Genomic DNA, 115,343 nt, shown 5'->3' with positions numbered 1-115,343 from the left:
TAAATTTAGCCAGTGAAAAAGCCTTTGTTCAGGCGCCAGTTTCAAAAACACAGGAATTGATCGCGGCAGTTAAAAAAGCGGGATACAGTGCGACCGTTGCTACACAACTACAACCGACAATGGCAGAAAAAAAAGCCGATGAAGCTCGGTTGCTCAAACGTGATTTAATCATCGCATTGGTACTCGCTGTTCCTGTTTTTATCTTGGAGATGGGATCACATATGATTCCAGCTTTTCATCATTTTATTGCACATAATTTAGGGACACAAAATAGTTGGTATATTCAGTTTATATTAACCACTTTGGTGTTAATCCTACCCGGAAGACGCTTTTATCAGCACGGCATACCAGCACTTGCGCGACTTGCCCCAGATATGAATTCTTTGGTCGCAGTCGGGACTTTATCTGCTTATAGTTTTTCTTGTGTTGCAACATTTGCTCCGCAATTATTACCGCAAGGTACGGTTCATGTGTACTTTGAAGCAGCCGCAGTAATTGTGGCGTTGATTCTTTTGGGTCGTTTTATGGAGGCGAAAGCCAAAGGTAAAACCTCGCAAGCTATTCAATACTTAGTCGGCATGCAACCCAAAACAGCACGTGTTGAGCAATCTAGTAGCTATATAGATTTGCCGATTAGTGATGTTGAAACAGGTATGTTGATTGAAATACGGCCTGGTGAACGTTGCCCAGTCGATGGTGCTGTAGTGTCTGGGAACAGTTATATTGATGAATCCATGATCAGTGGCGAGCCAATTCCTGTCGAGAAAAAAGCCGGTGATCAAGTTGTCGGTGGAACGATTAACCAAAATGGGGCCTTGAAAATACAAGCCACTGCGGTAGGTCAAGATTCTGTTTTGGCACAAATTATCCATATGGTCGAACAGGCTCAGGGTTCAAAATTACCGATTCAAGCTTTGGTGGATAAAGTCACGTTATGGTTTGTACCGGTGGTAATGGCGTTGGCGTTGATCACCTTTTTAGTTTGGTATGTAGTTGGACCTGAACCGAGTTTAACCTATGCCTTAGTCAATGCTGTAGCAGTACTGATCATCGCATGTCCATGTGCAATGGGTTTGGCAACGCCAACATCTATCATGGTCGGTACAGGGCGAGGTGCAGAGCTTGGAGTATTGTTCCGTAAAGGTGAAGCCTTACAACAACTCAAAAATACTCAAGTGGTTGCAGTCGATAAAACAGGGACATTGACGGAAGGTAAACCGAAACTGACAGATTTTGAAGTCACTGAAGCTTTTGATAAAGATCGCGTATTTCAGTTATTGGCCTCTGTAGAGCAGAAATCTGAACATCCGATTGCCTATGCCATTGTACAAGCTGCGAAAGAGATGCAAGTGCAACTTTTAGAAGTTGAACAGTTTGATTCCGTGACTGGTGCTGGGATTCAGGCGGTTGTTGAAGGACAAAGCATTTATATTGGTGCAGATCATTTGATGCATAAACTTGGTTTAGAAACACAAATCTTTTCAGCACTGGCAGAACGCATGGGCAATGAAGGGAAAACCCCGCTATATGTATCGATCGATCAACAGCTTGCTGCCATTGTTGCTGTAGCCGACCCGATCAAAGCCACAACCTTCGCAGCCATTCAAGCTTTGCATGATTTAGGGCTGAAAGTGGCCATGATTACAGGCGACAACCGACATACTGCTTCTGCCATAGCACGACAGTTGAAAATTGATCATGTGATCGCTGAAGTGATGCCAGATCAAAAAGTGCAATCTGTACAACAGTTGCAAAAAGAACATGGTGTTGTATGTTTTGTTGGCGATGGTATTAATGATGCGCCTGCACTTGCGCAAGCAGATGTGGGCATGGCGATTGGTACAGGGACAGATGTGGCGATAGAGGCCGCGGACGTTGTGCTTATGTCGGGTAATTTACAAATGGTGCCGACAGCAATCGCACTGAGCACAGCGACGATGAATAATATTCGCCAAAACCTATTTTGGGCATTTATTTACAATGCAGCATTGATTCCTGTCGCTGCAGGTGTGTTATATCCATTCTTTGGCATATTGCTTTCACCTATGTTCGCAGCAGGTGCAATGGCACTTTCATCGGTGTTTGTTGTGTCGAATGCCTTACGTTTAAAAGCATTTAAAGGGCCAGTTTTTCAGGAGTCTTGAGATGAATATTGGACAAGCAGCAAAAGCTTCGGGCATTTCTGCAAAAATGATCCGTTATTATGAATCGATTGGGCTGTTAAATAATGCACAGCGCACCGATGCAGGCTATCGAATTTACTCGGAAGCCGATATTAAAACCTTGAGTTTCTTGAGACATGCGCGTGATTTAGGTTTTTCTTCTGAACAAATGAAAGATTTACTTGGACTTTGGAAAAATCAAAGTCGGCAAAGTGTTGAAGTTAAATCATTGGCGTTAAAACATATCCAGACCTTAAATCAAAAAATCGCAGACTTACAGGCCATGGTTGAGATCTTGCAACAGTCCGTCGATGGCTGTGCCGGTAATGATCAAGCCGATTGTACGATTTTAAATCAAATCGAAACGGGCATGGCTGAGTGCTGCCATACAGCAAAGATTTAAACCCGCTTGACCTTACAATCGTGGCAAGGTTTATAGTGTTGTTATTAGAAAAGAAGGATGAACAGCATGAAATTTCGTATTGATAATATGACATGTGGTGGTTGCGCACGTAGCGTGACAGCAACGATTAAAGACTTAGATGAAAATGCAACGGTCACTATTGATGTAGCCACTAAATTAGTTGAGGTTGAATCCAGTGCTAGTGCAGAGCAATTGATTAGCGCTTTAACCGAAGATGGTTTCCCACCTGTGATTGCATAACTTAGATATTGTCTAATGTATAAAAAAAGCCGAACAATTGTTCGGATTTTTTTATTTATAAATCAATTTTATACGGCTGAAATTTTATCTGGCGTCATCAGCGCCTGATTAATATATAGCTTGATTAAACGTTCACGTGAACCGATTGATTTTTGATAATGCGTTGAATTGAGGAGTAGGGACGCACCATAAGTGACCGTCCAAATATAGGATAAATAATCACGAATCGACATTGCGCTTTCAAGTGATTTTAAATAATCACTGGTCATATCCTTAATTTCAATAATACGTTCTTCACGAACACGATAGAGCTCTTCAAATAACTCTTTTAATTTACGTTCATTATTAGTTAAGCGTTCTTCAATGACATGTAATAATATAGTTCTATTAGAATTCAACATATTATAAAGCATATATTGTGAAACATAAGTTTTAATATCATGATTATATTTTTTTGAAATTTCTAATAATCGTTTTTCATTTAAGATAATCAGTTCTAAATATAATTGGTTTTTACTTTTAAAATGTTTATAAATCGTGCCTTTGGCAATATCTAGTTCACAAGCTAACTCACTTAAGGTGATGTCTTGATTATTATCTAATAGCAGGGTTTCTGCCATGGCTAAAATTTTTTCCTTGCGAAGGATAAAATTTTGTTGGCGTACTGAACTCATGATACCTGTTCCATAAACAGCTTGAGGGTGAACAAGCCTAGCTTAAGCTAAATCTTGTGAATCTTACATTCCACTATGGTCTCAAATATTACATAAATTGGTTTAAAAATAAACACATTAGTAGAGTGCGTAAAGCATATAGAATTCATAGCATAAAATTAATGTCAATAAAACTGAACCCTTGAGGTCATTTTTTTGAAATAAAATTCCATTTTTATTTTTTTTAATTTATTGTCTTTTCGCTTTTACAACAAAAGCAGCATTTAACAAAACGGTCTTGGTTGTTATGTTATTAATACAACCTAAATTAAACATGATTATGGGTACTATTATGTTTGGTTTTAATCAATTACCAATTATAAATTTAGTCAACTCAATAAATTTATTTAAGTGTAATAAAATAATGCTGCTCAAAATATCAGGTGGTTATTTTTCACTTGTCGGTAAAAACACATTATCTATATTCTTTTTAGATATCTATCTGAAAAAACAGATCTTTAAAAAATCCACACAAAATTGATTTGATGATTTTGTGCGGGAGCGTGCAACTTTAAAAAAGTACTTTGTCAAAGACGCTGACAAAGCCTGTAGAAAAGGAAAGTACAATGCCAATATACAATGCGCCGTTAAAGGACATGGACTTCATCTTAAATGATGTATTCAATGCAGATGAGTTCTGGCAGTCAAATGAAAACTTAGCTCATATTGATATGGCGACTGCAAATACCATTTTAGAAGAAATGGCTAAGTTTTCTAAAAACGTTATTCTAGACTTGAACCGTACTGCAGATGAAGAAGGTGGTGCGCAGTTTAGTAATGGTGTTGTTACTACGCCTACAGGGTTTAAAGACGCTTTTAAACAATTCGCTGAAGGTGGCTGGGTGGGTTTAGGCGCTTCTGAAGAATGGGGCGGCCAAAACATGCCGAAAATGTTGACAGTACTTGCTGACGAAATGATTTGGAGTACCAATCCATCATTTATGTTGTATCCACTACTGACTGTGGGTGCAGGTATGGCGATTAATGACCGTGCTTCGCAAGAGCAAAAAGAAACCTATCTTCCAAAATTTTATACGGGTGAATGGTCAGGCACTATGTGTTTAACTGAACCACATTCAGGGACTGATTTGGGGATCATTAAAACCAAAGCAGAGCCGAATGAAGATGGTTCATTTAATATTACAGGCACGAAAATTTTCATCACCAGTGGTGAACATGATCTGTGTGAAAACATCATCCATCTTGTGTTAGCAAAAACGCCAAATGCACCTGCGGGTTCACGTGGTATTTCATTGTTTATCGTTCCAAAATTCCATGTCAATGCCGATGGCTCAGTCGGTGAACGTAATGCTGTTTCAGCGGGTTCAATTGAACACAAGATGGGTATTAAAGGTTCTGCAACGTGTGTTATGAACTTTGATGGTGCCAAAGGTTATATCGTTGGTAAAGAAAACGAAGGTCTTGCGGCGATGTTTGTCATGATGAACTATGAACGTTTATCGATGGGTATCCAAGGGATTGGCGCTGCAGAATTTGCTTACCAAAATGCTGCACAGTATGCGACTGATCGTCTACAAGGTCGTTCTGCGACAGGTGTGAAATCTCCTGAAAAACCAGCAGACTCTATTTTAGTACATGGTGATGTACGTCGTATGTTGTTGAATGTACGCGCCAACAACGAAGCATCTCGTGCATTTGCTGTGTATGTTGGCCAGCAACTGGATATTACAAAATATTCAACTGACGAAGCTGCAGTGAAAAAAGCCAATGACCGCGTGGCTTTATTGACACCTATTGCAAAAGCCTACCTAACAGATACAGCCCTACAAGCTACTTTAGAAGCGCAAATGTGCTTTGGTGGTCATGGCTATATCCGTGAATGGGGTATGGAGCAATGCATTCGTGACTTACGTATTTCACAGATTTACGAAGGCACAAATGGCGTACAAGCGATTGATTTAATTGGACGCAAAACCACGAAATGTAATGGTGCATTTATTGCCGAATACATTGCTGAAATTCGTGACTTTGCTGCAACCATGGCTGATTCAAAAGTTAAATCTGCAGCATTGCAAGTTTCTGACGAAGTTGAAGCATTAACGCAATTCATTGTAGAACAATCTAAGACCACCCCAGACTTTAGCAGTTCGGTGGCAGTCGATTACCTGCACGCTGTTGGTTTACTCAGCTTTGTGTATATGTTTGCGCGTATTAGCAAAGCTGCGGCTGCAAAACCAGAGAGCTTCTTCCAAAACAAACTGGTACTCGCAGATTTCTATGTTGAGAAAGTTCTACCTGACCTTGCTGCTCGTGCTCAACGCATTAAAGCAGGTTCTGAACTTATCATGCAGCTATCTGAAGAATACTTCACCGCTCAATCTTAAGGTTTCATCGAAACCACTGTGAAAAACATTAAGATGGAAAATCTGAGGAACCAGTCATGGTTCCTTGGGGTTAAAAGATTTAAAACAGGATGAAATAAGAAATGATTGTTATTGTAGATGGCGTACGTACAGCGATGGGTGGTTTTCAGGGTTCACTTTCATCTTGTACAGCCCCAGACTTAGGTGCTGCAGCGATTCAGGCTGTTGTTGCACGTGCAGGTTTAGAACCTACAGATATTGACGAAGTTATTTTTGGCTGTGTATTACCGGCTGGTCTTAAACAAGGTCCTGCACGCCAAGCGATGCGTCAAGCAGGCTTACCAGATACAACGGGTGCCACCACGATTAATAAAATTTGTGGTTCAGGCATGAAGGCGGTGATGCAAGCAGCTGATGCGATTAAAGCCGGTTCTGCTAATATTGTGGTTGCTGGTGGTATGGAGTCGATGTCAAATGCGCCATATTTACTTGAAAAAGCGCGTTCAGGCTATCGTATGGGTCATGGTAAAACCACAGATCACATGTTCCAAGAAGGCTTAGAAGATGCTGAGACAGGTTTATCGATGGGTATTCTGGCACAAGATATGGCAGATAAAAAAGGCTATACCCGTGAACAGCAAGATGCTTTTGCCATCAACTCACTCAATAAAGCCGTTGCCGCGATTCAAGGCGGTTTCTTCAAAAATGAAATCGTGCCCGTTACTGTTAAAAGCCGTAAAGGTGACGTCGTTGTTGACACAGATGAACAGCCATTAAGTGCTAAGCCTGAAAAAATCCCAACACTGCGTCCTGCATTCAAAAAAGACGGCACGATCACAGCTGCCAATGCCAGCTCAATTTCTGACGGTGCATCTGCTTTGGTGGTTACATCAGAAGAAACGGCTCAAGCACGTGGTTTAAAACCACTAGCAAAAGTCGTTGCTTATGCCACAAATTCACAGCATCCGTCAGAGTTCACGATTGCTCCAGTCGGTGCTATTGAGAAAGTGCTTGCACAAGCGGGTTGGGATGCACAAGAGGTTGACCTGTGGGAAGTCAATGAAGCATTTGCTATGGTTACAATGCTGGCGATTGATGGATTTAACTTAGATGAAGCAAAAGTGAACATTCATGGTGGTGCTTGCTCACTTGGTCACCCACTAGGTTCATCAGGTTCACGTATTATTGTGACGCTGATTCATGCCTTAAAACGCACTGGCGGTAAAAAAGGTGTCGCAGCACTGTGTATTGGTGGCGGTGAAGCAACTGCAATTGCGGTTGAACTGATTTAATTTGCCTCAATTTATATAAGTAAGCTTTTAGATAAGTACGTTTTTAGATAAGCAATAACAAACGCTATCTCAGTTCGCTGGGATGGCGAAAAAAGATGTTTATTTTGAGATATTTATTTTTTGAGATTTAATTATGAATGGTTTAGATCGCATTCGCTTACTCTCCCTTCGCGACAAAGTGATGTCTGCTGAAAAAGCGATTGAGTTAATTCAAGATGGTTCAGTGGTTGGTTTAAGTGGTTTTGGTGGTGCAGGTGAGGCAAAGACGGTTCCTTTGGCGCTTGCAGATCATGCAGTTTCACATCCTCTTCGTATCACTTTGGCAACGGGTGCTAGTTTAGGAAATAGTATCGATGGTCGTCTCAATGCGGCACATGCAATAGAACGTCGTTATCCGTATCAGGCAGATCCTGGTTTACGTAAAGCCATTAACGCTGGCGAGGTCATGTATATTGACCAACACTTGTCTGAAATGGCTGACAATATTCGTCATCATAATTTACCGCGCATTAATGTGGCCGTTATTGCAGCGACTGCAATTACCGAAGATGGTCAAATTATTCCGACAGGTTCATGTGGTAACTCAGCCAATTTCATTGAAATGGCAGATCATGTGATTATTGAAATTGATAATACGATTAACCCAGTGCTAGAAGGTGTACATGATATTTATGTGCCGAAAGCGCGACCAAACCGTGGGCCAATTCCACTGACTCAGGTCGGTGAACGTATCGGTACGATTGGGATCAATGTCAGCCCCGATAAGATTTCAGCTATTGTGTTGAATGATCTGCCAGATACCCAGTTTAAAATGGATGAACCTGATGCTGAAACCCTAGCGATTGCTCAGCATCTGATTGATTTCTTTGAAGGTGAAGTCGCAGCAGGGCGTTTGCCTGAAAATTTAGGCCCGCTACAGTCAGGTGTGGGTTCGATTGCCAACGCTGTATTTGCCGGTTTTGAGCATTCGAATTTTCATGATTTGGAAATGTATTCAGAAGTACTACAAGACTGTACTTTCCAGCTAATTGATTCTGGAAAAATGAAATTTGCTTCAGGCTGTTCAATGACGTTGTCTGAGCCTTGCGCACAGCGCGTGATGAACAATTTTGATCAGTACAAAGACAAAATTGTGTTACGTCCACAAGAGCTATCCAATAACCCTGAAATCATTCGACGTTTAGGCATTATCGCGATTAATACGGCGCTTGAGTTTGATATTTACGGAAACGTAAATTCGACCCATGTGACGGGTACCAAAATGATGAATGGTATTGGTGGTTCTGGAGACTTTACTCGTCATGCGCACATTGCCATTTTCGTAACCAAGTCGATTGCAAAAGGCGGTGCGATTTCATCTGTAGTCCCAATGGTGAGTCATACCGACCATACTGACCATGACGTTGATATCGTGGTTACAGAGCAGGGCTTGGCAGATTTACGTGGTCTTTCACCACGTGAGCGTGCACGTAAAGTCATTGAAATCTGTGCGCATCCAGATTATCGCGCAGCATTGTTGAGCTACTTTGAACGCGCATGTGAGCGTGGTGGTCAAACGCCGCATATTTTAAAAGAGGCTTTATTTTGGCATGCCACTTTTGAAGAAACTGGTTCAATGCGTCAAATCGTATAAATCTAAAGATTGAAAATTTTTAAATAAGCCCATGATCAAGTGGGCTTATTTTTTATGAAAGACTACAAATGTTTCAAAACATGACAAAAGAAAAACAGCAGCACTTGGTTTGAAACTTTTGCACAACACGAACGGTCTTAAGTTCTGTTCAAGGCTTTCTATAATGCAAAATTCATTGACAAAGAAGGTCAGTATTTTGAAAAAGATTCAATTTTTTTTGCGATGTTGTTCGCAGTTCTCCTCACTGCATGTAAACAAAGTCCAGCGCCTGATTATGCTGGAACATGGCAAAATACCGCAGTAGATCCGCAACTTGAAAATGCGTTGATTATTAGTAAAAATGGTGAAAACTATTTCATTACCAATACTTTAAAAGATAAACAAAGTGGTAAATCTGAAAAGAAAAATCCTGTACCTGCATCTGTCGCTGAATCTGGTTTACTCGCTTTAAACTCTGGGACAGGTGCTGTTGAATTTGCAATTGACGAAAAAACTGGAAATTTAGTCGGATCTGGATCCATTTATAAAAAAGTAAAATAGATCAATTATCTATTGATGCAAAAATATCAAAAGCAGCCTCTAAATTGGGCTGCTTTTTTTAACTCTAAAGCGAATGATTGATTACTAGTCATTAGTTTAAGACAGAAGAGAAATCATGGATAAAGTAATCCGCTTTATTTTTGATTTGCTCAATTTCGTGCTCTGAATATGCGTCATACACGGCAACGACTTCAATGCCTGCGGCATTTGCGGCTTCTACACCAATGAGCGAATCTTCAAAAATTAAACATTCTTCAGGTTTTACTGCAAAATGTTCAATCGCCTGTAAATAGACTTCAGGATGCGGCTTAATATTTTTGACACTTTCACGGGTCAGGATCAGATCAAAAGTATTTTCAAAATGCAGCTTTGGATAAATGTTGATATTTTTTTGATATCGATAAATATTTTGCAAGCTGGTCGTGGTGGTAATTGCCACCTGAATGCCTTGCTGAATGAGCTGTTGAACAAATAACGCTGCATGTGGTTTAAGCAAGATGATATGTTCTAAAAAATGCTGTGAAATGGCATATCGTTGCTGTTTGATTTGATCTGCTGTGTATTGTTCAATCTTATAAATATCTTTTAGATAGTTACAGTACATTAAGTAAGGGTCTGGTGTGTTTTTAAATAATTGCAGCTGAATGTCACGTTCACGTTGAATTAAACCGAGTTGGATGGTTTGTCCAGTTAACTGTTGAATCAAATCTGCATCGACCTGATTCCACACACCAACAGAGTCGATAAGTGTGCCATCTAAATCAAAACAAACCAGTTTTTTTCCTTGAAGCATGTTGATATCCAAATTGGAGCTGTGTCTATTATGCTGACTGATTGGAGTGTTGAAAAGCTGATTGCAACTGAGCAGGCTAAACTGGCGTTTCATCTGCAATAAAAGTAATATTTCGTTATTGGCTTTTTGTATAATTCAGCAGATGATGCACAGCATAACTTGCAATATTTAATTAGGGACTAAATTTTTCGTGTTTGAATTGGACTGTAAACTTCTTAGCATTTTTTTTCATGTTTATAAGTACAAAAATGTATCGCAAGCTGCTGAACACTTGCAAATGAGCCAGCCTACAGTCAGTAATATTTTAAATAAAATACGACAGCATTATAACGACCCCTTATTTTTACGTATCGGCAATGAAATGGTGCCTACGGAGTTATCGCGTCAATTATTTCCTTTAGTCAGCGAAGCCTTGAGTAAAGTCGAAGCCATTAATAATTTTACGATTAATTTTGATCAAGCCATTTCAGATCAACAATTTACTCTAGCTATGACCGATGTTTCTCATTTGGTTTTATTGCCTAAAATCAGCCAATATCTAAAAAAACACGCGCCACAAATACGTCTAAATGTACGACCGATTACCACTGAAACCAGTTATCAAATGGCGAATGGTGAAATTGATTTAGCATTGGGTTTTTTACCGCATTTGGAAAGCGGCTTTTATCAGCAAAAACTGTTTGAGCAATATTATGTGGTGATTGCAGCTAAGGATCATCCACGATTAAAGGGTGACACCATTACAACTGAGCAATATTTATCAGAGTCGCACATTGATATTGATGCAGGGATGGGGCACTACCATATTGAAAATGAGCTGCTTAACCTTGATTTAAAACGTGATATTTTGATGCGTTTACCTAGTTATTTAGGTGTAGGCTTAGTCGTGCAAGACACTGATGCGATTGCTACTGTGCCGTATTACTTGAGTGAAGTATTGCTTTCGCGCGGCAACTTAAAAATATTTGACGCACCGATTGCATTTCCAACCTATGGCGTGAAGCAATATTGGCATATGTCTTGCCATCATAAAACCAGCCATCAATGGCTACGTCATATGTTCCATGAGATATTGGTAAAATAATTTTTATGCATTACATAAAGCCCAAAAATGATTTTGGGCTTTTTTTTTTGCAATTTTTGCAGCAATTTTGTGCATGGGCTGCACCCGATTTGGTCATGCTATAGCTCAATACTATAAAAAAGTCTAATAAATAGCAGTATTACGTTTATATAAATTGGTAATACTAAATTGGCACAGCCTTTGCATTTCTACATACATCATAAAGTGATCTAGGGTTCCGATACATCTTCATGTATGACCGCGACCGAGAGTTCACGGCTTCGTTTTAATTCAAAGCAAAGCTGCACGGAGGGATAAAAGCCCGGGAGGTAAACAGTTAAGAATTAGGCAGAGGCTGCAATGAGCACAATACATTATCATGACGATAAAGCACTATGGACTGAACTTTTACCGGGTGGACACCACTGGTCAGCGCGTATTCAGCGTGGGGCAGTATTACAGCTTAAATCGCTAGGGCAAAATGCCAATGTGGCACTGTACTGTGTAAATAGTGAAGATAAGCTTGAACGCTACAACATGCCAGATAGTCTTAAAGGGCAGCACACGGCATATTTAAGTACGGGTCATATTTTGGCATCGGATTTAGGCCGTGCCATGATCTCGATTGTGAAAGATGATCATGCTTGGAATGATGCTTTTTGTGCACCAAGTACCGCACAACAAATCGAACAACAATTTGGTTCAAAAACTTTCCAAGATGCCCGTAATGATATGTACCGTAATGGCAAAGATAGCTTATTGCTTGAAATGACCAAGTTTGGCTTATCTGCAACTGACCTCAGCAGTACCTTAAATTTATTCTCTAAAGTTCAACCTGATGACAATGGCAACTTAAGTTATGTTGCATCGGACAATACAAATCAAGTCATTGAACTGCGCTTTGAAATGGATTGTTTGGTCTTTTTATCTAGTGCACCACATGGATTATCTCAAGCAGAAGAATATAACCCTGCTGATGTACAACTAAGTTTATTTAAGGCGTTGCCTTTGGCAGACACCGATGTTTGCCGTGATTCTTGCCCGCAAAATCAACGTGCTTTTCAAAATAATAAACGCTATTACGCTTTAACGGCTTGAGGGGAATGATCATGACTGCATTAGTAAATCCAACACAAAATTTTGAAAAATCAGTGTTAAGCGAAGTATGTCCTGCCGGCGAAGCTTGGATGTGCGAAGTCAAAAAAGGGCAATATTTCCGTATCGTTGACCTCGAAGGCAATCAAGCGGTGGATACGCTATTTATCTCTAGCCAAAACCCTGAAGAGCGTTATAGCGCGACGGATACTTTAGCGATTAACCAACAGATTTATTTAGAAAAAGGCACGGCGCTATACACTAACTTTGGCAAAAAAATTGCTACCATCCATGACGATAATTGTGGCCGTCATGACACCTTAGGCGGTGCATGTTCATGTGAAAGCAACACTGTTCGCTATGCACATGACAAATTTCCAATGCACAGTTGCCGTAATAATTTCATGATTGCGTTGTCACAACATCCGATTGCAAAAAAACATGGCTTAAACGTGCGCCATATCGGCCCAAATATTAACTTCTTTATGAATGTGCCTGTGACCGCTGAGGGACATTTGAAATTTGATGACGGTATTTCTGCACCGGGAAAATATGTAGAGATTAAAGCCGAAATGGATTTGGTCGTATTGATCTCAAACTGCCCACAACTGAATAACCCATGTAATGCCTATAACCCAACAAAAATTCAATTGATCATTCGTGAAGGCGAGGAGTAATACCATGTTCAATAAAGTCCTCATTGCCAACCGTGGTGCAATCGCTTGCCGTGTGATCCGTACACTGAAAAAATTAGGCATTCAGTCCGTTGCAGTGTATTCAGAAGCAGATCGTGATTCTTTGCATGTGACCTTAGCTGATGAAGCGGTATTTATTGGTGATAGTCCTGCCAGCCAAAGCTATTTAAATGTCGATAAAATTTTAGAAGTTGCAAAGCAAACAGGTGCAGAAGCGATTCATCCCGGCTATGGCTTCTTGTCTGAAAATGCAGAATTTTGTGATCTGTGTGAAGCGCAAGGCATTGTATTTTTAGGGCCAAATTCGGCACAAATGAAATCATTTGGCTTAAAACATATTGCACGTGAACTTGCAATTCAAGCCAATGTACCACTTCTTCCGGGCAGTCAGCTTTTGGCAGATGAAGCCGAAGCCTTAACGGAAGCTAAACGTATTGGTTATCCTGTGATGCTGAAAAGTACCGCAGGCGGTGGCGGTATTGGTATGCGTTTGGTGTGGAATGAAGAAGAGTTGAAAGATGCTTATTCTACGGTTTCATATCTTGCCCAAGCCAACTTTAAAGATGCGGGTTTGTACCTTGAGAAATTTGTACAAAATGCACGTCATATCGAAGTGCAAATTTTTGGTGATGGCAAAGGCTTAGTCTTGGCACTTGGCGAGCGCGATTGTTCGGTACAGCGCCGTAATCAAAAAGTTGTGGAAGAAACCCCAGCACCACATATCAATGATGAGCAACGTGCTTATATTCAATCGATTGCGATTGGGCTGATGCAGTCGGTAAATTACCGTTCGGCAGGTACAGTTGAGTTTGTGATGGATACCGACACACAGGAATTCTATTTCTTAGAAGTGAATACCCGTCTGCAAGTTGAACATGGCGTGACAGAGCAAGTGTTTGGTGTCGATCTTGTGGAATGGATGGTGACTTTAGGCAGTGGTGATTGGATTACACCAACAGAACAACTTGAATCGAAAGGTCATTCGATTCAAGTGCGTTTATATGCCGAAGACCCAATCAAAAACTTCCAACCTAGTGCAGGGCTTTTAACGCACGTTGAATTTGATGCCAATGCGCGTAATGAAACGTGGGTGGAAACGGGTTCAAATGTCTCATCATTTTATGACCCGATGATTGCCAAAATCATTGTCACGGCAGATGACCGCGATTCAGCAATTCAAGCCATGACCGAAACACTTGCCAAAACATCGGTTGCAGGCATCGAAACCAATCTTGAATATCTACAAAATATTATCGACTGCGATGTATTTAAAGCCGGTACGCAAACCACACGTTTCTTAAATACATTCGAGTGGAAAACTCAAAAAATTGAAGTGTTGCAATCAGGCATTCAAACTTCTGTGCAAGATGTGACAGGTCGTTTGGGGTACTGGGATGTCGGTGTGCCACCATCAGGTGCCATTGATCCACTATCACTGAATGTCGCAAACCAGTTACTTGGTAATGCCTATAACACTGCAGGCTTAGAATGTACGCTACAAGGTCCGACTTTAAAATTCCATTGTGACAGCCAAATCGTGCTTGCCGGGGGCGATATGCCATCAACACTAGATGGCGCTCAAGTTCCGATGTGGCAGAACGTGAATGTGCGTAAAGGTCAGGTGCTCAAATGTGGCAAAATTGCGACAGGTTGCCGTACCTATATTGGTATTAAAGGCGGTTTAAATGTACCTGAATATCTCGGCTCACAAGCAACCTTCACCTTGGGTCAGTTTGGTGGTCATGCAGGGCGTAACTTACTGATTGGTGATATGTTACCAATCACGGGATTTAGCTCTGATGAAGTGAAAACGCTTGCCCCTGAACAAGTGCCAACGTTTAGCCATGAATGGGAAATTGCGGTGATGTACGGCCCGCATGGTGCACCAGACTTCTTTACTAAAAAAGACATTGATACCTTCTTTGCCAATACTTTTGAGATTCACTTTAACTCAAGCCGTACAGGTATTCGTTTGATTGGTCCAAAACCTGAATGGGCACGTGAGGATGGCGGTGAAGCCGGTTTGCATCCATCAAATATTCATGACAATGCATACGCGATTGGTGCGATTGATTTCACGGGCGATATGCCGATTATTCTCGGTCCAGATGGTCCAAGTTTAGGAGGCTTTGTTTGTCCTGCCGTGGTGATTAATTCTGAGCTTTGGAAGCTTGGTCAATTGAAAGCAGGAGACAAAGTCAGATTTATACCTGTGAGTTATCATCAAGCTAAGCTCTTAAATGAAAAATATCATGCGCAATTAGAAGCATCTGATACGCAGGTTGTGGCATTTGATGAGTCATTTTATCCTGAACTTTCCACCTTAAAAAATGCGGTGCTTGATACTTTAAAAGGTCAGAATGGCTTGCCAGATGTGGTGTATCGTCCTGCGGGCAACAACTACATGTTGGTGGAATATGGTGAGTTGGTTTTAGATTTAAACCTACGTTTCCGTATTCATGCACTCATGCAATGGGTTGAAAAGCAAAATATCACAGGAATTATTGATCTCACACCGGGGATTCGTTCACTGCAAATTCATTTTGATTCGATCAAGCTTGATCAATTGGATTTATTGCGTTTACTACAAGTCGCGGAAGCTGAACTGCCTGATGTGACCCAAATGCAAGTACCGTCACGGACTGTGTATTTACCACTCGCTTGGGAGGATTCACAAACCCAGCTAGCGACAGAGCGTTATATGCAAACGGTACGTCCAGATGCACCATGGTGTCCTGACAATATTGAGTTTATCCGTCGTATTAATGGTTTAAAAGACAAACAAGCGGTCAAAGATGTGGTATATGACGCGAGTTATTTGGTCATGGGTTTGGGCGATGTGTATTTAGGTGCACCTGTGGCAACACCGCTTGATCCTCGCCAGCGTTTAGTGACGACTAAATACAACCCTGCACGGACATGGACGCCTGAAAATGCTGTCGGTATTGGCGGTGCGTATATGTGTGTTTATGGTATGGAAGGTCCGGGAGGCTATCAGTTTGTGGGTCGTACTACGCAAATGTGGTCACGCTACCGCAAAAATGCCGATTTTGAACAAGGCAAGCCATGGTTATTACGCTTCTTCGACCAAATTAAATTCTATGAAGTGTCTGAAACTGAACTCATGCAAATGCGTGAGGACTTTAAAGCAGGACGCTTAAAACTGCGTGTAGAAGAAGGTGTATTAAACCTAAAAGAATACAATGAATTCTTGACTGAAAATGCCGAATCTATCTCAGCATTTAAATCCATCCAACAAGCCAATTTTGATGAAGAACGTCGTCGCTGGCATGAGGCAGGACTTGCAGAATATGTCTCTGAAAGTTTAGATGCGGTCGATGATAGTGAAGGTGTTGAAGTGCCTGAAGGTGGCTGTGCAGTGGAGTCGCATATGCCGGGTTCAATTTGGAAAATTGAATGTCAGTCAGGTGATATTGTCGAAGAGGGGGCAACGTTAGCCGTCATTGAAGCGATGAAGATTGAGATTCCAATTATTGCGCCTGAGCGTATGAAGGTGGAAGAGATTGTCATTGAAAAAGGGCAAACGGTAAAAACAGGACAAGTGTTGTTTACCTTGGCGCCAGTGGCTTAAATAATCCTCCCTGACCCTCCTTTGAAAAAGGAGGGAATTTTAAGACTGTCCGTAAGGACGGTTTTTTATTTGCAGTGTTTACTCGATTAAATTATGATATAGCTTATAGTCTATATTTTGGTTGTGCTATGTGGACAGTATTGGCCACAGATGTATTTAATGAATGGCTTGCTCAGCAAGACGATTCGACACAAGAAAAGGTCTTGGCAGCTTTGGTTGTGTTGCAATCACAAGGACCAAGCTTAGGTCGACCTTTGGTGGACACTGTATATGATTCTAAATATACCAATATGAAAGAACTTCGTGTGCAACACCGTGGCAAACCGATTCGAGCTTTCTTTGCTTTTGATCCGTTAAGACAAGCGATTGTGTTATGCATTGGTGATAAAAGCGGTAAAAAGCGTTTTTATACAGAAATGCTGGCAATTGCAGATGAGCAATACACTTTGCATTTAAAGAGTTTAGGAGATTCCTAACATGGCAAAAAGTTTACAAGAATTATTGGCAGCTCGCTCTGCTGAAAGCCAAGCTCGTATTCAGCAAATGGCAGAAGAACTGATGCTTGAACAGCATCTTCACATGATTCGTGAAGAGTTGGAAATGTCTCAAAAAGAATTAGCAGAAACTTTAGGGATTAAACAGCCTTCGCTTTCTGCAATCGAAAACCGTGGTAATGATTTAAAAATATCAACCATGAAAAAATATGTAGAAGCAATGGGTGGGAAACTTCGTATTGATGTCGAATTACCTACAGGTAAACATATTGGATTTAATGTTTAATTAAAAAAGACCGCTTAGGCGGTCTTTTTCTAATTTGAATTACACTTTTCAATATGTTTGAAAATTCGGATGCATAGATCCTTTGCTTTTGGTGTCATTTCCCAATCAGGATTTTCATCAAAATATTTGATGATTTCACGACAAAAATCTAGTTTATATTTAATGGTTCCTACACCTGTACCATCGGCAAAAGCAGTTTTTTCAGCAGAAGTTCTTGGATTTCGTATTTGATCATCCAATAATTTTCCTATGCCATAATCTTTATGATCAAAATAATCTAATGAATTAATTCCCTCTAGCTTTTCGATATTAAATCCTTGAGAGGTCTTCCTTTTCATATTACTGAACTTTTTCTGAGCTACACGAAGAATAGAATCTTTAGGTAAAGTATTTTCTGTTTCTTTACAATCCAAAATAATTAAATTTTCTTTATTTAATTCCTTTCTTAAGAACTTTATTTTTTCAGAATTTTTTTGTATGTCGCCATCAGCAATTAATAGCATGTCACTTGCAACAGCAGTTGCACTTTGACCACGGTCTTGCTTTAAAAATTCGATTCTTTCTTCCCGTGTTTTAGGATAATCATCATCAAAAGACCAATGAGATAAATTGCTGCCTGCATATTCCACAAACGTATAGTGATAGTTCGGCATAAATCTACGGTATTTTTTATAAAGCTCCATATCAGCTGACTCTAGTTCAGCTAAATATTTTTCCATATATTTAGTGATATACAGCCGATCTGTAATGCCTTCCACCCAAATCGTACAGTTTGCCAAATAGACAGAAGACGGACGCACACCTAATGAAGCAAGTAAGTCACGATCCCGGTCGCAGCGATAAATTTTAAAATCAAAATTGTTAGATGAACCAGCTTTGGGTTGTTTAACAAATTTTTGAATCATCACTTGATCTGATTCATCTGCCATATCAAGTAAATGATTGGAATGTGTCGTAAAGAAATAATAATGTGGAGTCTCATTTAAGTAGAAGTTCATCAGTTGACGAACCATACCCGCGTGCATATGTAATTCCGGTTCTTCTATAAAAAAGGCATGTGTTTTTGGATTGCCTGCTTTGTCTTTACTTTTTATATAAGCTTCATAAGTTAAGATTATCGCTTGTTGTAAGCCATCACCTAACTCATAAATAGGTCTTTGAGCATCTGAGCCAATTTTAATATGAACGACATCAATCTCATTTCCTTGTTCATCTTTTCCGAATTTTGGAATTAAAGTGACAGGTTCATTATCAAAAAAATACTGACTTAATTTTTCTTCATATTTTTTAATAAGTTCTCGGTGTTCAGGTTCTCCTAATAAGTGAGCTTTAAGCTCGTAATATAAGCGTTCTCCTGTAATTATATTTTCATGATTAAATTTATTCTGATTCTTGAAATAGTCTTTTTGTGCACGCTCTATATAAGGATATTTTTCGTCTAAATCGGTTACAGGGCGCATGCCACGTAAGATAGGGATATAAAATTTAGTATTTGTAAAAATAGGATTTAGGTTTTGCTGAAGTTCTTGATTAAAATATGTTTGAGCTTGCTGAATATTATTATTTGAATAAATTCCTGATAGTTGATTGAATCTTGATAAGTGGGTAAGCGAATTTGAGAATAATGTGATTACAGAACCGATATTGGACGGTTTAATTTGTTCAATCGTTGTTAAAAAATGATTGTAATCATCATGTTTGTTATATTTTTTGCTAACGATTAACCTATTTTTAAAAGTTATTAATTTTCTGAATTGTAGTGAGTTATAAAGTTGCTGACCTTGAGATGTTTTAAATAATTCACGTAAAAACCTACTTTTACCTGCGTTATTTTTACCAATAAAGAAATTAAGTCGTTTGATTTCTATAACTTCATCATAACCAGTTTCACTATCATTATTTGATGTGTAATTTTCTAAATTTTCAGCCCAATAGTATAATTTTTCTGTCATAAAGCCCCCAAAATATAGAGCTAATTTAGCAATAAAACACTGCTTTTAAAAGATAATTTATAAATACATAAAGCAATTTTATCGTTATTGATTCAACGCTTCATTGTCCAAATGCTCTCTCAAAATGCGTCGCAATTCTAAAATGGCATCTGCAGACTCATGGATGGAATGTCCACCATTGAAAATCTTTTCAGACACCGCACCATCTAAATGAGAACTTGTATAGGGAACAATGCCATCCGACATTTTGCTCGGCTCAGTGCTTTGCATCTGATTCCCCATAATAGAATGATAAGGAATATCTTTATTTGGCATGATGTCTGCGGTCAACAGCATAAAACGTGATTGTTGACTTAAATCTGCCGGCCCAGACTTAATCAGGCCCATAGTTGAATTTTTTGCATTCGGGATTTCAACATTGACATCATTTAAAAAACTTAAAGGCAATACCACGATTTTTTTCGCCAAATTGGTAAACCAGCGGTCTGCATAGTCAGTACCATGATGCGGTGCGGCAATGAAAATTGCACGACTAACTGGCTTCAATGCTTTAAAGACAAAACGATCGCGGATAATCGGATGACGTTGTAACTGTGTGTTTTGTTCATAGTTCATGAGTGGAATAGCTTGAGCGGAAATATCTGCATCACTAACCAATAAACGACTGATGATGCCGCCCATACTATGTCCGATAATGACAGCATCTTGAGCCGAAGGCGTATTGGGCTGAACAGTTGCAAATGCCTGTTTGAGTAAAGCATTGATTTGAAAACGACTCTCAAATATTGGCATATTGGTTGAGTAAAACACTTGCCAAACTTGGTAATGATCACGTAGTTTTTGATCACCCATAATATTATTGGTCAGGCCGATCCACGTTTCAGGACTGCTGGCTAATCCGTGAACCATGACAATAATCTTTTTATTGGGTTGATACGGCTCTAACATAAACACATGTGGCATGCGCAAATGTTCTTCCTTATTTAGGAGTGTCCAATAGCCAGATTTTCCTAATTTATTTTCGGCTAACCAAAGTCCATAAGGCACAGAATAATTGGCCGTTAGCGTGTAGGACTGAGATTCAATTTTTGCCTTTTTAAATTGATAGGGATTAAATAATTCAACATTAAAGTCTGATTGCGGCGACAAAATTTCACTAATGCTGCTATTGGTCTTGGCAGGCTCGGCGATCGCACTGACAGATAAATAGCGTGCAGTATGAATATTCGGGTTGGGTTTATTTGAATAATATTGTTCAGGGTCTAGTACAAAAGGCTGCGCAGCAGACAGATCCGTAGCTTTTTTGACTAAGACAAATTCAGAACCAATGCCTTCCTGACGATTAATGGTTTTTAAGGCTGAAAAATTAAAATTATAGCTCGACTGTAATTTATCAATGTCCGCACTTTTGATTTCTGGATAATGCTCATAGTTAAAATGATAAAGCGATGAACCTAACATTAAACTTTCAGGCATTTGCTGATAGTCAAAACGGCTGAATGATGAGGTGATCAGACGTGATAAAGCCACATTATAAAAGGTGCGGACTTGTCCCTGACGCAAATCAAATAAGCGTTCTTCTGGGGCTTGAGCGGATTTAAATAGATAGACATAGCTGTAGCGCAGACTGAAATCAAAGTCTGCAAGCTGCTGATCCATACATATTTTTATTTTGCTTGATGCGAGTTTTCCGCTGTGTTGTTTTAAGCTTTTTTTGCATTGTGGATTTTCATCGGCTCTTAAAGCACGTGCCATGTACAGCTCACTTGCTGATGCATAGACTTGAGCAATATCTAAAGTTTCATTGTTACGCATTTTGTGAATACAGCTTTCAAGCGCATTTAAACAAGATTGGTCGCTTTCATTCACCATTAACAGGATTTGATGGCTAAATGTACTGAGCTTTTGATGGGTTAATATGCTGTCTGTTTTATTATTTAGTGACGCACTGAGTTGATTTTCTTGTAATTTGACCAATTGGCATCCACTGAGCAAACTCAGGCTGATGATACACATGAAACGAGCAGGTAAATGCGTGAAAGGCATCATTGGAAAGGTCACAGGCATCTATTTTTTGTTATTTTAACCTTTATAAAATAGTAAAAATAGGGCAGGTGTTACAGCGCTCAATCCAAGAAAATTACTACGTATACATCCTTTCTATAAGCTAATGTACGAATACTGTGATACCGAAAAGTTGATTTGAGATTCAAACACTGTCACGTGTTAAATTTAATCTAATTGTGCTGCTGATTTTTTAAGGTCATATTGAGCAATTTATGATGAATGAATCTAAGTTTATCCAATACCGGATTCGACAACGTAAATGGATAAGCATCATCTAAGCCCATGCTGCGGTTCAACGCATTTAAATTAAAGGTCAAGGTCATCCAGTGTTGCAGCAATAGGTCAAAATCCTGAGCGCCAATCGGGTTCTCTTTCAGTTCTAAATTATTCAAATCTGACTTATTGGTTTTTACCACTAATCCTGCATAGTAGGCGGTTTCAAGAGTGTCCATCATGTGCAAATAATGCGCCCATGTTTCCGCCCAATCTTCCCAAGGATGCGTACTGGCATAGGAACTAACATAGTAATCCGCCCAATTTTGCGGAGCACCGTCATTATAATGACGTTTCAAAGCTTCACTATAATCTTGTCGTTCATCACCAAACAGTTCTCGAAATTCCTCAATCAGTTCAGGGTGTAAATGTTTGATCAAATCAAAATAATAATGACCGCTTTCATGTCTAAAATGACCTAGAAGTGTACGGTAGTTTTCACCCATTTTTATACGCGTTGTTTCGCGGTAAATCACATCTGCTTCACTGGCATTCAAGGTAATAATTCCATTGGCATGACCGGTCATAACAGGTGTATTTTCTGATGGCATCAGAAAATCAAAACGAAGTCCAAAACGGTCATCTTGGCTGCGTTTAGGACGCGGCATGGTATTGAGCTGCTGCATTAAATACAAAAAACGCCGTTTAGCATGTTCCAATCGTGCCCAGTACACAATATGGTCTGGGTTATCTAGGTTGGGAATGGTGTGCGTGAGCAGGCAAGACTCACAGTAAATTTCTTCACTGTCAGCAGGCACCATCCAGTTGCAAACCTGATGATGCTGATAATTATGACAAGGTTTAAAGCGTTTTCCCTTTATTTCAGGATTTAACGCAAGCCACAGCGTACTGCCGTGCTTTTCAAAACAGCCCATTTGCTTTTCAGAGGCAATATAGCCCAGCGCAGTCTGACAATTGACACAGTGTGAATTGGCAAAAAAGATTTGGTTAGAACATACCGCGCAGCTGAAATACTTCATAGGCGTTGAGTGATGAATAGAATGATCAATCAGTATAAATGATGTTCAATGTTGATGAAATAAATTGAACTTCGAGTTTGTTGCATGTCGGTCAATGCTCTTGCTTAAGAACAACGACCTTTAGAAATAGTCTTTCATCAAATAATACATCGCAGCAATAGTGCAAAGGGGTCTCGATGAGTGCATTTATTGCACAAATCATGAACAGTAAAATTTAAAAGAAAGTTAAAAGAACAAAATAATCGATCATTTTTTGTATTTCTCACTTGGCACAGATTCTGCATTTCTATCGATATTACGAAATAAATATTTTGTATTACTCAAACAGGAGATGCATATGAACCGCCATCAATCTGCAACATTTCTGCATCAATTAAAGCAATTTTTTATTGAGCTACTGAGCGCCCGTGCGGGTTTCTATATTCAGCAAAAAAAATAAGGAACAACAGTGCCTAAACGAAAGCTGGCGCGTATCAGTATTACCGTGCCTGAAAAAACAGTTGATGCTTTGGATCAAAAAATTGTCGATCAGCATTATGAGAGCCGTTCTCAGGCCATTGTCGACATGATCAATAAGCATCTGATTGCCGATCAGGAGCAGCGTAACGAAGTAATGGTCGGCACATTTACCTTACTTTATGACGCAAGTAGTACGGCGCTACGTATTCAGCTTTTAGATTTACAGCAGCAGTTTTTAGAACAAGTGGTGAGTTCGCTGCATATTCAACTCGATGACCACAAAATTTTAGAAGTCATGATTCTGCAAGGCGTCAGTTCAGAGCTCAAAGTTATCAGTCAGCATTTTTCAGCACTTAAAGGTGTGATTAAAGGACATTTGGAGTTAATGGACGCTGTAATGCCGCCAATTCCGCAAAATGCAAAGAATTAAGGAGTTTTAAAATGGGCCAATTATATCGTTCACAAGGTCAGTTTAAAGACCGAATCACAGACCAACAGCAAGCACATGCTAATGCAGGTAACCAAAGACCAAATCGTGCAAAGCACAATGCTCAATCTGTCAGCAATCCGAATACACCATCGTTTTTGTACACCAATACCAAATTTAACTGTAATGCCATTGGGGAAATCGCACTATGATCAAAAAAGCCTGCTTATCTGCATCCGTTTTGACCGCCATCTTACTAGGTGGTTGTGACAATACGGCCAAAACACCTGAACCAAATGCTCAGGCAGAAGGCACTGTCAATACAAAAGCCATCACAATTGGCTATAGCGACTGGCCTGGTTTTGTCGCATGGCAAGTTGCTATTGAAAAAGGCTGGTTGAAAGAAGCCGGTGTCAATGTAGATTTTAAATGGTTTGATTATTCAGCCTCACTATCTGCATTTGCGGCAAATCAGTTGGATGCTGTTTTGGTCACTAACGGCGATAACTTAGTTACGGGTTCTGGCGGTACGAAAGGCGTCATGATTATGGCGACGGACTATTCTGCGGGTAATGATGTCATCATTGCTAAAGATGGCATCAATAGTCTTGCCGATTTAAAAGGAAAAAGTGTCGCGACTGAAAAAGGCTTGGTTGATCATTTGCTTTTAGCGACGGCTTTGGATGATGCAAAAATTCAAGCTTCTGAAGTGAAGTTGGTCAACACCATGACCAATGAGCTGCCACAAGTATTTGCAAGTCCTGATATTGCAGCGATTGCCGTGTGGCAACCGGTCGCAAATCAAGCTTTGAAAGCGGTAGCAGGTTCTAAAATCATTTATACATCGAAAGATAAACCCGGTCTGATTTACGACACATTAACCGTCAACATGACGCATTTATCTGCCAACAAAGAAGAATGGAAAAAAATCATTCAAGTTTGGGATAAAACGGTTAAATACATCAACGACCCTGCAACGCATGCCGATGCAGTGAAAATCATGTCAACCCGAGTTGGTGTTGACCCTGCACAATATGAACAGTTTATTGGAGGCACACATTTATTGGACTTGGCTGCCAATAAACAAGTCTTTAAAAAAGGTACAGGATTTGATTCACTTTATGGCTCGAGTTATCACGTGAACAAATTTAATGTTGCCAATGGCATTTATAAAACCGAAATGGATGTCGATGGATCAATCTATCCAACGTTGGTTGAAGAACCGAAATAAGTTGAAATATAGCTAAAAAAAGCCCTGAATGATGTAAAAATTTCAGGGCTTAACAACATCAAATTAATATCCATAAAAAATAACGAAGGGCAGAACTCAAGCTTCTTCATCCATCGCATTGGAATAAAACTTCACACCCAATTTGATTCGGTCACGGCCTTGGCTCATACGCCAGCGATTGGTATCGCGCAGTGAATAGACACAGCCGCAGTATTCCTGCTGATAAAATTCTTCTTTTTTACTGATTTCCAGCATACGTACAGCACCGCCATTTTTACGCCAGTTATAGTCCCAATAGGTTATTCCGTCATAATGTGAAGCTGAACGATGCCCGCAGTCATTAATCTGCTGCATATTTTTCCAGCGTGAAATACCCAATGAACTGCTGATTAGGCTAAAGCCATGTTCTGCCGCATATAATGCAGTACGTTCAAAGCGCATATCAAAACACATGGTACAGCGGAGGCCTTTTTCAGGCTCATTTTCATAGCTTTAGCGCGAGCAAACCAATTGTCTGGCTCATAGTCAGAGTCAATAAACGGAATGTTATGTTTCTCGGCAAAGCGGATATTTTCCTCTTTACGGATTTCATATTCTTTCACAGGATGAATATTGGGATTGTAAAAGAAAATTGAAAAATCGATACCTGATCCAATTAATGTTTCCATGACTTCGCCAAAGCATGGTGCACAGCAAGAGTGGAGTAAAAGCTTGTCATGACCTACTGGGAGAGTCAGTGTCTGAGGTTCTAATTTATTAGACATGATTTTAAGAAGGTATAAGTATAAACCGAATATTTTAGCGATTCCTTAACATACCAAAGCTCGAATATGCTGATTTTTTCTAAGTACAAGTTGAGTCATATTCAGTATATTGACTAAAAAGCTGAAACGACATGAATATATGCTTATTTCATATTTTGTTTATCTATTTATGGCAAGGTTTAAGAACTTTATAGCTCAGGACAAAAGTATATTAGTGTTACAGATTCAATATTAAAACAATTAGTGATTTGATCTTTTTTCATTTTAAAGTTAGAAAAATTCACCCTAATGAATAAATCGCTAAATTTTGAGAGTGGAGATTTTGAGCCAATCTGTACGATTCTACACATTTCAGATGTGTGTTTGAATGAAAAAATTTTCATTGAATTTTTTTTAAGCCCTTATTTATATTAAATAAAATTTAAATGCTACCTGGGTGGCAGTTTTTTTATCGCCAGTTGAATGATGCATAGTTGAAGAAAATTCATTGTATTTAAATCTTAAACATGAATTTATCTCACTTTGAGTTGAGGTTAAATCATTTTTATTCATCTTAAGTTTCACGTATAAATTACTTCATACAGAAATTTTGATTATTTTTAATTTTAGGGTAGTGAATCTCCATGAGTCATAAATTTGCATGTTCAATCAAACGTATTCGCTTTGATGAAAACTATGAGCCAGCAGACAATACACGTCTAACAACGAACTTTGCCAATTTGGCACGTGGTGAACACCGTGAAGAGAATCTGCGCCGTACTTTGGCAATGATTAATAACCGTTTCAATAGTTTAGCTACTTGTGACAACCCAAATGCGGATCGTTATTCACTTGAAATTGACATCATTTCCGCTGAACTCGATGTAGAGGGTAATGGTCAAACTTTCCCGTTTATTGAAACTTTAAAAAGCACCATCATCGACCATAAAACCAATGAACGCATTGAAGGCATGATCGGCAACAGTTTTTCATCGTATGTACGTGACTATGACTTCAGCGTAGTATTACCAGCACTCGGTTGCAAATTCAATGAAAAACCTGAAGATTTTGGCGATTTGCACGGCAAGCTTTATCAACACTTGATCAATTCAGAAGTATTCAAAGCTGAATTTAAAAAACAGCCTGTGATTTGCTTAAGTGTTTCAACGACAAAAACTTATTACCGTACTGCAAATGTACATCCGATCTTAGGTGTGGAATACACCAATGATGACCATTCACGTACCGATGACTATTTTGCAAAAATGGGCTTAAGTGTTCGTTACTTCAAACCTGAAAATGCGACTGCACCATTGGCATTCTATTCAGCAAATAACTTGCTTAGCGACTATACAGATTTCGAACTGATCAGCGCGATCAGCACCATGGAAAGCTTCCAAAAAATCTACCGTCCTGAAATTTACAATACCAATGCGACAGCAGGTTTAGTGTATCAACCAAGCTTAAGCTTTGGCGATTACTCATTAACCCGTATTGTGTACGACCGTGTTGAACGTGGCCAGTTGGCGGTTAAACAGGGCAAATGGACGGAAGAGAACTTTATCCAGCCATATAAAGACATTCTGAATGAGTGGGCGGCTAATTTTAGTATTGAAAATGCAGATGCAGCTTAATTTTAAATCACGCAAATAGATGAAACACGGGTGAGTTAAACCACCCGTTTTAAAGAAAATAGAGATAGAAGATCGAATATGGCCATTTTACTCCCAACTTCAACTGCTGGCAGCTTACCTAAACCGTCTTGGCTAGCTGAACCTGAAAAATTGTGGTCAGCATGGAAGCTTGAAGGCGAAGAATTATTAGATGCAAAACGTGATGCGTTGGAATTATCTTTGCATGAACAAATCCATGCAGGCATTGATATTGTCAGTGATGGTGAACAAACCCGTCAGCATTTTGTAACCACGTTTATTGAACATCTTGAAGGTGTAGATTTCGAAAAGCGTGAAACGATGCGTATTCGTAATCGTTATGATGCAAGTGTACCGTCTGTGGTTGGTGAAGTATCTCGTAAGAAAGCAGTGTTTGTTGATGATGCAAAATTCTTACGCAGCCAAACCAATCAGCCGATCAAATGGGCTTTGCCAGGCCCGATGACGATGATTGATACTTTGTATGATGGTCATTACAAGAGCCGTGAAAAATTGGCTTGGGAATTTGCTAAAATCCTGAATCAAGAAGCTTTAGAGCTTGAAGCGGCAGGCGTAGATATCATTCAATTTGATGAGCCTGCGTTTAACGTATTTTTTGATGAAGTCAATGACTGGGGTATTGCGACATTAGAGCGTGCGCTTGAAGGTTTGAAATGCGAAACAGCCGTTCATATTTGCTATGGTTATGGCATTAAAGCCAATACCGATTGGAAACAAACCTTGGGTAATGAATGGCGCCAATACGAAGAATCATTCCCGAAACTGCAGCAATCGAAGCTGGATATCATCTCACTTGAATGCCAAAACTCTCGTGTACCCATGGATTTAATTGAACTCATCCGCGGTAAAAAAGTGATGGTTGGCGCAATTGATGTAGCAACCAATCAAGTTGAAACAGCAGAAGAAGTAGCAAATACATTACGCAAAGCATTGCAATTTGTAGATGCCGACAAGCTATATCCTTCAACAAACTGCGGTATGGCGCCTTTACCTCGCCAAGTGGCGCAAGGCAAACTAAATGCGTTAAGCGCAGGCGCTGCCATTATTCGTCAAGAATTGACCGCATAAATTCGAGCTGACTCGGTTTCATGTAAGGGCAATAAGGAAATTAAATTTGCTATTGCCCAAACCTGAGAAAGAGATAAGCCATATAGACCATTGAGATTGAAGAGATGATTGAAGCAACTGATTTTAGAAATGCAATGTCTTTATTGACGACTGCAGTCAACGTGATTACGACTGAGGGTGAAGCAGGCATGCATGGATTTACAGCATCAGCCGTATGCAGTGTGACAGATACACCGCCAACTTTGCTGGTTTGTATGAATCAATCATCTCGTTCTCATGCGCATTTTCTTGAAAATAAAGTTCTGTCTGTCAATGTTTTAGGCGCACAGCATGAGCAAATTTCCAATGCCTTTGCTTCAAGCAAATTCAATTCGGAAGAGCGTTTTAAATTGGGTTCTTGGACCACATTAGAAACAGGTTCACCAATATTAAAAGATGCTTTGGTCGGTTTCGATTGTCAGATTGAACAGATTCAAGAAGTGGGTACGCACAGTGTGTTTATGTGCCGTGTGGTTGCAATCAAGCAAAGTCAGCAGGAGGAAAGCTTGGTATATTTCAACCGCGCTTATCATGCTGTGGGTCAAGTGGAGTTGGCTTAAACCAGTCAGACTTCTTCAATACATCTCTTTAAAAGTATCTATTTCGTGGAACTCATTACTTTCTTAATTATTGGCGCATTTGCTGGTTTTGCTGCAGGGCTGTTTGGCGTTGGCGGCGGTACCATCATTGTGCCATTGCTCTATATTGTTTTTAGCCAAATGGGCTATAGCCCCGATGTGATTATGCATTTGGCGCTCGGCACATCTTTGGCTACGATTGTTGTGACATCGATCAGCTCCTTGATGGCGCACAATAAAAATGGTGCTGTGATTTGGCCTGTATTTAAAAATTTAGCTCCGTCTATGGCGATTGGTTGTTTTGCAGGCGCGGGTATTGCAGGCTGGCTGTCAGGCTTACATCTGCAAATGATTGTCGGTGTGTTTTTACTTTGGGTGGCTTATACCATGTTTATGGGTGCAAAAAAGCCAGTCGATCCAAATAAAACACTACCATCTACAGCTAAACAAATTGCAGCAGGTTCGGGTATCGGCGTTGCATCGGCCATCTTCGGGATTGGCGGCGGCAGTATTACGGTACCGTATTTAACGGCAAATGGCGTGGTGATGCAAAAAGCGGTCGGGACGTCTGCGGCTTGCGGTTTACCCATTGCCATTGCTGGTGCATTAGGCTTTATGTTTTTTGGTATGCAACAGCAAGTTGAAATTCCAAATACCATTGGCTTTATTCATATCTATGCCTTTTTGGGCATTAGTGTGATGAGTTTCTTTACGGCTAAATATGGCGCGAAAACTGCGCATACGCTTTCACCAGCAGTACTGAAAAAATGTTTTGCTGTGCTGTTATGTATTGTTGGATGCTTTTTTCTAGTGAAAGGCATTTTATAGAAGCCGACTGATCACAGTTAATTCATTCGAAACGTATGCTCTAGTGTGCAACAGCAAGCTAGAGCATTTTTATCTATAGCAATTTAAGTCTTTAAAATTTCAGAGATATTATTTAAAAACTTCATTTTAAAACTGACATTTCAAAGCTCTGTGCTTTTAGAAAAAACATTAATAATCACAATACCCAATAAAATAAAGGCCAAACCAATCATGGCAGGCAGGTCTAAATTTTGTTTAAACACAATCCAGCCCACACAAGAAATCAGTACAATGCCTGCAGCAGACCACATGGCGTAGGCCAATCCCATTGGAATCGATTTAAAGGTCAAACCTAAAAAGAAGAGTGCAATGGCATAGCCCAATACGGTAAAAATAATCGGTACTAGTTCAGTAAAGCCATTGCTGGCTTTTAAGGCGGACGTGGCAATCACTTCAGCAATGATTGCGATGAGCAAATATATAAACGACATTGATTTCCTATAGACATTCTACGGCATGGTACAAGAGGTGCTGTTTTTCATTTTGCAACCAATCTGTACTTTCTGTCGTGGTATCAGTGCGACGCTGAAATGCATAATGTGGAACATAAATATCCACCTCGAACATCAGCTGTATTGCTTGACCATTAATAATGACGTTTTGCATTAAATGTGTTTCATCAATAACTTTGAAATGATCAAAGTTAAGTGGTTGATCTTGCTGAGATGAAGTCGTTGTATAGTGCTTATGCAGACCATCTACAGCGATGGATACTTCAAAGCTTTCAATCACCGTTTCATACATAGTAGGTGCAGATGATATATCGATGCTGGCAACAGTTTGCTGATCTGTAGGTAAACGACTCAGTGCAAAGGCCACATGCTTATCACAAATAATTAAACCGCCATCCATCTGCAATGGCTGATGGCTTTCTACATCTAAAGCTGACTTCAAGCGCAGGCCTAAAAATAACCCTTCATGCACTTGTTGACGCCAGTCTTCGACATACGCATTGCTTGGAGAGAATTCTAAAATACAGTTGCCAATCGCATGTAGTTTTGCAGGTTCTGGCCATTGCACATGATTTTGATAATTTGAGTGTGCTTTAACGTCCCAAGACAATAATTGTTGTTTAGCATCCCATAGGGTGTTACCAATCCAGCCTTGACGCTCATTCACTGGCGTATTTTCTTGGCTTTTTAAACGTAGATCGATGGTGAAACTACGTGACTGAAACCAATACACAATGGTCTTTTCATCCGTCAAACCATTTGAAAAACTAATGCTTTTACGGCGAAAAGCACCATATAAATAGTCTGGAATAGGACCTGAAACCTCTTGGCTGGCTGGAAGTTGTGCTAAAGCCTGAAATAGATTCATGCGCTTGCTCCTTGTGCTTCTGTATTTTCATCCATACCAAATGATGACAATGGCACAGCATTTCTAAGACTTAGCTCTCCTGAAGCGATACGTTTTTTGAGATAACTAAAGGTTTGCGCGGTTTGATTAAATAAATGTTCGCCACCAATTAGGGGCTGATATTTGGGCGCTTCAGTAGAATGTACAGGCTCAATGATCGTGTCGTAATTGCATGCACAGAACAGAGGGAAAGAGTAGCGCTCTTCAGAGACTTTTTTAACACGGTGCTTGGTGGCCAAATATTTGCCATTCGACAAAATTTCCATCATGTCGCCAATATTCATCACCAAAGTATTTTCAATCAATGTAATATCCATCCATTCACCTTGTTTATTTAATACTTGTAAACCTGGTGCCGTCGGCAAGAGCAGTGTAAAGCACTCATAATCTGTATGCGCGCCAATACCTTCGGCATCTTTCACTTCAGGGTTATAGGGATAATGGATTAGACGCAGTTGGCTGGTCGGATGGGTAATTTTGCAATCAAAAAAATGCTCATCTACATTCAATGCTAAAGCAAAGGCCTGAAAAATCTGCTCGCTAATACTGCGTAAATGGCAGTAATAATCACAGACCGTACTCTTAAATGTGGCGTCATCTGGCCATAACGTAGGGCCCAGCAAGGGAAATGCCGTCGTTTCGCCGTGGTAATCATAATTGATGTCATAGGCTTCTTTTAAGTCATAGCTGTTGCCTACAAACTGTTCTTCACCAATTGGCACATAGCCACTGTGATTTTTCGACAGCCCAATAAAGTGTTGCATTTTACTGGCAGTATCTTGTTGGAAATAGCGCTTTGCCACCTGAATCAATGATGTCGCAAAATCAAAATTGAACTGATCACCTTTTAAATATAGAAAACCAACATCTTTACAGGCTTGATCCAAAGCGGTTGCTACTTCTAAACGCTCTGACAATTCCGTGCTTTGCATTTTTGAAATATCAACAAGTGGCAAAACATAAGATTCATTCATCTTCAATTCCTATAAAGTTGGCCGTCCAACGCTGTAGTTACATCATTTAGGCCGTCCTAAAGATGAAGAGGGATTAATCCAGTTATTTTTGTGTACTGACTTGGGTCATACGCGGAATTTTCGGTAAGTTCTCCATTGCAGGGTCGAGCTCGTCTTCCTGCGCATGTACCAAGAAATCCACCCGTTCGCGCAGTTGTTTAAATTCAGGGCTCAGCATGAGTTCAGGATTACGAGGACGGGGCAAATCGACCTCAATAATTTCTTTAATTTCACCAGGATTGGCTTTGAGCGCCACAATACGATCCGCCAATAAAATCGCTTCATCCATATCATGTGTCACAAAAATAATCGTGATATCAATGTTTTGCCAAAGATCCATTAAATGTTTTTGCATTTTTTGACGGGTATGCGGGTCAAGCGCGCCAAACGGCTCATCCATCAATAATATTTTGGGTTCATTGACCAATGCGCGGGCAATGGCAACGCGCTGTTTCATCCCACCAGAAAGCTGATGCGGGTACTGATCTTGGTATTTTTCTAGACCAATAATATCAATCCATTCGCGGGCGCTGGATTCAGCCGAAGCATTGCTGGCACCCTTCATTAAAGGGCCGAACATCACATTTTCTTTGACCGTTTTCCATGGAAAAAGCGTGTAGCCTTGAAACACCATGCCACGCTCAGGGCTTGGGCCTTCAATGGCTTGGCCATCGACCAGCAATTCACCGCTACTGTAAGGGTCAAGTCCAGCCACAATTCGGCTAAAGGTCGATTTACCGCAACCCGATGGGCCAATCACGCAGATAAATTCACGTTTATGAATCTTTAAATCCAACTGATTTAAAATAGTGCGTTCAGTTTTGCCGTGCTTAAAACTTTGTGTAAGTTTTTTTGCTTCTAAAATGACAGGGCGTGCATAAATTGCATCGAAATAAGTGCTGGCATTAAACTCTGTGCTGTTCATTATTTTGCTCCTGCTTTCCATTTAAATAGACGTTGACCGAGTTTCATTAGCACTACATCGCATACCAAACCAATCACTCCAATGATGAGGATCGCGGCATAGACATTGTCAAAGTTTTGGTAACGCGCTTGTTGGGTGATAAACCATGTAATCCCAGATGTTGTGCCGATTAGTTCAGATACGATCAGATAAGTCCAAGCCCAGCCCAGCAATACACGTAGGTCGCGGTAAATGTCAGGAAGCGCCGCCGGAATCACCACATGAAATAAGCTTTTCATTTTATTGGTACCCAGCGTAAAACCTGCTTCAATCAAGCCACGGTCAACCATCCGTGTGGTATTGGCGATAATTAGAATTTGCTGAAATAGCGTCCCGATCACGATAATGGCGATTTTAGGTGCATCATTAATGCCTAAAATCGCAACGGCCAAAGCGCCAAAAGCAGGAGCGGGCAAGTAGCGAAAAAACTCAACAAAGGGTTCGGTCAGTTGAGATATTTTTTGAGAAAAACCGCAAAGAATACCGAGCGGAATACCGATGAGAGAGGCAATAAAAAATGCGCTGAACACAATTTTAATACTGTGCCATAAGCTTTGATGAAACCATGGGGCATCAGGTTGGGCAGGCGGGGTAATAAAGGCTGTAACCAGCGCTTTTGCCACTTCATGCGGTGCAGGTAGATAGATTGGATTGACCAGTTTACCTTGAGGTGGCGCTAAACCAGCATTGACCGCAGATTGCGCTTCGGCATAAAACACCGCTTTGTCTACACGGCTATCCACCTGAAAATAAGGCACACTGCCTGACTGCGTAATTTGCACCTGCGGGTGCCATAAAAATGGCAAATAACTCACTGCACACCAAATGAGCACAGGAATTAAAAATGATCCTAAGCCAAGCAATAGCTTACTTTTTGGACTGAGCTCTCTTGCGACATAACCCATACTGACCAAGCCCCAATATTACTTTTTTAATAAAACGTAATACTGTTAAGCAATTTGAATGCCAAACGTGTTTATGCCGTCATTTATTGGACTTAAGCCAAGTTAGATAGGCTATAAACAGCAAAAAGCCTGCAAAAGTAGCAGGCGATATCATTTTTTTGATCGATACTGATGCCAAAATGTACTTTTATGGCGCAAGCAATTGCAAAAAAAGTTTTTTCATTCCTTCACTCGAACCCGCTTTAATCAGTTGATACTGCTCAGGTACACGCTGATAATCTGCTTTCGGGTCGATATAAAATGCACGGCAGTTGGCTGGGATTTCGTGAATCAATCCAGCCACAGGATAGACAGCCAGACTCGTACCAATCACAATAAAAATATCTGCTGTTTGCACACTCACACTTGCATCTTCGTAGGCAGGAACTGCTTCGCCAAACCAGACTACATGTGGCCGTAAAGGATATCCTTCAGGGCATTTATCAGTATCTAAGTTTAAATCAGCACCTTCAATGGGAAACAATTCCTGCGTATATTGCGCCTGAGGGCCAGAGCTTTTTGCGTAACGAATATTTCCATGCAGATGTAGTACATTTTGACTGCCTGCACGTTCATGTAGGTCATCAATATTTTGAGTAATGACTTGTACATCAAAAAAATCATCGAGTTCAGCAATTAATTTATGCGCTGCATTTGGCTCTGCGGCTAAAATATGTTTACGGCGTTCATTATAAAAACGCTGTACTAAAGAAGGGTCACGTGCCCAAGCTTCAGGTGTGGCCACATCTTCAATACGATGCTGTTCCCAAAGACCATCACTGTCACGGAAAGTATTGATGCCGCTTTCTGCGCTCATGCCGGCACCTGAAAACACCACAATTTTTTGCATAGATATATAGCCTTATATTTTAATTGATGCGTCCATTAGGCACGGTTACATGTATTGAATGGATGATTCAGCGAATTTACTGTACTCAAAATATAGCGATTACTTCAACTGATCTGGTGCAATTCTTGTAGCACCCAATCGACAAATTTTTGTATTTGCGGTGAACTGTCTTGGCTCGAATGGACTAAATAATATTTTCGGCTACCGTGCAGTTTTTTATTTGATGCAATCACCAATTCTTTTTTTCTCAGTTCAGCTTCAATCAGCATTTGTGGAATCAGTGCCATACCCATGCCATGACTGGCGGCCACAGAAAGCATAGAAAATAGTTCATGTCGCTGACCATCAAATGGTTTGGGATGCTGAAGCTGATGGGCTTGAAACCATTCTTGCCAAATACTTGGACGGGTTGTTTGCTGTAATAAGGGAAATTGAAGTAACTCTTCATCGCTTAAATTAAAACTGTGATCATCGGTCATTTACGCAAGTGGAAAGTTGTTTTCAATCAATTTGGGGGAACAAACGGGAACCACTTCTTCATCCATTAAATAATGCGCTTGAATACCCGGCCAATGCTCAATTTGCTGTTGCGTTCCTGCAAAAATCGCCGCGTCAAAGACATTTTCATTAAACAAAAAAGGTTTGGTACTGGTTTCTAAATGCACGGTAATTTCAGGATGCTGCGCATTTAATTTATGTAATTTTGGCAACAGCCAACGTGTGGCAAAGGTTGGCACAACGCCCAGCTTTAAAGTGCCGCCCAAGCCTTTGTGCATCATAATATCTGAAGTGCTTTTTTCGATACCTTGCAAAAAGGGTTTAATACTTTTTGCATATTGCTTGCCTGCTTCTGTGAGATCGACACCGTGACGTGTTCTGCTAAATAGCATTACACCTAAATATTCTTCAAGCTGTTGAATTTGGCGCGACACGGCACTTTGCGTAATAAATAACTCTTGGGAAGCATGCGTATAACTCGCGTGTTTTGCAGCAGATTCAAAGCAAATTAAGCTTTGCAATGACGGAATATTGCGCCGCATAGATAAAGTCCTTTTTATCGATAGGTATCACAAAATGGCATATAAGAATGATTTTCATATACCACTATAGTCTATAAATAAAGCAATCCGCAGTTCAAATCAGTGGCTAAAGTGCTTAACACGCTGTGAGCCAAGCTTAGGTATGCGAAAGGCGCATATCTACATGCAAATTAATCGTTTGAATGAATCACTTTTCACACATAGCATCAAATAAAACAACGAAAACCTGAAAAAGCAGAGGATGCGATGAATCAAATGGTCAATGTAAAAAAGGCAAAAGTACAATTTAACTGGCAAGACCCGTTTCTTTTGGAACAGCAATTAACTGAAGAAGAACGCATGGTCCGTGATACTGCACATGCTTACTGCCAAGAGCGTTTACAGCCACGTGTACTCGAACAATTTCGACATGAAAAAACTGATGCATCAATTTTCCGAGAAATGGGTGAGCTTGGCTTACTTGGCCCAACGATTCCAGAGCAATACGGCGGCGCAGGTCTAAACTATGTTAGCTATGGATTAGTTGCACGTGAAATTGAATATGTAGATTCTGGCTACCGCTCTATGGCCAGCGTGCAAAGTTCTTTGGTGATGGTGCCAATTAATGAATTTGGCTCTGAAGAGCAAAAACAGAAATACCTGCCAAAGTTGGCAACAGGCGAGTACATTGGCTGTTTCGGCCTGACTGAGCCTGATCATGGCTCTGACCCGGGTAGCATGATTACTCGTGCAAAAAAAGTGGATGGTGGTTACCGTCTAACTGGCGCAAAAATGTGGATTACCAACAGCCCAATTGCCGATGTGTTTGTGGTTTGGGCGAAAGAAGTATCGCCTGAAGGTCATGTAGGAGACATTCGCGGATTTATTTTAGAAAAAGGCTGGGACGGTCTATCAGCGCCTGCGATTCACGGTAAAGTTGGCTTACGTGCATCAATTACCGGTGAAATTGTCATGGACAATGTCTTTGTTCCTGAAGAGAACGCTTTTCCAGAAGTACGTGGTTTAAAAGGCCCATTTACCTGTCTAAACAGTGCACGTTATGGTATCGCTTGGGGCGCAATGGGCGCAGCTGAGTTCTGCTGGCATACAGCGCACCAATACACCATGGACCGTAAACAGTTTGGCCGACCATTGGCAGCGAATCAGTTAATTCAAAAGAAATTGGCGGATATGCAAACTGAGATTGCCTTGGGGCTACAAGCTGCGCTTCGCTTTGGACGTATGAAAGATGAAGGTTTAGCTGCAGTAGAAGGCACATCACTCATTAAACGTAACAACTGTGGCAAGGCTTTAGATATTGCCCGTGTAGCGCGTGACATGATGGGCGGAAATGGTATTTCTGATGAGTTTGGTGTTGCCCGCCATTTGGTTAACCTCGAAGTCGTCAACACTTATGAAGGCACACATGATGTACATGCACTGATTCTAGGTCGTGCGCAAACAGGCATCGCGGCTTTTGGTAACTAATTGAATTATATATCGATAAGGTGCTCTGCATAGAGTGCCTTAGAGACTTTTTATGTAAAAATAAACTTAATCAATAAAGGATTCATCGTGAAACACTCTTGTAACTCTGTGCAATAGCCTGAGCAGTGATGAAATAAAAAGAATAAAAAAGGCAAATGTGCAGACATAGGAATGCCGATGACTCATTTGGGAAAATGAGGAACAAGGAAATGAATAACGAAATGCAAAACGGAGCAGGAACGCTCAAATTGCCTTCTAACGTGGGCACGATGCATCGGATTACCAGCAACACTTGGAAAATGGCCTTTATTTTTGCCTTTATTTCCTTGGTGATTGATGGTGTAGACATCATGTTGCTGTCATTCAGCCTGACCAGTTTAAAGGCTGAATTTGGTTTAAGTACATTTCAAGCTGGAATGCTCGGTAGTTCTTCTTTAGCAGGGATGGCGCTGGGTGGTATTTCGGGTGGATGGGCGTGCGATAAATTCGGCCGTGTGAAAACCATTGCTTGGTCGGTCGTATTTTTCTCGATCATGACCTGTATCTTAGGCTTTACCCAAAGCTATGAACAATTTTTAATTTTACGTTTTATTGGCGCTTTTGGACTGGGTTCTCTTTACATGGCGTGTAATACGCTCATGGCAGAATATGTGCCAACCAAATATCGAACAACGGTACTTGGGACTTTGCAAACCGGTCAAACCGTGGGTTATATCGTTGCAACGCTGCTGGCGGGTGCCATTATTCCAGATCACGGCTGGCGGATGCTATTTTATGTCACCATTATTCCTGCTGCTTTTGCCCTGATCTTTATGCGTTTTGTTCCTGAACCAAAATCTTGGCAGGAAGCAAAAATTGAGCAGATAAAACGCCGTGAATTAAAGCTTGAACCTGTACAGCAGCAAGCTGCAGCCAAGCAAAACGCACCTTCTGAAAGCATTTATAAACGTATTTTTGGACATACCAATCATCGCAAAATGTTTTTCCTTTGGATGTCGACCGCTGCATTTCTACAATTCGGTTATTACGGTGTCAACAATTGGATGCCAACGTATTTAGAAACTGAACTCAGCATGAACTTTAAAGCCATGACTGGCTATATGGTAGGTGCATATACCGCCATGATTTTGGGTAAAATTTTAGCAGGCTATGCCGCTGACAAGTTCGGACGTCGTATTACCTTTGTGTTTGGTACGGTAGCTACGGCAGCATTCTTACCGATCATCATTTTCTATAACACACCAACCAACATCGCCTATTTACTCGTAACTTTCGGTTTCCTATACGGTATTCCATACGGTGTAAATGCAACTTATATGGCAGAAAGCTTCTCGACGGATGTACGCGGTACGGCTATTGGCGGTGCTTACAATATGGGACGTTTAGGCGCAGCCATAGCACCAGCAACCATTGGTATGATTGCCGCTGGCGGATCATTCACCATGGCCTTTATTGTAATGGGTGCTGCTTACTTTATTGCAGGTGTTATTCCAGGCTTGTTCATCCGTGAACGCCAATATGACCCACAGCAAGCATCACTTTCTTCAGATGCGGAAAAAGAAAAACTGGCAAGTTTAGATACACATGTTGCTGATGCAGAGCAAAAAGCGTCTGCAAAAACTGCAACAGTAAAATAATTAAAAATATCTGTGCCATAGCTCAATACTATGGCACATCTGGAGTGAACTATGGGTGCATTAAAAGGAATTCGCGTATTGGACTTAAGCCGTGTTTTGGCAGGTCCTTGGTGCGGTCAAATATTGGCTGATTTAGGTGCAGAGGTAATCAAAATTGAGCGTCCTAAAGTCGGGGATGATACCCGTATGTGGGGACCACCTTGGATGCCAAATCAGCAAGGTCAAGCGACGAAAGAATCAGGCTATTACCAATGTGCGAACCGCAATAAATATTCTGTAGCCATTGATATTGCTAGTGAAGAAGGGCAAGCCCTAGTCCGTGAAATTGCTAAAACGGCAGATGTCGTGATTGAAAACTACAAAGCAGGCTCACTTGCCAAATATGGTTTGGATTATGCATCGCTCAGTGCGCTAAATCCAAATATCGTATATTGCTCAATTACAGGTTTTGGTCAGGATGGGCCACGCGCGGAAGAACCAGGCTATGACTTTATTATTCAAGGCATGTCAGGTCTGATGAGTATTACTGGTGAAGCTGATGATGTGATGGGTGGCGGAGCACAAAAGGTGGGGGTCGCTGTGGTCGATATTCAGACCGGACTGTACTCAACCATTGCTATTCAGGCGGCATTGTTGGCGCGGCAACATACTGGACGCGGTCAATATATTGATATGTCATTACTCGATGTACAGGTAGCGGCTTTGGCCAATCAAGGTATGAACTATTTGACCTCGGGCAAAGCACCCAAGCGCATGGGAAATAATCACCCGAATATTGTACCGTATCAAACCTTTAAAGCTAAAGATAAAGAATTTATTATTGCCTGTGGTAATGACAAACAATTTAAAGATTTGTGTATTGCGATTGGCTATACAGAACTGCTAGATCAACCAAACTATTTACGTAATCAAGATCGAGTGAAGCACCGTGAAGAATTAATTCCATTATTGAGTGCTTATTTTCTCACTCAAGATGCTCAAGTTTGGGTTGATGCGATTCATGCGGTAAAAGTGCCAGTGGGTGTAATCAACTCTGTAGAAGATGCATTAAATGAACCGCAAATTCAACATCGTCAAATGGTGGTGAATATTCCACATGCTTTAAATCATGATTTTAAAGTGATTGGATCACCGATGAAATTATCTGATACGCCTGTAGAATACCGTCATGCACCACCGCAGTTAGGGCAGCACACAATCGAAATTTTGTCCCAATTTAAAACTGAAGCTGAATTAAATGAATTGGCTGCACAAGGCATCATTGATCAACTCAATCATCCTGCAGCTTAAAATTTCATGGGATTATTCTTCAAACTATTCTTCAATATATGGGCTTAAACGCCTATGTGGAATGAGTGGAGTTAAAAGTTTAGACCGAAGGACTCCAATACTTCGGTCTTTTTCAATATCAATATTCATTTACGGAGTGCTTTTAATGTTAATTTTCTAGATAAAGTATAATTATTCATTAAAGCTTGGGCCTGCAATACGGTCTTTATTTTTTCGTATGAAAGAGATGTCCATACTTTTGCGCCTTGATATTTTTTCTTTAAGCTATAACATTCAAATTCTGGATTATACACAAACCAATTTCCGCAATGCTGCACGCAATAAGCATTTATATGCCTATTTTTCAAGTCTACTAATTGCACAGCAAGATCATCGATACCACCTCCATTGATGAGAGTATAAGCCTTCAAACGAAATAAAGCCCTGCACAATGGCAAGGCTCTATTTTAATAACATTACATTGAATTTGTTCAGCTGCTTATTATTGCTGTATAAAATTCTGCAAAGCCTGATTAAATGCATCTGGCTGTTCGATGTTTGAAATATGCGATGCATTAATTTCAAATAATTGGCTATTTGCAATGCGTTCTTGCATGAATTGACCATCTGCAACTGTAGTTACAGGGTCTTGTTGACCTGCAATAATTAATACAGGTACGTGAATAGACGAGATTTCATTGCGTAAATCCGCTTTAGCCAAAGCTTCACAACAACTTGCATAACCTTCTGGGCTGCCAGCTCCGAGGTCGTTACTCAAAGATTGTACAGTTGCCGTGTTACTTTGGATAAAGGGTTCTGTAAACCATCGTGATGCTGCCGTTTCTGCAATTGGTTTCAGACCTTGTTGACGGACTAACTGTGCACGTTCATTCCAAGCTGATTCTTGCCCAATTTTTGCAGCGGTATTGCATACAATGACATGGTTAAAGCGTTCAGGATGATGTATTGCAAGCCATTGACCTGTTAAACCACCCATCGATATTCCACAAAATGTGGCTTGTTGAATATTTAAATGATCCAATAAATGGATGACATCTGTACCCAATTGATCAAGGCTATATGGCCCTTGAGGGGCAGAAGATGCACCATGACCACGTGTATCATAACAAATGACAAAATAATCCTGCTGCAGCGCCTCTATCTGAGGCTGCCACATGTTGAACTTTGTGCCTAAAGAATTAGAAAACACAATCGCAGGTCGTATGTGGTCACCAAAGGTTGCGTAATTAATCGTTGCATCATTGGATATAAATGTAGGCATGTTTTGAATCCTTAATTTTATAAATCCCCCTAAATCCCCCCTTTGATAAGGTGGACTTTTATTGAGGATTAAACACGTTCAATAATCAAAGCGATGCCTTGACCGACACCAATGCACATCGAACAGAGGGCATATTGACCTGAAATTTCCTCAAGCTGATTTAATGCAGTCGTGACTAAACGTGCTCCAGATGCGCCTAATGGATGACCCAAAGCAATAGCGCCCCCGTTTGGATTAACATGTTTAGCACCATCTTCTAAACCTAATTCACGGGTAACCGCTAAGGCTTGAGCCGCAAAAGCTTCATTCAGCTCGATTACATCCATTTGTTCAAGGCTTAGACCTGTTTGAGCTAACAACTTTTTTATGGCAGGCGCAGGACCAAAGCCCATGATTTTGGGTTCAACACCCACCACCGTTGCCGCAATAATTTTGGCCCGTGGCTTTAACTTAAATTTGTTGACAGCATTATCTGAAGCAATCAGTAGTGCAGCTGCACCATCATTGATCCCTGAAGCATTGCCCGCAGTTACCGTCCCATCAGCTTTCACCACAGGTTTGAGTTTTGCTAAGCCTTCTGCCGTCGTCGATGCACGTGGATGCTCATCTGTATCGACTATCAGTGGGTCGCCTTTACGCTGTGGAATGACGACAGGGATGATTTCTTTCTCAAAAAAACCATTGGCCTGTGCAGCGGCTGTACGGCGCTGACTTTCTAAGGCAAAAGCATCTTGATCAGCACGGTTAATGTTGAATTGTTCTGCCACATTTTCAGCGGTTTGAGGCATGGTTTCCACGCCATACATTTGCTTGAGTATTGGATTGATAAAACGCCAACCCATGGTGGTGTCTTCAATCTTTTGACTGCGTCCATAAGCACTTTCCGATTTACCCATAACAAAGGGCGCACGGGACATACTCTCTACACCGCCGGCAATAATTAAGTCTGCTTCATTTGCTTTAATTGCACGGGCTGCCATCGCAATCGCATCAAGTGATGAACCACAAAGTCGGTTTACAGTTGTAGCAGGAACTTGAAAAGGTACACCTGCAAGTAGCGACGACATTCGTGCAACATTACGGTTATCTTCACCGGCTTGGTTCGCACAGCCGTAAATCACGTCATCAACAGACTCCCAAGCAATACTTGGATTTCGCTGCATCAGTGCCTTAATAGGTAAGGCACCTAGGTCGTCGGTACGTACTGCTGCTAAACCGCCCGCATAGCGACCGAAAGGGGTACGGATTGCATCAATAATATAGGCATTTTTCATTTTATAAATCCTAAAAACTCAGCTCCTCCCTTTTAACGGGAGGTTGGGAGGGATTTACAGGAAGTTAATTTTTGAATATTAATCCTCCCTAAATCCCTCCTTTAATCAAGGAGGGACTTTTTGCTTTAAGCTGTCGTATCTATCAGCTTAGCACCTGTCATTAACTGTAATTCGTCAAAGCTCAAGCCCTCGACTTTTTCAATCACTTTCATGCCTTCAACCGTCACATCAATGACGCACAAATCTGTGTAAATACGATCGACACATTGCAGGCCTGTCGCAGGGTATGACAATTCAGCAACAATTTTCGGTTCACCTTTTTTGGTCACATGGTCTGTAGTAATAAAGACTTTTTTCGCCCCAACAGCCAAATCCATTGCACCACCTACAGCAGGAATTGCATCTGGCGCACCAGTATGCCAATTTGCTAAGTCACCATTTCGGGCAACCTGAAAAGCGCCTAATACTGCAATATCTAAATGCCCGCCACGCATCATGGCAAAAGAGTCACCATGGTGAAAAAAGCAGCCGCCCGTTTGCATAGTGACAAACTCTTTTCCTGCATTAATTAACTCAGGGTCTTCTTCGCCTTTAGCTGGAGGAGGACCAAAAGCCAAAAGTCCATTTTCTGAATGTAGAAAAACATCTTTATCTGTTGGTAAATAATTTGAAATTTTAGTGGGCAAGCCAATGCCTAAATTGACATAAGCACCATCTGGAATATCTTGTGCAACACGTTCTGCAATTTGATCACGGGTTAATTTGGTATAGCTCATGGTTCTTTCCTCACGTGATTTATGCAGATTGCTCAAGCTGTGCAGGTTGAACAGCCACAACATGTTGTACAAAAATGCCAGGGGTAATAATGTGCTCTGGGTCTAATGCACCAAGTTCAACAACTTCAGAAACCTGAGCAATTGTCACATCTGCTGCCATAGCCATAATGGGGCCAAAGTTACGCGCTGATTTGTTGTAAACCAAGTTGCCCCAGCGGTCGCCCTGATGTGCTTTGATTAAAGCAAAATCAGCTTTAATTGGATTTTCGAGGACGAAATCTTTGCCTTCATAATTGAGTGTAGGTTTGCCTTCTGCCAACAACGTACCAAAACCTGTTGGTGTATAAATTGGACCTAAACCCATGCCTGCCGCTTGAATACGGCAAGCCAAATTACCTTGTGGTACAAGCTCAAGTTCTATTTTTCCTGCACGGTATAGCTCATCGAACACCCAAGAGTCCGATTGGCGAGGGAAAGAACAGATCATCTTACGGACAGCACCAGCTTTGAGTAATTTAGCAAGTCCATAGTCACCATTACCTGCATTGTTGTTGACGATGATGAGATCTTTGATGCCAAGTTCAATCAGTCCATCAATCAGTTCAGCAGGCTGACCAGCCGTACCGAAGCCGCCAATCATAATGGTAGATCCATCCTTAATTTGAGAAAGTGCTTCTGTTAAGGAAGCGGTACTTTTATCAATCATGCTACGATCCTTCATCAAGAACGATAAAACTATTTACCTGACTAACCACTTCAGTCATACAAGGCAGATAATCTTTTATTTCAAATATTTACAAACTTAAAAATGCAGAAAATGGATTCCAATCATGTGTTACCCAATTGGAATCCAATCGCATCAGCTGTCATCACTACGAACAGAAGAGGGATGACGATTTAAAGCCATAACTTCAATATTCATATACGGGTAAAGGGGAAGCCCTTGTAAAATGTTGTGTAGCTCTTCATTGCTTTCAACATCAAAAATACTGATATTTGAATATTGACCGGTAATGCGCCAGATATGGCGCCATTTGCCTTGACGTTGTAGATCTTGTGAATAAGCCTTTTCTACAGCTTTAATTTCATTGGCTTTTTCGACTGGCATATCTAATGGAATATTGACATCCATGCGTACTTGGTAAAGCATTTCTTACTCCTAGCTAAATGTTATTTGCGACGTAAGTCATCAATTTTGTTTTCATCAATTTCAATCCCTAAACCTGCTGTGGTCGGAATCTTGAGTTCGAAATCTTGATATTTAAGTGGGGTTTTTAAAATTTCTTCAGTCAACAACAATGGACCAAAAAGCTCAGTGCCATAAGCTAAATTGTCAAAGGTCGAAAAAGCATGTGCCGATGCAATAGTGCCTACAGGACCTTCAAGCATGGTTCCACCGTATAAATCGATACCCGCAAGTTTGGCGATTTTTGAAACCTCACAGCCTTCGATTAAACCGCCAGACTGTGCAACTTTGACTGCAAAAACAGAGGCAGAATTGTGCCGAGCAAGTTGATATGCCGTTTGAGGCCCCATCAGTGATTCATCTGCCATAATGGCTATATCAAAACGACGAGTTAAACGGCGCATCGCGTCAATGTTATCGATTGCGCAAGGCTGCTCAATCAGGTCAACACCACCATCTTGTAACAACTGAATGCCTTTAATGGCATCTAATTCAGACCATGCACGGTTAACATCCACACGTATAGAAATGTCTGAACCTAACGCTTTTTTAATAGCTAAAACATGCTCAACATCAGCTTCAACGGGGCGTGAACCTATTTTGAGTTTGAAAATATTGTGTCGTTTTGCCGCAATCATCTTTTGTGCTTCGGCAATGTCTTTTTCCGTATTGCCAGATGCAAGTACCCAAAGAACAGGCAAGCTGTCACGTAAACGGCCGCCCAATACTTCACTTAAGGGCAGATTTAAACGCTGCGCCAAAATATCGAGTAGCGCCGTTTGAATGGCACATTTAGCAAAGCGATTGCCGTTAATACTACGTTTAATAGCTTGCATGGTTTGAGCAACATTCAAACCAGTGAGAGTTTTCAGTAAAGGACTAAAATAAGTTTCAATATTGGTACGAATGCTTTCAGGGCTTTCTTCACCATAGCCTAGACCACCAATCGTCGTCGCTTCACCCCAACCGATATAACCATCTTCGGTGGTGATTTTAATCAAAACAAGGGTTTGCGTTTGCATGGTTGCAACAGCCATCTTGTGCGGACGGATTGTTGGGATTTCCACGAGCAGGGTTTCAATCGACTTATACATCTTGCGTATTTCTTATCTATCCAACTATTTATATACCCTAATTTAATGTAATATCTTTAACTAGAGCGATTTTGGTATTTTTAGATACTTAAAAGGTATATAAATGGAATTAAGGCACTTACGTTACTTTGTCACCGTGGTTGAAGAGCAAAGTATTACCAAGGCAGCAGAAAAATTATGTATTGCTCAGCCACCTTTGAGCCGCCAAATTCAAAAACTTGAAGAAGAGCTGGGGATTACGTTGTTTGAGCGTGGTTCTAGACCCGTGAAAACCACAGAAGCAGGTATGTTTTTTTATGAGCATGCTGTGCAGATATTGACGCATACCGCCCAGGCCACAACCATGGCACAGCGGATTAATGCCGTCGATAAAACTGTCCGCATTGGTTATGTCAGTTCGCTTTTATACGCATTATTGCCACAAATTATTTATTTATTTCGACAACGCAACCCAGATATTCATGTTGAACTCATAGAATGTGGTACACGCGACCAGATTGAAGCCTTAAAAACCGGTCGAATTGATATTGGTTTTGGACGACTTCGATTAACAGATCCGTCTATTAAACGTGTTTTATTACGAAAAGAAGCGCTACGTTTAGCTATTCATAAAAATCATCATTTGGCTGAATTTAAAGACAAAGGCATTTATCTTTCTCAAATTTTAGATGAACCCATTTTTGCCTATCCAACGACACCGAAACCGAATTTTTCCACGCTCATTCAATCGATATTTACCGAATTAGGACTTGTACCTAAACATTTAACCGAAGTGCGTGAAATTCATATGGCTTTGGGCTTAGTGGCGTCGGGAGAGGGCATTTCCTTGATTCCTGAAAGTGCCAGTGATATTGGCATGCAAAATTTGATGTACATCCCAATCTTAGATTTGGAAGCCTATAGTCCAATCTCTTTGTCGGTACGCAATATGGATCATAGTAATTACATTCCAAAGATACTGGATTGCATTCGTGAAGTCTTCGTTGAAGAAAATATCGACTTACGCGCTATCGATGCAGATGCATAACTAAATTAAGGTTTCATGATCAATGCTGCATAAGATCCGCTGTTCAATGATAGAGTCTTATGGAACATCAACAAATTTAGCCCAAAGCATCCTGATAAATACAAGATTGTGCTATTTCAAAAACCTTTTCATCTTCAATATTTAATTGATCGTATTGCTGCATTTTTTGAATCATCCATTCAAAGTCTGAAGTTTGTGGCGCTTGGGTCTTGCCAAAATTTTGAATGATGCTTTTGATCCGATGAAAAGCCTCGACGTGAATCTGCTCAGAACAATCAAAACGGATGATGTGATATTGTTTTAACAAAGAAAATATTTCTGAGAAATGTGTTTGTTGAAGTAGATCGTTTTGTGCTTTTTGGATGGCAAGATTGATCGCCTTTAAGGTATTGGGATGTTTTTCTGCCCAATCATGAGTAAAAGCCAAAACCTTATCTGGTATAGGCTCAATAATATCTTGGCTATTGACGATGATACGACTATAGCCTTGTATTTCAGATTGCGTATTCCACGGCTCTCCGACACAGAATCCATCAATTCGTTGCGTTGATATTGCTTCCACCATATAAGGCGGTGGTAGAGTTGAAAAGGTCTGCGTTTGAGCGAGTTCTGTGTCGGCAAGTGCCAACCATTCTCTTAAAATATAATGATGAATCGAATGCTGAAAAACATGCGCCAACTGAATCTTTTGATTCTGCTTTATCGCAGATACGATTTTCTCTGCTGAATTAATTGGTAGATCTAATGCATGGATCTTTAATTCATAGTAGAGCTTTTGACTCAGACTAATATAAGCGCAATTGGTACTGAGCGTTAGTGAGGTTTGTAAGGGGATGCCGAGATGGTCTTTGCCCGTCACAGACGCAGGCAGCATGGCCGATAAACAGTGTGCTGCATCTAAAAAACCAAAAGCTAGACGGTCACGTAAACTTGCCCAAGACGGTTCTTGAGTTAGTGTGACATTCAAGCCTTGTTCAGCAAAATACCCTTGATGTTCTGCCCAGAGCAAAGCAACACAGTCAAGTAAAGGAATATAGCCCAATTGAATATCAGTTTTTTCAAGCTTTTGCATGGTTTATTCCTTAAATTGAGACTGTAACAGCGCTTGCGCATCAAGCAGTCGGCGCGCCATTTCACCCATCGTCATACGGTGACTCATGGCATTTTTTCTCAGCAAATTAAATGCTTGATCTTCGGTTAAACCATGCATTTGTATTAAAAGCACTTTGGCTTTTTCAATATCTTTTCGATCGGCCAATTTGCACTTGGTTTCAGCCAAATCATTCAGCAGTTTTTTATGCTTTTTATATTGTTCAATCGAAATTTCTAAAATGCTATTCAAACGTGCAGGGTCAATACCATCGACAATATATGCCGTGACACCCGCATCAATCGCGCTTCGGATGATTTCAAGACTCGAATTTTTAGTGAACAGAACAGTCGGTAAGTCAAATTGGCTGACACAGCTTTCAATGACATCGCGATGTGGATGATCCATATCCAATAAAATCACATCTGCCTGAATATTTTGCAGATATGACATATTTAAATGATCAATCATGAAACTGGCGACCACATCAAAGTCATGTTGAATTAATGAGGCTTGAATAAATTCAGCGCGTTCTTGATCATCATCAATTAGGGCTATTTTTAGTTTTGGCATGCAAACGCTCAGACAGAGCCAAACAAATACGTATTGAGTTTTCTAAGCAATTTAAATGCCAAATTTTAAGACAATACAAAATATAAATCTGCTTCTAAATTTTAGCTTGGTTATATGCACATTTTAAAATTGAACCATTTCCGTGCACTGATCTTGTGCAGGGCTGAACCACGTTTGAACATTCAGCCGCATCTCTATAGGCATATTGACTATCTATTTACCTTAATTCGCTTATTTTCGGATAGATCGGTGCTCAATGCTTAAATATAGAGATGAAATTTACGATTGAAATAAAAACTTGGCACGTATCGTGCTTAATACTTATTGAGTCAAAGAAGACTCTAAAAATTTGTTAGACGGCCAACGACGTCCGTTCTGATCGACTCTGTTATGTGTTAGCGACATAACCGAGTAATTCATGCGTTCAGTTCAGTCAGGAGAAGGTTATGTCTTCAAATTTAAATGCCAAAAAAGCCACAAAAATAAGTCTATTTAATTTTTCTTCAGCAGCAATGCGGGCCTTCCACATGAGTTGGCTCGCATTCTTTGTTTGCTTCTTTGCATGGTTTGCCTGTGCACCGTTGATGCCAGTGATTGCTGGCGAATTTCACCTCACGAAAGATCAAATTGCCAATATTAATATTGCCGCTGTTGCGATCACGATTTTAGTCCGTCTGATCGTTGGTCCTTTATGTGATAAATATGGCCCGCGTAAAACCTATACAGCTTTATTAATCATCGGCAGTATTCCAGTCTTTGGTGTCGCTTCTGCGAGCAGCTATGAATCCTTTCTTTTCTTCCGCTTGCTGATCGGCGCGATTGGCGCAAGCTTCGTCATCACTCAATACCATACAAGCATTATGTTTGCGCCTAATGTTGTGGGTACAGCCAATGCTGCAACAGCAGGCTGGGGCAATGCAGGCGGCGGTGCAACTCAAGCCCTTATGCCTTTACTGCTTGGCGCACTCGTTATGTTTGGTGTAGAGCAAGCGATGGGCTGGCGTATTGCGCTGATTGTACCCGGTGTGATGATGCTGATTGTTGGTGCGCTTTACTGGAAGTTCACACAAGACTGTCCGCAAGGCAACTTTAAAGAACTTCGCGAACAAGGCATCAGTGTTGGCAGTGACAAAAAAGGCGGCTTGGCAATTCTAATGCATGCAGCACGCAATTACCGTGTATGGATTCTATTTGGCGCTTACGCAGCTTGTTTCGGTATTGAAATCTTTATTCACAACATTGTAGCAATGTACTACGTCGACCATTTCAGCTTTGGATTAAAAGAGGCGGGTATGGCAGCAGGTATCTTTGGTTTGCTTGCATTGTTTGCTCGTGCGCTTGGCGGCATTGTTTCGGACAAAGTAGCGACTAAAAAAGGCTTGGATGGCCGTACCAAAGTGTTATTTGCCATGATTCTGCTAGAAGGCTTATTCCTGATTGTCTTCTCACAAATGAATACTGCAGTGCTTGCAATCCTTGCAATGACAGTCTTTGCGCTCTTCACACATATGGCGTGCGGTGCTACCTATGCGCTGGTGCCATTCATTGACCGTGATGCTTTAGGCGGCGTGGCAGGCATTATCGGTGCAGGCGGTAACGTAGGTGCAGTGGCTGCAGGCTTCTTGCTTAAAGGCATGCTGGATATTCAAACCACGCTTATGGTGTTGGGCGGTCTAGTGGTTATCGCTGCAAGCTGTGTACTGATGATCCGCTTCTCTGTAGAGCATAAAGAAAAAGAACAGCGCCTATTTGAACAAGCTGTAAATGAACGAAATTTAGCTGAAGCTCAAAACTAATACTGAAAGTTGCCTCTAAACAAAACATAGCGCTTTAGGGGCAAACAAAAAAAAATTGCGGAGTAAGAATATGAAAATCATCATGATTGGACATGGCATGGTTGGCCACAAGTTTATCGAATCTGTACTGGAACACGCAGGTGATGATGTTGAATTAACCATTTTAGCTGAAGAGCCGCGTCTTGCTTATGACCGTGTGCATTTAACTGAATACTTCAGCAGCAAGTCAGCGAAAGACTTAACCCTGTGCCGCAGCGACTTTGCCGATGCATACGGTATAGATTTACGCCTGAGCACCAAAGCGGTTGAAATTGATCAGCGCAATAAAACGGTCACAACCAATCACGGTGATATTCTTTCTTTTGATAAGCTAGTGCTCGCAACAGGTTCATACGCTTTTGTGCCACCAATTCCAGGCAATGAACGTGAAAACTGCTTTGTGTACCGTACCATTGAAGACTTGGATGCCATCCGTGCCGCAAGCTTGAATGCTAAAACAGGTGTGGTGATCGGCGGCGGTTTATTGGGTCTGGAAGCAGCAAAAGCGCTGCGTGATTTAAACTTAGAAACCCATGTTGTTGAATTTGCACCACGCTTAATGGCAGTTCAGATTGATGATCTAGGCGGTAAAGTTTTACGCTCAAAAATTGAAAATCTAGGTGTTAAAGTCCATACGCAAAAAGCAACATCTTGCATTGAAGACGGTGCAAATGCGAAGCATGTAATGAAGTTTGGTGATGGTTCTGAACTGGAAACCGACATCATCTTATTCTCTGCAGGTATCCGCCCGCGCGATGAATTAGCGCGCCAAAGCGGTCTAGCGATTGGTGAACGTGGCGGTATTGCGATTAATGACTATTGCCAAACTTCAAACCCTGACATTTATGCCATTGGTGAATGTGCGCTTTGGCAAAATAAAATTTATGGCCTGGTTGCGCCGGGCTATGACATGGCGCGTATTGCAGCAAAGCATGTGATGGAACAAAACTGCACGCTTTTCGCTGGTGCAGATATGAGCACCAAGCTGAAACTGATGGGAGTTGATGTTGCATCTGTAGGCGATGCGCATGCAATGACACCAAATTCTTTAAGTTATTTCTATGCAGATGAAGCAGCTCAGGTTTATAAAAAAATTGTCGTGAATGCAGAGAAAACTAAGCTGCTAGGTGCAGTATTGGTGGGCTGTGCTAAAGAATACAATGACCTGCTGCAAATGATGCTGAATGGCTTAGACGTTCCTGAAAGCCCAGAAAGCCTAATCATGCCTGGCTATGCACAATCTGCAGGTAAATCGGGCGGAAGCGGTGTCGATCTGCTGCCAGACAGCGCAACGATTTGTTCATGTAACAACGTCTCTAAAGCAGATATTTGTTCAGCCATTGCTGACGGATCGACTTCTTTAGGCGCATTGAAAAAATGTACTAAAGCTGCAACAGCTTGCGGCGGCTGTGCGCCATTAGTCACTCAAGTACTTAAATCGGAGCTTCAGCGTCAAGGTGTAACTGTAAATAACCATTTATGTGAACACTTTGCTTATTCACGCCAAGAGCTCTATCACTTGGTACGTGTGAACGAAATCAAAACCTTTGATGACCTGATTCAACAGCATGGCCATGGTTTAGGCTGTGATATCTGTAAACCGACGGCAGCCAATATCCTAGCGTCATGCTGGAATGACTTTGTACTTAAACCAAGCCATGCGGGCTTGCAAGACAGTAATGACTACTACCTAGGCAACATACAAAAAGACGGCTCTTATTCAGTCGTGCCACGTATGGCAGGCGGTGAAGTTACTCCGGATGGATTAATTGCCGTAGGTCAAATTGCGAAAGAATATGGTCTATATACCAAACTGACAGGTGGTCAGCGTGTCGATATGTTTGGTGCACAAGTGCATCAGTTGCCTGAAATTTGGGAAAAATTGATTGCTGCAGGTTTTGAGTCTGGTCATGCATACGGTAAATCATTGCGTACAGTGAAATCATGTGTCGGCAGTACTTGGTGCCGCTATGGCGTAGACGACTCTGTGGGTTTGGTGATTTTCCTAGAAAACCGCTACAAAGGCCTGCGTTCACCGCATAAATTGAAAATGGCAGTATCAGGCTGTACCCGTGAATGTGCTGAAGCGCAAAGTAAAGATGTTGGCGTGATTGCGACTGAAAAAGGCTGGAACCTTTATGTATGCGGCAACGGCGGTATGAAGCCGCGTCACGCAGAGCTTTTGGCATCAGACTTAGATACGCAAACATTGATCAAATACATTGACCGTTTCTTTATGTTCTACATTCAAACAGCAGACCGTTTGCAGCGTACTTCTGTATGGCGCGACAACATGGAAGGCGGTTTAGATTACCTGAAAGATGTCGTTGTGAATGATTCGCTTGGCGTAGCTGCTGAACTTGAACGCCGTATGAGCCATGTTGTGGGTACATATCAAGATGAATGGCGTACTGCTGTAGAAGATCCTGAAGTACGTAAACGCTTTGTGACTTTCGTGAATGCAAAAGCAGAACAGCAAAATGATCCGCATATTCAGTTTGCATCCGTTCGCGGTCAAATCAGACCCAAAACAGAAGCTGAACGCGATACGACACGCATTCCAGTGGTTGAAGCTTAAGAGAATAACTAATTTAAAACTTCTTTTATTTGATTTACATCCTTATTCGGTTTCTCGCTAAGGCGAAAATGAAAAGATAGTGATCTAAAAGAAGTTTAAAAAGGATCAAGAATATGACAATTTTAAAAGAAATAAATGATTTAGACTGGTTTGATGTTTGTGCATTAGATGATATTACGCCAAATACAGGTGTGGGCGCACTGATTGAAAATCAGCAAATTGCGATATTCCGTGTCGGTGAAGAAAAGCGGGTTTATGCGCTGAGCAATCAGGACCCATTTAGCCAAGCCTATGTTATGTCCCGCGGTATTATTGGTGACTTGCAGGGTGAGCGTGTTGTGGCATCACCCATTTATAAACAGCATTTCAGCCTTGCTACTGGACGCTGCTTAGAAGATAAAGACCAAAAACTCTTGGTTTTTCCAAGCAAAATTGAAAATGGCCGTGTGCTGATTAGTCCAACTGCTCAAAAAACCTATATTACCAATAACGCGCCATCGTCTGAGTTGATGAAACTGGTTTTGGTCGGCAATGGCTTAGCAGGTATGCGTTGTTTAGAAGATCTGCTGGATATGGCGCCAGAGCGTTATGAAATTACGGTCATTGGTGAAGAACCTTGGGGTAATTACAACCGAATTATGCTTTCACCTGTGCTTTCAGGTGATAAAACCATTGAAGATATCATGCTGCATTCACATGCTTGGTATAAAGACAAAAATATCCGTTTTGTAGCAGGTGATGCGGCGGTACGCATAGACCGTCCGCGCAAGCAGGTATACACAGAAAAAGGCTTGGTCATCGATTATGACCGTCTGATTTTAGCAACAGGTTCTAAGCCGTTTATTCCACCAATACCGGGAACTGACTTCAAAGGCGTTTTAAGCTTCCGTGATATTTATGATGTCAACAAAATGCTGGACTACTGCAAAACGAAGAAAAATGCAGTGGTGATTGGCGGCGGTTTATTAGGGCTAGAAGCAGCTTATGGCCTGAAACAGCGTGGCATGAATGTTACTGTACTGCATTTGATGGACCGTATTATGGACCGTCAGCTGGATGAAAAAGCCAGCCTGATGCTGAAATCAGCGATTGAGCAAAAAGGCATTCGTATTTTGACTGCAGCGAATACCCAAGAGTTGATTGGGCAAGATGGTCATGTGACACAATTACGTTTGCAGGATGGCACGGTATTAGCTGCAGATCTTGTCGTGTTTGCAGTCGGTATTCGCCCAAATATTGCATTGGCACAAAGTGCAGGACTGCGCTGCGGCCGCGGTGTGATGGTGAATGACACCATGCAAACCTTTGACCCGAGTATTTATGCGGTGGGTGAATGCATAGAACACCGCAGCCAAACTTTCGGTTTAGTTGAACCGCTTTGGGGACAGGCATTCATTTGTGCATCGCATCTGGCCGAACATGGCAGTTTAACCTTCAAAGCGCCCACGGTTCCGACGCAGTTAAAAGTCAGCGGCTGTGATGTATTTTCAGCTGGCAACTTTGAACCGCAGGATGATTTTGAAGACATTATTTTGAATGATGAAAAGCGTCAGATTTATAAACGCATTATTATTCAAAAAGATAGAGTGATTGGCGCTGTGCTGTTTGGCGATACTGAAGACGGTGCATGGTATGCAGAATTGATTTCAGATCAAACTCCAATTTCAAGCATCCGAAACAAATTGCTGTTTGGTAAGGATTTTGCATTAAAGAAAGCAGGGTAACGGAATCGCCCTGATAAAAAAAGATACAAGATTTAAATCGTCATTGGATACGCGATAACGTCATCCGCTGTTGTTTAAGGCAGGATTGCAGATGAATAGTCATGTATTTGCAATACATCTGTTAGAAGCCGGTAGTGGACGAGTTCAGCGGATGACAATGGTTTTGCCTACTTTTCCCGAAAGAAAAGTAGGTCGAACCGAATGTTGACCTTTAAATATAAACGTAAATGAAAAGACACCGATTCGAGCGTGTTAAGTGTTTAAAAAAGTTTGGAAAAGGAGCCAGCAGAAGTGAATAGCATCCCGATAGTGGAACTGCATAGCTCCACAGAAAATAAAATTAAAATAACGCAAACCACTTGTCCATATTGCGGTGTCGGCTGCGGCGTGAGCGCAACAGTTGAACAGACAGCTTTAGGGCAAAAAGTGAGCGTGACTGGCGATGCGAACCATCCATCAAACTATGGCAAGCTGTGCATTAAAGGCAGTAACTTAGCCGATACGATTGGATTAGAAACACGTGTTTTACAGCCGATGCTTGGGCGTCAAACATCACCATTTCATACTCGTCAGGCTACTGATTGGAACACAGCAACAGCACTGATTGCCGAAAAATTTCAGCAATGTATAGATCTTTACGGACGTGAAAGCATCGCTTTTTATGTGTCGGGCCAACTGCTGACGGAGGATTACTATGCCGTTAACAAATTTGTCAAAGGCTATTTAGGTACTGCAAATATTGACACCAATTCACGGCTTTGCATGTCATCGGCTGTGGCGGCACATAAGCGTGCATTTGGTGAAGATCTTGTACCAGCAAGCTATGAAGACTTTGAACACACTGACATGGTTGTTTTGGTGGGTTCTAATACTGCTTGGTGCCATCCAGTGCTGTATCAGCGCATAATGAAAGCCAAAGAAGAACGTGATTTATTTGTTGTCGTGATAGATCCGCGTTTTACCAGTACATGTGAAGCTGCAGATTTGCACTTGCCAATTTTACCTGGCCAAGACGTTGCATTGTTTAACGGCTTACTTCAGTACTTAGTTAAAAATAATTATAGCGATCTTGAATTTATAGCGAGTCATACACAAGGTTTAGCTCAGGCTTTGCAACAAAGTGAATCAGAAGCATCTATTGAAGCTGTTGCAGAACGCACAGGTATTTTATTAGAAAAATTAAATATTTTCTTTGAAAAATTTGCCAAAACAGAAAAGGTCATGAGCCTATTTTCTATGGGCGTCAATCAGTCTTCACGTGGTGTGGACAAAGCCAATAGCATTATCAATTGTCATTTGCTGACTGGAAAAATTGGCAAATTAGGCGCAGCGCCATTTTCCATGACAGGACAGCCGAACGCGATGGGTGGCCGTGAAGTTGGTGGCTTAGCCAATATGCTGGCGGCACATTTAGACCTCGATAACAGAGCGCATCAGGCATTAGTACAAGAGTTTTGGCAAAGTCCTCATATTGCCAACAAGGCTGGGTTAAAAGCAGTCGATTTATTTCAAGCTGTCGAAAGCGGAAAAATTAAAGCCATTTGGATTGTGGCGACAAATCCTGTCGTTAGCTTGCCAGATGCGGATCAAGTCAAACGTGCACTTGAACAATGTGAGTTTGTAGTGGTGTCAGATATCTGCAAGGACACTGACACAACGGTATATGCAGATGTGCTTTTACCAGCTTTAGGCTGGGGTGAAAAAGACGGAACCGTTACCAACTCTGAACGCCGTATTTCACGTCAAACTGCATTTTTAGATGCTCCGGGTGAAGCTAAAGCAGACTGGTGGGCGATAGCGCAAATTGCGAAAAAAATGGGGTTTTCAGGTTTTGACTTTAAAAATAGTCATGAGATATTTATAGAACATGCAAAATTATCTGCGTATAAAAATGTACCCTTAGCGCAAAGAGCTTCGGCAGAGCATTTTCGTTATTTTAATCTTCAAGGCCTAACTGAATTAAGTTTAGAAGATTATAACCAATTTGCGCCAACCCAATGGCCTGTATGGCAAGCTGATCAAGCCGATGATGCTGTTAGCCGTTTGTTTGCCCAAGGCCAATTCAGCCATGCGGATGCCAAAGCTAAATTTGTGGCGACAGCCGCAATTAACCCTGTGCATCAGGTCTGTGGCGAATATCCTTTAATTTTAAACACAGGCCGTATTCGTGACCAATGGCATACTATGAGCCGTACAGGTTTGTCGGCAAACTTAAGTACGCATCGTGCAGAGCCGTATTGTGAAATTCATCCGCAAGATGCCTTGAAGTTTGGTGTCAAAGATGGCGAATTGGTTGAAGTTAAATCCAATTGGGGACTGTGCATCTTACGTGCACAAGTCAGCAGCAATATACGCCGTGGACAAGTTTTTGCGCCAATTCATTGGAATGATCAGGTAGCGTCCGATGCGAGAATTGGTAAAGTGGTTAACCCTGTGGTTGATGCGCTTTCAGGCGAACCTGAGTTTAAACACACACCTGTATTTGTGCAGCCGTTTTATACACAGTGGCAAGGCGTGCTGTACGTGCGTCAGGGCTTTGAACACATTGTGCAATCTACCATTCAAAATACGATTTGGTGGACTAAAGTCACCACAGCAAAAGCTACTCGCTATGAACTTGCAAACCGTCAAAAATTCAGCACTACAGCGCAGCAGCTGAAAAACTTGCTGCCATTTACTGACGAATCATTTGAATGGCTGAATTTAGAGGATCAAACGGCACATTTAAGCCATTCTGTGGTTCTGCAAGACGGTCATCTGATTGCAAGCTTGTATATTGCGCCTAGAGCATTGCTGCCTGATCGTGATTGGATTGCAGGCATGTTTAAGCGTGAACGGCTGAGCGCAATGCACCGCAAAGCGCTGCTGGCAGGTCAGCCAATGAATATGACCAACAGTGCAGGTCCGCTGGTGTGCAGCTGCTTTAAAGTCGGCAAAAATACCATTATCGAAACCATTAAAGAAAAGAATATTAGCCATGAAAAACAAGTCACAGCATGTTTAAAAGCCGGCGGTAATTGCGGTTCGTGCTTAGCAGAAATACGGGGTTTGATTAAAGCCTGTCAGACGGAGTACGCAGAATGATGAAGAAAATCACCAAATCAGTAGGCTATCCAGAAACAGACTTAGTCATTTTGGCGGGCGGTCAGTCCCGCAGAATGAACGGAATGAATAAAGTGCTGCAAAAATTTGATAATGAAATTCAGCTGATTAAGATCCATCAGCAGTTGAAATCACGGGTTGAAAATGTCTGGATCAACAGCCATCGTGACCATTCAATCTATGAATGCATGATTCCTTCAATAAAATTGTATAAAGATGATGAAGCAGGTTTTTTAGGTCCGTTGATGGGCATTAAAAGCGCGTGGTCACATGTACAGTCTGATTATGTTTTGTTTGTCCCGTGCGATGTGACCTATATCCCGAAGAAAGTGCTTTCTAGATTGCATCAGGCCATGCAGCGGCATCCCATGTGTGAAGTGGCTGTTGTGGAAATTAATGGTAAAGTACTGTATCCATTTTGCTTGCTGAAACGAAGCAGTCTCGCAACATTGCAGGCGCATCTTGATCAAAAACAGCGCAGTTTAAAAGGCTGTTTTGCCGAAATGCACATGCAAATTGCACGTTTTCAGAACCATGCACTCTTTTTTCACAGTATTAATTCTTTGGATGAGCTGCAGCAGTACCGTCAGCTGAATTTTCTCTAAAAGCTGTACCTTTTGCTGAGCTTTCATTTGAATTGATGAATTTGATGTACTGTTTTGAGTCAATAAAAAAGATCGTTGCTAATTTATTTAGCGATAAAGCTACCTGCTTTTGTCCTACTGATCGGTGTCTTAACGTCAATTTGTGTTTTTGATGTTGATCAAATGAACATAAATTATTGATATTGTTGATTAAAACATAAGAACTAAAGAACCTGTAAAAATATTCAAAAAAGCGCAAAGTTGGAACACTTCTTGCAATTTTTACTGCAAGAAAAGAGGGCGCAAAATTTGTACTGTGCAAAGTCAGGGCAAATGACAACGCCATGGAAGATAAACATGAACAGCATGACACAATTACAGCCAGTGACCATTTTTAAGGATCAGTTTGGCCGTGAAAAACGCAAATTGCGCATTTCAGTGACAGACCGCTGTAATTTTAAATGTGTCTATTGTATGCCTGAACATCCTGAATGGATGAAAAAACATAATCTTCTTAGTTTTGAATCCCTTTACAATTTTTGTGAGTTTATGGTGCTGCGCGGGATTGATCAAATCCGGATCACCGGCGGTGAACCTCTTATGCGTCAAGGCGTTGTACATTTTATTGAACAGCTGCAGCAGCTCAGAAAGCTAGGCCTTAAACGTATTTCCATGACCACCAATGCGCATTATCTGAAGCAATATGCACAGGCCCTAAAACAAGCTGGCCTAGATGGCATAAATATCAGCTTGGACAGTTTGGATGAAGCGCAATTTTTCCAGCTGACACAAAAACAATTACAGCCTGTATTAGACGGGATTGAAGCTGCTCAGCAAGCGGGCTTTGAAATAAAAATCAATGCTGTGTTAATGAAAGGTCTAAATGAACAGCAAATCATTCCATTAACAAAATGGGCGCTGCAACAAGGTTTCGAACTGCGGTTTATCGAGTTTATGCCGCTGGATGGTGATCAAAACTGGTCTAAAGCTGCGGTCGTTACCGAACAAGACATACTGGATAAACTCAAGACTGTTTTTGACGTGCAAACATTGCACGGTCAAGGTGCGTCACCAGCCAGATCTTACTTAATCAACGGCTTGCCTATAGGTATTATTTCAACCATCAGCAATTCTTTTTGCGGCAGCTGCGACCGTCTAAGACTGAATGCGCAAGGCGAGTTTTTTAACTGCCTGTTTGCCCGAAAAGGTTTAAATCTCAGTCATGAAATTCAGCAGCTGAAAAGCAGTAAAACAACAGAGTTAATGCCGCTCGATGCAATGGCTTTGCAGCAAAAATTAGGCAGTTATATTTGGCAGAAGGAGCAAGGCTTTCATGCCATAACAGCTCAATCCAGTCCATCTAGAAAAATCAGCATGCATATGATTGGAGGCTAATGATGAGTCAGATCACCATCAAAATAGAATCTTTTGGCGCTATTGAACGCCTGCTGCCAGCGAATTTAAGTCTGACTTGCTTGGCACAGCAATCAATTGCAGAGGTTTTACAGCAAGTTACAGATCAATTTCCGGAGTCATTCAGCATGCTTGAACGCTGCGCCTGTGCCATTGGGGAAGATATTGTACCAAGACAAACCGCATTGGTGCAGGACAGCACCGTTGTGCTGCTGTCACCTGTAGCGGGAGGCTGAATATGGAGCTCAAGCATATTTCACGCATACAAGATACGGTATTCAGCCAAGCTGATTTTGACAGCATTGAGGCATTTCCTGAATGCGGCGGTATCGGAGTATTTATTGGCGCGGTTCGTAATCACCATGAAGGCAAAGCGGTAAAAGCCCTGAAATATACAGCTTATGCGCCTGTGGCTGAGAAAATGATCCGACAAATTGAACAGGAAATTCAAGCCAAATACGACGTGTCATATGTACGGGTTGTGCATCGTATTGGCAGTTTAGATATTGGTGATACTGCAATTATTGCTATGGCTTATGCACCGCACCGCCGTGAAGCTTTTGCAGCCTGCGAAGAAGCGGTTGAACGTGTAAAGCATGAAGTGCCTGTTTGGAAAGAAGAGTTTTATATGGATGGCAGCAGTCAATATGTAGAGGGCTGCTGTATTCGTAAGGATCACGCGCCTGAAGTGGCAGATCACGAAACGAAGCATGCTCATGTTCATAGCGAGTCATGCGAACATTCACATCAAAATAGCCAGACCATGCATTTGAACGCCAATATTTACCAATGGCATTTATAAAACCCAAAATTCAATATTTTCAATATTACAGCTGAAAATGAACAAAATAAGGATAAAGCAATGAAAAATGTGGGCATGAAAGCGGAAAGTTACCGTACAGCCATTGCAACTGGAATACTGCATGCACCGCCACATTGCATTGAACTGCTGCGTAATGGCAATACAGAAAAAGGCGATGCGCTGAAAACTGCACGTATTGCGGGTATTTTAGGGGCTAAACGTACCGATGAACTGATTCCGCTCTGTCATCCGCTGCCAATCTACCGTGCAGATGTTGAATATGAATTGTTTGAGGCGCATGTTGAAATTAGCGCAGTGGTTGAAACCATTGGCCCAACGGGTGTGGAAATGGAAGCTTTAACTGCTGTCAGCCTTGCGGGTTTAACGCTGTATGACATGCTTAAACCGCACTGTGAACCAGAGAATTTGTGCCTAGATCAGGTAAAACTGCAAAAGAAAAAAGGCGGTAAATCACATTTTACTCGTGTGCTTAAAGAAAGCTTATCGGCATCAATTATTGTGCTTTCAGATACAGTTGCAGCTGGTAAAAAACCGGATACCGCTGGGCAAAATGTCCTCGAAATATTGGAAGAAGCAAACTTCAGCAATATCAGCTATCAAGTGATACCAGACAGTCCTGAACAACTGCTTGCCTTGATTGAGCAGCAAAAAAATCAATACCCGCTGATATTGACGGTTGGCGGTACGGGTTTAGGGCCAAAAGATTTAACTGTAGAAACGATACAGCCGCTGTTAAAACGTGAAATTCCGGGTTTGATGGAGGCTTCACGCAGTTTTGGTCAAAAACGCACGCCTTATGCTGCGCTTAGCCGTGGTGTTGCGGGCTATATAGATAACAGCCTTGTCATTACATTGCCGGGCAGCAGACAAGGCGCAAAAGAATCACTTATTGCCATTTTACCTGCCTTGGTACATCTATTTGATGTGCAGAAGAATATTCCGCATGCAGGAGGCTATCAATGAACCAAGCTGTATTGCATACAGGCTGCGGTGCTGAGGCTGGACTGATTTCAGTTGACGAGGCTCTTGCGCTGATTCAGACACATACGCAAAGTTTGGCGCATGAAACTTTGGAACTTCAACACGCTTTAGGCCGTTATTTGGCGGCAGATGTGCATTCACAAATTCAGCTGCCCTTATTTGCTCAAAGCGCTGTAGACGGCTATGCCATTTGCGCGGCGGGTGAAATTAAAGCAGGTACGCAATTTGAGCTCATTGGAGAAATCCGCGCAGGGCAAACGGCTGAAACTATTTTAAAAGCAGGCCAAGCTGTCCGTATATTTACTGGCGCGCCGATTCCTGAAGGCACGACTACAGTAGCACGGCAAGAAATTGTGAAAGCGGATGCACAGCAAATTGAATTGACTTCAGTTTTAAATAAGCATGCGGATATTCGTGATGCAGGTGAGGAATTCTCAGAGGGTCAAATATTGGCAAGAAAAGGCCAAAAACTTTCTGTGGGCGCAATTGCAGCACTGAGTATGGCAGGTATTTCTCATTGTGAGGTCTACGCTTACCCTAAAGTTGCGGTGGTCATTACAGGTGATGAAGTTGCACAAAATATAGAAGATTATCGTGCAGGTAAAATATTTGATGCCAATGCGCCGCTGATTTTAGTATGGTTTCAGTCGCAGCACGTCCAAGTTGAAGTGATTCATATTGCAGATGAAAAACAGGCGGTTTTAGATTTATTCAACCGTTTAAAAGACAGCTTTGATTTAATTTTAACGACTGGCGGCGTATCTGTCGGTGATTATGATTTTGTTCGGCCGGCAGCCTTGGACATCGGTTTTCAGCAAATTTTCTGGAAAGTGAAACAAAAACCCGGCAAACCGATGCTGTTTGCACAATATCGACGTCCTGACAGCAGTTCCTGTTATTTACTCGGACTGCCGGGCAACCCCGCTGCAGTCTATGTCGGCATGCAAATTTATACAGATAGATTATTGAAAGCCCTACAAGGTCAAACACCTGCGCTGGACTGGTTCAGCGCAGTCATGACACATGACCTAAAAGCAGATGCACGTGAGCGGTTTTTAAGAATGTCGGCGCACTTTGATAAGCAAGGCAAGCTTCAACTAACCAGCCTGTCTAAACAGCAGTCGCATATGTTGAGCAATTTAATGCAAGCCAATTGCATTGTTCGGATTCCTGCAGGGCAGTCTGTGCAAGCAGGACAAATTCTTCAAGGCGTATTTATTCAGCATTAGGAGTTTGCTATGCGATTCAAATTTATTTTAGCAGTAGGACTGAGCTTCATTGCTGGCGTATCTCAGGCGGAAATAGTCAAAATTTATGCTGCAGCCAGTTTAAGCAATGCTATCAGCGATATTGCAAAGCAATATCAGGCACAGAATCCAGACATCAAAATTGTACCGGTATTTGGCGCGTCATCTGCTTTAGCCAAACAGATTGAAGCCGGTGCGCCAAGTGATTTGTATTTTTCAGCAGATGTGGACTGGATGAATTATTTGGTGCAAAAACAGAAAATACCTGCAAAGCAAGTATTCAACATGCTAAGCAATGATTTGGTGCTGATTACGCCTAAAGCGGTGAATATGCAATTTAAAGCCGTGCCGCAGTTTAATTTTGCCAAGGCATTCAAAGGTCACTTATGTACAGGGCAAATGGAGTCTGTACCTGCTGGAAAATATGCCAAACAAAGCCTAACCAAGTTGGGCTGGCTATCAAGTTTGAATGGAAGGATTGTCGGGACAGATGATGTACGATCGGCTTTGGCTTTTGTCGAACGAGGTGAGTGCCAAGCGGGGATTGTTTATCGTACCGATGCGATGATCAGTTCTAAAGTTAAAATAGCCGGGATTTTTCCAAACCATACCCATCAACCCATCATTTACCCATTGGCTTTAACACAGCAAGGCGCAGCTAAACCTGAGGCCGTGAAGTTTTACCGTTATCTTAAAGACCATGCGCAAAGCAAAATGCTGTTTAAGAATTATGGCTTTGGTGTGAAGGGCTAAAGCATGCTAAGCCCTGAAGAGTGGAGCGCCTTGTATCTGTCGGCTAAGGTTGCCATTTGCGCCACTGTATTTTGCTTACCATTTGCTATAGGGCTGGCATGGGTTTTGGCGCGCTATGAGTTTCATTTAAAATTTTTGGTCGAAGCACTTTTACAAATGCCAATGGTGCTGCCGCCGGTGGTTCTAGGATATTTGCTATTGGTGCTGTTTGGTTCAAATGGCTGGATCGGCAAGATGCTAATTGAATGGGGAATTCAGCTGGTTTTTAATTGGAAAGGCGCCGTTTTAGCATCGATGATTGTGTCATTTCCGCTGATTGTGCAGCCGATCCGTTTGTCTTTTCAAATGATCAATCAACAGCTTGAGCAGGTTGCAGGCTCACTAGGCGCACATCCTTTACGGGTATTTGTCTCAATCAGCCTGCCGCTGGCTTTACCAGGGATTTTAATTGGCAGCATTTTAGGCTTTAGCCGAAGTCTAGGTGAGTTTGGCGCAACCATTACCTTTGTCGGCAATATTCCAGATGAAACCCGAACCATTCCTATCGCCATTTATTCGCTGATACAGCAGCCAAATGGTGAAGAGGCCGCAATGCGTTTAGTGATCCTTTCATTGCTGGCGGCTTTTGGCGCATTGATTGCCAATTATTATATTTTACAGCGCTATCAGCGAAAACTCGGAGCCGACCATGCTTCAGTGTGATTTTCAGTTTCAATACACCGATTTTAAGTTGCAGGCTCGGCTGCAGATGCAGGATCAGCTGCTGGGCATTATGGGGCCATCAGGTAGTGGGAAATCTACGCTGCTGAAAAATTTGGTTGGTTTGCTGCAGCCGCAGCAAGGGTTTATTTCGCTGAATCAGCGTGATGTGTTCGATACGGCGCAGAAGATTAACGTGCCGATGCATAAACGCCATATAGCGCTGATTTTTCAAAAGGCATGGCTTTTCCCGCATATGAATGTGCAGCAAAATTTACAATATGCGGAGAACTTAGACGCTCAGGAAAATGCGAAATTTAAATTTGAGCAAGTGACTAATCTGCTTGAGTTACAGCCACTGCTCAAACGGCGGGCGCATGAACTTTCTGGCGGTGAGGCGCAGCGCGTTTCCATAGGACGCGCATTGCTGTCACAGCCTGACTTACTGCTGTTAGATGAACCGCTGACAGGACTGGACCGCAGGCTGAAAGATCAAATATTGCCATTTTTAAACACGGTGAAAGAACAGTTGGCGCTGCCGATGATATATGTTACGCATCATGGCGATGAGTTAGATTATTTAAAAGCCCATATTTTGTATCTAGAAAATGGTCAAATAAGTTTTTAAATAAATATAAATTATATAAGTAATAACAGTGAATTAGATGAAAAAATGGTATTAAGCTGCATCTTAAAGTTTTGATTAGAACTATGAAAAACTCATTTTCTAGATTAAATTGTTACAAAACAAGGGAGAACACAGCGTTTTCCCTTTTTTATTCCTAATGATCTTGGAAATAATGATTTGTACGACTGACCGTGCAGACAGGGAATCTAATCGATGCATGATGATAGCTTAGCCACACATAATTCAACTGCAAAACTGGGTGCAGGGCTATCTAATCGGCATATTACAATGATCAGTATTGGTGGTGTAATTGGTGCTGGACTGTTTGTTGGATCATCTGCTGCGATTGCAAAAGCAGGGCCTGCCGCCGTTCTTGCTTATATAATTACCAGTATATTGGTTTTTTTAGTCATGCGAATGTTGGGAGAAATGGCTGTAGCTCAACCTGACACCGGCTCATTTTCAACCTATGCAAGAAAAGCCATTGGGCCTTGGGCGGGCTTTACCATCGGATGGTTATATTGGTGGTTTTGGGTTTTAGTTATTCCAATTGAAGCAATCGCTGGTGCAGAAATTCTGCATGCATGGTTTCCTTCAATATCAAGTGCTGTATTTGCGACATTCTTTATTGTGCTTCTCAGTTTAGCGAACTTTTTTAGTACTCGAAGTTTTGGTGAGTTTGAATTTTGGTTTTCTCTGATAAAAGTCTTGGCTATTGTAATTTTTATCGCCATTGGACTCACCGCAATATTTGGATTTTGGCCATTAGCACCTGAAGTGAGTGGTGTAGAAAATCTGTTTAAAAATGATGGATTTATGCCAAATGGTCTGGGTGGTGTACTTTCAGCAATATTGATTTCAGCATTTTCATTCTTTGGTGTAGAAATACTATCGATCGCTGCAGCAGAATCAAAAGATCCTGAACAAAAAATTAAACGTGCAACCAATTTAGTATTGTATCGGGTCATCTTATTTTTTGTGGTTTCAATTTTTATAACGGTTGCATTGGTTGATTGGCGTTCACCGCAATTACAACAATTAGGCACCTTCCAGTATGTCTTGGTCAGCTTAAATATCCCACAATCAAAATTGATTATTGATAGTGTGGTCTTTATTGCGGTTGCAAGTTGTATGAATGCCGCACTTTATAGTTCATCAAGGATGTTATTTTCATTGGGGACACGCAAAGAAGCACCTCAATGGGTCACATCTATTAATGCCTCTGGTGTACCTGCTATTGCTGTATTTGCATCGTCTGTAGTGGGCTTAATTTGCTGTGCAGTCAATTATTTATTTCCAGGCCAAGTATTTGGATTTTTACTGTCTACAACAGGTTCAATTGCCTTATTGGTTTATTTAGTGATTGCATTTTCACAGCTTAAATTGAGAACACAAATCGAAAAAAATGGAACTGAGGTTGCGTTTAAAATGTGGCTATTTCCATGGCTGACATGGGCAGTCATTTTGGTGATCTTAAGTGTGCTGATCTATATGTTTTTATCTCCAGCCTACAGTTATGAAACTTCATTATCTTTAGGTGTTACGACATTGGTGGTTCTCTGCGGCTTAGTTGTGACAAGAAAAGCTAAGTTGAAGAATGATTCCGAACTGAATTAAAAATAAAGGTTTCGCCGATAAAAATCGTAATCATGAACCAATGGATTGTCTTTAGCATGTGCCGTGTCAGGGGATTAAAGCGAATACGTTACGTTATATCCCTTAGGCAAGCCATTTTTAAGACAAATTCAAAGATTCACTTGACCTTCGACTAACTCCAAGCTTTATAATCGTTAAAATTTTCTTGATTGATGCAATATGCGTTCTGCGACATGGATAACAGTCTTAGTTGGATTGTTCATGTTCCAAAGCCTTTGGAACGTGGCAGCCGCTTTCTGTGTGCATGAAGAGCAAACTCAAGTTGTTCAAAGCTATCATTTTGGTCATCATCAAAATACCTTATGCGTTAGCAATGAAACGAATCCACAGCATTCGTTGCATCAAGCATCTGATGAATCCAGTAGTAAACCAGTCAAAAATATCGCTAACGATCTGCAACTTGGTGAAGATCATCAAGACCATTTGCCTTCTATGACGCATTTGATTGTACAAAATCAACAATCGATTCTTTTTATTGCACATCAGGCCTTTGAATATTCGCCAAAATTTGTTTGGAAGAATCTTTATCAAGCCCCTGATTTATTACTGCAAACACCTCCTCCTGTTTATGCCCCGCTAATGGCGGGGTAGCCTAAAACATTCCTGCCACTTTTTTTAATAAATGAGTGGGAAAAATCATGTCTTTATATTTTACGGCGTTTATACGTCTAGGCTTAGCTGTCGGTATTTCGACGGCCTTACAAAGTACGTTTGCCGAAAATGTCAGTAGTTTTGAATCTGCATTTGCCAAAGTACAAAATTACCAAGCACAAACAGATATTTGGCAACAACAACAGCAAATCTCTGATTTTAATGTGCGCCAAAGCAAGCTCTGGCAGAACCCAAGCCTATCGATTGAACAAAATGGTTTTGGTAAAAATCAAGATCAAGAGCTCAGTATCGGAATCAGCCAGCCAATGGATGTATTCGGTCAGCGTAAAATCAATCAAGCACTCGCGAGTACCTCTGCACAGCAAATACAGTTGCAACAGCAAATTTGGAATGCGCAAAGTCAGTTGATTGTGAAGTTTGCATGGTCACAGCTAGCCATCGCTCAAAATGAGCAATCGATTTACGCTACACAGCTCAAACTCAGTAAATCTAATTTAGACAGTGCACAAAAACGTTATCAAGCAGGCAGTATCGCTTTGGTGGATGTGGAGCGTGCTCAAATTGAAGCTTTGGAAATACAACGTCTATACCAACAAGCAGTTTTAAAACAGCAAACTGCGGCGCGTCAGCTTTCTAATTTATGGGGTGAAACCACGTCGAAAATCGGACTGAATAACAGCGTTACGCCTTGGCCTGAACAGAGCCAAAGTTTAGTTGAGCGTAATTTATCGGAAGGTTGGCTACAAAAATTGTATGCCTTGAATATTCAGCAGGCAAATCAGCAAATTGAACATTTAAAAGTACAGGCACGCCCAAACCCAACCCTAAATATGGGCATGTCACGTACTAAGTCTCCAACTGACGCCAATGATACGGCCTTGGTGCTTGGTGTGGATATTCCGCTAAATATTTTTAACCGCCAGCAATATGCCATCCCAATGACGCAAAAACAGCAAATTTTATTAAATCATCAGCAACAGCGCGAGTTAAAACAGCAAGTTTTAGATATTGCAAACAGTATTCACCAGCTTAAAGGTCTGCGTACTCAGTTTGATGCCACAGGCAGTCAGATTGGCTTGGCTGAAAAGGTTCAAAACCGCACTTTGCAAGGTTTTCAGGCAGGGAAATTTGCCATTACAGACGTACAACAAACCACAAAACAACTCCAAGACCTTCGACTTAGCCAAATGCAAATTTTGGCGCAGGCTTGGCAGAGCGCACTCAGTGCTGAAGCCCTAAGTATTGGCACTAGTTATGAAGAAATCAGCCGTTCAGATGCTTATAGCCAACTAAATAAAAAAGCCATTGAAGCATCCCAAACCCTCATCAACAGCGCATCAGCACAATAAGGCAGTTAATCACATGAAAATTAAACAAGATGGAAAAATTTCACAGCTTTTGATGATTGCAGTTTTGATTGGCTTAACGCTGATGCTGTGTACTGCTATTTGGTTAAGTACAAACAAATCCGATGCAGATAAAACTGAGAGTGAGGGAGAGCATAACGAGGCTAATGATAGTGATGCTGAAGCAGAACACGCAGAAGAAGGTGAACTTCAGCTTAGTGCTCAGCAAATGGTGGAACAAGGAATTAAAATTACGACTGCGGAAAATGGTCTGGTCGAAAATATTATTCAATTGCCGGGTAAATTGGCCGTCAATACAGATCAGCAGGCACATATTTCCCCAAATTTTAGCGGACATGTCGAGCAAGTCAGTGTGGCACTCGGTCAAACCGTACAAAAAGGGCAAACTCTAGCTGTGCTTTCTGTGCCTGAATTAATTGATCAGCAAGCTAATTTGCGTATGGCAGAAGCCAATTTAGATTTGTCTCGCCAAGATTATCAGCGTGAGCAAAAGCTATGGTCTCAAGGGATTTCTGCCAAACAGGACTTTCAGCGTGCTGAAAATGCCTATCGTCAGGCTCAAATTAGCGTACAGTCGACACAATCGCGCTTGCAAGCTTTGGGCGCGAATAGCGGTCAAAACGGACGATTTATCATTCGTGCGCCTATTGCAGGTGTAATCAGTCAAAAAGATATTGTTGTAGGTGAAAATGTGCAATTGGCAGATCAATTGTTCACCATTGAACAGCTAAAAGATTTGTGGCTAGAATTTAACTTAACTCATCAATATTCCGCACAATTACAAACGGGTCAAAACGTCTCTTTCAAAATCAATGGCTCAGATCAGCTCTATAGCGCAGAGGTACAAAGCCTGACGTCAAAGGCAGATGTGCAAACGGGACGCTTGGTGGTACGTGCCAAATTAAAACAACAATCTGCTGAGCTTCGCCCGAATGTGATGGTCAACGTGCTATTGGCTGATTCAGGTACTAAAAAAGCATTACGGGTGCAAAAGTCCGCCGTGCAAAGTATTGAGGGTCAAGACAGTATTTTTATTGTTGAATCTGAGCTAAAAGGCCAAGTGCATTTAAAAGCACAAGCGCTAAAACTTGGACAAGCATCCAGTGATGGGCAATGGCTAGAAGTGATTTCGGGTCTTGAGGCAGGGCAAAAGTATATTTCCCAAGGCAGTTTTTTACTGAAATCTGAACTGGAAAAAGACGAGGCTGGCCATGAACACTAATTCAGAGAACCCGAACACAGATTTACCAAAGCCAGAAGGTCTATTCGAACGCATTATTCAGTTTTCAATTCAAAATGCAATTTGGGTGATGCTGTTTGTCTGCACATGGATTGCCGTCGGGATTTACAGTTATCAAAAACTGCCGATTGATGCAGTACCTGATATTACCAACACCCAAGTGCAAATTAATACGCAGGCCAATGGCTTTACAGCGTTAGAAGTTGAACAGCGGATTACTTATCCGATTGAAAATGCGATGGCAGGTATTCCAGATTTGGAGTTGACCCGTTCTATTTCCCGTTATGGCCTGTCACAAGTCACGATTGTCTTTAAAGACGGTACGGATATTTACTGGGCACGTCAGCAAATTAATCAGCGGGTACAGGAAGTTCAGTCGTCATTGCCAGCTCAGGTTTCTCCGACGATGTCGCCAGTTTCGACAGGTTTGGGCGAGATTTATCAATGGGTGCTGAAAGCAGAACCCAATGCAAAAAAAGCAGATGGTACGGCATATAGCGCGATGGATTTGCGTGAAATTCAGGACTGGATTGTGCGTCCGCAATTACAGCGTGTACAAGGTGTTGCCGAGGTCAACAGTATTGGTGGTTTTAATAAAACCTACGTGGTTTCACCTGATTTAAACCGCATGCAACAGCTGAACCTGTCATTAGAACAATTACAGCAAGCGCTTACAGAAAATAATGAAAACCGTGGTGCAGGATTTATTGAGGAAAATGGTCAGCAGTTAACAGTTCGAGTGCCGGGAACCTTAAATACCATTACAGATATTGAAAACACGATGATTGACAGCCCAAACGGCAGTCCAATTCGGGTGGGTGATATTGCACAAGTATCGATAGGGCATGATTTGCGCACAGGTGGTGCAACCTATAACGGCGAAGAAACCGTTTTAGGTATTGCCATGATGGCCATGGGGCAAAATAGCCGAACTGTCTCGAAAGCTGTAGATGCCAAAATTAAAGACATTCAAGCCAGCTTACCCAAAGGGGTAAAAATTGAAACAGTGTATGACCGTACCATATTGGTAGAGAAAGCCATTAAAACCGTTCAAAAGAACTTGGTTGAAGGCGCAATTCTGGTCATCATCATTTTATTTATCTTTTTAGGTAATATCCGTGCCGCCTTAATTACTGCCTGCGTTATTCCACTATCCATGCTGTTTACCTTAACCGGTATGGCACAAAAGAATATCAGCGCGAACCTAATGAGCTTAGGCGCGCTTGATTTCGGGATTATTGTTGATGGTGCAGTGGTGATTGTTGAAAACTGTATACGACGTTTAGCCCATGCACAGCAAACGTTGAAACGTCCATTAACGCAAAATGAACGCTTTAAAGAAGTCTTTTTGGCTGCTCGTCAGGCACGCCGTCCGCTGATATTCGGTCAGTTGATTATTTTAGTGGTGTATTTGCCAATTTTTGCTTTAAGTGGTGTAGAAGCAAAAATGTTCCATCCGATGGCATTAACTGTGGTATTGGCACTTGTGGCGGCGATCATTCTGTCTATTACATTTGTACCTGCTGCTGTAGCGCTTTGGGTAAAAGGTGAAATTAAAGAAACAGAAAGCCGTTGGATGACTTGGCTGAAAAAGCAGTATCTTCGAATATTAAATACAGCCTTTCATTACAAGGCTGTGGTAATGACTTTTGCACTGTGTTTACTGCTCATTACTGGGCTTTTAAGCACTAAAATTGGCAGTGAGTTTGCACCACAGCTGAGTGAAGGTGATTTTGCAGTTCAACTGATGCGCTCTCCTAGCACTGGTTTAGAAGAATCATTAAGAATGCAGGAAAACGCTGAGAAACTGCTGTTGAAAAAATTTCCAGAGATTCAGGCTGTATTTGCTCGTACAGGTACAGCAGAAGTGGCAACCGATGTAATGCCTCCGAACATTTCCGATGGTTATATTATGCTTAAACCACGAAATGAATGGCCGAACCCTAAAGAAAGTGTGGATGAACTGCGTGCCCGTATGGTGGCTTATGTGGCTACGATTCCTGGCAATAACAGTGAGTTTTCCCAACCTATTGAACTGCGCTTTAATGAGTTGATCTCAGGTGTGCGTAGTGATGTGGGCGTTAAAATATTTGGCGATGATATGCAAGTGCTCAACACAGAAGCCACTAAAATCGCCAAAATTATGCAGCAAGTTGCGGGGAGTAGCGCCGTAAAAGTTGAACAAACCGCAGGATTACCTTTATTAAATATTGAAATAGATAAGGCTTTGGCTGCGCAATATGGTTTAAGTGTTAAATCTATACAGGATACTGTGGCAGCCAGTGTAGGCGGACAAAGTGTAGGGGAGATTTTAGAAGGCGATCGCCGTTTTGACTTTGTTATTCGTTTAAATGATCAAGATCGTAATGTAAGCACGATTTCACAACTCCCGTTAAAGTTGCCAAATGGTGGCAGTATTGTACTTTCAAATGTTGCCACAGTGTCTAATGTAGATGGGATCAATCAAGTCAGCCGTGAGAATGGTAAACGCCGTATTGTAGTAACTGCCAATGTTGAAGGCCGTGATTTAGGTTCTTTTGTGGCGGATATGCAGGCTCAGCTGAAACAATATGCATTACCAAGCGGTTATTGGATTGAATATGGCGGTCAATTTGAGAACCTTGCATCTGCCAAAGCAAGAATGCAAATTGTCATTCCTTTAGCACTACTGACCATCTTTATTTTATTAATGGCAGTATTTCATAATGTGAAAGAAAGTCTGCTGGTCTTTACTGGCGTACCCTTTGCTTTAACCGGCGGTGTACTGCTTCTTTGGTTTAGGGATATTCCACTTTCGATGTCGGCGGGTATTGGTTTTATTGCGCTCTCAGGTGTTGCTGTGCTGAATGGTCTAGTCATGCTGACCTTTATTAAAGAACTGAGGGAAAAATATCCATTACATGAAGCCGTATGGCAGGGCGCTGTACTTCGATTACGCCCAGTACTGATGACCGCCTGTGTTGCCTCTTTAGGTTTTGTACCAATGGCTTTGGCAACAGGTACAGGTGCAGAAGTACAACGACCTTTAGCGACTGTGGTGATTGGCGGTATTCTTTCTTCCACCTTACTGACCTTGGTGCTATTGCCCGTGCTCTACCGCTGGCTTAATACAGCTCGATCTAAATAATCTAGACTAATCAATCAAGATTAAAACGATATGGCATTACCCCATACGATTCATTCATTAGACAGAATGGATCGTATGGACTCAAGATCCATCAATATTTAAAATCAGCAAATCAGCATAAGCCGATACTCACCTGAATTTTCAACAGGTGCGCGGTGTACACAAGGCAAAACTTGCTGTGTAGGATGATCCACCGCTAAACGCCAAAGATGACCATTGCCTAGATTTACAGGCACAGCATTTTCTTTGAGCTGATAATGTAAATCAAAAAAATATTCCGCTAAAAAGTCATCAAATTCTGAGACAGGACCATCGTATAAAGCTTTGAGTTGCTCTCGTATTTCAGGAATTAAGATTTTTTGTGTGACGTGATCATTTGGCACAATATCACTAGCGGCACCATAGTAAGTGCATAAAAAGGTATCGGTAGCGATAGGTGATCGATCGACATGAAAGGAATAAACATCGGTTGAGATGAAATCGAATTCATCATCTCGTTCATAACATTTGAGCAAGTTCAACGAAGGTGATGCACCAAATTCTGTTAATTGTTGCAGATCATTTAAAATAACTTCTCTGGCTAAATAGCCTTGCGATGAAAGTGTTAACTTCATCAGATCTTTTACAGAAACTTCGGTAATATTTTCGATAAGTTCTAACTTTTCAACTATTTCTTTAAAATCACCTTGTAAGCTACGTTGCCAGCAAAGCGCATTCATTTGACCGCTAAAATGACTGTGAATCAATTCAGAAAATGTAGTGACTACACCAATTTGAGGATGCTGGGAAAAAGGATTGCTCATAATAAGGGTCAAAATAAATCGAAGGCGAAGATACAGTGTGCAAGGAACAGCTAGAAGGATTCAGTCGTTTATTTTATCTTAAAACATAAACTGCTAGGTAATGGCTATAAAAGATATCTGAAGTTGGTTTTTTGATCGTTACGATTTCTGTTTGGCTTTTTGGCGTAAGACATACAAATATAAGCTTTCTACTTTTTCACGTGCCCATGGTGTAGTGCGTAAGAATCGTAATGATGATTTAACACTTGGATCGATGCAAAAACATCTAATTTCAATTTTACGACTTAAGCCTTCAAAACCACCGTAGTAATCTAATAATTCATCCAAAATATCAGCAAGTTTTTTGCCATGTAAAGGGTCATTAGAGGCGTTCATAATAGATCAATCATATTTTGGGAAGCCATCATTATAACCTGAGTGAGTTGAAAAAATGAGAGGGTTTGAATTTAAACATCAGGAACGTCAGATTCGCCAATTGATAAGATTCTGATTTCGGCATAACGTATATTATGTTCATTAGCGTACTCGGCATCGTGAATATAATTTTACTAGGATTCACGATGTCGAGCTGTAGCACCAACTGAGGTTGCGTAGGCTACAGTCTTGGATATGCTATTTAACATAATATATATTATACGAAATAGTATTGTTAGAACCCATTTAAAGTGTCTATATTCTCACCAATAAAAATGTCTAGTTTATGATGGTTTTTATCACCATGGACTGGATATAAATATAGATGCTGATCACTATGTCTGACAAAGAAATTCAACGGCTTGCAGTTCTGCAAGACGTTCGAGATCATCGTATTACCCAGGTCCGTGCTGCTGAAATCCTAAATCTTTCCACCCGTCAAATTACCCGGTTATTGCAGAAGCTCAATCAAGATGGTGTCTCAGGTATGGCACATGCCAGTCGTGGTCAACCTGGCCATCGTCGCCATGATGACTTGTTAAAATCAAAGTGCCTTTCCATTATTGCTGAACATTTGCTGGGCTTTGGACCCACCTTGGCGCATGAGAAGCTCAGCAGCATGTTTGACCTGAATATCCCGGTAGAAACGCTTCGGCGCTGGATGACGGCCAATGACCTGTGGATTCCGCGATCCAAGCGCCTGAAGCGTCCATATCAGCCACGTTATAACCGGGATTGCTTCGGTGAACTGATCCAAATTGATGGCTCATATCATGACTGGTTTGAAGGTCGAGCTGCAAAATGCTGCTTGTTGGTTTATATCGATGATGCTACTGGAAAGCTGTTGCATCTGCGCTTTTGTGAGGCTGAAACGACCTTTGACTACATGCTTTCAACCCGAGCCTACATTGAACAATACGGCAAACCTCTAGCCTTTTATAGCGACAAACATTCGGTATTCAGAGTTAATCAAAAATCCAGCCAAGACAGCAAGATCACGCAATTTGGGCGGATTCTGAATGAGTTAAACATTGATATTATCTTCGCCAACTCCCCACAGGCGAAGGGTCGCGTAGAGCGAGCGAATAGAACCCTTCAGGACCGTTTGATCAAGGAGATGCGCCTGGAAGGCATCTGTTCGATTGCAGAAGCAAATGCCTGGTTGCCCTGCTTTATTGAGCAGTTCAATCAGAAGTTCGCCAAATGTGCGCGAAACTCAAAGAACCTGCATCGTCCATTAACCGAATCTGATCTTGAACTGGATGATATTTTTACCTGGCAGGAACCGCGTAAGGTCACCAAGAACCTGACGATTACCTATGACAAATGTATTTATCTGCTTGAACCGACAGAGCTGAATCATAAGCTTGCTGGGCAATACATTGCATTTCTGGAGTATCCGGATGGCACTGTGGCCCTCATGCATGAAGGACGAAAGCTCAACTACAGCATCTTCAATAAATTGGCTGGGCTACAGCAAAATGAGATTGTTGAGAATAAACGGTTAGGTTCAGTCCTGGCGCATATTCAACAGCAGCATGAAGAACTAGAAAAACAGAATAAACGTTCCCGGGCCAAGAAAAGTATGCCAAGTCGTAAAGCTCAGAAAGCTGTTGTTGAACAAAGAAACTTAAATCCTGTGCTTGACTCTTGTGGTTAAAAACAGGACATTTTAAATGGTTTATCGCATAGACATTTTAATTGGTGAATAACAAGTATAATTAAGACTTTGATATTTAATATTTTTTAATTTATTGGTGCTTAAATCTTTCATCTGTGTAACAAACTTGATTTGTTGCTCTTACACATCAAACATATTTTGTGCCGCCAAGATCCTACGCAATACTGACAATATTATTTGTCCTGCTACAATCCTCAGACAAGAAAAAAGCCATAACAACGATTGCTATGGCTAATTCACATTAATTTCTATATTTAAATCAGCCTACTGTTTACCTGATTTTTGATTTATGAAGATTTAATTTCTTTACTGCTAAATGCTTTTGTTTTTTGCTCTATTTGATCCGGCTTTAAAAATGATGACGCAATAATCGCAATCACTGCAAAGCCTGAAATATAGGCAATAATTAAATTGGGGCTTCCATCACCAATACTCAACAATTTCGTCGCGATTAATGGAGCTAAACCACCACCTAGCACGCCTGCAAATTGAACTGAGATTGAAATACCGCTATAACGTATTTCTGCTGGAAATTGGCGTGAAAATAACTGTGACTGCGGCGCATACATCAAAGGAAAAACTACGCCAATACCAATCACAATGGCCGTCCAAACCAATACAGGATCCTTGGTATTTAACATTGCAAAAAATGGATAGCTGTATAAAGCCAGTACGCATAAACCAAATCTGAACATGTTTTTTTGCCCAACTTTATCAGACAAATGCCCAAAAATTGGCGTAATGACCATGATGACCGCAGCACCACAAATCGTTGCAAACAAAATGTCTTGTCTAGGAATATTTAGCTGTGTGGTTGTATAGGCTAAAGCAAATGTCGATGCTAAATAGAACCAAGCATTTTCAGCAGCTCGAGATAAAATAATCGTAATCAACTGCTTAGGATGATTTTTAAACACTTGTTTTGCTGGAACTTTAATTGTTTCGGTTTGAGCTTTAACTTTTTCAAAGTCTGGTGACTCAGGCACTTTCACTCGAATATACCAACCTACAGCCAGTAAAATAATGCTGGCTAAAAATGGCAGACGCCAACCCCAGCTAAATAGTGCTTCTTCAGGCAACATTGAGACTAAGCCTAAAGCTACCGAAGCGAGCAATAAACCACCACCTGTACTGGCTTGCGGTAAACTTCCCCAAAAGCCTTTTTTACCCGCTGGCGCATGCTCTACCGCCATGAGGACTGCTCCGCCCCATTCTCCACCCATGGCCATGCCCTGTATAAATCTTAAAATAATTAAACAGACCGTTGCCCAATAACCAATGGTTTCGAAAGTCGGTAACAACCCAATCATCACCGTTGGAATACCCATCAACATTAGTGTGACCAATAACATTGATTTACGACCAATTTTATCGCCAAAATGGCCAAAAACAATGCCACCGAGTGGACGACCAATAAAGCCTACAGCATAAGTAGCAAATGCTGCCAATACGCCCGTTAACGGATCAAGATTTGGGAAAAAAAGTCGATTGAAAATGAGTGCTGCGGCAGCACCGTAGATAAAAAAGTCATACCATTCGATGGTTGTACCCACCATACTGGAAATACCCGCTAAACGATGCGAGGACTTGGCTGGTGGAGCTGTATTTCCCTGTACATTTTGCATTGCTATCTTCCTTATTCTGCAAGATATTTCTATGTTGCATTTTCACGATGCCTGGTTTATTTGATGATTTTCTTCTTGAAAATCAATATTTTTAGATCTTATATGTTTAATTTACGTTGAGTCACTTGTTCATATCGAATAAGAAATTAAGTATGAATATTGACCAATGGTTTGAATCGTTAAAGTTTTTTAAATCACTCATTAAATAGATATTTCCTCCATTATTTTGTCTAAAGCCGGACTAGACTGTTGCCACTTTGGCTGTTTGTCTTTATCCACAATTAATGCGCGCACACCTTCGACAATATCGCCATGTTGAAACCAAACGTCTTGTAAATGTCGTTCAATTTGCATGCATTGCTTCAGTGAAAGACCACGACCTAAATGCTGGAGTTGTAAACTGATTCTTTTCGCGATTGGAGATCGTTGTTCCAAGGTATTGCGTATTTTTAGCGCCCACACTTGAGCATCATTATGCTGTTCATTTTCAAGACTATTTTCAATGGCATCAATGCTCTCAAAACCAAAATGCTTACGAATTAAATCTGCATTTTGACTAAGTTCACTTTCCGCTGGTCGAGTAATATATTTCGCAATCAATTGTTCAATATTTTCCTTGCTTAGTTGCTTGGAATTTCTTAATTCTTCTTCTAATTGAACAAGTTGCTCACTCGGAACATGGTAGTCAATCAAATCTAGATACAACGCATCGCTGGCACTGATTTGATCGCCTGTAGTTGCCATATACACACCAATATCATCTAAACGTGATAAAAAGTGTGTCGCAGCCACATCTGGGAAAAATCCAATGGCAGTTTCAGGCATGGCAAATTTTGATTTTTCGCTACTGATAAGCACATGACATGCTTGCGCCAAGCCAAATCCACCGCCAAGTACATAGCCATCGAGTATGACTATAATGGGTTTTTCATACGCACGAATGCTATTCAGCATTTCATACTCAGCTTGAAAATAAGCTTGATGTTCTTCTTTACCATTCATATAACTATCATAGAGATAACGAATATCGCCACCTGCACAAAATGCTTTAGGACTATTTGAGCGAATAAGTACAGCATGAATATTAGTTTGATCAGCCCATAGTGCTAATTGCTGTTGAATCCCTTGAATCATTTCCAAAGACAAGGCATTTAAACTTGCCACGCGATCTAAACTGATTTGGCCTAAATGTCCATGTTCTTCAATCATTAAGTTATTTGTACTCATATCCATATCATCCTTTTTTATTTTTAATTGTTTTTAAAATTGGCTTGGCGCTTTTCAACAAATGCTTGCATGCCTTCTTTTTGGTCTTGTGTTGCAAAAATCGAATGGAATGTTCTGCGTTCAAAACGCAAACCTTCTTGCAAACTGACTTCAAATGCACGGTTAATTGACTCTTTGATCATCATGGTTGCCACCACAGATTTTTCGGCTATATTTTTAGCAGCATTTAAGGTTTTTTCGACTAGCTCCTCTTTAGGGAAGACTTGAGCAACTAAACCACTCTGCTCTGCTTCTACTGCGCCCATTTGTCTCGCAGTTAGGCACATTTCCATAGCTTTTGCTTTACCAATAGCAAGCGTTAAGCGCTGTGTCCCACCTATCCCGGGAATTACTCCCAATGTCACTTCTGGTAAACCGAATTTTGCATTGTCGGCACAGTAAATAAAGTCACACATGAGTGCTAACTCACAGCCTCCACCCAACGCATAACCACTGACAGCTGCAATTAAAGGTTTACGGCGCTGAGCAATTCGATCTGCCAGATGAAAAAAATCATCCAAATAAATATTCGGAAAACTCAGTTCAGCCATTTCTTTAATATCTGCACCAGCGGCAAAGGCTTTTTCTGAACCTGTAATAACCATACAACCGATAGTTGGATCTCGATCTAAATCATCTAAGGCTAAATTAAGGTCTTGAATTAATGTGCTATTTAACGCATTTAAGGCCTGAGGACGATTTAAAGTAATAAGTCCAACACCATTGTTTTTTTCGAGCAGAATCGTTTCAAATTGCATGTGAGATCCCTATATATATTCAATATTTATGAGTAGGCTTCATATCTGAAGCCTTGTCGTTTTAAATGTCTTAAAGACGTTATAAGCTACGGGCAATTACTAAACGTTGAATATCACTCGTACCTTCATAGATTTGGCAAATACGCGCATCACGATATATACGTTCTATCGGTAAATCTTTGAGATAGCCATAACCACCAAAGACTTGTAATGCTGCGGAGCAAACACGCTCAGCCATTTCAGACGAAAAAAGCTTGGCCATAGACGCTTCATTTAAGCAAGGTTGCCCTGCTTCTTTTAAACGTGCCGCGTGATAGACCAATTGGCGTGCGGCTTCTATTTCTGTTGCCATACTTGCCAATCGGAACGCAACTGCCTGATGTTCAAAGATCGGCTTTCCAAAAGTAATACGCTCTTTGGCATATCGCGTTGCTTCTTCTAATGCTGCTCGTGCAAGACCAACTGCTTGCGCCGCTATACCAATACGACCGCCTTCTAGATTTGATAAGGCGATTTTCAAACCTTCACCTTCTTTTCCTAACATTAGGCTTTCATGCACTCGCACGTCTGTGAGTGCGATTTGGCAGGTATCTGAGGCATGTAATCCAAGCTTTTCTTCAGTACGAATCACTTCATAGCCGGATGTTTCTCTTGGGACAATAAAAGCACTCATGCCTTTTTTCCCTGCACTTGGGTCAGTCACAGCAAAGACAATAATGACCCCTGCATTATGTCCAGAGGTAATAAACTGCTTAGCACCATTAATCACCCATTCATTACCATCTTTGACTGCACGAGTTTTAATGGCAGCAGCATCTGAACCCGTATGCGGCTCAGTTAATGCAAATGCCCCGATCATTTTGCCTTGTGCTAAAGGCACTAAATATTTCTGCTTTTGTTCTTCTGTGCCAAATTTAGCAATAGGAACACAGCCTACCGAGTTATGTACACTCATAATAGTTGAGGTTGCTCCATCTGCCGCGGCAATCTCTTCTAAAGCCATAACATAGGCAAGATTACCTGTATCTGAACCACCCCATTCATCTGATACCAGCATGCCCAATAAACCCAGTTCACCCATCTGTGCTAAAGCCGCTTTGGGAAAGGTACCGTTTTTATCCCATTCAGCCGCTTGAGGTTTAATTTGTTCCTGTGCGAAACTGCGTGCCATGTCCTGAATTAATAATTGTTCTTCGGTAAATTGCATCTTATCTTCCTGTACATCAATCATTTGCTTTCATCCAGTTTGAAAATGACTAAAACTGAATGAAAGCTTGATTTTGATCCTGATTGTTCGGCATTCATTTAGGGTTAATCGTTACGTCATTTAACTTGCATGCTGCGTGGATTGTTTCGCAATCTCTTGATTTCTTAATAAGAAACGCTGAATTTTTCCACTTGGAGTTTTCGGTAGTTCTTGAACAAACTCCACCAATCGTGGATAAGCATGTGCAGATAAGCGCTTTTTCACAAATTGCCCTAGCTGCTCCGCTAATTCTTCTGACGCTGTGACATGCTCAGCTAAAATTACAAAAGCTTTTACGATTTCTGTCCGATCTGGATCAGGCACACCAATGACCGCAGCTTCAATCACTGCATCATGCTCAAGTAAAGCGCTTTCTACATCGAATGGCCCGATACGATAACCTGATGTTGTAATCACATCATCATTACGACCAACGAAGCTCATACTGCCATCTGCGTGTATTTCTGCGGTATCACCGGTGAGGTAATAATGCTTTACAAAGGGTGACTTACGACTTTCTTTATAGCCACCAAACCACATCATCGGTGATTGACTGATATCGACAGCCAGTACTCCTGGCGTTCCTGCAGCTAGCTCTTGCCCTTGTTCATCAACAACCGCCACGCGATATCCTGGACTGGCATAACCTGCGACACCTGCGCGAATATCATGTTGTAAACCATGGTGATTACACACCACCATACCAACTTCAGTCTGACCATAATGGTCAAAGATCGGTGCATCTAGGACTTGTTTAAACCAGCGGAACACTTCAGGATTAAGCGGCTCTCCAGCACTACTCACGACTCTAAATTTACCTTTGAGTTTTGCCATTTGTTCAGGATCAGCCGCCATCATCATCCGATACGCTGTCGGTGCGCCTGCAAGGTTTGTTACTTTGTAGTCATCTACGATCTGACACAAACTATCAATGCTAAAACCACCTTCGTAAAAGAGTGTTGCATGTCCAAGTAAAAGTGGCCCAGTAATTCCGTAATACAAACCATAAGCCCAACCCGGATCGGCAATATTCCAAAACGAATCATCTTCACGCAGTCCTACCGCATTTTTCATATATTGACCAAAAGCGATTAAGGCTTTGAGCGGGACTTCTAAAGGTTTTGCAGGACCTGTAGTACCTGAAGTAAACATCAAAAGAAATGGATCATTAATGCTCTGTAAGACAAATTCACAATCTGTAGACTGTGCGTTTACTTCATCCCAAAAGTTTAAATCTCCCTGTTGTATCCCTTGACCCGCTGGATCTGCAACAGTAACGATTTGAGGACAATGTGCAACTTCATCTAATTTACTGCGATTACCAACATCGCTAATCACCAATTTGCTTTGTGCAAGGTGTAAACGATGTTCAATGGCTTTGGGGCCAAAGGCGGTAAATAGCGGTTGATATACAGCACCTATTCGCCAAGCCCCTAAAATCACCACAAGTAATTCAACTGTACGAGGTAATAAACCCGATACACGATCACCCTTTTGCACACCCTGTGACTTTAAAAAATTGGCAAATTGGCTCGACCACTGTTGCAGCTCTGCAAAGGTATATTGTTCTTTCCGTCCATCTTTGCCTTGCCAATACAGTGCAACCTTATTTTGATCAATCGCATGACGGTCGCAGCATTCATAACATGCATTTAATTGCTCTAAAGAGCCTGATAACATTTCTTTGGCAGCATGATTTAAGTCAAATGCCTTTGCAACATCTTGATAATTCGACATCTTCTCTACCTCAGTCTCAATTTATTGTTATTCCGACACGAGTGTTAGTATTGTTAGCCATCCCTAGGCTAGTTTGGTGTTCAATGCGTTTCTTCAGCATTCTTAGGTAAATATTGTTGCACGATGCTTGAAAAATCTAAGTGTGCATTACCTTGTAAACACAGCTGTTGATACATCTGCTGAACCAGTCCACCTAAAATAATCGGCTGTTTGACTTGTCCTGCGGCTTCTACAGCCAATCCTAGATCTTTCAACATCAACTGAGTTGCAAAACCATCGGTATAGCCACGTCCCGCAGGTGCATTTGCTGAGATACCCGGCCATGGATTACATACATCCGAACTCCAGCAACGTCCACTCGAACTATTCACCACACCCGCTAAGGCTTGAGGATCAATTCCCAGACGCGCACCGAGTGCCATACCTTCAGCAACGGCTGCCATGGAAATACCAAGAATCAAGTTATTGCAAATTTTCGCAATTTGACCTGCACCCACATCACCACAATGCACAATGTTTTTACCCATGTGGCCCAATACCGCTTTGGTTTTTTCAAAGGTTTGATCATCCGAACCGACCATAAAGGTTAATGTACCTGCCTGAGCACCAATAGTTCCGCCTGAAACAGGTGCATCACAGATTTTTATCTGATGTGCAGCACCCGCCTCGGCTATGTCCTTAATGGTTTGCGGATCAATGGTACTGCTATCGATACATAAGCTTCCTGCTTTCATTACCGCCAATACACCATTTTCTCCCAAGTACACCTCTTTGACATGCTTGGCAGCAGGCAACATGCTAATCACGACATCTGCTTGTTTCGCGGCATCTTGTGGGCTTTGGCAAACGATGCCACCTGCTTCAGTAAAATGCTGAATCGCAATTTCGCTTAAGTCGAAACCGTAAACCGTAAAACCTGCTTTGAGTAGGTTTTGAGCCATTTTTCCGCCCATGTTTCCTAAACCGATAAAGGCAATATTCATCCTTGAACTCCTAAATTAACGTAGGTTAATGGTGGTATTCACTTCACCTTTTTCTTGTGTATCTTCGAACCAACGACTGGTGATGGTTTTGGTTTGTGTATAGAACTGAACTGCTTGCTTACCATATGGACCTAAGTCACCCAGTTTTGAACCACGCGATCCTGTAAAGCTAAAGAAAGGTACAGGTACAGGAATTGGAATGTTGATACCCACTTGACCAATATCGATATCGCTTTGGAATGTACGTGCGACTGCACCGCTTTGTGTAAATAGTCCGACACCGTTGCCAAATGGATTGGCATTAATCAATTCAATCGCCTGCTCCAGAGTATCGACATGAATAATGGCTAATACGGGTCCAAAGATCTCTTCGGTATAGATGCGCATATCGGTTGAAACTTGATTAAAAATCGTTGCTCCGACAAAGTTTCCTTGCTCATAGCCGATGACTTGAACATCACGACCATCCAGCAGCAACTCCGCACCTTGCTCTACACCGCTTTGAATTAAATCCAGTACACGTGCTTTTGCGCGAGGTGAAATAACTGGGCCAATATCGGTATTCGGCTCATGCCCTGCATTGACCTTCAGCGTTTTGGCTTTTTCAACCAGTTCATTGACCCATTCTTTACTTTCACCAACCATGACAGCAACCGACAAAGCCATACAACGCTGACCTGCCGCACCAAATGCTGCACCAACGAGGGCATTTAAGGTTTGTTCTTTATTGGCGTCTGGCATCACCACCACATGGTTTTTAGCCCCCATCATCGACTGCACACGTTTTCCATGCTGTCCTGCAAGGTTATATACATGTGTACCAACAGCTGTAGAGCCCACAAATGAAATGGCCTTAATAGCTTGATGTGTGCATAAACGATCAACAGCGTCTTTACCACCATGCACTACGTTCAATACGCCTGCTGGAATACCGGCTTCAATCGCAAGTTCTACAAGCATCATGGTCGATAATGGATCTTGTTCAGATGGCTTTAAAACAAAGGTATTTCCACTGACAATGGCCATTGGGAACATCCACAGTGGAATCATCGCAGGAAAGTTAAATGGCGTAATTCCTGCACATACACCCAAAGGCTGTTGCAAGGTATAGGTATCCACACCACATGCCACACCTTCTATATATTCGCCCATTTGAAGTGTGCCAACCGAACACGCATGCTCAACGACTTCTAAACCACGTTGAATATCACCCTCAGCATCTGCTAGCGTCTTTCCTTGCTCAGCAGTCAGTACATGGGCAATGTCTTTCATGTTGCTACGGATCAGATCTTGTAGTTTCAGCATAATGCGCATACGTGCTTGTACGGGTGTTAAGCGCCAAGTCTTAAACGCCTCTTGCGCTGAAGCAATCGCTGCATCCACTTCTTCCATAGTCGCCATTGGAACACGACCCAAAACCTCTTGTGTTGCAGGATTTAAAATGTCTTGCCACTCTGTAGTGTTTGACTCTACAAATTTACCGTTAATTAATAATTTAGCCGTTGCTGACTGAATATTTGACATTGTGTTCATGACCTCTCCATAGGCACTTATTGTTTTGTACTGACTTAGAAAATATCCAAAAGCCTTATATTTATATTTTCCAATTCAATTCAAACTAGCAAAGAAAATTTTGACTACCAATAGAGATTCACGCACGATTGATGTGCAAATATGCACAGGGATGACAATAACAATGAAAGTAGATTGGGATCATTTACAGTATTTTTTGGTTTTGGCTCGTGCGAAAACCCTAACCAATACCGCACGTATTATCGGTGTTGAGCACAGTACGGTTTCTCGACGTATACATGCGCTAGAACTGGCTTTAGGCACGCCATTATTTAAACGTGAAGCCACAGGTTATGAGCTTACCTTAGAAGGTTTGGCACTGGTTCCTCGCGTTGAACAAATGGAACAGGCCTTTTTACAAATCGAAAAACCCAACCAACCTATGCAAGGTCGTGTGCGAATTGGCACACCAGAAGGGTTTGGAACAGCATTTTTGACACAGCTCTTGGCAGAATTGTCCAAAAAATACCCCTTGCTGACTATCGACCTTATTCCTGTTCCGAAAATGATCAAACTTTCACATCGTGAAGCAGATATTGTTATTTCAATTGATCGACCGAAATCAGGACCTTATATTATTACTCGACTAGCAGACTATTGTTTAAAGATTTATGGCAGTAAAGAATACTTAAAAAACACGCAACCCATTCATACATTAGAAGATTTAAAATCACACACTTTTGTGAACTATATAGATGATTTGGTCTATAGCCCTGAACTGTATTGTTTAGAGCGTTTACCTATTCAGCTCAATGCCAACTTTAGAAGTAGTAGTATTTTGGCGCAACAAATTGCCGTGAGTGCGGGTGCAGGATTGGCAATATTGCCCAAGTTTTTGGCAGAGGAAAAACCCGAATTAGAACAAGTCTTGGCGCAAGATGTTCGTTTTGTGCATACCTTTTGGATGCTGACCTTAGTCGATTTACAACATGAGCCGCGCATTAAGCTGGTCTGGGACTTTTTGAGAAAAAGAACCGATCAATATCATAGTTTATTAATGGATTAAGAAATGAAGCTACCTTCCAAAAGGTAAATGACAAATAATCTGAGATTCATTTTCTTAGTTAAATCATAATTTTTTTGTTTTCTTGATATTTAATCTCAGCTTGCGTTGTCATATAAGTGGCTTTGTTGCATAAACATTCAAAAGCTGAGTTCTCCCCAATCCATTCAAATTTAAGACACAACTTGGGTGCGAGGTCTACCTAATTCCGTAAATCTATTCAGAACTGCCACACGCGCATGAATTTCATTGACCTGACTTTGAAAATGTCTTGCCGTCAGCCTATCACCTAATAATTTGATGCAATGCATCTTGGTTTCCACCAAACTACGACGGTGATAACCCGACCATTTTTTCCATAGGGTTCTGCCTAAATGTTTAACCGTTTGAAGTAACTCATTTCGTTCTATTGAACTTATTTTAGAATCTTTCCAGGGCTTGGCATTCTTTCTGGGTGGAATTACTGCATGTGCTTGACGATCTGAAATCACTTTTCTGCAGCACTTCGTGTCGTACGCGCCATCGGTATAGACAGAATCTATTCGCTCATCTAGTGGAATTTGATCCAGTAAATCACCTAGTACTTGTGAATCACTGACATTATTTGTAGTAAGCTGAACGGCACGTATTTGCAGTGTTTCAGCATCTATACCAATATGCAGTTTACGCCATTGCCGACGGTATTCAGGCTGATGTTTTTTACGCTTCCATTCGCCTTCACCTAAAAACTTTAAACCCGTAGAGTCGACAAGTAGGTGTAACCCATCATGACTTTTCTGATAGCTTATCGCAATATCAATATGCTTTTGTCGTCTACAAAGGGTGGAGTAATCTGGTGCTGTCCAATTCAAGCCACAGAGTTTAATCAGGCTTTGAACAAAGCCAGTAACCATACGTAAAGAAAGACGGAATAGAGATTTGATCATTAAACAGCATTGAATCGCTGTATCGGAATAAGTTTGATTTCGTCCTTGCTTGCCTTGTGGTTGTGCATACCATTGCGTCTTAGGATCAAACCAGATTGAAATATTTCCTCGCTTGATTAAAGCTTGGTTATACGAGGACCAATTGGTTGTACGATAGATTTTAGGTGTAGGCTTCTTCATCTGGAAATTATATTACTGAAGAAGCCTTCAAGAATAGCTTTGTGCAACAAAGCCCATATAAGTTAAGATTTTCTGAAATTCTCTGACACACAAGCTAAGATTTTATTTCACTTTAATTTGCGGGTTAATTGAATTCAGGATGCTTATAAACCTCAGTGTCATATTTTTTTTGTTTAGCGATGATATTGTTTTTGAGTATATCCACCTTATCTTGATGTATTTTCACAAAATCCTTTTGCGCGGCCTGCCATGTATCAAAACCTTGCTTCAAGTCATCAATTGTACCCTCCAAAAATCTACCTTTAAAAAACAAATTATGATTTTGCAAGTTAATCTCGCAAGGTCTGAATAGATACATGCAGGAACTATCGTCATTGCGCTTCTCTACATACAATACGCTGTCCATAATGGCATCCCACCCATTCAGCATCATATCACCTGTGCCTTCTTCACGAATTAAGTATTGGTGATAGTAGATTGAGCTGTTCACGATCAGAATGTTTTTCGCCCCGCTGCCATATTTCCGCACGGTGGCATGACCGTCAGGAAAATATTTTTTTATAACATCAGGTATCCATTGAAAGTCATTTTCATCAATTTTGTTGAATGGTGTGTACTCAATCCGTTCATGTTTCATCACGCCTTTTTCATCCAAATGCCATTGACGGTTTTTGGCGCTAAGTTTGAGATAAATCAATAAAATGACAGTTCCTAATATTGTTATGAGCGTAATTATTTCCATTGTATTCTGCTTGTAACCCCAAATTATTTTATGATCTAATTTCCAATGTATTGAGAGGTTTATTCAAGACTACTCTATACTTTAACAATCCCGAATCATGTGTCAATAATCTCAAATCAACTGTCATTCAACTCCAAACTATAACTGTTATAGAAATTTAGATAAATGTTGTATCTATGCTTTCAAGTGATATACCCCAATAATCACCTATAACCATTAGGGATTTAGAGTACATCTTATGAGCAATCAAGAGCCTAAAAAACCGCAAAAATATGCAGACAGTGAAATTTCAGATAAGGCCTTTAAACGTGCCATTATTTGGTTCTCGATCTATGTGCTTTTATTCTGTATTGGTGTAGCGTTTGTCGTTGGTGCAGATAATTCCTATCTACCTTAAGCGACAGTATTATTCACTTATTGCAACTCGCTATTGCATGAATATCTTACATTTCATGTTTGCTCATGATTAGTTCATAAAGTATTAATCGGATCATTAGGCCAAATAAATTGGTTTAAATTTGAATTTAAAAAAAGCTTGTAAATCTAGACTTACAAGCTTTTTGCATTTTTAAAGTGATCAATTCACAGCTATAAACTTAATTAGTCATCTTTATCGCTTATGCAGGACTCGGTTTTTTAACTTGGTGCTGAAGATGCGTTTGAATGTATTCACCGTAGACCGACATTTTTTCAAAGATATGCTCTGAATAAAACATGTCTTCTACCAAGACTTGCGCACGGTCAAACTCATATAAACCTAATCGTTGTAAAATTTTGGCGTTAATAAACGAAAATTTTTGGCATAAATCGATATATTGCTGATCTTTGTCTTTAAATAGCAGCTTTAACATATTGATTTGATTTAGATCAAAATCAATCGGTTCAACTTTATCCGCCAAGACATGGATTTCAACATCTAAATATTCAGCAAGCTGATTTAATTTTTCTAAGTCGATATGTAGATGTGTAATACAAATGATTTTGGAAACTTTCGGATTACATAAGCTATTGATCAAACTAAAATAGAAGTATTCTGCTGGCGATAGTTGTTCATTATGTAGTTCAATGTAGACATTTAGTCCCGATAAAACATCATCAACTTTAAATGCGCTAAGTTTAGCCTCAGCATGATAATAACGATTTAATATCGCAACATTTTCAGGGCTTTGCGGTGTAGCGTACATCACCTTCTGATTCAAATTCGCTAGGATAAAAGGTGCAAATAAAAAAGCCGCATTTTCAGCCTTGGCATTCATATGCTCCTGACAAATACTGACATAGCCCACTTGCTGTACTTGTCGTAAAATTCGACTGCGTAAAAGTACTGCTTCTAAATTAGTATGCTGTTGTTGCAACAGATGCAGCGTTGAATCTGTCAATGGAACACCCACCAGTAAATGTTGTAACAGTTCTAATTCACTGGCTTTAAACATAGTCAACTCCCTAACTTCCATACCATTTGACGCCACAAGTGTTGTGGTTAATGCACCTTATAAAAAATTCAAGCTTAAAACTAGATACAGTGAATTTGAAAAAACATATAACAGTACCGACCCATCTGTTATAAAAATATAATGCTGGGAAACTTTTACTGATATATTTATAACAGAATCTTGACTTGTTGATGACTATGTATAAATCGGAACAGCTCGCACAGCACCTACGTCAACTGATTGAAAATGGCACTTTAAAAGCGCACGAAAAACTCCCTTCTTTACGTGAACAAGTACAGTTGTCCGGCTTTAGTTTAATCACGGTCATGAATGCTTATCAGGAGTTAGAATCGCGTGGCTTAATCTATGCACGTGAAAAATCAGGCTACTATGTGGCGCAAGGCTTAGTCGAAATAGAGGCTGAACACGCTCAAATCGTGTCCTTAAACACGCCGGTTGAAATTAACTCTCTGGTCTTTAAGTATTTAAAATCAATACAAGATGAAAAAATCGTTCCATTGGGATCAGCTTTTCCAGCTCAAGACATTGTTTTTTCTAAAAAGTTAACCCAAATCATGGGGCAAATTTCCCGAAATCCCAAAAGTTACGATGCCATTGATAATCTTCCACCCGGTAATTTAGCCCTTCGTAAGTTGATTGCACAGCGTTATTGCATGCAAGGCATAGCCACTGATCCAGAGGATATTGTGATTACCTCAGGCTGTATGGATGCACTGAATCTTTCCTTACAGGCCATAGCCTCACCGGGTGACTATATCGTGTTACAGCAAAATATTTTCTATGGCGCCTTGCAAGCTGCAGAGCGCTTAGGCCTTAAAGTGGTGACCTTACCGGAACATCCACGAGACGGTTTTGATTTAACCGCATTTGAACATATTTTAAAAACTTATCCCGTCAAAATTTGTTGGCTGATGCTGAATTCGCATAATCCTGTGGGCTTCACAGTGAGTGATGAAATCAAGCAAAAAATTGCCGTTTTATTACACCAATATCATGTGCATTTAATTGAGGACGATGTGTATGAAGAAATGCATTATGCGTCTAAGAAACCTGTTTCAATGAAATACTTTGACCAAAATAATATGGTCTTACACTGTTCATCTTTTTCTAAAACGTTGGGCGCTGCATTTCGGGTGGGTTGGGTGCATGCAGGTAAATACTCTCAAGCGATTCAACACTTACAGCTTATGAGCACGATTTCCGTTAATACCTTATTGCAAAATGCCTTGGTGGAATTTATTTCAAATTATCATTATGAAAAACATTTACGGGTCTTAAGAAAAAGTCTACAGCAACATAAATTACAGTTTTACCGTTATTTAGAAAGCCGCCTACCGACTGGATGCAAATTACAATATCATCCAAGTGGTTATTTTCTTTGGTTAAAACTACCGGAAAATGTTGAAAGTATGGCAGTCTATGAAGCCCTAATTCAACAGCAGATTAGCGTTGCTCCAGGCCGTTTATTTAATGTTGCGGAAGCCAAAACTCAATATATCCGTTTAAATTGTTCCTTTGCATGGAAGGATGAGATTCAACAGGCTTTAGATGCCCTCCTTAGTACAATCTCTGCACTTTCCTCAGATCAGACAAATATTTGACAATTTTTATTGTCATTATTATGCTCAAACAGATATTGTTCAAATACATATATTTGTTGTTGAGATAACAATGAATTCATTCAATATTTACCAAAATTCAAAAAACAAATAGGTTCGTTCATGGAAGATCAAAAACACAGTCAACGCATACATGCTTTTAGTTCGGATGTACTCACAGATCTAGATGCTGTGGGGATTGCACAGCTCATCAAATCTAAAGAAGCCTCTGTACAGGAAATTACACAAGCGGCCATTGCACGTGCGGAACACGTCAATCCGCATCTAAATGCCATTGAACTGGACTGTTTTCAACGTGCTTTAGAGAAAAATCAATATGTTGAACATGGTCTATTTGCGGGCGTCCCTTTTTTCTTTAAAGATAATCTAGATTATCAAGGATTGCCATCACGCCATGGTTCAAAGGCCATAGGTTCAAAACCAGCCGATCGTAATCCTCAAATTAGCCAACAAATCTTAGATCAAGGTTTTGTCGTATTAGGAAAATCTAAGCTCCCTGAATTTGGTCTAAATGCCAGTACCGAATATAAAGATGGCTCAGCCACCTATAACCCTTGGAATCTAAGTTATTCCTGCGGCGCGTCTTCTGGCGGTTCTGCAGCTCTCGTTGCAGCCGGTGTAGTGCCAATTGCCCATGCCAATGATGGCGGTGGTTCGATTCGAATCCCTGCTGCATGTTGCGGTTTGATTGGATTAAAGCCTAGCCGTAGCCGTACGTATGACAGTGATGCAGCAGGCTCTCTTCCGATTAATATCATCAGTGAAGGTGTCCTAACCCGTAGCATACGAGATACTGCGCATTTCTATGCAGGAATGGAGTCAAGTTATTACAATAAAAAGTTGCCACGCATAGGTATGATTCATGGCCCTTCTAAACGTCGACTACGCATCGGTTTAGTCCCGCAATCGATTACAGGGCAAATAGATAGCGAAACAACTGCAACCTTAATGCATAGCGCAGCACTCATGGAAAAATTAGGTCATCATGTTGAAGAACTTCAGTTACCTTTTGCCTTAAGCTTTGTTGAAGATTTCAGTGAATATTGGGGAATGTTGTCCTTTTTACTGAGTACCTTTGGCAAAAAAATCTTTGGCGCTGACTTTAATCCCAAAGAGTTAGATCACTTAACCATTGGTTTATCGAAGTTGTATAAAAAGAACTTTTATAAAACCCCGCTATTTCTGTATCGGTTAAAGAAAATGCAGCAGCAATATCATGAAATCTTTAAGCATTATGACGTTTTGCTATCGCCTGTACTTGCACATACCACACCGAAAATCGGCTATTTGTCACCTCAATTACCGTTTGACCAATTATTTGAACGTATTCAGAACTATGTGACTTTTACACCTATTCAAAATGTGGTGGGTGCGCCGGGTATGTCGATTCCTATGGGAGAAACGCAAAACGATGGACTACCGATCAGTATGCAAATTTCAGCCGATGTCGGTGATGAAAAAACCTTAATTGAACTGGCATATGAAATTGAAGAAGCTCAGCCATGGCGACGTATTCAGGATATGCCTCGAACTGCTTAACAAACTAATCAAAGAGTTAAAAAAAGGGAGCTGATTGGCTCCCTTTTTTTATTCAAATCCGCAGAATAAGGCTTTTTAATTGTTCGCTGTATTTGAATATAAGATGCTTAATTAAAATGATACGTCAGTCCTGCATATACCGCCCGACCTTCACCCGGTGTTAAACGAGCAGGATCTTTGCCGGCATCGTTATAGCCCGGTGTCACGGTAGATGCATATTTTTTATTGCCCATATTTCTAAAATCCAACCACGCCATATACTGTTTTTGTGGTTGTATATAGCCGAACGATGCTCCCCAAATTTGCCAATCTTTTGCATAGAAACTATTGGCATAATCGGTTGCGACCTTTGTGGCATAAAGTGTATTCACCGCAGTATAAAAGCCTAAAGGATGTTCGTATTTGAGTTCAGCCTGATAGATGTGTTTTGGTATACCTGCCAGCTCATTTTTTCCAAATACCGCATCATTTTTATACCGAAAATCATTCAAGGTATAGGCTTGTTTCAGTTGAACTTGTCCATATACATCATTTTGCCAAAGTAAACTGTTTAAACCGACTTCAATCCCTTGATGAATGGTGTCTGAAGCATTCGATTCGGCAATAATCTTTTTAGGCTCTGATTGGATTTCAACAGCCAACAGTTCATTTTTAACCTGTGAATAGTAATATGCAATATTCCACTCACCTAGTGCATGTTGACCACGCCCACCTAGTTCAAGAGTGTTCGCTGTCTGACTATTCAAATGAATCGGAGCACTTTGGCGTCCCGTTGCTGCGCCACTACCATCGGGGAAGTATTGATCCGAACCCCAAATTAAAGCCCAAGGATGTGGTGCTTCTAAGCTTCGACTGACATTGGCAAAGAGCTGTGTTTCAGGTTGGATTTGATATCGAAAACCTAGCGATGGCAGGACATTCCATTCACGAATATTTTCTTTATGACTTTGCACAGGCCATGTCACTTCACTTTCGCGATGGGTGTACGCCAGTGCAACTCGACTATCGAGCCAAAACTGTGGGTGTAGTGCCAAGGCATTAGCATAATGTAAAACATAGTCACCACCTTGGTAGGTGTAATGCCGCGTTTCTGTACCCGCAGCATAGGCGCCTTGCGCAACACGCAAACGTTCAACGACCTGACCAACTGGCAAATGCGTAGTACTACGAAAACCTAAAGTATTTTGGCTTTCATGCCCCCACAAGATTCGGTCAAATTGGTAGTTAAATAAGGTACTGATATCATCATAGTCAACATCAGTACTATACAACCCTTCTTGCAAATCCATCGGATAATGATGATAGGCCAGACCCAACTGTAAACGATCGCCCGAGTCCAAAGTCATATTGGTTTTATTCGCCAACCAAAGACTTCCCGGCTGCGGACGATTGTTTTTTAGCGAGATATTTAGGGCTACTGCTTGTTTTGGATTTTGTTCAATCTGTTGTTGGGTTAGACGTCCCGGCGTTTGGTGTTCAGTCTCTCGGTAACGCAGATAAAAACGTGTATCTAGGTTAGGGTTTATTTGATATCCCACATTGGCCGATATACCTTTGCTATGGCTTGAGGAATGATCTTGATAACCATCATCATCACTTTGTGTTAATGAAACATAATAGTCTAAGTCACCGATTTGTTGTCCTGAGCTGATTTCACTTTTTTGATAACCGTGGCTACCCATTTCATGATGCACTGACAGTTTTGCTGCATTATTTCCGGTTGGGCTGGTATAATTAATTAGACCACCCAAGCTTAATGCGCCACGTGTTAAACCATTAGCCCCTCGTAAAACCTCTATATGGTCTACCCACAGCGGCTCAAGCAGTTCATAAGGTGTTCCTCCTGGCCCTGTAAATGGCAAATCATCTAAGGTTACATACAACCCTGAAGCATGCGCCCCCGGTGCACGATTGATCCCCGAGCCACGTATCGACAGTTTCACCCCTTCATTTCCTGAAGATGCCGCGTAAATCCCCGGTTGATTTTTAAATAAATCAGCATTTGTTCGCTTCGGTATATCTTGAATGTCTGCTGCAACGATCGCATTGGTTGCACCATTTACTTTGGTTAGTGCTTTTTTTATTTGTTCATCCATTGAACTTTGTTCAACGTTGATGATAATTTCAGGTAATACATTGCTATCTGCAACACTATATGGTGCCATCGCGGTGAGCATCATCAGGCTTAAAAGCTTAAGTGACGTGTTGTTATATTTGGAAAATTGAGGGACATCCATGATTGCGTCTTCTAAGTGAAACGAAATTGACGGCAAGGATTGTAGTGTGTTTTATCGTCATGTATGTATCAAAATATTTCAAAATTCATGATTTTTATCAATATCCTTCTTCGTATTTTTATATTCAAATGATTTGTTAAATGAAATAAAACAGATAATTATATTTTTTAGTCAAAAAATAAAAGTTTCTAAATAAGATAAAAGCCCTCAATCGATAAAGATCAAGGGCGTGTATGGATTGAGAGCACGAATTGAAAGATTGTCGGAAAGTTAGATGTCAAAACCTGAATATACTTTCAATCACGCTCTCGTTAAATTGATATTGAAATTTCTAAGCCAATTTAAATTAAACAATTCTCTGTAACGACATTAGAAGTTATACATCGCGACTGCATTGATTCTGTTATCTTCACCCTTGGTACTGCCATTTGGTGCAGCGCCAAAAGCTTCACGTTCACCATAGACATATTCCAGACCTAAACTAATCGGCTTAACAGGGCTGTAAAATAAATTTGCCCAAGCTTGCCACAAGTTTTTATTGGCCTTGGTTTTATCGACTAATGAGTTGACATAATCTGCATTATTATCTGCTTTCATATAACCATAGCCCAATGTTCCGCGCCATTGTGCTGAAATTTGTTGAGTTAAACCTACTGTAATCGAGTCAAATTCATTGGTGGCGATGATGTCTTTATCCGCATTGGTCACAAAACCTTGGTTGGTCCATGACACAAAACTACTGTCGCCTTTGACATGGTAATAATCCGCTTTGAGCACTGTTTTATCCGTCAAATCTAGCTTTGCGCCCAGACCAAGTCCCCATGCGGTTTCTGTATCCGTATCCGTTTTCTTTTCAGCACCCATCGCACGTGCGCTCAACATGAGTGTATCTGTCATTTTATGGTTTAACCGCGCTGTTAATGCAGGCAAACGCATATTTGAACTGTCATCCTTAGAATCTTCTGCTGCAAGCACAAGATTTGTCTCAGGACTAAATTTGTGACTATAGCGAACTTGCGGTGTACGTTTAACAGCACCACCAACATAGCCCAATGCATCAATAGTTTCAGGCATATAATCAGGTACAGCAAAGTTAGACCATGTTTGCCCCACCAACCAATCACCATAAGTTAAATAGGCATGACGAATCCGCAGTCCATCATTTGCGCCCAAAAAGTCGACTTCAATTTTACCGCCTACATCTCCCACTTGAGTCGGCGTTTTAAAGTCTAGTCCTAAACGTGTGGCAGCAAGTGTTGCTTTTAAACGATCTGAACTTTCAGCATTCCCTTCTAGCGGAACACTATTCATTTGGTTATACAGGCGAGATAAGCTGCCGCCTTCTGCCTGATAAGATGCATCTGCTCGCACATTGCCATACAAGCTAAACTCAGCGCCCGATTTGGTATTTAAACTCAGGCTCGGTGTTTGAGTCGGTTTTTGATTCTGCGCAGCAACTACAGACCCTTGTTTTACGTCTTTGATTTCACTCGACAAAGTGTTTTGCTGTTGAACATATTGCTGCATCATGGCTTTTAACGCTTTGACTTCTTCACGCAACTGCTCAACTTCAGCTTCGCTGACTGCCGCATGTGTCCACATGGGGAACACGGCTGCACAAGCCAGTATCATCGGTTTAATTTTAAAGGTTTTTTTGACTAAATTTAGCTTTTGAGTTTTCATCCTGACCTCGATTTGGGCAATGCCCTTTCCTTATTTTTTGTCACAATTTTCCACTAGCCCTCATGCTGTGCATTAGGGCCTGGAAACTTAAAATTTTGGGTAATGTTAAATTTATTTAAGAATGCTTAATTCGCTGGATTTTTGATGGCTTGCGTATTGAGCTTTGGCGACTGACCTTGAGTAGACGCTTCTACTGACGCTTGCAAATTCACCATAAAGATCGCTAATGCAGCTATGACACCGGGAATGGCAATCACCAAGAAGTTCATTTGATGCGGCAAATTCATGGTTAACAGCGCACCAGTAAGTACCGGTCCAACGATTGCACCAATTCGTCCAATCCCCGATGCTCAGCCCATACCTGTAGAACGTACCGTAGTTGGATAGTATTGTGCGACAAAGGTATAAAGTAGGATTTGCGAACCAATAGTAGCTGCACCAGCAACAACAATTAAGGTATACAGAACCATTTGCGGACTGTTAAAGCCCAGTAAGATTAAAGCCAATGCGCCACACATGAACATGATGCTCAGAACTTTTTTGATATGGAATCGGTCTGCCAAAGCACCACCACCAATAGCACCTACCATTCCACCAATATTCAGTGCAAAGAGGAAAATCATACTTGCACCAAGCGAATAGCCGGCTTGAATCATCAATTTTGGTAACCAACTTCCAAGTGCATAAACCATCAGTAAGCACATGAAAAATGCAATCCAGAACATAAACGTACTGAAACTACGGCCTTGTTGAAATAATGCTTTTAACGGAGCGTTATCTTCTTCAGAAACTTCATTGAGTACAAATTGAGTATCTGTTGTGAGGACTTGTTCAGGGGCAATTTTAGAGACAATCGTTCGAGTCGTATCTGTTTGATGCTTTGAGGTTAAATACATCAATGACTCAGGGAGGAATTTCCAAATTAAAGGCAATGCAAGACATGGAATAATTGCAATATAAAACATGATTTTCCAGCCATATACAGGCACTAACCAAGCACCCAATAACGCTGAAGCCATACCACCTATGGCATAACCACTAAACATTAGTGCAACTAAGGTACTGCGTATACGTTTTGGCGCGTATTCTGTCATTAATGCGACAACGTTCGGCATAACGCCACCGATGCCTAGACCGGCAAGAAAGCGTAAAATACCAAACTCAACGGGAGTACTTGCAAAAGCGCCGCAAAAGGTAAAACCACTAAAAATACCGACGCAGATCATAATGGTTTTTTTACGACCAATTTTATCGGACAGTGTGCCAAAACACATGGCACCAAACATCATGCCAAATAAAGCCGTACTTGCCAGTAAGCCGGCTTGTACCGCAGATAATGACCACTCTTGCATCAACAAAGGTAAGGCAACGCCATAGATCACCAAGTCATAACCATCAAAAATAATAATCAAAAGACACCAAATCAAAACACCCCAATGAAATGGCGTAAATTTGGCTTCATCAACCAAGGTATTAATATTAATTTTCTGGTTTTGCATAGCCCACCTCCTAATTGTGAAGCTTGTAAAATTCGCTTTTCACAATGAATAAGTCGGTGCTTAATGTCCAAAACCGATTAGGCATGTTTGTATACCTAAAAAGTAGAATATAAATTAATCCCTTGATTCCGCTTTATTTAAATAGATCATTTCATAACTGCTGTTCATCTGAACGTCTATCAACACATTACTTAAAACACAGCACGATCATATGGAATCGCTTCTAAATCATACACTTGATAAACACTATCAAATAAACCACGAATATCTTCGCTTTCATCCATATTACGTACAGCCATAAATACAGGGCTGATCGCGGCTTCGTCTAAGATCGGAACAAAGGTTAAATGTGTTAATTGCACACTTTGGGCACTCATTGGAGTGATACAAACCCCTTCATTAGCTGCAACAAAGCCTAGAGCCAGTTGTAATTCACGTACTTCGCGTACTTTTTTAGGCTCCAAACCATACTCTGAAAATATGCCACGCACTTGGGTCGAAAAATTCGGTTTATTGTGATTTGGATAAAAAATCAATTGTTGATCGATCAGATCTGCAAGATATATACCTTCCTTTTTTTGTGCCAAAGGATGACTAGCGTGTAAGGCTACCACTAAGCGTTCTTCACGAAGTAAAACCCGTTTGATCGCAGGGTCTGAAATACGCAAACGCCCAAAGCCGACATCTATACGACCTTCCTTTAATGCTTTGATTTGTTCAGTGGTCGCCATTTCCTCCATTTCTATTTTTAAATGTGGATGTTGTTGTTTGAATAAATACAAAATATTCGAAAGTAAACCAAACAATAAAGAGCTTACAAAACCGATTGTCACGGTCCTTTCTGTCAAACCGATTCGTTTCGTCATTGATTTTATTTCTTCTGCATTAGACAAAAGTTTTAAAGCATGATGATAAAAAAATTGGCCTGCTTCCGTAGTCTTAAGCGGACGGCTACCGCGTTCAAATAACTGAATTCCAAGCTCATGTTCCAAATTTTGAATCTGCCGACTCAAAGGTGGTTGAGCTATATATAGTTTTTCTGCCGCTTTGGTAAAACTCTGCTCTTCAACCACTGCGACAAAGTATCTTAAGTGTCTTAGTTCCATGGTCATCAATACCTATTAAGTATAATAAAATGCAAATTTGATCTTCGACGTGAAGATTTTATTCTTTTAAGGTATATCACATAGACAGGATTAAGCAAATTTAATCCCATCCAACAGATCAAAAACATCGTGCAGCCCATTCCCTGAAAGAAACTTCAGCCGCTACACGAAACAACTTAAAAAGTATTGTTAGACAACCAAACAAGGAACGTGGCAGCCAAAGACCTCTTTTATCGAGTGATAGCCACCCAAACTTAAATGCATACTTAAGGAGATATAGTATGAACCGTCAAGAGATTGATGTTCTGGTTAAACAAATGAACGTAGATACAGCGACAGGGCCTGTTGACCAACGTGTACAGCAAGTTGTGGTACGTTTATTGGGTGATTTATTCCAAGCGATTGAAGATCTGGATATTACTCAAACTGAACTATGGAAAGGTCTAGAGTATTTTACAGACGCGGGTCAAGCAAACGAATTAGGTCTTTTAGCCGCAGGTTTAGGTTTAGAGCACTATCTTGATTTACGTGCGGATGAAGCTGATGCGAAAGCAGGTATTACAGGTGGTACACCACGTACCATTGAAGGCCCTTTATATGTGGCTGGCGCACCTGAATCAGTGGGCTTTGCTCGTATGGATGATGGTACGGAAACCGATAAAATTCCAACACTGTTTATTGAAGGTACAGTAACAGATACCGAAGGCAACATCATTGAAGGCGCTAAAGTTGAAATTTGGCATGCCAACAGCCTAGGTAACTATTCTTTCTTTGATAAGTCTCAATCTGACTTCAACCTTCGCCGTACGATTCTTTCTGACCAAGACGGTAAATATGTTGCACAAACCACGATGCCAGTTGGTTATGGCTGTCCTCCAGAAGGCACAACTCAATTTGTTTTAGACAAATTAGGCCGTCATGGTAACCGTCCATCGCATGTACATTATTTTATCTCTGCACCGGGTTACCGCAAGCTAACCACTCAATTCAACATCGAAGGTGATAAATACCTTTGGGACGATTTTGCCTTTGCAACTCGTGATGGTCTGGTAGCAACTGCTGTTGATATCACAGACGAAGCTGAAATTGCGCGTCGTGGTCTAAACCAACCGTTTAAGCACATTAGCTTTAATGTTGAGTTAGTTAAAGAACAAGCCGCAGCACCAAATACTGAAGTTGATCGTCGACGAGCTAGCGCTTAATTACTCACTCAAAGGAAGCCGAGCTGTCTCATCCAAGTTTGACAACTCGGCGACTATCCCCTCATTGGACAGTCGGAGAATGGACATGCCACGTATTCCTGTAATTAACACCAGCCATCTAGATCGTATTGATGAACTTCTTGTCGATAATTTTGACACTGGTGAATTTAAACTGCACCGCTCAGTATTTACCGATCAAGCGTTGTTTGATCTTGAAATGAAATACATTTTTGAAGGTAACTGGGTATATTTGGCACATGAAAGCCAAATTCCAAATAACAATGATTATTACACGACTCATATCGGTCGCCAGCCCATTATCATTGCACGTAACCGTAATGGTGAATTGAATGCCATGATCAATGCCTGCTCACACCGTGGCGCACAGTTATGTCGTTATAAAAAAGGCAACAAAGCGACGTATACATGTCCATTCCATGGTTGGACCTTTAATAACTCAGGTAAATTGCTCAAAGTTAAAGACCCTGCCGAAGCGGGTTATTCAGATTGCTTTAACCAAGATGGTTCACATGACTTGAAAAAAGTCGCACGCTTTGAAAGTTATAAAGGCTTTCTATTTGGTAGCTTAAATCCTGATGTGCCAAGTCTAGTAGAATTCTTAGGTGAAACCACCAAAATTATAGACATGATCGAAGGTCAGTCGGAAAATGGTTTAGAAGTTTTACGTGGTTCATCTACCTATACCTATGAAGGTAACTGGAAACTGACAGCTGAAAATGGCGCAGATGGCTATCACGTTTCAGCCGTGCATTGGAACTATGCAGCCACCACACAGCACCGTAAAGAAGCACAAGCTGCAGATAATATTCGTGCTATGAGTGCGGGTTCTTGGGGCAAGCAAGGCGGTGGTTCTTATGGTTTTGACAGTGGTCACATGTTGTTATGGACGCAATGGGCTAACCCAGAAGACCGTCCAAACTTTAGCAAAGCCGATGAATATACCGAAAAATTCGGCGCACCGATGTCGAAATGGATGATCGAGCGTTCACGCAACCTTTGTCTTTATCCAAACGTCTATTTGATGGATCAATTCGGTTCACAAATTCGCGTTTTACGCCCGATTTCTGTCAATAAAACTGAAGTCACCATTTACTGTATCGCCCCTGTTGGTGAAGAGCCAGAAGCACGTACACGTCGTATTCGTCAATATGAAGACTTCTTTAATGCTTCAGGCATGGCAACACCTGATGATTTAGAAGAATTCCGTGCCTGCCAAGCTGGATATGCAGGGATTGAGCTGGAATGGAACGACATGTGCCGTGGTTCAAAACACTGGATTCATGGACCGGATGATGCAGCCAATGAAATTGGATTAAAACCACTATTAAGTGGCATCAAAACCGAAGATGAAGGTCTTTACCTTGCTCAGCATCAATATTGGTTAAAAACCATGAAACATGCCATCGCTGAAGAAAAAGAACTAGCTGAACAAGTCGCAAATGAACAAGGAGATGTCGCATGAATGCAACTGCATATTTAGACAGCGTAAGCATTGAAGCTGTATCTCAGTTCCTCTACCGCGAAGCGCGTTTTTTAGATGATGAACAGTGGGATGAATGGCTAGCGTGCTATGCCCCATCTGCTTCATTTTGGATGCCGGCTTGGGATGACGATGACCGCCTAACGGAAGATCCGCAGTCTGAGATTTCTTTGATTTATTATCCAGACCGTCAAGGTTTAGAAGACCGTGTCTTCCGCATTAAAACTGAGCGTTCATCTGCCACGATGCCGGATACACGAACTAGCCATAACATTAATAACGTCGAGATTATTGAACGTGATGGCGACAAAGTAACGGTGCGTTTTAACTGGAACACCTTAAGTTTCCGCTACAACACCAACTATAGCTACTTTGGCATGTCACGTTATGAAATTGATTTTTCAGGTGAGCAGCCAAAAATCCTCAGCAAATATGTTGTTCTGAAAAACGATTATATCAACCAAGTTATTGATATTTATCACCTCTAAAAGCTTATTTCACTAAGCAAGGTTTTACTTTCATCCAGAAGGATATTTGGCTGAAAGGACACGTTATACCAGATTTTCAAAAGGATATTCAGCCATGTCAAACCATAATGTTGCACTTCAATTTGAAGATGGCGTTACTCGTTTTATTAGTGTTGCTCAAGGTGAAACCCTATCCGACGCAGCCTATCGTCAAAAAATCAATATCCCTCTAGATTGCCGTGATGGCGCATGTGGGACATGCCGTGCATTTTGTGAGTCGGGAACTTACGACATGCCTGAAGAATCTTATATCGAAGACGCTTTAACCCCCGAAGAAGCTGAGCAAGGTTATATTTTAGCTTGCCAATGTCGTCCAAGTTCAGATGCGGTTTTCCAAATCAGTGCATCATCTGACGTGTGTAAAACTGAAATTCATGAGTTTCAAGGCATATTGTCACGTGTTGAAAATATGTCGGATTCTACGATTACCTTTGATATTCAACTGGATGAAGGTCAACCGGACATTAACTTCTTGGCAGGTCAATACGTCAATGTCGGCATTCCGGGGACTGAAGAAACTCGTTCGTATTCGTTTAGTTCAAAGCCGGGCAATCGTTTAACAGGCTTCGTGGTTCGTAATGTCCCTGAAGGCAAAATGAGTACTTTCCTGAGTGCCGATGCGAAAGCCGGCGATAAAATGACCTTCAAAGGACCTTTTGGTAGTTTTTATCTGCGTAATGTCGTCCGCCCTGTGGTCATGCTTGCAGGTGGTACAGGTATTGCGCCGTTTATGTCCATGTTACAAGTGCTTGAAGAAAAAGGTTCTGAACAACCTGTTCGTCTTGTATTTGGCGTAACCAATGACTTTGACATCGTGGCAAAAGACAAGCTCGATGAATTACAAAGCAAACTCCCGTGGTTCGAATACCGTACTGTGGTCGCTCACCCTGAGTCACAGCATGAACGTAAAGGCTATGTGACCAGTCATGTTGAAAAAGATTGGTTAAACAACGGCGATGTAGATATTTATCTCTGTGGTCCTGTGCCGATGGTCGAAGCGGTACGTGGCTGGTTAGATACCGAAGGCGTTAAACCTGCAAACTTTTTGTTTGAAAAATTCTCAGCGAATTAAGGGAGAATAGTTTAATGTCAGAACAAGCCAGATTTAACAATAAAGTTGTCATCGTTACCGGTGCCGCTCAAGGTATCGGTCGTGGAGTAGCACTACAAGTGGCTCGAGAAGGCGCTCAAGTGGTATTGGCAGATCTCTCAGATTTTGTTGAAGAGACGCTGAACGATATTCAAGCCCACAATGGCGATGCCATTATTGTTAAAGCCAATCTTGAAACATTTGCAGGCGCTCAATCAGTTGCTGCTCAAGCCATTGAAAAATATGGCCGAATTGATATTTTAATCAATAACGTTGGCGGTGCGATTTGGATGAAGCCCTTCCAAGAATTTTCAGAAGAAGAAATCATTAAGGAAGTTAATCGTTCATTATTTCCAACCCTCTGGTGCTGCCGAGCCGTGTTACCTGAAATGATTCAAAATCAGCAAGGGACAATTGTAAATGTATCTTCTATTGCAACCCGTGGTATTAACCGTGTGCCATATTCAGCGTCAAAAGGTGGGGTTAATGGCTTAACCGCTGCTCTCGCTTTTGAACATGCCAAAGATGGTATTCGAGTCAATGCCGTAGCCACAGGTGGCACAGAAGCCCCACCACGAAAAGTACCAAGAAATACCAATCCATTGTCAGATCATGAAAAACAATGGATGCAAGACGTGGTCGATCAAACCATTGACCGTACATTCTTGGGACGCTATGGCACAATTCAGGAACAAGTGAATGCCATCTTATTTTTGGCATCCGATGATTCATCTTATATGACAGGAACAGTCGTCCCTGTTGGTGGTGGAGATCAAGGTTAAACGCTATACCGTCATTGGTTTAATTCAACAGGCTCATTGACATAGTCGCATGGAGGCAAAAGCGATGGCACCCCTGTTAAAAACATTAAAAGAAGATTGGTCGATCTCAGCGACGGTTGCAGGATTTTTAGCCGTGCTGATTTCATATTCAGGCCCACTGATTATTTTTTTCCAAGCCGCACAAAAAGCTCAAGTTTCCCCAGCCATGATGATTTCATGGATTTGGGGGATTTCTATTGGTGCTGCGCTGGCGGGTATTTATCTCTCTATTAAATATAAAACCCCGGTGATTACCGCGTGGTCAGCGCCCGGTACAGCCCTTTTAGTCACCCTATTTCCGAATATTTCACTGAATGAAGCCATAGCAGCTTATATCACGTCCGCTATTGTTATTTTCTTGATTGGCATCACTGGCTATTTTGACAAACTCTTAAAATGGATTCCTCAAGATGTCGCTGCGGGAATGATGGCAGGTATTTTATTTCAGTTTGGACTTGGACTGTTCACTGCGACAGATAGTATGCCGATCATTGTCTTTGGCATGTTATTGGTCTTTCTCATATCGAAAAGACTTTCGCCACGCTACGCGATGATTTGGGTCTTACTGACTGGTGTCATCCTGAGTTTTACATTAGGAAAAATTAATCCTGTTGATGTGAATTTTCAACTCGCTATACCGCAGTTTATTGCTCCAGTTTGGACTTGGAACTCGACTTTAAATTTGGCGATTCCCTTAATTTTAGTCAGTCTGAGTGGTCAGTTCCTTCCGGGGATGGCGATCATGAAACTAAGTGGATATGACACGCCAGCTAAGCCCATTATCACTGCGACCAGTATTGCCTCGCTCGCTGTCGCATGTGTCGGAGGTATTACCATTGTTTTGGCGTCAATTACCGCAGCCATGTGTATGGGCAAAGATGCACATGAACTAAAAGAAAAACGTTATATAGCCGGTATTGCCAATGGTATTTTTTATATTTTAGGCGGCTTATTTGCAGGCAGTATTGTCATGTTATTTAGCCTATTACCTAAAGAGTTGGTCGCTGCACTTGCAGGTTTAGCGTTATTAGGTGCGATTGGAACAAACATGTCCGTTGCGATGAAAAATGAGGCCAACCGTGATGCGGCGCTAATCACTTTTTTAGCGACAGCCTCAGGTATGCATTTTTTAGGGCTAAGCTCAGTATTTTGGGGGATTTGTATCGGTGTCGCTGCACATGTCATTTTGACCAAACGAGTAGCCACACAAGCACCGATGACAACGACTCAAGATTCTAAAAGTTCATAATGTCCAAACGCATTGCCAATACAAAGAAGATGGAACACTACATCTTCTTTGTTTAATCGAAAACTCAATTTTTTGATTTTCTTGTCATTTATAAACTTAAAAATTCAATATTCGAAATTAAGAGCTCTATAGGATAAAAAAGGGATCATGTTGCATCATCCCTTTTTTACTTATCTTTGAATTATTTACGTTTTTTCTTACCACTAAGTAGATCTATGGCTTGGGCATAACGTGTAGGTGCAATTCGCTGAATTAAATCAATAATTTTGGCATCATTACCAATTAAAACTCGACGTTTATTCTGCTTTACCGCATCTAAAATGACTTTTGCTGCGACTTCAGGCGTTGTTTTTAGCACTTTATTAAATGCTTTCGTGGCTCTATCTGGGTTCATCCCTAACGCACGAATACTGTCACTCATACGCGCGCTATTTGCAATATTGGTTCGAATCCCACCCGGATGCACGCAAGTTGCGCTGACTCCAGCATTTTCCAAGTCTAATTCTTGGCGTAAAGATTCAGTAAAACCTCGTACCGCAAACTTCGTTGCATTATAGGCACTTTGAGTCGGTTGAGCCGTCAAACCAAATAAGCTGGAAATATTAACTATATGTCCATCGCCACTTTGTTTTAAATACGGTAAAAATGCTTTTGTCCCATATACCACGCCCCAGAAATTAATATTCATAATCCACTCAATTTCATCATAATGCATACCTTCTACAGTACTGGCTAACGCGACACCTGCATTATTAAAGATCAAATTGACCTGGCCAAATTCAGCTTGGGTTGCAGCCGCCCATTGCTCGACAGCGGCACGATCAGATACATCTAATTGGGTCTGAATTATTTTCACACCGGTGTGCTTAATCATTTCAGCCGTTTGTGCAAGACCGTCAAGGTTGCGATCACTTAATGCTAGATGCGCACCTGATTGAGCCAGTTGAATGGCTAACTGCTGCCCAATACCTGAACCTGCTCCAGTAATGGCTGCGACTTTGTTGTTAAAATTTTTCATCGTGATTCCTATACACACTTAATCTCGTTCAGTGAACAAGCTGCATTTTCATATTATTCATAACACAAGCTTAACGAGAACTGATCTATGAATGAAATGATTTTATTTAATTGTAAAATATGAATGCTATACATAGCTCTTTAGCGTTATTGCTTCAAATCAAATTAATGTAATTCAACATGATTAGAGCAAAAATTGAAAACTTAAATGAGCCTTTTAGCTCCGGCTTTTTTTGGGATTGTAGCTCTAAATTTTTCAGCTCAAACAGCGTTTGATATTTATAAAAGTGATACAAATCCCAAATGTTATAAACAAAGCTCAACATTTATTCTATTTTTCTACACGATCCAGATTCTACATATTCAAAATCAGTATATAAAATCCACAATATATACTTATTTTTTTGTGAATATAGCCCTTGAAGACAACAAGGCTGATGCTTTGTAATTTTCCAAGTCTTGTGTATCCACCCTTTGGAAGATCAGGGATGCACATCTCTTACTATGTTCAATAGAGGTTCTAAAATGATAAAAACAACTCTTAGCCTAATCGGTTTGTCACTGGTGTCTAGCTTAGCTTTGGCTGCTGATCCATTGCATGGTACTAAATGGAAAACCATCGATGACCAAACCAAAAAACCTTTATCTGTAGTTCAATTTAATGAAACATCAAAGGGCGTTTTATCTGCAAAAATCGTTGATGTACTCACCCCGGGTGAAGCAGAAAACTGCCAAAAATGTGTAGGTAAATTCCACAATAAACCACTACTCGGTGTGCAAATCGTGAATGGTTTGAAAAATACCGGTAAAAATACCTATGACGGTGGTAAAATTACTGACCCGAAAAATGGTAAAACCTATAGTTTCAATGCCAAAATGTCGAATGACGGCAAGACCTTGAATGGTCGTGGCTATATTGGTGTATCTGCGCTTGGACGCAGCCAAACATGGATACGTGTAAACTAATCCTTTATGTACAAAGTCAAAAGCGGCTCGATTGAGTCGCTTTTTTTGTATGAAAACCAAGAATGAAATTATTCGAAAATAAAAATTAAACGGTATAACGTTTGCTTAGCCCCCATTCGGCTAATATTCGACGATAGGTTGTCGATGAGCGATCTGCTTCGAAATGCGCCTCCATACTGATATCCAGTGGCAATTCCTCAGGTTTTTGACTTTCCACCATGTCCTGATCTTCAGCAAAAATTTGTGCATTAAAATCATAGACCGCTTGTAAATCGCCTGTGGTATCAAAATTACGAGTTAAAGGCACAAATAAACGGGTTTTATTATGCGATACAGGACAACAGGCATTTAATATTTTTAACACTCCATTTTCAGGAAAATCGATGGTTAAAATTGCAGAAAATGGCGGATAGACATCAAACGTTCTTTTCCATAAAAAATCTTCTGGCGCTAAATGTTGTAAGCCATGCGGATAATTACTCACATCACTAAGATATTCTGTATGTAGTCCATAGTCTGTACGCACTGTCGAATATTTTTTCACTTTGGGGTTTTCACGGTCTGCAAAGCTCTCATGATGCACCCATGCGAAATGTGCAACATCAATAAAGCCTTCGAGCTGACGTCCACTTGAACCACCAATATCTACATAAGGTGGCAATATAGATTGGTGCTGCTCGTTATCCCACGTGTCTAAATCTGGAAAATTGGCCGTAGATTCATCGCGATTAAATAAACTGGTCCACACCAATCCATATTTCAATACAACTGGAAATTTAGTTAATGAAAAACGCTCTGAAATTTGAGTCAGCTCTGGCTGTGCGGGAATTTTTACACACCTTCCTGCGCCGTTATAATGTAAACCATGATATGGACAAATAATGTCTTCACCCTTGACCCAGCCTTTAGTTAATGGCACCCCTCGATGTGGACAAATGTCACGAACCAAATGAATTTTTCCACTTTCAGTTTGATATAACGCCATTTTTACATCGAGTAATTGCACTTGTTGCGGTTCAGTCGAAACATCTTCTACACGTGCAACGGGATACCAATGCTGCGCCAAAATATTCCAGTCGTTGGCATCAAATGTACTGCACTGAGGTTGGGTAAATAAATTGAGTACTGGAATGGCATTCATAGTTCATCTCGACATTTTCAATATTTCTTTAGCATTTAGCGCTATTTAAATTTTGCTAAATCCTTATTTTCTAAGTCGAAATTAAATTCTAAACACATTTCTGTCTATTAGAATGATTTGCATAGATTGTTCTGTTTTTTAGAACATTAAGCATTGATCCCTGCTTGATTTGATAAAGCTGGCATGAATATCGCTTAAAATGCATAACATTATGATTCGCTGATGACGCGATAGAGATTGAAGCCTGTATGTCGATTACTTTTTCTAGATTTTCTGAATATTTTATGGCGGTTGCACGGACTGGAAGTCTGCGCAAAGCTGCTGAACAACTCTTTATTTCAGTCTCGGCAGTACATCGACAAATCGTTTTGGCAGAGGAAGAACTCGGGGTTGCCCTATTTGAACGACTACCTCAGGGCTTAAAACTGACGCTCGCGGGTGAATTACTATATGCCGATTTATTAAAATGGCAAAAAGAGTATCAACTGACGCGAACTCGATTTGATGAAATCCAAGGTTTGAACCGTGGAAACATTGAAATGGGCTTTATTGCGGCTTTGAATGACAGTTTTGTCGTCGACTGCATTCAAAAGATGGCTGAAACCTATCCGTGGATCAACCTCAACATCAGCATGAATAGCAGTGAAGACATTTCTAGAAAAATCGTCGATGCAGAATTAGATTTTGGCATTATTTTAAATCCCAAAAGCCATAGCCAATTAGAGATTTTATCCTTTATAGAAATTCCTTTGGGTTTTGTGATGTCGCCGCATCATACCTTGGGTGGGATGGATAAAATTTATCTTTCAGATACGTTAAATGAACGGCATATTTTGCCGAGTGAACCACTCATTATTAGTGAATATGTACAGACTTTATATAAACATCATAAGTTTAGTCCTATTCAAAAGATCGAATGTAATGACATTAGAATGATACTGTCATTGATTCAACAACAATTAGGCATCAGTTTGATGTCATATATGGATGCTTTGCCATTGCTTGAGAATAATAAGATTATTTTTAAACCGATCCGTGAAAAAGGTTTGCACAGTTTGACCATTGCTTTATGTGTCGCATCGAAGCGCCAAACTTCTCGAATTTCTCAGATCATGATTAATCATTTGGTGGAAAAAATGGAAGAAATTAAAATCAATTTAAAATCCATGACCCCCTAAAACCAATATTTTGGCGTTGTAATAGCAAATAATTATTTAAAAAAAGCCAGTGCGAATAACCCGTACTGGCTGCTGAAAGCTAAAGTTTTATTAGTTTATTTTTTTAATCCAATGGATTGCCTACAATATTACTAATGATGCCTTTCATAATATGATTGCCTTGTTCTTTACGCAGTTCTGCATACCATTCGCGCGTCACACTTTCATCTTTCATATGCGTCACATCACAACGTTTACGCGCTCGCAGAACCAATTCATTAGCACGTTCATTACGTTTATTTTGATAACGACGCAATGAATCTTGTAAGCCCAAAGTATTGATTTGCAAAGAACGAGCTAAATAAATTGCATCTTCCATTGCTTGGCAACCACCTTGTCCAATATCAGGCGTTGTGCTGTGTGCTGCATCACCCACTATCACCACACGACCTTTGTAGAAATCTGCAAAAGGTTCAATATCATGAATTTCTACCCGATTGGTTTTTTTGGCATCTACAGCATCAATTAGCTTTTGAACCGGTTCACACCAACCTTTAAAGTATTCTTTAAATAAGGCCTTATATTGTGTGCGGTCATTTTCTAAGCCTGCTGCCAAAGGTACATCAAAGAAGAAATAGAATCGGTTGTCGGCAACGGGCATCAGCGAAACGCGCTTACCTTCTCCTACAAATGTCGTCCATTGATCTGCCGCAGCAAATTCTTCTGAAATATCGACTAAACCGTTCCAATTGACATAACCTGCATAGCGGCGCTCAACTTGTTCCCCCAATACATACGCCCGTGTCAATGAATGTGTACCATCGGCGCCAACCAATAAATCAGCCAGAACCTCACTTCCGTCAGCAAAACGGGTGATCACTTGATCATCTTGTTCTGAGAAGCTCACCATTTTTTTGCCTAGATGAATATTCTCACGACCAAATTCATCCATGAGCATATTTTGTAAGTCTGCGCGTGAAACTGGATAAGGTCGCTGACCAACTTCTTCGATTAAAGGAAACAGACTAAACTGTGTCATGACATCGCCCGTTAAACCATCGATATAGGCTAAGCGATCCATCTTGCCACCGAGCTTTTCGACTTGTTCGGTTAGCCCCAAATAGTTCAAACATTTGACACCGTTAGACCATAAAGAAATAGCGGCCCCAACAGGTAAAATTTGTTCTGCCTGTTCATAGATGGTTACTTGGTGTCCGAATTTTTTCAAAGCGATCCCAGTCGTTAGGCCCGCCATACCTGCACCAATAATTGTAATGTCCATCTATAACTCCCCTGTGTTTTTTTAAATATCTTTCTCCTAAAAAGCGAAAAGCATACCATTTTTTCAAACAAGCAATAAAAAATTCTAAAGTTGGCACACGCTGTGCTTCTAAACACGTGTAAATGCTTGTTTTTATCGAATGTTAAATTTTTAACACTGAAAAAAAATGCATATGTTTTAAATGAAAATAGTGAATGGATTTTATATATGGCGACCTTACTTGCACCTAGTTTTGATATTCCTGCACAATTACAGACACTTACAAATTTAGCAGATGACCGTATTGGTGCAAAAATACTTGAATGTTCAGATGATTTTTTTGCAGAAGCAAAACGCATGCTTCAATTTAATGCACCTATCTTTGTCGAAGATAAATTTGATGAGCATGGCAAATGGATGGATGGTTGGGAAACGCGTCGTAAACGCCATGCAGGTTATGATTGGGCAATCATCCAACTCGGTGTTGCAGGACGAATTCAAGCCTTAGATATTGATACAACATTCTTTACAGGGAATTATCCAGCTTCCGCATCCGTTGAAGCCTGTTTTGCACCAAGTGGTGAGCTAGCACAGGCAGCATGGGTCAATATCTTAGACAATACCGTATTGGGCCCGAGCCAACACCATATATTGAAGGTCTCAAATGATCAGGTTTTTACCCATGTACGTTTAAATATATATCCAGACGGTGGTATTGCACGATTTAAAGTCTATGGTGAAGTTCAGGTTCAAATTCAAGACAGTACGAGCACATTAGACCTTGTTGCACTGGAAAATGGTGGACGCGTAATTGCTTATAGTGATGCTCATTTTGGACATCCACGAAACTTAATTAACCCTGGTCGTGGTATCAATATGGGAGATGGTTGGGAAACTAAACGTCGCCGTGCACCAGGTTTTGACTGGTGTATTTTGGGTTTGGGTCAATCTGGTGCAATAGAGAAAATTGATATTGATACTGCCCATTTTAAAGGCAACTTCCCTGCGCAAGTGTCCATACAAGCTATTTATGTGGAAGATGCCACTGACCCTCAACTGATTCCGCAAAGTATGTTCTGGCCGTTTTTGCTAGATTCACAAGACATGCAGATGGATCACATTCATAGCTTCGTCAGTGAGATTTTAAAGCATGAAAAAATATCGCATATCCGCATCAATATGATTCCTGACGGGGGGATTAGTCGCATACGGTTATGGGGAAAAATACATCCTTAATTGCAATATTGATAAAATAGGAAGCCTTCGTGCTTCCTATGTGTATGGTTTCAATTTTTTTAATTAAATGCCTTACTAAGATATCTAAACATGACACACAGCATAAAAATACAAGCTCTCAGTATTGAAGGCTTTGCGCCTTTTGGAGAGGTCATTTGCACAACTGGACATGATTTTTTCCACATCAATGATGCACATACAGAGCGATATCATGCCCTCGTAGAAACAGAAATTTCAGGTGATGCGGTTGCTGGAATTAGCATCTTTAGAAATATCAAAACCACTGAATTGCCTTTTACGATTTCGATGTTAGAGCGGCATCCCAACGGCTCGCAAGCTTTTATTCCAATGCAAGCACAGGCTTTTTTAGTGTTAGTCGCACCTGCATTGGATGATCACAGCCCTGATCTTACACAGCTATGTGCTTTCATTACTGATGGTAGCCAAGGAGTCAATTATCGTGCAGGAACATGGCATCATCCTCTCCTAACACTCGAAGCACCGAGTAGCTTTGCCGTCATCGATCGTATTGGCGCTGGGCATAATTGTGATGTGTTCCAGTTCCCAATGCCTATTCACATTTCAAACTAATTGTTTATTTTTAGCTTAAATACTTAGAGTTCAATAGACTAAAAATCACTTAACAATTGTTAGTAAATACCTTATTTCATGTCTTGGTATTAATTTGTTTAAATATTACGCAATAAAAAGCCCTCAATTTAGAGGGCTTTATTTATTCTATATAGTCTTTATTCTATGCATCATCGCATGGTTCAAGACTTAAAATCTGCCATGATTAATGTTGCACATCTATCGCCATGCTTGGTTTTTTAACCTGATCTTTGCTCATAGTCACTTCTTTATTTTTAAATAAATTTAGATGATTGAATACAATATTTAAAATAATCGCCATCAAACAAGTCGAACTAATGCCTGAATGAAAGAGTGTTTGCACCCATTTCGGGAAGTTGGCATAGAAAGAATAATCGATAATTGGAATCATCCCTGCTGCAATCGCAGTCGCAACAATGATGAGGTTCTTTTGCTCGTTATAGTCAATTTTCGCCAAGGTACGAATACCACTTGCCGCAACCGTTCCAAACAAAACTAAACCAGCACCACCTAATACAGGGACAGGAATCGCTGCAATCAGTCGCCCCATAATTGGCAGAACGCCTAATACGACTAAAATCATTCCACCCGCTGCGACAACAAAGCGACTTTTCACGCCAGTAATCGCTACTAAACCAACATTTTGTGCAAAAGCACTTTGCATGAATGAGCCGAAGATTGGCGCTGCTGCACTAGATAACATATCTGCACGTAAGCCATTGGTAATACGCTCAGCATCCACTTTAGTACCAACAATCTCCCCAACGGCAATAATATCTGCTGTCGTTTCAGTCATAATCACTAAAGTCACGATCAACATAGCAATAATGGCACTTAACTCAAAAGTTGGCATACCGAAAGCAAAGAAGCTTGGAAATTGAATCCAGTTACCATTTGCAACTTTAGAAAAATCGCCAAAGCCAAAGGCATAAGCCAGCACCGTACCGAAGACGATGGCTAACAAAATAGATAAACGTCGGATAGTTGCATTACGGGTTAAGTTCAGCGCAATCACGATACCCAAAGTTAAAAATGCCAAACTGATGTTCTCAGCACTTCCCCAGTCTGGTGCTTTATTGTTCCCACCCATCATCCAGCGTACCGCGACAGGCAGCAATGAAAGACCAATCACAGTGATCACACAACCAGTCACAATCGGTGGGAAAAAACGAATAATTTTTGAAAAATAAGGTGCTAGAAAAAAGCCAATTAGAGATGCAACAATCACCGCACCATAAACAGCAGAAAGCCCACCGCCTGCGGTTACTATGGCAATCATCGTCGCCACACCTGCAAATGAAACACCTTGTACTAAGGGTAATTTTGCACCGATATATTTCACACCGACGGTTTGTAGTATGGTCGCCAAGCCACCGACAAAAAGCGCCGCCGCAATCAATAAACCGATCTGCGCAGGTTCAAGTCCCGCGGCTGTACCAATAATCAATGGCGGAGCGATAATACCGCCATACATGGTTAATACATGCTGTAGTCCATAGGCAAGGCTTTTCCCTGCGCCTAAATATTCATGTTCTGGTGAAACTGTTTTATTTTTTTCTGTCATTTTTATATCCCCTATTTTTTAACTTTGCTCTTAGCTGCCACGATACGTTGAATATGCAAATGGGCTGATGAGTAAAGGAATATGAAAATGCTGCGAGGCATCTTTTACATAAAAATGAATCACAGCTTTTGGAAAAAAGGTTTCGGTATTTAAAGTCTGAAAATATTCAGCAGTCGCAAATTCAAGGCTATAAGCACCTGCTGTAAAGTCCTTCAGCGCAAAATCATTGACACGACCATCTGCATTGGTTTGGGCTGAACCTAGTAACTCTCCGTGTGCATTAAATAATTGAATGCTGACGTTTGCTGCGGGTTTGCCTAGATTGGTATCTAAAATATGTGAGCTAATCATGCGCTAAGCTCCTGTTTTAATCTTAATAAGGCAATTTCAGCCAGTTGATGATGAACAATTCGTTTTTCGGTTTCAGGATCATTCAATAATCGATATTGCAGCGCCTGTAGTACATCTTCACTACTGAGGCCAGAAGCTTTGATTAAAAAGAGGTATCCGTACTTTTTCTCATACGCGACATTGCCTTTGAGCAATGCAAATTGAGTTTCTTCATCTGCTGAAATTTCAGACTGTTCTTGATTTGAAAATTGTTGTTCCAAACAACTTAATTCTGCCTGTGCCTTTTTTTCACCAATCCGTGGATGGTTATCTAGAGCATTTTTGATTTCATCCCAAGTCCAAGCATTTGCAGCTTTTACTGCTTGCTCTATGATTTGTGTGACACAGGTATAAGGACGCTGCGCTACAATATGTTCTGCCCAGCCTTCAATTTGCACACAGTGCTTTAAAAAAGTTTTTACATCTGCTTCGGATGCTTTATTAAATTCAACAAGTTGCACTATAAAATCGCCTAAAATTATTGAATGATTGCTCTGTACACGACAAATTTCACAGAACCCTTATCCTATCAGGATTCTGCTTTCTTAAAATTGCCAAAATTTCCTTAAACTCTTCTTTTTTCCCAAAACCAATTAAACGCTGAATCGCCATTTGAACA

99 protein-coding genes, 3 pseudogenes and 1 riboswitch (1 of these 103 running past the window's edge) are annotated in these 115,343 nt (G+C 41.0%); of the genes and pseudogenes, 57 read left to right on the top strand and 45 right to left on the bottom strand.

Features of this window, described 5'->3' with window-relative positions; all coding sequences use genetic code 11:
• The 3 genes from FTU05_RS00510 to FTU05_RS00500 all read left to right on the top strand — a co-directional run.
• A protein-coding gene (locus tag FTU05_RS00510; protein WP_373685245.1) for a copper-translocating P-type ATPase crosses the window boundary here: on the top strand, nucleotides 1-2,144 show its 3' portion. 295 nt of this gene lie to the left of the window's left edge; only the last 2,144 of its 2,439 coding nucleotides appear in the window; its start codon lies off the left edge, out of view; the stop codon is at nucleotides 2,142-2,144.
• A 1-nt stretch (nucleotide 2,145) separates the two neighbouring features.
• The gene (gene cueR, locus FTU05_RS00505) at nucleotides 2,146-2,565 is read left to right on the top strand and encodes a Cu(I)-responsive transcriptional regulator (protein ID WP_168377524.1); all 420 of its coding nucleotides are present in this window, start codon (nucleotides 2,146-2,148) and stop codon (nucleotides 2,563-2,565) included.
• A 66-nt stretch (nucleotides 2,566-2,631) separates the two neighbouring features.
• Nucleotides 2,632-2,826: a heavy-metal-associated domain-containing protein gene (locus FTU05_RS00500; RefSeq protein WP_180003680.1), complete on the top strand. Its 195-nt coding sequence runs from the start codon at nucleotides 2,632-2,634 to the stop codon at nucleotides 2,824-2,826.
• Nucleotides 2,827-2,894: 68 nt separating this feature from the next.
• On the opposite strand, the gene FTU05_RS00495 is transcribed toward FTU05_RS00500, so the two are convergent.
• Entirely contained in the window at nucleotides 2,895-3,500 is a 606-nt protein-coding gene (locus FTU05_RS00495; protein WP_078190941.1) for a TetR/AcrR family transcriptional regulator, read from the bottom strand.
• Between the two features lie 605 nt (nucleotides 3,501-4,105).
• Between FTU05_RS00495 and FTU05_RS00490 the strand changes: the two genes are divergently transcribed.
• From FTU05_RS00490 to FTU05_RS00475, 4 genes are all read left to right on the top strand, one after another.
• Nucleotides 4,106-5,884: an acyl-CoA dehydrogenase C-terminal domain-containing protein gene (locus tag FTU05_RS00490; RefSeq protein ID WP_180163883.1), complete on the top strand. Its 1,779-nt coding sequence runs from the start codon at nucleotides 4,106-4,108 to the stop codon at nucleotides 5,882-5,884.
• Nucleotides 5,885-5,985: 101 nt separating this feature from the next.
• Nucleotides 5,986-7,155: a thiolase family protein gene (locus FTU05_RS00485; protein ID WP_180008861.1), complete on the top strand. Its 1,170-nt coding sequence runs from the start codon at nucleotides 5,986-5,988 to the stop codon at nucleotides 7,153-7,155.
• Nucleotides 7,156-7,288: 133 nt separating this feature from the next.
• Nucleotides 7,289-8,788 carry a succinate CoA transferase gene (locus tag FTU05_RS00480; RefSeq protein WP_180106795.1) on the top strand — a complete coding sequence of 500 codons (1,500 nt, stop codon included), beginning with the start codon at nucleotides 7,289-7,291 and terminating at the stop codon, nucleotides 8,786-8,788.
• A gap of 222 nt (nucleotides 8,789-9,010) precedes the next feature.
• Nucleotides 9,011-9,328 carry a hypothetical protein gene (locus FTU05_RS00475; protein ID WP_180048939.1) on the top strand — a complete coding sequence of 106 codons (318 nt, stop codon included), beginning with the start codon at nucleotides 9,011-9,013 and terminating at the stop codon, nucleotides 9,326-9,328.
• A 91-nt stretch (nucleotides 9,329-9,419) separates the two neighbouring features.
• On the opposite strand, the gene FTU05_RS00470 is transcribed toward FTU05_RS00475, so the two are convergent.
• The gene (locus FTU05_RS00470; protein WP_180106793.1) at nucleotides 9,420-10,121 is read right to left on the bottom strand and encodes an HAD family phosphatase; all 702 of its coding nucleotides are present in this window, start codon (nucleotides 10,119-10,121) and stop codon (nucleotides 9,420-9,422) included.
• Nucleotides 10,122-10,311: 190 nt separating this feature from the next.
• Between FTU05_RS00470 and FTU05_RS00465 the strand changes: the two genes are divergently transcribed.
• The 6 genes from FTU05_RS00465 (at nucleotide 10,312) to FTU05_RS00440 (ending at nucleotide 17,346) form a co-directional block, all read left to right on the top strand.
• Entirely contained in the window at nucleotides 10,312-11,205 is an 894-nt protein-coding gene (locus FTU05_RS00465; RefSeq protein ID WP_168377518.1) for a LysR substrate-binding domain-containing protein, read from the top strand.
• Nucleotides 11,206-11,403: 198 nt separating this feature from the next.
• Nucleotides 11,404-11,515: riboswitch (guanidine-I (ykkC/yxkD leader) on the top strand.
• Nucleotides 11,516-11,544: 29 nt separating this feature from the next.
• Complete coding sequence (locus tag FTU05_RS00460) at nucleotides 11,545-12,282, top strand: urea amidolyase associated protein UAAP1 (RefSeq protein WP_180106791.1); 738 nt, start codon at nucleotides 11,545-11,547, stop codon at nucleotides 12,280-12,282.
• An 11-nt stretch (nucleotides 12,283-12,293) separates the two neighbouring features.
• On the top strand, nucleotides 12,294-12,956 hold the full coding sequence (locus FTU05_RS00455) for an urea amidolyase associated protein UAAP2 (protein WP_180106789.1): 663 nt from the start codon (nucleotides 12,294-12,296) through the stop codon (nucleotides 12,954-12,956).
• Nucleotides 12,957-12,960: 4 nt separating this feature from the next.
• Entirely contained in the window at nucleotides 12,961-16,566 is a 3,606-nt protein-coding gene (gene uca / locus FTU05_RS00450) for an urea carboxylase (RefSeq protein WP_180106787.1), read from the top strand.
• Nucleotides 16,567-16,694: 128 nt separating this feature from the next.
• A complete protein-coding gene (locus FTU05_RS00445) occupies nucleotides 16,695-17,042 on the top strand; it encodes a type II toxin-antitoxin system RelE/ParE family toxin (protein WP_180041500.1) in 348 nt (115 codons plus the stop codon).
• A 1-nt stretch (nucleotide 17,043) separates the two neighbouring features.
• Nucleotides 17,044-17,346 carry a helix-turn-helix domain-containing protein gene (locus tag FTU05_RS00440; RefSeq protein WP_180041501.1) on the top strand — a complete coding sequence of 101 codons (303 nt, stop codon included), beginning with the start codon at nucleotides 17,044-17,046 and terminating at the stop codon, nucleotides 17,344-17,346.
• 29 nt (nucleotides 17,347-17,375) lie between these two features.
• Here FTU05_RS00440 and FTU05_RS00435 read toward each other — a convergent pair whose 3' ends face one another.
• The 3 genes from FTU05_RS00435 to FTU05_RS00425 form a co-directional block, all read right to left on the bottom strand.
• A complete protein-coding gene (locus FTU05_RS00435; RefSeq protein WP_180134685.1) occupies nucleotides 17,376-19,298 on the bottom strand; it encodes an AAA family ATPase in 1,923 nt (640 codons plus the stop codon).
• A gap of 84 nt (nucleotides 19,299-19,382) precedes the next feature.
• The gene (locus FTU05_RS00430; RefSeq protein WP_180163914.1) at nucleotides 19,383-21,347 is read right to left on the bottom strand and encodes a triacylglycerol lipase; all 1,965 of its coding nucleotides are present in this window, start codon (nucleotides 21,345-21,347) and stop codon (nucleotides 19,383-19,385) included.
• Between the two features lie 188 nt (nucleotides 21,348-21,535).
• Entirely contained in the window at nucleotides 21,536-22,618 is a 1,083-nt protein-coding gene (locus FTU05_RS00425; RefSeq protein ID WP_180163881.1) for a putative zinc-binding metallopeptidase, read from the bottom strand.
• Between the two features lie 448 nt (nucleotides 22,619-23,066).
• Here FTU05_RS00425 and FTU05_RS00420 point away from each other — a divergent pair, with 448 nt between their 5' ends.
• From FTU05_RS00420 to FTU05_RS00410, 3 genes are read left to right on the top strand one after another with little or no spacing between them, the layout of a single operon-like run.
• The gene (locus FTU05_RS00420; protein WP_180059580.1) at nucleotides 23,067-23,507 is read left to right on the top strand and encodes a ribbon-helix-helix protein, CopG family; all 441 of its coding nucleotides are present in this window, start codon (nucleotides 23,067-23,069) and stop codon (nucleotides 23,505-23,507) included.
• 11 nt (nucleotides 23,508-23,518) lie between these two features.
• Entirely contained in the window at nucleotides 23,519-23,716 is a 198-nt protein-coding gene (locus tag FTU05_RS00415) for a hypothetical protein (protein ID WP_168377511.1), read from the top strand.
• On the top strand, nucleotides 23,713-24,735 hold the full coding sequence (locus FTU05_RS00410) for an ABC transporter substrate-binding protein (RefSeq protein ID WP_180163879.1): 1,023 nt from the start codon (nucleotides 23,713-23,715) through the stop codon (nucleotides 24,733-24,735). Before FTU05_RS00415 ends, FTU05_RS00410 begins: the two co-directional genes overlap by 4 nt.
• Before the next feature lie 96 nt (nucleotides 24,736-24,831).
• Here FTU05_RS00410 and FTU05_RS00405 read toward each other — a convergent pair.
• Nucleotides 24,832-25,499 (bottom strand): annotated as a pseudogene (locus FTU05_RS00405) (epoxyqueuosine reductase QueH).
• Nucleotides 25,500-26,122: 623 nt separating this feature from the next.
• Here FTU05_RS00405 and FTU05_RS00400 point away from each other — a divergent pair.
• From FTU05_RS00400 to FTU05_RS00385, 4 genes are all read left to right on the top strand, one after another.
• Nucleotides 26,123-27,112: a putative oxygenase MesX gene (locus FTU05_RS00400; protein WP_180106110.1), complete on the top strand. Its 990-nt coding sequence runs from the start codon at nucleotides 26,123-26,125 to the stop codon at nucleotides 27,110-27,112.
• A gap of 78 nt (nucleotides 27,113-27,190) precedes the next feature.
• Nucleotides 27,191-28,219, top strand: a complete 1,029-nt coding sequence (locus FTU05_RS00395) for a methionine synthase (protein ID WP_180106108.1) — start codon at nucleotides 27,191-27,193, stop codon at nucleotides 28,217-28,219.
• A gap of 104 nt (nucleotides 28,220-28,323) precedes the next feature.
• A complete protein-coding gene (locus tag FTU05_RS00390) occupies nucleotides 28,324-28,818 on the top strand; it encodes a flavin reductase (protein WP_180106106.1) in 495 nt (164 codons plus the stop codon).
• A gap of 45 nt (nucleotides 28,819-28,863) precedes the next feature.
• On the top strand, nucleotides 28,864-29,664 hold the full coding sequence (locus FTU05_RS00385) for a sulfite exporter TauE/SafE family protein (RefSeq protein ID WP_180163878.1): 801 nt from the start codon (nucleotides 28,864-28,866) through the stop codon (nucleotides 29,662-29,664).
• 140 nt (nucleotides 29,665-29,804) lie between these two features.
• Here FTU05_RS00385 and FTU05_RS00380 read toward each other — a convergent pair whose 3' ends face one another.
• From FTU05_RS00380 to FTU05_RS00350, 7 genes and pseudogenes are all read right to left on the bottom strand, one after another.
• Nucleotides 29,805-30,134: a multidrug efflux SMR transporter gene (locus FTU05_RS00380; protein WP_168377505.1), complete on the bottom strand. Its 330-nt coding sequence runs from the start codon at nucleotides 30,132-30,134 to the stop codon at nucleotides 29,805-29,807.
• Between the two features lie 7 nt (nucleotides 30,135-30,141).
• Complete coding sequence (locus tag FTU05_RS00375) at nucleotides 30,142-31,023, bottom strand: hypothetical protein (protein ID WP_180021811.1); 882 nt, start codon at nucleotides 31,021-31,023, stop codon at nucleotides 30,142-30,144.
• Nucleotides 31,020-32,036, bottom strand: a complete 1,017-nt coding sequence (locus tag FTU05_RS00370; RefSeq protein ID WP_180163877.1) for an isopenicillin N synthase family oxygenase — start codon at nucleotides 32,034-32,036, stop codon at nucleotides 31,020-31,022. Before FTU05_RS00370 ends, FTU05_RS00375 begins: the two co-directional genes overlap by 4 nt.
• Before the next feature lie 82 nt (nucleotides 32,037-32,118).
• On the bottom strand, nucleotides 32,119-33,000 hold the full coding sequence (locus tag FTU05_RS00365) for an ABC transporter ATP-binding protein (RefSeq protein WP_180064230.1): 882 nt from the start codon (nucleotides 32,998-33,000) through the stop codon (nucleotides 32,119-32,121).
• Nucleotides 33,000-33,944, bottom strand: coding sequence for an ABC transporter permease (locus FTU05_RS00360; protein WP_121530792.1), 945 nt, complete (start codon nucleotides 33,942-33,944; stop codon nucleotides 33,000-33,002). Before FTU05_RS00360 ends, FTU05_RS00365 begins: the two co-directional genes overlap by 1 nt.
• Nucleotides 33,945-34,131: 187 nt before the next feature.
• Nucleotides 34,132-34,833, bottom strand: a complete 702-nt coding sequence (locus FTU05_RS00355) for a Sir2 family NAD-dependent protein deacetylase (RefSeq protein ID WP_180106102.1) — start codon at nucleotides 34,831-34,833, stop codon at nucleotides 34,132-34,134.
• Between the two features lie 104 nt (nucleotides 34,834-34,937).
• Nucleotides 34,938-35,873, bottom strand: a pseudogene (locus tag FTU05_RS00350) (LysR substrate-binding domain-containing protein).
• 246 nt (nucleotides 35,874-36,119) lie between these two features.
• Between FTU05_RS00350 and FTU05_RS00345 the strand changes: the two are divergent.
• From FTU05_RS00345 to FTU05_RS00335, 3 genes are all read left to right on the top strand, one after another.
• Nucleotides 36,120-37,340, top strand: a complete 1,221-nt coding sequence (locus FTU05_RS00345; protein ID WP_180054767.1) for an acyl-CoA dehydrogenase — start codon at nucleotides 36,120-36,122, stop codon at nucleotides 37,338-37,340.
• A 209-nt stretch (nucleotides 37,341-37,549) separates the two neighbouring features.
• Nucleotides 37,550-38,977: an MFS transporter gene (locus FTU05_RS00340; protein WP_180106100.1), complete on the top strand. Its 1,428-nt coding sequence runs from the start codon at nucleotides 37,550-37,552 to the stop codon at nucleotides 38,975-38,977.
• A gap of 51 nt (nucleotides 38,978-39,028) precedes the next feature.
• Complete coding sequence (locus FTU05_RS00335) at nucleotides 39,029-40,267, top strand: CaiB/BaiF CoA-transferase family protein (RefSeq protein WP_180106099.1); 1,239 nt, start codon at nucleotides 39,029-39,031, stop codon at nucleotides 40,265-40,267.
• Between the two features lie 125 nt (nucleotides 40,268-40,392).
• Here the strand turns inward: FTU05_RS00335 and FTU05_RS00330 are convergent, their stop codons facing one another.
• From FTU05_RS00330 to FTU05_RS00300, 7 genes are all read right to left on the bottom strand, one after another.
• The gene (locus tag FTU05_RS00330) at nucleotides 40,393-40,677 is read right to left on the bottom strand and encodes a hypothetical protein (protein WP_257222556.1); all 285 of its coding nucleotides are present in this window, start codon (nucleotides 40,675-40,677) and stop codon (nucleotides 40,393-40,395) included.
• Nucleotides 40,678-40,748: 71 nt separating this feature from the next.
• Entirely contained in the window at nucleotides 40,749-41,528 is a 780-nt protein-coding gene (pcaD, locus tag FTU05_RS00325; RefSeq protein ID WP_180106098.1) for a 3-oxoadipate enol-lactonase, read from the bottom strand.
• A 68-nt stretch (nucleotides 41,529-41,596) separates the two neighbouring features.
• Entirely contained in the window at nucleotides 41,597-42,802 is a 1,206-nt protein-coding gene (gene pcaF, locus FTU05_RS00320) for a 3-oxoadipyl-CoA thiolase (protein ID WP_180106097.1), read from the bottom strand.
• 125 nt (nucleotides 42,803-42,927) lie between these two features.
• On the bottom strand, nucleotides 42,928-43,578 hold the full coding sequence (locus tag FTU05_RS00315) for a 3-oxoacid CoA-transferase subunit B (RefSeq protein WP_180106096.1): 651 nt from the start codon (nucleotides 43,576-43,578) through the stop codon (nucleotides 42,928-42,930).
• Nucleotides 43,579-43,597: 19 nt separating this feature from the next.
• Entirely contained in the window at nucleotides 43,598-44,284 is a 687-nt protein-coding gene (locus FTU05_RS00310; RefSeq protein ID WP_078193765.1) for a 3-oxoacid CoA-transferase subunit A, read from the bottom strand.
• Between the two features lie 153 nt (nucleotides 44,285-44,437).
• Nucleotides 44,438-44,728 carry a muconolactone Delta-isomerase gene (catC, locus tag FTU05_RS00305; RefSeq protein WP_180021835.1) on the bottom strand — a complete coding sequence of 97 codons (291 nt, stop codon included), beginning with the start codon at nucleotides 44,726-44,728 and terminating at the stop codon, nucleotides 44,438-44,440.
• A 20-nt stretch (nucleotides 44,729-44,748) separates the two neighbouring features.
• Entirely contained in the window at nucleotides 44,749-45,858 is a 1,110-nt protein-coding gene (locus tag FTU05_RS00300) for a muconate/chloromuconate family cycloisomerase (RefSeq protein WP_180106095.1), read from the bottom strand.
• Nucleotides 45,859-45,961: 103 nt separating this feature from the next.
• Between FTU05_RS00300 and catM the strand changes: the two genes are divergently transcribed.
• Complete coding sequence (gene catM / locus FTU05_RS00295) at nucleotides 45,962-46,885, top strand: cis,cis-muconate-binding transcription regulator CatM (protein WP_180106094.1); 924 nt, start codon at nucleotides 45,962-45,964, stop codon at nucleotides 46,883-46,885.
• A gap of 76 nt (nucleotides 46,886-46,961) precedes the next feature.
• On the opposite strand, the gene FTU05_RS00290 is transcribed toward catM, so the two are convergent.
• Nucleotides 46,962-47,957, bottom strand: a complete 996-nt coding sequence (locus tag FTU05_RS00290) for an ABC transporter substrate-binding protein (protein ID WP_180106093.1) — start codon at nucleotides 47,955-47,957, stop codon at nucleotides 46,962-46,964.
• Between the two features lie 3 nt (nucleotides 47,958-47,960).
• A complete protein-coding gene (locus FTU05_RS00285; RefSeq protein ID WP_078190882.1) occupies nucleotides 47,961-48,548 on the bottom strand; it encodes an ANTAR domain-containing response regulator in 588 nt (195 codons plus the stop codon).
• Nucleotides 48,549-48,994: 446 nt separating this feature from the next.
• Between FTU05_RS00285 and FTU05_RS00280 the strand changes: the two genes are divergently transcribed.
• The 5 genes from FTU05_RS00280 to FTU05_RS00260 all read left to right on the top strand — a co-directional run bounded on the left by FTU05_RS00280 (nucleotide 48,995) and on the right by FTU05_RS00260 (nucleotide 58,392).
• Entirely contained in the window at nucleotides 48,995-50,344 is a 1,350-nt protein-coding gene (locus FTU05_RS00280) for an MFS transporter (RefSeq protein WP_180009439.1), read from the top strand.
• Between the two features lie 70 nt (nucleotides 50,345-50,414).
• On the top strand, nucleotides 50,415-52,961 hold the full coding sequence (gene nirB, locus FTU05_RS00275; RefSeq protein WP_218953180.1) for a nitrite reductase large subunit NirB: 2,547 nt from the start codon (nucleotides 50,415-50,417) through the stop codon (nucleotides 52,959-52,961).
• A gap of 113 nt (nucleotides 52,962-53,074) precedes the next feature.
• Entirely contained in the window at nucleotides 53,075-54,685 is a 1,611-nt protein-coding gene (gene nirD / locus FTU05_RS00270; RefSeq protein ID WP_180027000.1) for a nitrite reductase small subunit NirD, read from the top strand.
• Between the two features lie 291 nt (nucleotides 54,686-54,976).
• Nucleotides 54,977-57,769, top strand: coding sequence for a nitrate reductase (locus tag FTU05_RS00265; protein ID WP_180163876.1), 2,793 nt, complete (start codon nucleotides 54,977-54,979; stop codon nucleotides 57,767-57,769).
• Nucleotides 57,769-58,392 carry a molybdenum cofactor guanylyltransferase gene (locus FTU05_RS00260; RefSeq protein WP_373685244.1) on the top strand — a complete coding sequence of 208 codons (624 nt, stop codon included), beginning with the start codon at nucleotides 57,769-57,771 and terminating at the stop codon, nucleotides 58,390-58,392. Before FTU05_RS00265 ends, FTU05_RS00260 begins: the two co-directional genes overlap by 1 nt.
• On the opposite strand, the gene FTU05_RS00255 is transcribed toward FTU05_RS00260, so the two are convergent.
• The gene (locus FTU05_RS00255) at nucleotides 58,343-58,717 is read right to left on the bottom strand and encodes a hypothetical protein (protein WP_180106090.1); all 375 of its coding nucleotides are present in this window, start codon (nucleotides 58,715-58,717) and stop codon (nucleotides 58,343-58,345) included. The genes FTU05_RS00260 and FTU05_RS00255 overlap by 50 nt on opposite strands.
• A gap of 11 nt (nucleotides 58,718-58,728) precedes the next feature.
• Here FTU05_RS00255 and moaA point away from each other — a divergent pair, with 11 nt between their 5' ends.
• The 13 genes from moaA (at nucleotide 58,729) to FTU05_RS00190 (ending at nucleotide 72,917) form a co-directional block, all read left to right on the top strand.
• Nucleotides 58,729-59,766, top strand: a complete 1,038-nt coding sequence (gene moaA, locus FTU05_RS00250) for a GTP 3',8-cyclase MoaA (protein WP_180106089.1) — start codon at nucleotides 58,729-58,731, stop codon at nucleotides 59,764-59,766.
• A gap of 2 nt (nucleotides 59,767-59,768) precedes the next feature.
• Nucleotides 59,769-60,020 carry a MoaD/ThiS family protein gene (locus FTU05_RS00245; protein WP_180021849.1) on the top strand — a complete coding sequence of 84 codons (252 nt, stop codon included), beginning with the start codon at nucleotides 59,769-59,771 and terminating at the stop codon, nucleotides 60,018-60,020.
• 2 nt (nucleotides 60,021-60,022) lie between these two features.
• Entirely contained in the window at nucleotides 60,023-60,586 is a 564-nt protein-coding gene (locus FTU05_RS00240; RefSeq protein WP_180004420.1) for a molybdenum cofactor biosynthesis protein MoaE, read from the top strand.
• A gap of 60 nt (nucleotides 60,587-60,646) precedes the next feature.
• On the top strand, nucleotides 60,647-61,570 hold the full coding sequence (moaCB, locus tag FTU05_RS00235) for a bifunctional molybdenum cofactor biosynthesis protein MoaC/MoaB (protein WP_180054741.1): 924 nt from the start codon (nucleotides 60,647-60,649) through the stop codon (nucleotides 61,568-61,570).
• A complete protein-coding gene (locus tag FTU05_RS00230) occupies nucleotides 61,567-62,817 on the top strand; it encodes a molybdopterin molybdotransferase MoeA (RefSeq protein WP_180082471.1) in 1,251 nt (416 codons plus the stop codon). The genes moaCB and FTU05_RS00230 overlap by 4 nt, the downstream gene beginning before the upstream one ends.
• Before the next feature lie 9 nt (nucleotides 62,818-62,826).
• Nucleotides 62,827-63,588: a molybdate ABC transporter substrate-binding protein gene (modA, locus tag FTU05_RS00225; RefSeq protein WP_180163874.1), complete on the top strand. Its 762-nt coding sequence runs from the start codon at nucleotides 62,827-62,829 to the stop codon at nucleotides 63,586-63,588.
• Between the two features lie 3 nt (nucleotides 63,589-63,591).
• A complete protein-coding gene (gene modB / locus FTU05_RS00220) occupies nucleotides 63,592-64,290 on the top strand; it encodes a molybdate ABC transporter permease subunit (RefSeq protein WP_180114681.1) in 699 nt (232 codons plus the stop codon).
• Nucleotides 64,277-64,915 carry an ATP-binding cassette domain-containing protein gene (locus FTU05_RS00215; protein WP_180163873.1) on the top strand — a complete coding sequence of 213 codons (639 nt, stop codon included), beginning with the start codon at nucleotides 64,277-64,279 and terminating at the stop codon, nucleotides 64,913-64,915. The genes modB and FTU05_RS00215 overlap by 14 nt, the downstream gene beginning before the upstream one ends.
• 213 nt (nucleotides 64,916-65,128) lie before the next feature.
• Nucleotides 65,129-66,532: an amino acid permease gene (locus tag FTU05_RS00210; RefSeq protein WP_180106084.1), complete on the top strand. Its 1,404-nt coding sequence runs from the start codon at nucleotides 65,129-65,131 to the stop codon at nucleotides 66,530-66,532.
• A 198-nt stretch (nucleotides 66,533-66,730) separates the two neighbouring features.
• On the top strand, nucleotides 66,731-67,162 hold the full coding sequence (locus tag FTU05_RS00205; RefSeq protein WP_218953175.1) for a cation efflux protein, CzcI-like: 432 nt from the start codon (nucleotides 66,731-66,733) through the stop codon (nucleotides 67,160-67,162).
• 47 nt (nucleotides 67,163-67,209) lie between these two features.
• On the top strand, nucleotides 67,210-68,532 hold the full coding sequence (locus FTU05_RS00200) for a TolC family protein (protein WP_180163871.1): 1,323 nt from the start codon (nucleotides 67,210-67,212) through the stop codon (nucleotides 68,530-68,532).
• Nucleotides 68,533-68,545: 13 nt separating this feature from the next.
• Nucleotides 68,546-69,772, top strand: a complete 1,227-nt coding sequence (locus FTU05_RS00195) for an efflux RND transporter periplasmic adaptor subunit (RefSeq protein ID WP_180163869.1) — start codon at nucleotides 68,546-68,548, stop codon at nucleotides 69,770-69,772.
• Nucleotides 69,762-72,917, top strand: a complete 3,156-nt coding sequence (locus tag FTU05_RS00190; RefSeq protein ID WP_180163867.1) for an efflux RND transporter permease subunit — start codon at nucleotides 69,762-69,764, stop codon at nucleotides 72,915-72,917. Before FTU05_RS00195 ends, FTU05_RS00190 begins: the two co-directional genes overlap by 11 nt.
• A 104-nt stretch (nucleotides 72,918-73,021) precedes the next feature.
• On the opposite strand, the gene FTU05_RS00185 is transcribed toward FTU05_RS00190, so the two are convergent.
• The gene (locus FTU05_RS00185) at nucleotides 73,022-73,720 is read right to left on the bottom strand and encodes a DUF1826 domain-containing protein (protein WP_180163865.1); all 699 of its coding nucleotides are present in this window, start codon (nucleotides 73,718-73,720) and stop codon (nucleotides 73,022-73,024) included.
• 138 nt (nucleotides 73,721-73,858) lie between these two features.
• A complete protein-coding gene (locus tag FTU05_RS00180; protein WP_003651786.1) occupies nucleotides 73,859-74,095 on the bottom strand; it encodes a VF530 family DNA-binding protein in 237 nt (78 codons plus the stop codon).
• A gap of 364 nt (nucleotides 74,096-74,459) precedes the next feature.
• On the opposite strand from FTU05_RS00180, the gene FTU05_RS00175 reads away from it, so the two are divergent.
• Nucleotides 74,460-75,794 carry an ISNCY family transposase gene (locus FTU05_RS00175; protein WP_180163863.1) on the top strand — a complete coding sequence of 445 codons (1,335 nt, stop codon included), beginning with the start codon at nucleotides 74,460-74,462 and terminating at the stop codon, nucleotides 75,792-75,794.
• Between the two features lie 308 nt (nucleotides 75,795-76,102).
• On the opposite strand, the gene FTU05_RS00170 is transcribed toward FTU05_RS00175, so the two are convergent.
• The 7 genes from FTU05_RS00170 to FTU05_RS00140 all read right to left on the bottom strand — a co-directional run bounded on the left by FTU05_RS00170 (nucleotide 76,103) and on the right by FTU05_RS00140 (nucleotide 84,963).
• A complete protein-coding gene (locus FTU05_RS00170) occupies nucleotides 76,103-77,440 on the bottom strand; it encodes an MFS transporter (protein WP_180008152.1) in 1,338 nt (445 codons plus the stop codon).
• 201 nt (nucleotides 77,441-77,641) lie between these two features.
• Nucleotides 77,642-78,673 carry an enoyl-CoA hydratase/isomerase family protein gene (locus FTU05_RS00165; protein WP_257228803.1) on the bottom strand — a complete coding sequence of 344 codons (1,032 nt, stop codon included), beginning with the start codon at nucleotides 78,671-78,673 and terminating at the stop codon, nucleotides 77,642-77,644.
• A 17-nt stretch (nucleotides 78,674-78,690) separates the two neighbouring features.
• Nucleotides 78,691-79,464 (bottom strand): enoyl-CoA hydratase, encoded by a 774-nt coding sequence (locus tag FTU05_RS00160; protein WP_180163861.1) that lies wholly within the window; start codon nucleotides 79,462-79,464, stop codon nucleotides 78,691-78,693.
• A 79-nt stretch (nucleotides 79,465-79,543) separates the two neighbouring features.
• Nucleotides 79,544-80,671, bottom strand: a complete 1,128-nt coding sequence (locus FTU05_RS00155) for an acyl-CoA dehydrogenase family protein (protein WP_180163908.1) — start codon at nucleotides 80,669-80,671, stop codon at nucleotides 79,544-79,546.
• A 120-nt stretch (nucleotides 80,672-80,791) separates the two neighbouring features.
• Complete coding sequence (locus tag FTU05_RS00150; protein WP_180163859.1) at nucleotides 80,792-82,447, bottom strand: AMP-binding protein; 1,656 nt, start codon at nucleotides 82,445-82,447, stop codon at nucleotides 80,792-80,794.
• An 80-nt stretch (nucleotides 82,448-82,527) separates the two neighbouring features.
• Nucleotides 82,528-83,430 (bottom strand): 3-hydroxyisobutyrate dehydrogenase, encoded by a 903-nt coding sequence (mmsB, locus tag FTU05_RS00145; RefSeq protein ID WP_180163857.1) that lies wholly within the window; start codon nucleotides 83,428-83,430, stop codon nucleotides 82,528-82,530.
• A gap of 15 nt (nucleotides 83,431-83,445) precedes the next feature.
• The gene (locus tag FTU05_RS00140; RefSeq protein WP_180163855.1) at nucleotides 83,446-84,963 is read right to left on the bottom strand and encodes a CoA-acylating methylmalonate-semialdehyde dehydrogenase; all 1,518 of its coding nucleotides are present in this window, start codon (nucleotides 84,961-84,963) and stop codon (nucleotides 83,446-83,448) included.
• Between the two features lie 163 nt (nucleotides 84,964-85,126).
• Between FTU05_RS00140 and FTU05_RS00135 the strand changes: the two genes are divergently transcribed.
• Nucleotides 85,127-86,008 carry a LysR family transcriptional regulator gene (locus FTU05_RS00135; RefSeq protein WP_078193328.1) on the top strand — a complete coding sequence of 294 codons (882 nt, stop codon included), beginning with the start codon at nucleotides 85,127-85,129 and terminating at the stop codon, nucleotides 86,006-86,008.
• A gap of 170 nt (nucleotides 86,009-86,178) precedes the next feature.
• Here FTU05_RS00135 and FTU05_RS00130 read toward each other — a convergent pair whose 3' ends face one another.
• Together FTU05_RS00130 and FTU05_RS00125 are read right to left on the bottom strand one after the other, a co-directional pair.
• Complete coding sequence (locus FTU05_RS00130; RefSeq protein WP_004812228.1) at nucleotides 86,179-87,111, bottom strand: IS5-like element ISAha3 family transposase; 933 nt, start codon at nucleotides 87,109-87,111, stop codon at nucleotides 86,179-86,181.
• 124 nt (nucleotides 87,112-87,235) lie between these two features.
• The gene (locus FTU05_RS00125) at nucleotides 87,236-87,853 is read right to left on the bottom strand and encodes a hypothetical protein (RefSeq protein WP_180163853.1); all 618 of its coding nucleotides are present in this window, start codon (nucleotides 87,851-87,853) and stop codon (nucleotides 87,236-87,238) included.
• A 238-nt stretch (nucleotides 87,854-88,091) separates the two neighbouring features.
• Between FTU05_RS00125 and FTU05_RS00120 the strand changes: the two genes are divergently transcribed.
• A complete protein-coding gene (locus FTU05_RS00120; RefSeq protein ID WP_168379604.1) occupies nucleotides 88,092-88,250 on the top strand; it encodes a hypothetical protein in 159 nt (52 codons plus the stop codon).
• A 220-nt stretch (nucleotides 88,251-88,470) separates the two neighbouring features.
• On the opposite strand, the gene FTU05_RS00115 is transcribed toward FTU05_RS00120, so the two are convergent.
• Nucleotides 88,471-89,286 (bottom strand): hypothetical protein, encoded by an 816-nt coding sequence (locus FTU05_RS00115; protein WP_180163851.1) that lies wholly within the window; start codon nucleotides 89,284-89,286, stop codon nucleotides 88,471-88,473.
• Between the two features lie 197 nt (nucleotides 89,287-89,483).
• Between FTU05_RS00115 and FTU05_RS00110 the strand changes: the two genes are divergently transcribed.
• Nucleotides 89,484-90,908 carry a PLP-dependent aminotransferase family protein gene (locus FTU05_RS00110; protein ID WP_180163906.1) on the top strand — a complete coding sequence of 475 codons (1,425 nt, stop codon included), beginning with the start codon at nucleotides 89,484-89,486 and terminating at the stop codon, nucleotides 90,906-90,908.
• A 120-nt stretch (nucleotides 90,909-91,028) separates the two neighbouring features.
• On the top strand, nucleotides 91,029-92,465 hold the full coding sequence (locus FTU05_RS00105; RefSeq protein ID WP_180163849.1) for an amidase: 1,437 nt from the start codon (nucleotides 91,029-91,031) through the stop codon (nucleotides 92,463-92,465).
• Nucleotides 92,466-92,572: 107 nt separating this feature from the next.
• Here the strand turns inward: FTU05_RS00105 and FTU05_RS00100 are convergent, their stop codons facing one another.
• From FTU05_RS00100 to FTU05_RS00085, 4 genes and pseudogenes are all read right to left on the bottom strand, one after another.
• Nucleotides 92,573-94,702, bottom strand: coding sequence for a TonB-dependent receptor domain-containing protein (locus FTU05_RS00100; RefSeq protein WP_180163847.1), 2,130 nt, complete (start codon nucleotides 94,700-94,702; stop codon nucleotides 92,573-92,575).
• A 369-nt stretch (nucleotides 94,703-95,071) separates the two neighbouring features.
• Entirely contained in the window at nucleotides 95,072-96,385 is a 1,314-nt protein-coding gene (locus tag FTU05_RS00095) for a DcaP family trimeric outer membrane transporter (protein ID WP_180163845.1), read from the bottom strand.
• A 125-nt stretch (nucleotides 96,386-96,510) separates the two neighbouring features.
• A pseudogene (locus FTU05_RS00090) lies at nucleotides 96,511-97,884 on the bottom strand (MFS transporter).
• A 191-nt stretch (nucleotides 97,885-98,075) separates the two neighbouring features.
• The gene (locus FTU05_RS00085; protein WP_180004497.1) at nucleotides 98,076-98,990 is read right to left on the bottom strand and encodes a LysR family transcriptional regulator; all 915 of its coding nucleotides are present in this window, start codon (nucleotides 98,988-98,990) and stop codon (nucleotides 98,076-98,078) included.
• Nucleotides 98,991-99,271: 281 nt separating this feature from the next.
• Between FTU05_RS00085 and catA the strand changes: the two genes are divergently transcribed.
• From catA to benE, 6 genes are all read left to right on the top strand, one after another.
• Nucleotides 99,272-100,192: a catechol 1,2-dioxygenase gene (gene catA / locus FTU05_RS00080; RefSeq protein ID WP_078193335.1), complete on the top strand. Its 921-nt coding sequence runs from the start codon at nucleotides 99,272-99,274 to the stop codon at nucleotides 100,190-100,192.
• 85 nt (nucleotides 100,193-100,277) lie between these two features.
• A complete protein-coding gene (benA, locus tag FTU05_RS00075; RefSeq protein ID WP_168379611.1) occupies nucleotides 100,278-101,675 on the top strand; it encodes a benzoate 1,2-dioxygenase large subunit in 1,398 nt (465 codons plus the stop codon).
• On the top strand, nucleotides 101,672-102,181 hold the full coding sequence (gene benB, locus FTU05_RS00070; protein WP_180163843.1) for a benzoate 1,2-dioxygenase small subunit: 510 nt from the start codon (nucleotides 101,672-101,674) through the stop codon (nucleotides 102,179-102,181). Before benA ends, benB begins: the two co-directional genes overlap by 4 nt.
• A 94-nt stretch (nucleotides 102,182-102,275) precedes the next feature.
• Nucleotides 102,276-103,292, top strand: coding sequence for a benzoate 1,2-dioxygenase electron transfer component BenC (gene benC / locus FTU05_RS00065; protein WP_180163841.1), 1,017 nt, complete (start codon nucleotides 102,276-102,278; stop codon nucleotides 103,290-103,292).
• A gap of 14 nt (nucleotides 103,293-103,306) precedes the next feature.
• Complete coding sequence (gene benD, locus FTU05_RS00060; RefSeq protein ID WP_180027182.1) at nucleotides 103,307-104,092, top strand: benzoate diol dehydrogenase BenD; 786 nt, start codon at nucleotides 103,307-103,309, stop codon at nucleotides 104,090-104,092.
• A 64-nt stretch (nucleotides 104,093-104,156) separates the two neighbouring features.
• Entirely contained in the window at nucleotides 104,157-105,380 is a 1,224-nt protein-coding gene (benE, locus tag FTU05_RS00055; protein WP_180027183.1) for a benzoate/H(+) symporter BenE, read from the top strand.
• A gap of 181 nt (nucleotides 105,381-105,561) precedes the next feature.
• On the opposite strand, the gene FTU05_RS00050 is transcribed toward benE, so the two are convergent.
• Nucleotides 105,562-106,398 (bottom strand): SDR family oxidoreductase, encoded by an 837-nt coding sequence (locus tag FTU05_RS00050; RefSeq protein WP_180163839.1) that lies wholly within the window; start codon nucleotides 106,396-106,398, stop codon nucleotides 105,562-105,564.
• 524 nt (nucleotides 106,399-106,922) lie between these two features.
• Here FTU05_RS00050 and FTU05_RS00045 point away from each other — a divergent pair.
• Nucleotides 106,923-107,363, top strand: coding sequence for a DUF2147 domain-containing protein (locus tag FTU05_RS00045; RefSeq protein WP_168379617.1), 441 nt, complete (start codon nucleotides 106,923-106,925; stop codon nucleotides 107,361-107,363).
• Nucleotides 107,364-107,448: 85 nt separating this feature from the next.
• Here the strand turns inward: FTU05_RS00045 and FTU05_RS00040 are convergent, their stop codons facing one another.
• Nucleotides 107,449-108,504: an aromatic ring-hydroxylating dioxygenase subunit alpha gene (locus tag FTU05_RS00040; RefSeq protein WP_180050827.1), complete on the bottom strand. Its 1,056-nt coding sequence runs from the start codon at nucleotides 108,502-108,504 to the stop codon at nucleotides 107,449-107,451.
• Between the two features lie 248 nt (nucleotides 108,505-108,752).
• On the opposite strand from FTU05_RS00040, the gene FTU05_RS00035 reads away from it, so the two are divergent.
• Nucleotides 108,753-109,682, top strand: coding sequence for a LysR family transcriptional regulator (locus FTU05_RS00035; RefSeq protein WP_180163837.1), 930 nt, complete (start codon nucleotides 108,753-108,755; stop codon nucleotides 109,680-109,682).
• A gap of 103 nt (nucleotides 109,683-109,785) precedes the next feature.
• Here the strand turns inward: FTU05_RS00035 and hpxO are convergent, their stop codons facing one another.
• Entirely contained in the window at nucleotides 109,786-110,943 is a 1,158-nt protein-coding gene (hpxO, locus tag FTU05_RS00030; RefSeq protein WP_180163835.1) for an FAD-dependent urate hydroxylase HpxO, read from the bottom strand.
• Nucleotides 110,944-111,150: 207 nt separating this feature from the next.
• Here hpxO and alc point away from each other — a divergent pair, with 207 nt between their 5' ends.
• Both alc and FTU05_RS00020 read left to right on the top strand, forming a co-directional pair.
• Nucleotides 111,151-112,158: an allantoicase gene (gene alc, locus FTU05_RS00025; RefSeq protein WP_180163833.1), complete on the top strand. Its 1,008-nt coding sequence runs from the start codon at nucleotides 111,151-111,153 to the stop codon at nucleotides 112,156-112,158.
• Nucleotides 112,159-112,248: 90 nt separating this feature from the next.
• Entirely contained in the window at nucleotides 112,249-112,749 is a 501-nt protein-coding gene (locus FTU05_RS00020) for an ureidoglycolate lyase (RefSeq protein WP_180111488.1), read from the top strand.
• Between the two features lie 205 nt (nucleotides 112,750-112,954).
• Here FTU05_RS00020 and FTU05_RS00015 read toward each other — a convergent pair whose 3' ends face one another.
• The 3 genes from FTU05_RS00015 to uraD are packed head-to-tail and all read right to left on the bottom strand — an operon-like array spanning nucleotide 112,955 to nucleotide 115,185.
• The gene (locus FTU05_RS00015) at nucleotides 112,955-114,334 is read right to left on the bottom strand and encodes a nucleobase:cation symporter-2 family protein (protein ID WP_180163831.1); all 1,380 of its coding nucleotides are present in this window, start codon (nucleotides 114,332-114,334) and stop codon (nucleotides 112,955-112,957) included.
• A 30-nt stretch (nucleotides 114,335-114,364) separates the two neighbouring features.
• Nucleotides 114,365-114,685 (bottom strand): hydroxyisourate hydrolase, encoded by a 321-nt coding sequence (uraH, locus tag FTU05_RS00010; RefSeq protein ID WP_180023718.1) that lies wholly within the window; start codon nucleotides 114,683-114,685, stop codon nucleotides 114,365-114,367.
• Nucleotides 114,682-115,185 carry a 2-oxo-4-hydroxy-4-carboxy-5-ureidoimidazoline decarboxylase gene (gene uraD / locus FTU05_RS00005; RefSeq protein ID WP_180163829.1) on the bottom strand — a complete coding sequence of 168 codons (504 nt, stop codon included), beginning with the start codon at nucleotides 115,183-115,185 and terminating at the stop codon, nucleotides 114,682-114,684. The genes uraH and uraD overlap by 4 nt, the downstream gene beginning before the upstream one ends.
• Nucleotides 115,186-115,343: the final 158 nt, after the last annotated feature.

This window comes from Acinetobacter sp. YH12049, from assembly GCF_013419875.1.
GTDB classification, from domain to species: Bacteria; Pseudomonadota; Gammaproteobacteria; order Pseudomonadales; family Moraxellaceae; genus Acinetobacter; species Acinetobacter amyesii.
The sequence above is the reverse complement of the archived record's forward strand: the minus strand, read 5'-3'. Positions and strand labels throughout refer to the sequence as shown.

Excerpts from the sequence above, each read along its gene's own strand:
- cueR (WP_168377524.1), top strand. The coding sequence starts at position 2,146 with ATGAATATTGGACAAGCAGCAAAAGCTTCGGGCATTTCTGCAAAAATG.
- FTU05_RS00500 (WP_180003680.1), top strand. The coding sequence starts at position 2,632 with ATGAAATTTCGTATTGATAATATGACATGTGGTGGTTGCGCACGTAGC.
- FTU05_RS00495 (WP_078190941.1), bottom strand. The coding sequence starts at position 3,500 with ATGAGTTCAGTACGCCAACAAAATTTTATCCTTCGCAAGGAAAAAATT.
- FTU05_RS00490 (WP_180163883.1), top strand. The coding sequence starts at position 4,106 with ATGCCAATATACAATGCGCCGTTAAAGGACATGGACTTCATCTTAAAT.
- FTU05_RS00485 (WP_180008861.1), top strand. The coding sequence starts at position 5,986 with ATGATTGTTATTGTAGATGGCGTACGTACAGCGATGGGTGGTTTTCAG.
- FTU05_RS00480 (WP_180106795.1), top strand. The coding sequence starts at position 7,289 with ATGAATGGTTTAGATCGCATTCGCTTACTCTCCCTTCGCGACAAAGTG.
- FTU05_RS00475 (WP_180048939.1), top strand. The coding sequence starts at position 9,011 with ATGTTGTTCGCAGTTCTCCTCACTGCATGTAAACAAAGTCCAGCGCCT.
- FTU05_RS00470 (WP_180106793.1), bottom strand. The coding sequence starts at position 10,121 with ATGCTTCAAGGAAAAAAACTGGTTTGTTTTGATTTAGATGGCACACTT.
- FTU05_RS00460 (WP_180106791.1), top strand. The coding sequence starts at position 11,545 with ATGAGCACAATACATTATCATGACGATAAAGCACTATGGACTGAACTT.
- FTU05_RS00455 (WP_180106789.1), top strand. The coding sequence starts at position 12,294 with ATGACTGCATTAGTAAATCCAACACAAAATTTTGAAAAATCAGTGTTA.
- uca (WP_180106787.1), top strand. The coding sequence starts at position 12,961 with ATGTTCAATAAAGTCCTCATTGCCAACCGTGGTGCAATCGCTTGCCGT.
- FTU05_RS00445 (WP_180041500.1), top strand. The coding sequence starts at position 16,695 with ATGTGGACAGTATTGGCCACAGATGTATTTAATGAATGGCTTGCTCAG.
- FTU05_RS00440 (WP_180041501.1), top strand. The coding sequence starts at position 17,044 with ATGGCAAAAAGTTTACAAGAATTATTGGCAGCTCGCTCTGCTGAAAGC.
- FTU05_RS00435 (WP_180134685.1), bottom strand. The coding sequence starts at position 19,298 with ATGACAGAAAAATTATACTATTGGGCTGAAAATTTAGAAAATTACACA.
- FTU05_RS00430 (WP_180163914.1), bottom strand. The coding sequence starts at position 21,347 with ATGATGCCTTTCACGCATTTACCTGCTCGTTTCATGTGTATCATCAGC.
- FTU05_RS00425 (WP_180163881.1), bottom strand. The coding sequence starts at position 22,618 with ATGAAGTATTTCAGCTGCGCGGTATGTTCTAACCAAATCTTTTTTGCC.
- FTU05_RS00415 (WP_168377511.1), top strand. The coding sequence starts at position 23,519 with ATGGGCCAATTATATCGTTCACAAGGTCAGTTTAAAGACCGAATCACA.
- FTU05_RS00410 (WP_180163879.1), top strand. The coding sequence starts at position 23,713 with ATGATCAAAAAAGCCTGCTTATCTGCATCCGTTTTGACCGCCATCTTA.
- FTU05_RS00400 (WP_180106110.1), top strand. The coding sequence starts at position 26,123 with ATGAGTCATAAATTTGCATGTTCAATCAAACGTATTCGCTTTGATGAA.
- FTU05_RS00395 (WP_180106108.1), top strand. The coding sequence starts at position 27,191 with ATGGCCATTTTACTCCCAACTTCAACTGCTGGCAGCTTACCTAAACCG.
- FTU05_RS00390 (WP_180106106.1), top strand. The coding sequence starts at position 28,324 with ATGATTGAAGCAACTGATTTTAGAAATGCAATGTCTTTATTGACGACT.
- FTU05_RS00380 (WP_168377505.1), bottom strand. The coding sequence starts at position 30,134 with ATGTCGTTTATATATTTGCTCATCGCAATCATTGCTGAAGTGATTGCC.
- FTU05_RS00375 (WP_180021811.1), bottom strand. The coding sequence starts at position 31,023 with ATGAATCTATTTCAGGCTTTAGCACAACTTCCAGCCAGCCAAGAGGTT.
- FTU05_RS00370 (WP_180163877.1), bottom strand. The coding sequence starts at position 32,036 with ATGAATGAATCTTATGTTTTGCCACTTGTTGATATTTCAAAAATGCAA.
- FTU05_RS00365 (WP_180064230.1), bottom strand. The coding sequence starts at position 33,000 with ATGAACAGCACAGAGTTTAATGCCAGCACTTATTTCGATGCAATTTAT.
- FTU05_RS00360 (WP_121530792.1), bottom strand. The coding sequence starts at position 33,944 with ATGGGTTATGTCGCAAGAGAGCTCAGTCCAAAAAGTAAGCTATTGCTT.
- FTU05_RS00355 (WP_180106102.1), bottom strand. The coding sequence starts at position 34,833 with ATGCAAAAAATTGTGGTGTTTTCAGGTGCCGGCATGAGCGCAGAAAGC.
- FTU05_RS00345 (WP_180054767.1), top strand. The coding sequence starts at position 36,120 with ATGAATCAAATGGTCAATGTAAAAAAGGCAAAAGTACAATTTAACTGG.
- FTU05_RS00340 (WP_180106100.1), top strand. The coding sequence starts at position 37,550 with ATGAATAACGAAATGCAAAACGGAGCAGGAACGCTCAAATTGCCTTCT.
- FTU05_RS00335 (WP_180106099.1), top strand. The coding sequence starts at position 39,029 with ATGGGTGCATTAAAAGGAATTCGCGTATTGGACTTAAGCCGTGTTTTG.
- pcaD (WP_180106098.1), bottom strand. The coding sequence starts at position 41,528 with ATGCCTACATTTATATCCAATGATGCAACGATTAATTACGCAACCTTT.
- pcaF (WP_180106097.1), bottom strand. The coding sequence starts at position 42,802 with ATGAAAAATGCCTATATTATTGATGCAATCCGTACCCCTTTCGGTCGC.
- FTU05_RS00315 (WP_180106096.1), bottom strand. The coding sequence starts at position 43,578 with ATGAGCTATACCAAATTAACCCGTGATCAAATTGCAGAACGTGTTGCA.
- FTU05_RS00310 (WP_078193765.1), bottom strand. The coding sequence starts at position 44,284 with ATGATTGATAAAAGTACCGCTTCCTTAACAGAAGCACTTTCTCAAATT.
- catC (WP_180021835.1), bottom strand. The coding sequence starts at position 44,728 with ATGCTTTACCAAGTACGCATGGATGTCAATATTCCATTAGATATGCCA.
- FTU05_RS00300 (WP_180106095.1), bottom strand. The coding sequence starts at position 45,858 with ATGTATAAGTCGATTGAAACCCTGCTCGTGGAAATCCCAACAATCCGT.
- catM (WP_180106094.1), top strand. The coding sequence starts at position 45,962 with ATGGAATTAAGGCACTTACGTTACTTTGTCACCGTGGTTGAAGAGCAA.
- FTU05_RS00290 (WP_180106093.1), bottom strand. The coding sequence starts at position 47,957 with ATGCAAAAGCTTGAAAAAACTGATATTCAATTGGGCTATATTCCTTTA.
- FTU05_RS00285 (WP_078190882.1), bottom strand. The coding sequence starts at position 48,548 with ATGCCAAAACTAAAAATAGCCCTAATTGATGATGATCAAGAACGCGCT.
- FTU05_RS00280 (WP_180009439.1), top strand. The coding sequence starts at position 48,995 with ATGTCTTCAAATTTAAATGCCAAAAAAGCCACAAAAATAAGTCTATTT.
- nirB (WP_218953180.1), top strand. The coding sequence starts at position 50,415 with ATGAAAATCATCATGATTGGACATGGCATGGTTGGCCACAAGTTTATC.
- nirD (WP_180027000.1), top strand. The coding sequence starts at position 53,075 with ATGACAATTTTAAAAGAAATAAATGATTTAGACTGGTTTGATGTTTGT.
- FTU05_RS00260 (WP_373685244.1), top strand. The coding sequence starts at position 57,769 with ATGAAGAAAATCACCAAATCAGTAGGCTATCCAGAAACAGACTTAGTC.
- FTU05_RS00255 (WP_180106090.1), bottom strand. The coding sequence starts at position 58,717 with ATGGCGTTGTCATTTGCCCTGACTTTGCACAGTACAAATTTTGCGCCC.
- moaA (WP_180106089.1), top strand. The coding sequence starts at position 58,729 with ATGAACAGCATGACACAATTACAGCCAGTGACCATTTTTAAGGATCAG.
- FTU05_RS00245 (WP_180021849.1), top strand. The coding sequence starts at position 59,769 with ATGAGTCAGATCACCATCAAAATAGAATCTTTTGGCGCTATTGAACGC.
- FTU05_RS00240 (WP_180004420.1), top strand. The coding sequence starts at position 60,023 with ATGGAGCTCAAGCATATTTCACGCATACAAGATACGGTATTCAGCCAA.
- moaCB (WP_180054741.1), top strand. The coding sequence starts at position 60,647 with ATGAAAAATGTGGGCATGAAAGCGGAAAGTTACCGTACAGCCATTGCA.
- FTU05_RS00230 (WP_180082471.1), top strand. The coding sequence starts at position 61,567 with ATGAACCAAGCTGTATTGCATACAGGCTGCGGTGCTGAGGCTGGACTG.
- modA (WP_180163874.1), top strand. The coding sequence starts at position 62,827 with ATGCGATTCAAATTTATTTTAGCAGTAGGACTGAGCTTCATTGCTGGC.
- modB (WP_180114681.1), top strand. The coding sequence starts at position 63,592 with ATGCTAAGCCCTGAAGAGTGGAGCGCCTTGTATCTGTCGGCTAAGGTT.
- FTU05_RS00215 (WP_180163873.1), top strand. The coding sequence starts at position 64,277 with ATGCTTCAGTGTGATTTTCAGTTTCAATACACCGATTTTAAGTTGCAG.
- FTU05_RS00210 (WP_180106084.1), top strand. The coding sequence starts at position 65,129 with ATGCATGATGATAGCTTAGCCACACATAATTCAACTGCAAAACTGGGT.
- FTU05_RS00205 (WP_218953175.1), top strand. The coding sequence starts at position 66,731 with ATGCGTTCTGCGACATGGATAACAGTCTTAGTTGGATTGTTCATGTTC.
- FTU05_RS00200 (WP_180163871.1), top strand. The coding sequence starts at position 67,210 with ATGTCTTTATATTTTACGGCGTTTATACGTCTAGGCTTAGCTGTCGGT.
- FTU05_RS00195 (WP_180163869.1), top strand. The coding sequence starts at position 68,546 with ATGAAAATTAAACAAGATGGAAAAATTTCACAGCTTTTGATGATTGCA.
- FTU05_RS00190 (WP_180163867.1), top strand. The coding sequence starts at position 69,762 with ATGAACACTAATTCAGAGAACCCGAACACAGATTTACCAAAGCCAGAA.
- FTU05_RS00185 (WP_180163865.1), bottom strand. The coding sequence starts at position 73,720 with ATGAGCAATCCTTTTTCCCAGCATCCTCAAATTGGTGTAGTCACTACA.
- FTU05_RS00180 (WP_003651786.1), bottom strand. The coding sequence starts at position 74,095 with ATGAACGCCTCTAATGACCCTTTACATGGCAAAAAACTTGCTGATATT.
- FTU05_RS00175 (WP_180163863.1), top strand. The coding sequence starts at position 74,460 with ATGCTGATCACTATGTCTGACAAAGAAATTCAACGGCTTGCAGTTCTG.
- FTU05_RS00170 (WP_180008152.1), bottom strand. The coding sequence starts at position 77,440 with ATGCAAAATGTACAGGGAAATACAGCTCCACCAGCCAAGTCCTCGCAT.
- FTU05_RS00165 (WP_257228803.1), bottom strand. The coding sequence starts at position 78,673 with ATGGATATGAGTACAAATAACTTAATGATTGAAGAACATGGACATTTA.
- FTU05_RS00160 (WP_180163861.1), bottom strand. The coding sequence starts at position 79,464 with ATGCAATTTGAAACGATTCTGCTCGAAAAAAACAATGGTGTTGGACTT.
- FTU05_RS00155 (WP_180163908.1), bottom strand. The coding sequence starts at position 80,671 with ATGCAATTTACCGAAGAACAATTATTAATTCAGGACATGGCACGCAGT.
- FTU05_RS00150 (WP_180163859.1), bottom strand. The coding sequence starts at position 82,447 with ATGTCGAATTATCAAGATGTTGCAAAGGCATTTGACTTAAATCATGCT.
- mmsB (WP_180163857.1), bottom strand. The coding sequence starts at position 83,430 with ATGAATATTGCCTTTATCGGTTTAGGAAACATGGGCGGAAAAATGGCT.
- FTU05_RS00140 (WP_180163855.1), bottom strand. The coding sequence starts at position 84,963 with ATGAACACAATGTCAAATATTCAGTCAGCAACGGCTAAATTATTAATT.
- FTU05_RS00135 (WP_078193328.1), top strand. The coding sequence starts at position 85,127 with ATGAAAGTAGATTGGGATCATTTACAGTATTTTTTGGTTTTGGCTCGT.
- FTU05_RS00130 (WP_004812228.1), bottom strand. The coding sequence starts at position 87,111 with ATGAAGAAGCCTACACCTAAAATCTATCGTACAACCAATTGGTCCTCG.
- FTU05_RS00125 (WP_180163853.1), bottom strand. The coding sequence starts at position 87,853 with ATGGAAATAATTACGCTCATAACAATATTAGGAACTGTCATTTTATTG.
- FTU05_RS00120 (WP_168379604.1), top strand. The coding sequence starts at position 88,092 with ATGAGCAATCAAGAGCCTAAAAAACCGCAAAAATATGCAGACAGTGAA.
- FTU05_RS00115 (WP_180163851.1), bottom strand. The coding sequence starts at position 89,286 with ATGTTTAAAGCCAGTGAATTAGAACTGTTACAACATTTACTGGTGGGT.
- FTU05_RS00110 (WP_180163906.1), top strand. The coding sequence starts at position 89,484 with ATGTATAAATCGGAACAGCTCGCACAGCACCTACGTCAACTGATTGAA.
- FTU05_RS00105 (WP_180163849.1), top strand. The coding sequence starts at position 91,029 with ATGGAAGATCAAAAACACAGTCAACGCATACATGCTTTTAGTTCGGAT.
- FTU05_RS00100 (WP_180163847.1), bottom strand. The coding sequence starts at position 94,702 with ATGGATGTCCCTCAATTTTCCAAATATAACAACACGTCACTTAAGCTT.
- FTU05_RS00095 (WP_180163845.1), bottom strand. The coding sequence starts at position 96,385 with ATGAAAACTCAAAAGCTAAATTTAGTCAAAAAAACCTTTAAAATTAAA.
- FTU05_RS00085 (WP_180004497.1), bottom strand. The coding sequence starts at position 98,990 with ATGGAACTAAGACACTTAAGATACTTTGTCGCAGTGGTTGAAGAGCAG.
- catA (WP_078193335.1), top strand. The coding sequence starts at position 99,272 with ATGAACCGTCAAGAGATTGATGTTCTGGTTAAACAAATGAACGTAGAT.
- benA (WP_168379611.1), top strand. The coding sequence starts at position 100,278 with ATGCCACGTATTCCTGTAATTAACACCAGCCATCTAGATCGTATTGAT.
- benB (WP_180163843.1), top strand. The coding sequence starts at position 101,672 with ATGAATGCAACTGCATATTTAGACAGCGTAAGCATTGAAGCTGTATCT.
- benC (WP_180163841.1), top strand. The coding sequence starts at position 102,276 with ATGTCAAACCATAATGTTGCACTTCAATTTGAAGATGGCGTTACTCGT.
- benD (WP_180027182.1), top strand. The coding sequence starts at position 103,307 with ATGTCAGAACAAGCCAGATTTAACAATAAAGTTGTCATCGTTACCGGT.
- benE (WP_180027183.1), top strand. The coding sequence starts at position 104,157 with ATGGCACCCCTGTTAAAAACATTAAAAGAAGATTGGTCGATCTCAGCG.
- FTU05_RS00050 (WP_180163839.1), bottom strand. The coding sequence starts at position 106,398 with ATGAAAAATTTTAACAACAAAGTCGCAGCCATTACTGGAGCAGGTTCA.
- FTU05_RS00045 (WP_168379617.1), top strand. The coding sequence starts at position 106,923 with ATGATAAAAACAACTCTTAGCCTAATCGGTTTGTCACTGGTGTCTAGC.
- FTU05_RS00040 (WP_180050827.1), bottom strand. The coding sequence starts at position 108,504 with ATGAATGCCATTCCAGTACTCAATTTATTTACCCAACCTCAGTGCAGT.
- FTU05_RS00035 (WP_180163837.1), top strand. The coding sequence starts at position 108,753 with ATGTCGATTACTTTTTCTAGATTTTCTGAATATTTTATGGCGGTTGCA.
- hpxO (WP_180163835.1), bottom strand. The coding sequence starts at position 110,943 with ATGGACATTACAATTATTGGTGCAGGTATGGCGGGCCTAACGACTGGG.
- alc (WP_180163833.1), top strand. The coding sequence starts at position 111,151 with ATGGCGACCTTACTTGCACCTAGTTTTGATATTCCTGCACAATTACAG.
- FTU05_RS00020 (WP_180111488.1), top strand. The coding sequence starts at position 112,249 with ATGACACACAGCATAAAAATACAAGCTCTCAGTATTGAAGGCTTTGCG.
- FTU05_RS00015 (WP_180163831.1), bottom strand. The coding sequence starts at position 114,334 with ATGACAGAAAAAAATAAAACAGTTTCACCAGAACATGAATATTTAGGC.
- uraH (WP_180023718.1), bottom strand. The coding sequence starts at position 114,685 with ATGATTAGCTCACATATTTTAGATACCAATCTAGGCAAACCCGCAGCA.